Source organism: Lacrimispora sinapis, from assembly GCF_043633585.1.
Classification (GTDB): Bacteria; Bacillota; Clostridia; order Lachnospirales; family Lachnospiraceae; genus Lacrimispora; species Lacrimispora sinapis.
Genome location: NZ_CP141832.1, coordinates 2,188,716 through 2,304,058 on the forward strand (window position 1 = coordinate 2,188,716; position 115,343 = coordinate 2,304,058).

The window sequence follows — 115,343 nt, forward strand, 5'->3', positions numbered from 1 at the left end:
CCGCTGCAACGGATTTAGTCCGGCTGATATCAAAATGTAACATCATCTTGGGAAGAACAGTCATGCCGCGCAGGGCAATAACTGGCATCGTGATTGTCTTATCCACCATTGTGTTCTCTCCTTTGCATTCAAAAAGGTGTTGCAGCAGTTTTCTCGCTGTAACACCTTCCCGACTCATGCAGGGATCTATGCGATCTCGCCTGTTTTATCTTTTCTTAACTTTTGGGCCAGCGACTTTCTGGGAACTGCCGTATCCCGGAAAACGAGTTCTGGCTCACCTGTCTTATCTACAACTTCTTTGGTAATCCTGCAGATTCCAATATTGCTGTCGGAAGGAACTTCGTACATCAATTCCATCATAACACTTTCCATAATGGAGCGAAGCCCTCTGGCACCAGTCTTTCTCTCAACTGCCAATTCTGCAATCCGCTCAATGGCTTCCTTGGTCAGCTCAAGTTTTACATCGTCAAGCTCAAACAATTTCTGATACTGTTTCACCAGAGCATTCTTTGGCTCGGTCAGGATCTGCACCAGTGCATCACGGTCCAGAAGTTCCAGTGATACGGTAATCGGCACACGGCCGATAAATTCCGGTATCAGTCCGAATTTTACCAGATCCTGAGGAAGTGCTTTCCTTAACAGATCGTCAATATCTGTCTTGTTCTTATCGACAATTTCCGCATTAAAACCGATGGAACCGGCACTCAAGCGGCTTTCAATTATTTTCTCCAGTCCATCAAAGGCACCGCCGCAGATGAACAGGATATTGGTGGTATTAATCTGTAAAAGCTCCTGATGGGGATGCTTTCTTCCTCCCTGAGGAGGAACGCTTGCAACCGTACCCTCCAGGATTTTTAAAAGAGCCTGCTGAACGCCTTCACCGGAAACGTCTCTGGTTATGGATACATTTTCCGATTTTTTGGTGATCTTATCGATCTCATCTATATAGATAATTCCATATTCTGCTCTGCTTATATCATAATCGGCAGACTGGATCAGTTTCAAAAGAATGTTCTCAACATCCTCGCCTACGTAGCCAGCTTCTGTCAGAGCAGTGGCATCTGCAATGGCAAAAGGAACGTTTAATACCTTGGCAAGGGTCTGCGCAAGGTAAGTTTTACCGGAGCCGGTAGGTCCTAACATCAGAATATTGCTCTTTTGCACATCCACATCCATCTTTGTTCTGGAAGTGATTCTCTTATAGTGGTTATAAACTGCTACAGACAATACCTTTTTTGCGTTGTCCTGACCAATGACATAACTGTCCAGAAATTCTTTGATTTCCTTTGGTTTCATCAAATTGATATCGCTGAAATCAGGTCCTTCTGCTTCATGATTGTCAAATTCTTCCTCTAATATCTCTGCGCATAAATCAATACATTCGTCACAGATGTAAACATTATTGGAACCGGCAATCAACTTTTTTACCTGATCCTGGGTTTTCCCGCAAAAAGAGCATCGGATCTTCTCGTCTGTTCTGACCGGCATATACACACCTCATTCTTTCCTGCTTAATCGCTCATGCTTTCGGGTATAGAGGTACACCCAAAAGGTATTTCCTACAATAATATAAGTGTTTAATGATTATGGCTGTAAATGATATCATCTATCAGGCCATAGGCTTTCGCTTCTTCCGCATTCATATAATTGTCACGCTCGGTATCACGTTCAATCACCTCATACGGCTGGCCTGTGTTTGCAGCCAGAATATCGTTCAAACGCTTCTTTATCTTCAGAATATTCTCAGCCACGATCCTGATCTCTGTTGCCTGCCCTTTTGCTCCGCCGGAAGGCTGATGGATCATAACCTCTGCATTCGGGAGAGCAAACCTCTTGCCTTTCGCTCCTCCAGCCAGTAAAAATGCTCCCATGCTGGCTGCCATTCCCATACAAACCGTTGAAACATCGCACTTAATGTAGTTCATGGTATCATAAATTGCCATACCGGCGGTAACAGAACCGCCAGGGCTGTTAATATAAAGGTTAATATCCTTATTGGGATCTTCTGCCTCTAAGAATAACAGCTGAGCTACAACAAGACTTGCAGATACATCAGATACTTCTTCTCCGAGGAAAATAATCCTCTCCTTAAGAAGTCTGGAATAAATATCGTAAGAACGTTCACCCTTACTGGTTGATTCAATGACATAAGGTACTAAACTCATTTGTCTTCCTCCTGTCTGTTTTCTTTTCAAAGCCGAATAGACTCCGGACAAAATGCCAGGAATCTACTCGGTTAAAACTACTTAAACTAATTTTGCTTCTGCAACAAGAAAATCTACCGCTTCCTGAACTGCAAGATCTTCCTTCATCTGCTCGATGCCTTTATCGCCAAGAGCTTCTCTGATCTGGGCTGCTTCCATCTTATATGCTTCTGCCATTGAAGCGATTTCCTTCTCAACGGCTTCCTCTGTTACGGTGATGTTCTCTGCCTTAACAACTGCTTCTAATACCAGTCTTGTCTGGATTCTCTTGATTGCCTGCGGCTTCATCTGCTCCTTTAAGGATTCAATGGTCATACCGGTAAACTTCATGTACTGGTCAAGAGAAAGCCCCTGGCTCTGCATTCTTCTTGCATAGTCATTGACCATGTTATTCACCTGGCTTTCGATCATCGGCTCAGGAATCTCCATGGTAGCGTTTTCTACGACTTTTTCCACGACATGATCTTCATTCTCCGTTGCAGCAGCTTTTTCTTTCTGCTCTGCAAGCTTCTCTTTGATATCTTTTTTGTACTCTTCCAGAGTCTCAAATTCAGAAACTTCACTTGCAAACTCATCGTTTAATTCCGGAAGCTCTTTCTTCTTGATTTCCTTCACGGTAACCTTGAACATTGCCGGCTTGCCAGCTAAATCAGTTGCATGGTATTCATTCGGGAATGTAACGTTGACTTCGCACTCTTCCCCGATTTTCTTGCCGATCAGCTGTTCTTCAAAGGTATCAATGAAGGAGTGGGAACCGATGGTAAGAGGATAATCCTCGCCCTTTCCGCCTTCAAATGTCTTTCCGTCTACAAAGCCTTCAAAGTCGATCACTGTCTGGTCACCGTCTTCTACCGCTCTGTCTTCTACAGTCACCAGTCTGGAATTCTGCTCCTGGATCTTCTTTAATTCTGCTTCAATATCTTCATCTGTCACTTCTGCAGATGCCTTGGTCACTTCAATGCCCTTATATTCGCCTAAGGTCACTTCCGGTTTTACGGCAACAGTAGCTGTGTAGATTAAATTTTTCCCTTTTTCTACCTGTATAACACTAATTTCCGGTCTTGAAACGATATCAAGTCCGCTTTCCTCTGCTGCATCTCCATATGTTGCATCAAGAGCTTCATTGACTGCATCCTCGTATAAAATGCCAGCTCCATACATCTTTTCAATCATGGCCTGAGGAGCTTTCCCTTTTCTGAAACCTGGGATATTGAATCTGCCCTTATTCTTATTGTAAGCCGCAGTAAGAGCCTTATCAAATTCCTCAGCCGGCACCTCTACCGTCAGCTTTGCCATGTTCTTTTCCAATTTTTCTACTTGTAAACTCATTAATGGGTTCCTCCTTGAAATATATGTGAACCGCCATACCGACAGGGCGTTACACTTCAAGTTAGCATTATAACATACTCGTCCCGTAAATTCCAGTATTATTTACGATTTTATCGGGTTTTTCCTGAAAACTCCTGCATTTTCTTCACGATGTATGGGTCCAGCGGACGGATCTCCATCTGAGGTCTCGCAATATAATATCCCTGAAATAAATAAACGCCGCAATCCATAAGAAATTCAAGTTCTTCCGCCGTCTCTACCCCCTCCGCCAAAACACGGATATGATTCTTTTCGGCAAAGTTTAAAAGATTTTTCAAAATAATCTGGCGGTTCGGGTCCTCATGTATGCGGCGGATCAGGCTCATATCCATTTTTACGATGTCCGGTTTCATGTGAAGGAGTATGCTCTCACTGTTATATCCGGTCCCGAAATCATCAATTGCAGTCAGCCCACCCCACTGTCTTGCCATGTCGATTTTGCACTGCATGAAATTCTGGCTTGCCGGCTCCCCTTCCGTCATCTCGATGACGATTCTGGAAAGCAGCTGTCCATATTGTTCCTCCAGCTCTTTCTGACCTTCTTTTGTCAGGCAGACACTGGCAATGGAATTGATAAACAGCTTCTCATCCCGTCCAAGCTGTCCGGCTTCCTCCTCTGCCTTTGCCGCTCTCAGCCCGGCAAACCAGGTAAGTATCTCCATCTGCGGAAGCTTGGCCTGGGCCCTGGTAAGATTCAGTACTTCACTGATGCCCTTTATATTCATGAATTCCGGTCTCATCAAAAGCTCATATCCGTAAACCGCTCCTTCCCTGGTGGCGATAGGCTGAAAAGCAAAGCGAACCTCTTTTCTATCCAGCATCCGGTTCAGCTCCTCACTCCCGGTCAGCATATAGGAATTATGGGTGTGCTCAGTGATATCAAACTCCTTTACCACTCCTTTTACGCTATGCTTGACCATATACATGGCAAAATCCGCATAATTAAACAGCGTATCAAAGTCCCTGGCATCATCCGGATACCAGGACAGTCCTCCCGATACCCGGATGGGGAACTCATAGCCACCCTTCATATTGAGCGTAAACTCTCTGATATACTTCATGAAATCCCGAACGGCCTTACGGATTTCTTCTTTTTCTTTTCCTTTTAAAAATACAACAAATTCATCTCCGGAATACCTGGAGATGATTCCTCCGCTCTCCATAAACTTTTTCAGACAATTGGCAAAGAGAACGATGTAACGGTCTCCTTCATCATGGCCATAGGTATCATTTATGTATTTTAAATTATCCAAATCCCACATGATGACTGCGGCGCACTCATTCGTGATGCGTTTTATGGCTGCCTGGGTCTGCTCTCTGAAGGCTCTGCGGTTATAGATCTCAGTCAAAAGATCATAGTTTCGTTCCCGCTCCAGCTTTTCCTTTTCTTCCACATTGGCGGTCACATCCGTACACACCCCCATAACGGTTCCCTTTTGGGACTCATCAAGAGTAATTTCGATCCATCGTTTCCCTTCCGGCGTTTGGATACATCTCAAAATACGCTCCCCTTTTTCTTCGATACGGCCAAAGGTCTGTTCCAGAAATGCTTTGAATTCATCTGTCTGCAGATAGCAGAAGGGTCCGCCTATGGTGCCCCAGCCAAGCATTTCAAACAGGGATTTGCTGCAAAATACCCGGTCCTTCCCGGCCTCGTATTCAAACACCCCCACAAGCACATTGGCATGTTCTAAAATCCCGGACATTTTTAAGGATGTCCTTTCGGCATTCCGGTTGAGCAGTTCAATGGTTTCTGTCAATTCATCAATTTCCCTCACATACACCCGTTCCAGGGAAATCCCTATGCTTCCGGATTTCTTCCCAAGCTCTGCGCCCAGCCTGCGGATCGGCTCCGTAACGATTCTGCCGATCATATAAGCGCCCAGAAGGCTGAAAACAAGAGGAACTAGCATGGAGCTTAAAAGCATGCGCCTGACCGCATTATAGAACGCCAGGAGGTCCTTCTGACGTGCCATACCCACAAGCACCCATTCTTCCTCGCTAAAAGGCCCGCCGGTTCCATAGACCTCCAGATTTTCCATAGCCGCGTACCATTTGGTGCCATCCGGGGAGGTCAAAGAACTGATATTTTCTTTTTCATTGTCTATGTAATCAAGGGAGCCGCTTTTATTAAAATACTGGTCAAAAAGGATTCCGGAATCCGCCACAGGAATCATCGAACCGGTGCCCTTTTTTCGTATCCCCAAAACCCAGCACTCGTCAAAACTGCTGCTGATCTGTACTTCCCCAAGAATCTGTTCCAGCTGATTGACCGACATCTCCAGACCATAAACGCCTGCTACCGTTCCATCTTCTAAGATGATCGGAACGGAATAGGTAATCACAGGTATATCGTTTGGGCTTAACCGGAAAGGCGGGCTTAAATAGGCATATTCCATGGTATCCTCAGGAATTGCTTTCCTTTGGATGGCTGCCAAATAGGGCAGCTTATAAAATTTTGCAGCACCCTTTTCCCCGCTGTCAAAAAACCCCAGCTGCCAGAAGGAGTCCAGGGGAATATGGTATTTTTCAGCCAGAGACGGCAGTCCCCGTTCCATTAACAGGGAGGAATTGTCATTTAGATATCCTCCTGGATTGGAGTTGCGGATATAGAATCCGGCTTTCATATCCTCCGGACCATTGGCCGCGGCCGGTCCGTTTAAATACATAAAAGCTCCGGTGGCATAGCTCAAATGCAGCATTTCTATGGATTTTTCCATGATGGTATCAACAATTTCCCTGTTTAATACATAGTCCTTGTAAATATCCTTCGGTTCGCGGCCATCATTTTCGAGAATCTGCTGAATTTCCCCAGACATGAATCGAGAATTATTGAGCATGACGATCCAATGGTGTATGGTTTCCTTTTCCAGCCTCAGCTTTGTATTTTCCGTATTCTTGGTCAGAACGTTTAGTTCATTATTCTTTAATTTGACGGAAACTCCGCCAAAGAAAACAGTTCCGGCAATCACTGCCGCCTGCAGCACCAATAGAATGAATAATGGTCCGAGCAGCCGGGTGCGAATGGATTCACTTCTCTTCTTTTTCATAACTTATTCTCCGACGATCGCTTCCAGCTTCCCCCTTGTTTCCTCATACCAGGTATTAAAATTATCATCTGTCAAGAAATCAGCAAGTGCGCGTTCTCTTGCGGTTCCCTGTTCCATAAGTTTTTTTACCTTTTCATAATCTTCCCTGGCTTTCCCGCTCATGGAGGTCTGCAGTATTTTTCTGGCTCGGTCTCCCCCATGAAATGGCCTGGGCGTGTAAAGCAGGTATTTATTGGCGGTGTCAAGCCCAATGAGGAGATTTTGTGAGACAGGACTGTTTTCTCCTGTTTCTTTCAATAGCGGCTTCAGTACTGCTTCACTGCCTGATACTTTTTTTACGGGAAGATACCCGGAACCTATGGAAAATTCCACATTACGTTCCACGCTGGTAAACCATTTCAAAAAGACCGTGGCAGCATATTCTCTTGTCTGGTCCGAACGAAAGACCATCATACCGGCCCCCTGCTGCACCGCAAAGGGAATGGTTCCTTCAAAGTTTGGAAGGGGGTAAAGCTTGCTTTTTATAGCATAGCTGGTTCCGTCCTCCAAGGTCACAGAGGACGGAAAGTATGAGATTCCGCTGGTTGCTCCGACGTATGCTGCCAGCTTTCCTGTCTTTACATCATCACTTCTGAATTTACCGTAGGAACCGAAATATCCGTTTACATACGGAACATAATAGTTGTCCCACAGTTTCCGCATGACGTTCTTATCGAAATCCAGAGTTGTCCTTCCCCCTTCTGTGCGAAATATCTCATGTCCCAGCTGCATACTTCCCACAAGCATATAATTGGCAAAGGCGTCTCTTCCAAAGAACGCTTTTCCATCATCCGGTGTCTCTGTCAGGCTGTCCGTCCAGTGATAGTATTCACCTGCCACACGGGTAATTCCTTCCCAGGTCGCAAAAGCGGCATCTGTCTCTCCGGTGGCCTTTGAAAATTCTTCCCAGTCCGTTTGGTTTACTGCAAGAATTTCCGTTGATTTGGCAATGGGAAACACCTTGATGGCTTCCTTTCCGCCTATTTTGCCTTCTTCTATATAAGCATCCACATATTCAGAGATTTCCTCCGGAGTCAGATACGGACGCAAATCGGCAGCAAGGCCCTTCTGGTCGATCTCATACACGTTATCTGCATAGGCGGAAAATAAATCCGGCAACGGTTCAGATCCGGTTTTATGGTCAATGCTGTCTTTGATCTGACTGCTCAATTCATCAACACTGCCTTTATTAAGCGCTTTTACAAAGATCCCCTGTTCTCTCCCCTCAGTTTCATTAAAGGACTGTACCAGGCTGTCGAACGCTTCCTTTTGCACCCCGTTATAGTAATGCCAGATGGTAATGCTTATGGGATCTTTCTTGGATAACCCATAAGGGTTTTTCGTTTGGCAGCCCATTAAAAAGCCTAAGGAAGCAATCGCCGCAAGTGGTATGATCCATCTTTTTTTCATGCTTTCTCCTGTCCTGTTACATCGGAATCTGATCGTACTGGATGGCCTCCCTGATCTTTCTGGCTTCCTGTTCACCGGCCAGCTGCTTTAACAGTTCAATTCCCAGATCCAGGGCATAGCCTAGCCCTCTGGCTGTCGTTATGGTGCCGTCTGTGATCACACCCTGTTTTGTATAGGCTGCTCCCTTTAAATCGGATTCATAACCGGGATAACAGGTTGCCTGCTTTCCTTCCAGAAAGCCAAGTTTTCCCAGAATACTGGGAGCGGCACAGATCGCTGCAATTCTTTTGTTCTCTGCATAGGCTTGCTTCAAAGCGGCAATCAGGCCCTTATGCCCTTCTAAATTCCTGGTTCCAGGCATGCCTCCCGGAAGAAATAAAAGATCTGCATCGGTTACATCTGCCTCTGAAAACTCCAAATCTGCCTGAAGCTTCACCTTATGGGCGGTTACTACCTCTTTGGTTCCTGTTACGGAAACAAGTTTCACCTCCTGACCGCCTCTCATCAACACATCCACAACGGCCAATAACTCCACTTCTTCTGATCCATCTGCTACAAACGCATATACTTTTCCCATATCAATCGTCTCCTTTTCTCGTTTTAAATGTACTCACAGTTGTGATTTTTATATCATCCACAAGATACCTGGTTTCTGCTTCTTCCCCGTTTATCATCTTTATAAGGGTGTCCGCCGCCAGCCGGGCCTGTCCGCCGTGATCGTTTAACACAGTTCCCGCGATCTCTCCGGACTTAATGGATTCCACCGTATCCTGCAATGCATCCACCCCTACCAGGTAAATATCCTTCCCCGGCACAAGGCCGGCTTCTTTTGCTGCCTCCAATGCACCGTTTGCCATGGCATCATTGCTGCAGAACATGACCTCTATCTTATTGCCATACCGGGAAAAAGCCTCCCGGGCCAGTTTTTTACCGCTTTCCCTGCTCCAGTCTCCGCTTCCGGAATACAGTTCTTCTGCTTTCATTCCGCCTTTTTTTAATGCCTTTATGGCATATTCCGACCGGTATTCACTGGCTTCATTGCCTTCTTCGCCTTTCAGCATCCCGCAGGACACCACTCCATCTCCATTAAGATCTCCTTTTTTTGGTGTTTCCAAAATGATTTCTCCCTGATAGGAGCCTGCCTGTCTGGAATCAGTTCCGACGCTGGAAACCGCCATATGTTCCTTCTTCCACCGCAGCTGTTCCGTTTGCTTTGGCTCCCGGTTAATAAATATGAGGGGAATTCCCGCTTTATTAGCTGCATCAGCCAGCCGGCCGGCGGCAGAGACTTCCACCGGATTCACAAGAAGCCCTTTGCAGCCATCTGCAATCAACCGGTCCACCTGCTGGTTTTGGGTCTCCTGATTTCCGTCTGCATTGCGGAGCACTACCTGGGCATGGTACGTTTCTTCCAGATATTGTTTCAGCTCCGAACGGTATAATTTCATAAAGGTGTCATCGTACCGGTAAATACTCACACCGATCTTAGGCCCTGTCTCTTTCCCGGCTGCTTCGGTTCCTGCTTCCTGTGCCGGGGCTTTTCCTGTTTCCCTTTTCTGGCCCGTCACCGCACAGGCAGAAAGCAGAAATGCCGCCCCGAATAGTAAAATGCCTGCAAAAACATCTTTCTTTGACCGTTTCATCTTTCTTTTCTCCTGGATTTTACTGTATTCCTTATAATATCACTTTTTTCCATATTTTACCACATCCTTCTATTTTTTATCCATCTGTGGTATACTAGCAGCATTTGGCAATACTTTAAGAAAAAAAGGAGGTCTCTTTCATGGAAATCGAGCGCAAATATTTAATCACCAAACTCCCGGAAGGTGCCACAGACTTTCCCTGCCACAGGATCGAACAGGGGTACCTCTCCACCGACCCGGTGGTCCGTGTGCGAAGGGAAGACGATACCTACTATCTCACTTATAAATCAAAGGGACTTATGGAACGGGAAGAATACAACCTGCCTCTTACAAAGGATTCCTATGACCACCTGATAAAAAAGGCGGACGGCCATATTCTTACGAAAAAAAGATATCTCCTTCCCCTAAAAGGGTCTGACCACCTGACCATTGAACTGGATATCTTTGAAGGACCGTATGAAGGGCTTATGCTGGCAGAGGTGGAATTTCAAAGCAGAGAGGAAGCGGAAACCTTTACTGCCCCCGATTGGTTCGGGAAAGACGTTACATTCTCCGGCGAATATCAGAACAGCCGGCTCAGCAGGCTTATATAAACAGGCAAAAAAACGAAGCGAAGGCGTAATACATCTGTATTTCCACACCTTCGCTTCCATTCTTTTTAACAGCATGCAGACATTCGTCTTCCAGCCGGTTTCATTTCCGCATTTACTTCTTTGCAATATATTTTCTGATATCAAGAGCGATGGCCACGACGATAACAATGCCTTGTGCAATGTACTGGTAGTTGGTATCCACTCCCAGATACTGGAGGCAGGTTTTTAAAATCTCAAATACCAATACACCGATCAAAACGCCGGATACTTTTCCAATCCCTCCGTTTACCGATACACCGCCGATGGTGCATGCCGCAATGGCTTCCAGCTCCCAGCCCATCCCCATGTTTACCGAGGAACCGCCGGATTTGGCACCTACCAGGAATCCGCCAAGTGCATACAGCGCTGCTGCAGTTACATAGATGATGATTTTGGTTTTATTGGTATTGACACCGGATACTTCTGCTGCCTGCTCATTTCCCCCGATGGCATACATGTATTTTCCGTGAGGGGTCTTATTATAAATGAACCAGATGACCAGTCCTACGACAAGCGCAATCAAAAACAGATAGGGAACGACTCCAAACAGCCTTCCTTTGGCCACTTCCGTATACGCCGGACGGTAACCGCCGATGGGTGTTGCATTGGTATACACCAGGCAGGCACCGTATACAATCAGCTGCATTCCCAAGGTTCCGATGAAGGCGGGAACCTGAAGATAAGAAATTACAAGACCGTTGATTAAACCAAAGATGGCGCATACTCCAATGCAGATCAGCAGTACCACAAATACCCACCAGATTCCAAAATCAGGAAGATTGGGGAAAAATTTGCCGCTGTAGCCCGGTTTTTGGAGCAGGGTGCCGGCAAGACAGGCAGAAAGTCCTACGATACGGCCTGCCGACAGGTCTGTACCTCTTGTAATAAGACATCCGGAAACACCGCAGGCAATGATAAAGCGGGGCGCTACGTTTAATGCAATATTTTTCAAGTTATCAAATGATCCGAAAGATGGCTGCTTAACCGCTGTAAATATGGCCAGCAGGATGAGGACAACTATAATTCCATTATTGATAAGGAAATCCTTCAAACTAATCTTTTTTGCCGTCATGACTTAACCTCCTGTGTGGAACTTTCTCCTATTTTATCGTTCATATCGAATTTGGTGGCAAACGCCATGATCTTCTCCTGGGTCGCCTCTTCATTCTCCACTTCTCCTGTAATACGTCCGTTGCACATGACGATAATACGGTTTGACATACCGATCAGCTCCGGCATCTCAGAGGATATCATGATAATGGATTTCCCCTGCTTGACCAGGTCCACCATGATCTGATAAATCTCATATTTTGCACCTACGTCAATTCCTCTGGTCGGTTCATCCATGATGAGTATATCCGGGTTATTGGCCAGCCATCTGGCGATGATCACCTTTTGCTGGTTTCCTCCGGACAAAGACTGGATCTGGGTCCGGTCACTGGGAGTTTTGATGCTCAGTCTGGCAATGCTGTTTTTTACTACCTCCGCCACTTTCTTTCCATTGATGACGCCGGCTTTGGTATAGTTGCGGTAGGATGAGACAGCCGTGTTGTCAGAAATACTCAGACAACCGAAGATCCCGTTCCCCCGCCGGTCCTCTGTAATCATACCGATGGAATTATTGATGGCATCCTGCGGATGCCTGATCGTTACCTTTTTGCCAAGGACTTCGATTTCCCCTCCGGCAATATGACGCATTCCAAAAATTGCTTCCATCAGTTCGGTACGCTGGGCACCGACCAGGCCGCCAAAGCCTAAGATCTCTCCCCGTCTCAGTTCAAAGGAGCAGTCCTGGAAGGAACGGCTGTGTATGCTGCTCAAGTGGCTTACCTTTAATAAGACTTCATCGGTCCGGTAATCATCTTTCGGCGGATAGACGTTTCCCAGCTCACGTCCCACCATCTGTTTTACGATGTCTTCATCCGTAATTCTGTTGATTTCCCATGAGCCCACATAAGTACCATCCCGCATGATGGTAATATCGTCTGCGATCTGTCTGATCTCTGCCATCTTATGGCTGATATATATCATAGAAACTCCCCTGGATTTTAACTCCCGGATAATACGGAAGAGGGCTTCTACTTCATTATCAGTTAGTGAAGAAGTCGGTTCGTCCAGAATCACAAGCTTTGCATTCTGGCTGACTGCTTTGGCAATTTCCACTGACTGCATTTGTCCGATTGATAGAGTTCCCAGCTTTGCTTTGGGATTAAAGCTCATTTTTACATCCTTGAGCCATTTTTCCGCTTCTGAATTCATGGTCTTATGATCCACGATTTTTAAAGGACCTGCTTTTATCAAAGGATACCTTCCCAGATACATGTTCTCCGCAATGGATCGTTCCGGTACTGGCTGCAGCTCCTGATGCACCATGGCAAGCCCCTTGTGCAGCGCATCATCCGGGTTTGCGATGGTCACTTTGTTTCCGTCAATAAAGACTTCCCCTTCATCCATTTTGTAGATGCCGAAAAGGCATTTCATTAAAGTGGATTTGCCTGCTCCGTTTTCTCCCATCAACGCGTGAACGGTACCGGGACGTACTTTTAAGTTGATTTTGTCTAGCGCCTTGACGCCGGGAAAGGATTTACTGACCCCAACCACTTCCAGTCTGTATTGCTCTGCCATCCCGTTTCTCCTTTCATTCCTTTTAAAAATCGGGTGTGCCTTTCCGACACACCCGTGATACATCTGCTGGAACTTATTTTAACTTATCAAGAGTGTCCTGTGCATTTTCTTTGGTGATTTTTACATAGTCAACCATGTTCACATTATCCACGGGTTCCCCTTTTAAGTATTTGACAGCCAAATCACTTGCTGTCTTTGCCTGTGAGAGATGATCGTTGAATACGGTACCTGTCTGTTTGCCGTCGAGGATGTTCTGAACGGCCTCGGTCAGCGCATCCACACCAACCAGGTAGATATCTTTATTCACGGTACGGCCTGCTGCTTCAATTGCCTGCAGGGCACCCAGTGCCATGGCATCGTTGTTGCAGAAAATGACTTCAATTTCATCTCCGTACTGTGTCAAAGCATCCTGAGCGATCTGCTGTGCTTTCGCCTGATCCCAGTCCCCGCGCTGTTTTAAAAGCTCTTTTACCTTTGCCCCTGAATCGGTAAGTGCTTTGATAGAAAATTCGGTTCTGTACTGTGCATCAACGTTTTCCGGGTCCCCCTGGATCATGATATAGCTGATCACGCCGTCGCCGTTGAAATCCCCTTTGTTTGGAGTTTCCAGAATTTCTTCTCCCTGGAAGGTTCCGGACTGTCTGGCATCGCAGCCCACGTATGTAGCATTGATCTTTTCATCTTTCCATCTCTGCTCTTCTTCCGGGTCCGGCTCACGGTTGATGTAAACCACCGGAATTCCTGCTTCCTTGCACATATCGGTAATTTCCGGGGCAGAGGACGCCTGAACAAGGTTTAAAATCAGCACATCGTACTTCTGAGTAATGAAGTTCTGAATCTGATTGGTCTGTTCTGCCTGATCCCCTTTTCCATCCTGGATTACCACGTTTTCTTTCTTAAAGCCCAGTTCTTCGGTCAAATAGCGCTGAAGTTCCGTTCTGTAAAGTGTCATAAAGTTATCGTCGAATTTGTAGATAGAGATACCGATTTTTTTATCAGCCAGATCTCCTCCTAACGCATCCTTTACTGCCTCTGCAGTGCTTTCTGCCCCGCTTGTATCTTCTTTCTTTGTATCAGCGGCAGTGGTTGTCTCTGACCCGGAAGTGGTTGCCTTACTGCCTGAACTACAGGCTGCCATGGAAAATACCATTGCAGATGCAAGGCCTACTGCGAAAACTTTTTTGAGTAATCTCATAAAAAATCCTCCCTTTTCATTATATAGTTGACGATTATCAGCGTTTTGCTTCATCGACATGCAAATTATATATTTTTTTTGTGCATTTTTCTATATAATTTTATTTGGTGATATATAGATTTTTTTAGATTCTCCAATTTTTTCTTAGAAATTATTTTATTTTTGCTAATCATATGTAAAAAATAATGGCTTAATCGGCATGGACGGCTTTCTGGCTGCATTCGTAGTATTTTCCATCATACAGGGGTACTTCTTTTTGGACATCCTGTGAAAGAGACGCGGCGGCAGCGATTTTAAAAATCACACTGGCGTATTCCCTGTTGTCACACTGGACCGTTCCAAAAATCTTTCCGGACCGCAGGCCCTCAAGTCCCTGCGGCGTACCGTCGATCCCAACGATCTTAACCGGTCTTTTATAGCCGTTCCGTTCCAGAGCATCTGCCGCTCCCAATGCCATATCATCGTTATTGCAGATCACCACTTCAAGCTGATCCGGGTAATCTAAAATCCACTGTTCCATCCAGGCCGAGGCCTGGCTTCTGTCCCAGTTTGCCATGCCTCCTGTGATTTTCTCCAACGGAACACCGCCGTCTTTTAAGGTCTGAATGGACCATTCGGTCCGGATCAGTGAATCCTGGTGGCTGTTCTCCCCTTCCAAAAGGGCATAGCTGACTTTGCCGTCACCATTAAAATCCAGGGAAGACGGATCTTTTTTATAGGCATCCACTAAAATATTTCCCTGAAGAACTGCGGATTCTTTTGCATTCTCCCCCACATAGTAAAGCTTTTCCCAGCGGCGCATATCTTCCTCTACCGGTTCTCTGTTAAAGAACACCACCGGAAGATCTGCCTCCATGGCTTTGCTGATGATGTTTGATGCCATGGAACGGTCTACTATGTTCACACAGATGGCATCATAGCCCAAAGAGATAAAGCGGTCCACCTGGCTGTCCTGGGTATTTTGGTTCCCTTTTGCATCCACAATCTCCATAACAACCTTAATTCCTGTCTCTTTTTCGTATTCCTTTGCCTGTTCCTCCAGATTGGCCCGGATGGTATTGATAAAGGAATCATCGCCCCGGTATAGGGTGACTCCGATTCGTATGGACCTTTTATGTTCCGTCTCTCTGCCCTTCATTCCCTGATAAAACAATCCCCCAAAAACCAGCAGCAAAACAATTGCTGCGATCACACCATATCGCCTTCTCATTTTCCCTTCCCTCACTTAATCGATCGGATATAATATTTTTTCATATCTGCGTTCCCGCAAATTGCCTTTATTAATATAGTAGGACTCCAAAACAATCTGCTCCCTCTCCTGTCTTTGATGGATTGCTTCTACTGCCTTTTCAATGCATGTATAACCGGCATCAAACTGGTTGGCGGCAATCACCCCCTTAATGATCCCTTTATCCAGTTCTGTTAAAATTTTAGTTGTACTTCCCACTCCGTAAAGCCCTGTAATAGAACTTTCGTATCCCGGACTATCTGCAATGATTTCTGCGGAAGCATCAAGACTTTCCACATCTATGGCCGCAAGAATGGCTTTTTTTCTGCCTGGATATACCGTCCCTTCTATGATCTGCCGGAACGTCTCTTCATTCTCTTTCTCATACAGTTCTGCACAAAATCCCGCTTTTTTCAGTTCCGATGTTAATCCGGCATAAATCTCTCTGTTATACCCGTATTCCAGTCCTTCCGTAAAAATAAAGACGGGAATGGAAGAATCGTTTTCTTCTGCAATGGCCTGTCCCAGCCGTTTCCCCTGGGCTTCATAGTCCATGGCTATGCCGCTGCGGACCTGGTCATTGGGAAACATCGTTCCCATGATAATGACCGGACTGTTTAACACCATATCGTCAAGTCTTCCGGCACATTCCTCCGGCTTTACGGGAAACAATACCACGGCAGAAGCTCCGTCAGTTATCTCTCTTTTTAGAAGTTCCATCTGCCGGGCCACATCTCCCTTTTCAAAAAGCGTGATAAAACTCACATCCACGTTATATTCCTCTGCCGCTTTATCTGCACCTTTCCGAAAGTTGGCATAAAACTCATCGTTTGTATCACTGACGATGACAGAAACCGGATAAATTTCTGTTTTCTTTTCTTTAATAATAAGATCCGTTGAAGATAAAAGATACAGGAATACCAGAACAACTGCCATCAGTCCCCATAATAATTTTTCCTGTTTTGTCATGACCTTTCGTCCTTTTCTAACCCAGAGCCATAAGGAATCGCCGGCAGGTGAATGGTGATTGTGGTTCCTTCATCCGGCTCTGAAACAATTGTAAGCCCGTAGGCAGCTCCAAAATATAGTTTGATCCGTTCATTGACATTCTTAACTCCGATCCCGGAGCCTTTCTTTGACGTGCTGGAAACCTGATCGGAAAATAAGCCTGCCACCTGTTCTGATGTCATGCCAAGTCCGTTATCGGTTACGGTCAAATATAAGTTATCTTCTTTTTGGAATACGTTTAAAAGAATTTCCCCGTCACCATCCATGAATTCCATTCCATGATAGATCGCATTTTCCACAAGCGGCTGGAGCACCAGCTTTAAACTTGTCAGTTCCATACATGACTCTTCGGCATGGATCTCGTAGGAAAACTTGTTTTTAAAACGCATATGCTGGATCATTAAATAATTTCTGACGTGTTCCAGTTCATCCCGCACGGTGATGACGCTTTTTCCTTTGCTTAAGCTGATCCGGAAGAAACGGGCCAGAGCAGTTACTGCCTTTACAGCTTCTGCTTTTTGTTCGTTTTCGATCATCCAGACTATGATGTCAAGGGTATTATATAAGAAATGAGGATTGATCTGAGACTGGAGTGTGTCGAATTCCTGCTTTCGTTTGGCCTCGTGCTCCGCTACGATGTCATCCATGAGAACACGGATCTGCTTTGCCATATTTTTAATGGAATTCCCAAGATGCTGGATCTCATAAGATCCTCCGATGGAAACAGGAGTCTCTAAATTGCCTTCTTCCAGAATTCCTACGGATTTTTCTAGCTCCTTGATCGGATTTGTGATGCGCGATGAGATGTAAGAGTTGATCAGGGCAAGAACGGATAAAATCAAAGTGATAAGAAATACAATAAACAGCCTGGTTTTAATCGAATTTAAGGAAATCACATTTTTCGGTGTTACACCCACCACCTTCCAGCCGGTGTAGCCGATGGATTTAACCGTAATGATCCTTTGTTTTCCTTCAAATTCTTCCCGGTGGGTCCCGTCCTTATAGCCGGCGGCTGTCATGTTGTTCTCCTGCAACCGTCCTGAATCGATCAGCTGGAGCTTGGGATGATAGAGAATCTCTCCTTCATTGCTGATCAGATAGACATAACCGCCCTTTGCCGTCGTCACGCCGTCAAAGAGATGTTCCAGGCTGGAGTAGCTCAAATCCACAAGAAGGACGCCCTGGGTGGTTGAGGTCCCTTCGGTCAGCTCGATGGCTCTTGATAAGGATACCACCCAACGGTACTGGTTTTCATTGTTATCAAAAATATACTGGACATGAGGATAAGAAAAATGCTGGTTCTCTGTTTTTTCCAGGGCATTTTTAAACCAGCTTTCCTCTGTCACCGGAAGGCCGGTCTTTAATCTGGCGGCAGGTACGGTTTCCACCATGGTACCGGACTGGGTAAAGAGGGCAATGTTATCCACATTATCCTTGTTGTTGTCATATAAAAGGGTAATCTCGTTATTGATGGATTCCGAGGAAAGGTCTGCATTCTTTACGGCACCGTAATATAAGGAATCCGACAGCTTCATGACGGTACGGAGATAGGACTCCACAGACCTCGCCACCTGATTGATCAAACTCTGGTTTTCTGCCATGACCATTTCTGAAACCTGGCTGCTAAGCCGCTGATACAACGAAAATGTAATCAGCAGGCTGGCGGCAAGTGCGGTCACGGTAAAATATACAAATATGGTATAACGAATGCTGATATTCTTCTTTTCCATTACCTGGCTCCACGAAATCTGGTCGGTGAAACACCGAACTTTTTCTTAAAGACATAACTGAAATAGTTTTGTTCCTGATACCCTACCTTGGCCGCAATGATGTAGGTTTTATCGTCGGTCTTTTTCAGCAGCTCCACTGCCTTGTTAAGCCGCAGATCGGTTAAATAGGCAATATAGGTCTGTCCGGTCTCTTTTTTAAACATGGTGGAAAAGTAGGCCGGACTCATGTGAAGATGGCGGCATATCATCTCCACCGAAAGGTCGGGATTCTGGTAGTGGTCCATAATATACTGCTTGGCCTCATATATCACCTGACGGGTGGTCATATCCCGCTCCTGGTTGATCTTATGATTCATCTTTCGGGCAATTTTTAACAGCCACTGTCCAAATTCTTCCATCTTTTTCAGTTTATCAAAGACCTCCATATACTCCAGTTCACCGCCCATGAAATCCTCCATGGCAAGATCATACTGCTGCATCAGCTGAATGATGCTGTTCAAAACTCCGATCCTATAGACCTGCTGCTGGCGGTGATGGACTTTGGCGGTTTTCATTTTTTCAATGATGCTTTTCACTGATGCCTCAATCTTTTCTTCCGGACCGAATTTAATGGCAGAGATCAGCTCGGCTTCCGTTACACTGTCAAATTCCAGCTTTCCTGCTGCTGCCGGCTCCATATCATTAATGTAAATGGTGCTTCCGATGCCCGCAATGGCTTTGTAGCCAAGTGCATCAACGGCGGACTGATAGGCTCTTAGGACCCCGGATAATTCCTCACAGCTGTGTCCGATCCCGATGGTAACAGGCACCTTTAAGATTCGTTTTGTTTCCTTGCAGATATCTCCCAGCACGTCGATCAGCCCTGTAATGGAGTTGTCCTCATCAAGGGCTGCGATCACCACCATATCTGCCTCGGAGGCGGACTGAAAAAGAGCGAAGCGGGAATATCCTTCCAGCTTTTCTCTTACAATCTGCATGACAGAAATGGGGATAAGTTCTTCTTCGTTATGGAGAGACAAAGGTTCCCCCACCTCTTCTTTTTCCACATCAATGGCCCCGATCACCCATTTTTTTGCTCCGAGAATCGGAATATCATACTCCTTTAGCTTCTGCTCCACCAGTTCTTTGTGTAATTTTTTGTGAACCATATCATTGAAAAACTGTTCCCGGATAATGGGCAGGCTGTTCCGGTACTTTTCTCTTAAACGGCTTAAATTTCTTTTCTCCTCGATTTCTAAGTCCAGGTTGCTCTTGATCCGTTTTAAGATAGAGGTCAGTTCCTCCACATTGACCGGTTTTAAGATGTATTCCGTCACATTCAGCTTTATGGCCCGCTGGGCATATTCAAAATCATCGTAGCCGGAGAATATGACCACCTTCATGGAAGGATACCGCTGTCTAACCTTTTCCGCAAGGGCAAGGCCGTCCATGTAAGGCATCCGGATATCGGTCAGAACCACATCCGGCTCCAGCATCTCAATTTTTTCCATGGCATCTTCCCCATTTTCCGCATCCCCCACCATCCGGAAACCGGCTGCCTGCCATTCAATCTTCTTTATGATACTTTTCCGTACTTCTTCTTCGTCATCAACTAAAATTATGCTGTATAATTCCATGGTGTTCTACCCCTCATAAGAAACCTGTTTTTTATTTTACCTGATACAGCAGTGCGTTCACGATGGCCGCCGCCACATTGCTTCCGCCCTTTCTCCCTTTTGCAACAATATAGGGAATGCCGGAAAGCGACATGATCATCTCTTTTGACTGAACCACATTGACAAAGCCAACCGGTACTCCGATGATCAGTCTTGGGTGGATTTTACCTTCCTGTATCAGCTCATATAACCGGACCAGGGCTGTGGGCGCATTCCCCACCGCAAAAATACAGTCTCCGGAAAGCCTGGAGGCCTTGTCCATACTGGCACAGGCACGGGTCGTATCATGGGCTTTGGCATATTCTGCCACGTCTTCGTCCGCCATAAAGCAATCCACCGTGCAGTTCAGCTTTTTTAAAGCCGCTTTATTGATTCCGGCTTTCCCCATGTTGGTATCTGTAATGATCTGAATGCCTTCTTTTAACGCTTCCAGCCCTTTTGTTACTGCGTGGGGGGAAAAAATCAGATTCTTAGCATATTCAAAATCCGCAGTGGTGTGTATGACACGTTTGATCACCAGTTCATTCTCCGGGTCCAGTGTTTTTTCTCCCAGTTCCTGGGTGATCAGTTCAAAGCTGCGTTTTTCTATTTCCTCGGGGAGCACCCGTTCCAGTTCGTAATGTTTCATTTGTTCCTCCATCTTTTTTTCGGTTTATGATAACCCCATAATCTGGTAAATCTTCTTCATGTCAATATTTTCACGAAGATATCCTGCCAGCCGTTCGTACTGTTCTTCCTTATATTCCTGGTAGGAGATCCTGTCTTTTAAGGAATCTGAAAGTCCCTTTCCTCTCATCAAAGCCTTAACAATGGTTTCCGCAATTCGTTCCTTATCGAAAAAACCATGGATATAAGTCCCGTAAACGTTCTCTTTCTGACAGCCCTCCATCTTTGCCAAGCGGGAACCGGACTGACTCTCCGTTACATAAGTCAATGGCGGAACAGACCGGGCCGTTTCTCCCATATGGATCTCATATCCCTCCACCTCCAGGCCGGAAAGCTCCGAAAAGATTCCTTCTACCTTGGCAAGAGTCCCTTTCACTCTGGTCCTGGTCTTTTCTTTTCCAAACACCGTTCGGATGGGCAGTAATCCCATTCCTTTTACCTGCGAAGAAACGGTTGTCTCCACTCCGTAAGGATCTGCCAGGCTTTCTCCCAGCATTTGGAAGCCTCCGCAGACACCGAAAACAGGAACCCCTTCAGCATTTTTTTTGCATATGGCCGCCTCCAGACCGTTCTGCCGGATGACGAGCAAATCTTCAATGGTATTTTTGCTTCCAGGCAGAATGATCATGTCAGGACTTCCAAGATCCTGCAGACGGTCAACAAAACGAAGCTGTACCTGGGGTATGGAAGAAAACACCTGGAAATCCGTAAAATTGGATATTCTGGGAAACCGGACCACCGCAATATCAACTGCGGTATATTCGGTTTTTTCCGTGCCTGTCAAATGGTCCCCAAGGCTGTCCTCATCCTCTAAATCCACCTTCATATAAGGGATCACCCCAGCCACCGGAATGTGCAGTTTTTCTTCAATCATGGAAAGTCCTGGATCTAAAATGGTTTTGTCTCCCCGGAATTTATTGACGATCAATCCGGCAATCCTCTGGCGTTCCTTCTCTTCCAGCAGCATGACCGTTCCGTACAGCTGGGCAAACACACCGCCCCGGTCAATATCTCCCACCAGAAGGACCGGGGAATCCGCCATCTCCGCCATTCCCATATTGACAATATCGTCCTGTTTTAAATTGATCTCCGCAGGACTTCCGGCTCCTTCTATCACAATAATATCATACTCTTTTGAAAGCTTGTCAAATGCTTTTTGGATCTCCGGGATCAGTTTTTTCTTGTATGCAAAATACTCTCTCGCCGGCATGTTGCCGATGGAAATTCCATTAACAATGACCTGGGACCCAATATCATTGGTGGGCTTTAAAAGAATGGGATTCATGGCTGCGTCCGGCTTTATGCCGGCGGCCTCTGCCTGTACCACCTGGGCACGCCCCATCTCCAGACCTTCCTCCGTAATAAAAGAGTTAAGGGCCATATTCTGAGACTTAAACGGAGCCACACGATATCCGTCCTGTTTGAAAATCCGGCATAAGCCTGCCGCGATCAGACTCTTTCCTGCATTGGACATGGTCCCCTGTATCATGATGGTTTTCGCCATTTTCTTATTTCCTTTCTGTCAAGATGGATTTTAACACAGAAAGAAATGCTTCGTTTTCTTCCCTCTGCTTCACGCAAATCCTGTAAAAGGTGCCGTCAAGTCCCCGGTAATTGGCACAGGAACGGATCAAGACCTTTTTTACCAGGAGCTGGCGGTACAGCAGCTTCTCTTCCTGTAGTGCTTCCGTTCTCAAATCCTTGAAAAATATATAATTTGCCTTTGAATCATACACCCGAAAGCCAAGAGCCGTAAGGTTATCTTTTAAATATTCCCGTTCACAGGCAATGAGACTTCTTGCCGCTTCCACATATGCCGTTTCCTCAAGTGCCGCCTCTCCTGCGGCCTGGGCGATGGAGGACACACTCCAGGGCTGCCGGATCTGGTGGATTTTCTCTAAGACGGTGCTGTCCTTACAGATGCCGTACCCCAGACGGATTCCCGCCATGGCGTAAATTTTCGTAAATGCCTTTAACAGGAATACTTGTTCATGAGAACCCTTCCGGAGAAATTCAAGGGCCGAATGGCGGTGCGGGTCTTCCAAAAACTCATTGAAGCATTCATCCAGCACCAGAAAAATACGCTTCTCTCTGCAGTAATCAAGAAGAGGGTGCAGCTGCTCCTTTTTTAAGGCAAAGCCAGTCGGGTTATTGGGATTGCATAAAAATATCATCTGAAAGGAATGACTGCTTTCTTCTATCCAGGCAATCAGTTCCTGTTCCCTAAGGGCGAACTCCTCTTCTTCTTTTAATTCATAATAGGTAATGCCGCAGGAAACCGAACGAAGTGCCTGCTCGTACTCCAAAAATGACGGAGCAATCAATAGGGCTTCTTTGGGTCTGACCGCAGTAACCACCTGAAAAATCAAATCCGCCGCTCCATTTCCGCATATGATCGTTTCCATGGGGATTTCATGAAATTTAGCAAGCTTTCCTCTAAGGGAAGCCGACTGGCTGTCCGGGTAACAAAAGCACTGGTCTGCTGCCTGGCAAACCGCCCTGCGCACACCTGCCGGAACCCCCAGAGGGTTGATGTTGGCTGAATAGTCCATTGTAACACTGTTGGTATAAATATCTCCACCGTGTTGATATTCCATAGTTCTCTCCTGTTTTCATAGAATGCTTTAAGCGGTAAAAAAGAACAGTATGACTACCGGGATCAAAGCCAGAATATAGGTGACCGACATCAACGTATTGGCCCTTCGGATATCTTCATATGCTACGGGCCTTACAGGATCTCCTATGGTAGGTTTTTCATACCGCTTTCCAAAGTAAAAGGCATCTCCGGCAAGCTGGATCTGCAATACGCCTGCACAAACCGCCTCTGTCTGGGCGGAATTGGGGCTTTTATGATTAAAATGGTCTCTTTGAAATATCTTTATGCCCATGGCTCCGCTGTATGGATTCTGACTGCCTTTTGTAAATCCATAAAAAAACTGGCATACATATCCGGCCAAGATCATAAGTCCGGCAGAAATCCTGGCTGGAATGAAATTGCAAAGATCATCAAGCCTGGCCGCCGCCCGTCCAAACCATAAGTACCGGTCATTTTTATAGCCCACCATGGAATCCATGGTATTGACTGCTTTATAAAGATAAATTCCCATTCCACCGAAAAAAATCATGGAAAGCAAAGGAGCAATGATCCCATCTGACGTATTCTCCGCCACGGTTTCAATGGCCGCTTTGGCGATTCCCGTATCGGTCAGTGACTGGGTATCCCGGCCTACGATCATGGATACTGCCTGTCTGGCCTCCTCCACATCGTTTTTTTCAAATCCATGAAATACCTTCATGCTTTCCATACGCAGTGACCTCCATGCCATCATCTGACCGCACATAAGACTTTCTACGAGAAAACCTGCGTAAGGAGAAATGATCCACCCAACTGCCATGACCGTTCCCGATATAATTCCTGTAAGGAGAAGCACGAAAACCACCAGCCACCTGCCGGCTGCCAGTTCCCCCTTCTCCCCTTTTGGAAACCATTTTCTCAAAATCTTCTCTAAGCGGCTGATCAGGTTCCCGATTCCGCAGACGGGATGCCAAAGCCACCTGGGATCTCCCAGGCAAAAATCCAGGAAACAGCCGGTAAGGACTGCTAATAAATGTAGTCGTATCATTGATCCATTCCTTATGTATTCTATTTGATGCGGGAAGCAATGCCGCAGACCAGTCGGTAAACTTCTTCTGCTTTCTTCGCCAGTAAGACGGCCGACCTCCCAGACACTTCTCTCCACTCCCGGTCTTTCGGCTCCATGGGAACAATCCCGCAGCCCAGTTCATTGGAGATGATGATTGCATCTTTATTTTCCTTTTCTATGGAAGCAATAAATTCTTCCACACTTTTCCCCTCTTTTAAAATCCGCCTGATATATTCATGAAAATCATGAATGATGGGCCTTTTTAAGGCAGCGTCAAAACGGTCTGTCCGTCCTTGTGCTACCTGCGCTGTCTGAATCCCGGCTTTTTCAGCCAGTTCTTTTGCAAAGGCCAGTTTCCCCTGCCAGGCTCCGCCAATAATCAGAATCATAGGAACTCCTTTCTATCATGTACTATACAAAATGGGATACCCCCGCCAGGCCAGCCACCAGGGCCAGTTCACAGAGCTGAAGGAAATAACCGGCAAGATCACCTGTAATTCCTCCAAATTCCCGTTTTGCCATGATGTAATAATATCCGTATACAAGAGCAGAGACCAAAAAGCTGACCCCTGCTGCAAGAAATCCGCCCAGATACCAGATCAGCATCACCGCCGCAAATGCATACATCAGCATAACCACTCCAACGGTGCGCTTATGGGAAGCATTGGAAAAGGAGGCAGCAAGTCCGCTTTTCTTTGCCTTGGGAAAGGTGACTACGGCCAGACCGCTCAGCGCCCGGGTCAGTATAAATATCATACAATAGGCCGGAAGCATCCCCGGCTTCAGTTCCCAAAAGGCCGTCACATAAAGGAGAAGGTAAACACCGCAGCCGATTATGGCAAAGGCACCTGTATGGGGGTCCTTTAATATCTCCAGTTTCTTTTCTGTTTCCATGTGAGAGGACCTTGCGTCGATCACATCGAGAAGTCCGTCCATATGGATTCCTCCCGTAATAAGAATCGGAAGGACCACCGGAAAGAGCTGTCCAAAAAATGGAAACCCCAGCCCAACACTGAACAAACGGACAGCCATCTGCAAAAGTCCGATGACGGCACCGATCAGAGGGAAAAAGCACATGGCGTATTTCATCCGCTCCTTTGTCCATTCTACCTGGGGCATGGGGATGCGGGAATACATGGAGAACGCAATCACAAAGCTTCCCGGCAAATCTATTTTCCCTGTTGATTCATCATGTTTCGGATCTTTCATTGTCTTCTCCCTGTTTTTTTTCTGCCATAAAACAGCACTTTTCAAATATCATATCACAATCGGCAGAAAATGTCATTTCCATTCAAAAAACAAAGACCCGCATCCCGAGAAAGGATACCGGCCTTGTCTTTATTGTCGATCCAAAACTACAGCTGCAGCATGTTACAGCTATGGGATCATGTTGTTTAAATCAGGAAGCACCATAAGGCTTCTCTTTAAAATCCCTTTCATAAAAGCGATGGCAGTTCCATAATTGGTAAATGGGATGCCTGCATCCGCCGCACATTTTCTGCGGTATTCCATCTCTCTTTCATTGAGCATACAGCCGCCGCAGTGGATAATCAGGCGGTAAGAGGAAAGCTCGTCCGGAAATTCCCGTCCGGAGGTAGTTTCCACCACAAGATCTTTCTTTGTATACTCCTTAAGCCATCTGGGAAGTTTCACCGTTCCGATATCGTCGCACTGTCTGTGATGGGTACAGCCTTCGGAAATAAGAATCTTATCTCCGTCTTTCAGTTTGGAGATCGCCGCTACCCCCTTGATGGCATCCTCTAAAAATCCTTTGTACCGGGCCATAAGTATGGAAAAGGAGGTGAGAAGAATGTCATCGGGTGTATCCATGTTTACCTGTTCAAATGCCTGGCTGTCCGTAATGACAAGCGCAGGTTTCGTTCCAAGCCGTGCCAAGGTCTCCTTTAACTCCGTATCACGGACGGAAATGGCTACCCCGCCTGCTTCCAGGATGTCACGAATGGTCTGCTGCTGGGGCAGTATGAGCCGTCCCTTTGGAGCCGCTTTGTCAATGGGGATCACAAGCACCACCAAATCCAGGGGTTTTAATAAATCTCCCACTATCCTCAGCTTTGTATCACCGGTATTTACAAGTTTTCCGATCCGTTCCTTTAATTCGTGGATGAATGATCCATCTGCCGCGCTGACGGAAAGTCCGTCCGGATAATCCTGTCTGCCAATTAAATCGCATTTATTGTAAGCCACTACATAAGGAATTTTCTTTTCTTCAAAAAGGCGAATTAGTTCTTTATCCGCCTCTGTTTTGCCCACGGTTGCGTCAACCACCAAAACCGCACAGTCTGCCCGGTTTAATATCTGCTTTGTCTTTCTTACTCTCATTTCCCCTAACGTGCCTTCATCATCAAAGCCGGGGGTATCTATGATCACGACGGGCCCCATGGGAAGCAGCTCCATGGACTTATAAACCGGATCAGTGGTAGTTCCTTTTACATCGGATACAACGGAAAGCTCCTGGCCTGTCACCGCATTGACCACACTGGATTTCCCCGCATTGCGCCGCCCGAAGAAGCCGATATGTACCCGTTCGGAGGATGGTGTTTCGTTCATTCCCATACATATTACCTCATTTCATCAGTCTAAGTGTCAGAAACGGAAATCTCTGATTCCTTCTTCAATCTTCTTTAAATGATCTTCACAGATCAGCCGCACATTTTCCTTGGGAATGCGGTTCAACTCTGCGTCAATCAGCGCTTCCCCGATTTTTACCGTTTCCTCGGAAGCGTAATCCATCAAATATTCCTTCAGCGTCATAAGCGCATTGGGCTGACAGCAGTTATGGATCTGACCGCTCTTTAAAAGACTCATGAAACGGTCTCCGGTTCTTCCTTCCCGGTAGCACGCCGTACAAAATGACGGGATATAGCCAAGTTCCATCAGCCAGCGTACCACTTCATCAAGAGATCGCTGGTCGGACACGTCAAACTGCTCGGTATCCGTAGGACGCTCCTCCTCCTCATATCCGCCGACGCTGGTTCTTGAACCGCCGCTGACCTGGGAGACTCCAAGACGAATGACTTTTTCTCTTACCTTCTGGCTTTCGCGGGTGGATACGATCATGCCGGTGTATGGAACAGAAACCCGGATCAGGGCACAGAGCTTGGCAAATACTTCGTCATTGATTCCATTGGTAAATTTAGATGGATCAATGTCATCCGCTGCCTTAATGCGGGGAACGCTGATGGTATGAGGACCTACTCCATGAACTGCCTCCAAATGCTCCGCATGCATCAAAAGTCCCGCAAATTCATATTTATAACGCTCCAGGCCGAAAAGCACGCCAAGACCCACATCATCAATGCCGCCTTCCATGGCGCGGTCCATGGCTTCGGTATGGTATGCATAATCATGCTTGGGTCCTGTTGGATGAAGTTCCTCGTAGCTTTCCTTGTGATAAGTCTCCTGGAACAGTATGTAGGTTCCGATGCCGGCCTCTTTCAGTTTTCTGTAATTTTCAACTGTAGTTGCTGCAATATTAACGTTTACTCTCCGGATTTCTCCGTTTTTATGTTTAATGGAATAGATGGTCCTGATGCATTCCAGAATGTATTCCAGAGGATTGTTGACAGGATCTTCTCCTGCTTCAATGGCCAGTCTCTTATGTCCCATATCCTGGAGGGCAATGACTTCTCTTTTGACTTCCTCCTGGGTCAGCTTCTTTCTGGCGATGTGCTTATTTTTCATATGATAAGGACAGTAAGTACAGCCATTGACACAATAATTGGACAGATAGAGTGGGGCAAACATAACAATCCTGTTTCCGTAAAAATCTTTCTTGATCTGTTCCGCCAGATCATAAACCTGCTGAAGCTTCTCCGGGTTCTCACATGCCAGGAGCACGGAAGCCTCCCGATGGGTCAGGCCCTTTAAGGTTCTTGCCTTTTCAATGATCTGGTCAATAAGTTCCTCGTTGTTTTTGTTCTTTTCCGCATATTCCAGTGTTTCAAGAATTTCCTCGTGTGAAATAAATTCTTCCGCCTTCAGCGACTTTGGATCATACATAGTGTTACTTCCTTTCTTTTGGGTCAGCATCTGCTTCTCCGTCAGTGGTATATTATTTCATAGGGCCTGCGCCCTTTGAAACATCGGTTTATTCCATAGCCCTTATACATGGACTCCCTGGTATGCAGTTTTGGAACTGATTCCTTTCAGTTTCCCAATTTTTCCTGTCAGTGCGGAAATGGTGGTCTGGGGCGCATCTACCGCAATACTTATGATGCAAACACCCTTCTTTGGATATGGAATTCCCATTCGCCCGATGATCGCTTGCCGGTAATCATGAAGGATATCATTGAGCAATTCTACCGACTTCTCTTCTTCCACCACAATTCCAATGACTGCAATTCTCGTTTCCATACCTGTTCCTCCATTTCTTCTGTTTTAACTGTGATTGTATGCAAAAGAAAAACCGCACCAAAAAAGGTACGGCAGATAAATTCATTCCTCAAATGCCGAACCTTCTGCCTTAAACATGGTTTTTGGTGTCAGGATACTGCTATTTTAAGAATACCATATATGAGGATTTTTTTCAATTGATTCCTTTGAGGAATATGGGGATTCCTGCGGTCACCTCAATGACTTCATCTGCTATACAGGCGACTTGCCGGTTGATTTTCCCCAGAACCTCCCTGTACTGATTGGTCTGTCGGCTGTAGTGATCTCCGTCGGAAAAGACTTCGTTGGTGACGATTATGATATTTTCCGCCTGTTCTTTCAGTCTTATGACTCCGGCCATCACTTCATCCACGGTCTCTTTTGGGGAAAGCAGTTTCTCCCCCTTCTCCCCCAGGCCAAAAAGTTCGTTGGACACCAGATTGGACATACATTCCAAAAGAACGTCCGAGAAGGCTCCGTGGTCTTGGAAATCCAGATGTTTTAGATTCCTGTAACATTCCACCGTGTCAAACTCTTTATCTGCTCTCATCTGCCTGTGCCGGAGAATCCGCATTTCACATTCCTCATCCCAGGGTTTCATGGTCGCAATATAAATCCGTTTTCCTTTTCCCCGGCTCAAGATCAGGCCCTCCGCATATTCTGATTTTCCGCTTCCGCTTCCGCCGATCACCAGTGTAACCATTATGCACCCCCCATTGGTTTGTACTCTTCAATCTGTATCTCTTCAAAGGAACTCATTTTCTGATAAATGTCAGCCGCCATGTCAAGAAGAGGGACTGCCGCAACAGCGCCGCTCCCCTCCCCAAGGCACAGTCCTGCCTGGATCAGAGGAACAAGTCCCAGTTCATCAAGCAGCATTCTGCCCGCCGGTTCCGCAGAAACATGGGAAGCCAGCATAAATTGTCTGCATCCCGGATGAATCCGTTCTGCGGCCAATGCGGCGGCGGCAGAAATAAACCCATCCACCAGTATGGGAACCCGGTAAACGGCGCCGCCTAAGAAGATTCCTGTAAGTCCGGCTAAATCCAGTCCTCCTACCTTTGAAAGAATATCCACCCCATCCTGGCACAAAGGTTCATAGGCTTTTACGGCTTCCTTAATGACCTTTAATTTTCTGTTTAACCCTTCATCGCTTAATCCGGCGCCTCTGCCGGTCAGGAGTTCCGGATCTTTTTTCAGAAGCATGGAAGTAACGGCACTGCTGGTGGTCGTATTACCGATTCCCATTTCTCCGGTGGCAATTAGGCCATACCCCTCTGATGCAAGATGTTCCACAATCGAAATCCCGGTTTCTATGGCGCGGATGGTCTCTTCTCTTGTCATCGCTGGTTCTCTGAGGAAATTTCTTGTTCCGTAAGCAATCTTTTTTCTGAGAAGAGGATAACGCTCACCGGATCTTAACTCTCTGGCAACACCGATATCCACGGGAAATACATCCACTCCGGCTCTTTCAGCCATAATGCAGACGCTGCTGTTTCCATCGGTCATATTTTCAGTTACAACTGCGGTCACTTCCATTCCAGTCTGTGTAACTCCTTCTTCCACCACGCCGTTATCCCCGCACATAATGACAAGGGCCCGTTTTCCTATGGTTACATTGGAGGTCCTGCATATGCCAGCCATCTTTATAATGTCTTTTTCCAATGCTCCCAGACTGTTTAAGGGCTTTGCCACATGGCTCCAGCGCACACGGGACTTTTCCATAGCTTGCTCATCCAATGGACGAATCTGCAGGAAGTATTTTTCCAATTCTTTAATCATGGGGTAAATCCTTTCCGGAAAGGGACTTTTCAGCTTCCTCCTTTTTTCCATTTGACACTTTTTACAAGCTTCTATAAATCTTTTCGGCAATAAAGGATTGGAAGGATAATAAAAATGAGGAAATCCCGCAAACAGGCTGCCTTCGCCATGAACACAATCCCAGCTCCTTTGCTGTCCGGGCTTTACCGCCTTTAAGCTGTCACCATTATTTTCACTGTCCCAATAATGAAATTCATGGCCTTTTACGGATTCCCCCTTTTTTAAAAAGGAAGTGTCTTCTTTTGCAAAGGTCTCTATGTAACCAAACCTTGACAGACGTTTTGTGGGAAATGTCTTGCCTTTTATTATTCCGGCCAAGGGATAGAGAATATGGTCACTTGTCTCCAATTCTTCGTGAAGATACATAAAGCCCCCGCACTCTGCCAATATGGGGATCAAATGGTGATACGCATTTTTAATATCCAGAAGCATGGTGGTGTTTTCAGAAAGTTCTTTCGCATACAGTTCGGGATATCCTCCCCCAAAGATTAGTCCTGACAGCCCCTTAGGGAGTGTTTGATCATGCAGGGGGCTAAACGGAACCAGCCTTGCTCCCATTTCTTCCAGAAGCTTTAGATTTTCCTGATAGTAAAAGCAGAAAGCTTCATCCTTTGCGATTCCAATGGATACCTTCTTTTCTCCGTCTTCCGGTATCAGGTCTGAAAATCCGGATTCTTTGGAATCAGGGGGGGACAGGGGAGGGGCCTGTCCGGCCAGAGCCAGAAGTCCATCCATATCAATGGTCGTTTCCATGGTCTTAGCCAAACGTTGAAGCTGTTCCTTTAACCCCTCTAACTCTCCAGGAAGCACCAGTCCCAGATGACGGCTGTCAAACCGTCCTTCTTCGCATTCCGGCAAATATCCGTAGACCCGTACTCCCAGAGCTTCTATCTCCGGTTCCAGACGCTTTGCCATCGCCTCCGAGGTGCGGTTCAGGATCACTCCCTTTATATGGCTGTTCTCCTTATACTCCAAAAACCCTTTGACCACTGCCGCAAGGGAAAGACTGGCACCCCTGCAATCCAGGAGCAACACGACAGGAGCATCCACCGCACAAGCCACCTCATAGGAACTGGCCTTCGTGGTATTTCCTCCCACTCCGTCGTAATATCCCATGACTCCTTCAATGACGGAAAGCTCCGCCTCTCTGGCCAGATCCATAAACTGGTGCTTTACCTTTTCCGCTTCCAGGAAATAGGAATCCAGATTGCCTCCGTCAATGCCAAGCACGTGTTTGTGAAACATAGGATCAATAAAATCCGGGCCGCATTTAAAGGAACGGCAGGTGATGTTCCGGTTTAAAAGTGCGGTCAGCAGCCCGCAGGTGATCATAGTCTTACCGCTTCCGCTTTTCGGAGCCGCCAGCAAAAGTCTTTTATAAGCACTACTCAAGACATTTTCCTCCTTCTCCCCCAAAGGAAATGACATACACCGGATTCTGGCCCATCATCAGATGGTAATTGCCGGCCGCTTTTCCTTTCGATATCTGAACCTGAACGATTTCCGCAGAAATGGAATGTTTTTTCAGCCAGCGGATCACGTCCGCTATGGATTCCAGTGCCAGCACATTAATCACCACCCGTACCTTCGGATTTTTCTCCATAACCAGGTTCAGTACCTCTTCCATGGCTCCGGAGGTTCCGCCAAGAAATACATGGGTAGGCGCCTCTAATCCCACAAGGACCTCCGGGGCGGTTCCTTCTACAACCCAAAGACGGTTTGCAGAAAATTTTTCTTTATTGGCCTGAATCAAGGCAACGGCTTCCGGCTTTTTTTCTATGGCATATACCTGGCCGGAGGGGACCAAAAAGGATGCCTCCACGGAGACAGAGCCGGTTCCCGCTCCAACATCATACAAAACAGAGTCCGGACCCAGCTCCAGCTTGGAAATTGAAACCGCACGCACTTCGCTTTTGGTCATGGGTACCGTTCCTCTGATAAACAGTTCATCTCTCATACATTACCTCTCAATCAATACTGCCGACAAAACGTCAAACTTCTGATCTCTCAAAGTCTTAGGCGTTCCGGTGGTTATCCGTTCATCCGAATAGGACAGCCGTTCTCCCACGGACAGCTTCACATCCGCATAGCCCGCTTCTATCAAACGGCCGCAGATATGATTTACCGTATTGGTTCCGTCAAGGAGAGCAAAGACCCTGTCAGAACGCTTGAACGCCTCTGCAATGTCTCCCTCTCTTCCATGAAGGCTGAAAAGAAGAACATCCTCCCAGCCGGTTTTCAGTCTGGAACACAAATAGGATACGGAAGAGATTCCGGGGAGTACTTCTGTTTCATACCTTTGTCCGTATGGCTCCTTTTGAAAGGACTCCACCATCTTTTTGGCGCCGCTGTAAAAACCGGTGTCGCCGGAATACAGAATTCCAATGGTTTTAAACTCCTTATGCGCCTCCAGCCAGGGCAGGATATCTTTGCTTAAATACCAGGGGAGTTTCTTTTTATCCTTGAGAATCTCTCCGGCATTTTCAAGCATCCGCTCCGCTCCAAAAACCACATCACAGGATTTTAAGACCTTTTGTGCCTGTCCCGTCATCTGCTCCGGGCCTCCCATTCCGGTTCCGATCAAAGTGACCTTCCGCTTGTGTGATGCTGCTGAAACAGGGGCTATGGAAGCTGGTTCTATCCTATCGGATTCGGATTCTGCCAACACCTTTTTTGCTTCCTCCGCGGTCATTCCGGTCTCGTCTGAGGGCCGTCCTACAACGACTGCCGTGATCCCGCATTCCGCAGCCGCTTTCATCTTTTCTAAAAAGCCTCCGGCATTCCCTGATTCCTTTGTCACCAAATAACGGACTTCAAACTGACGGATCATGGCTTCATTCATTTCCACAGAAAAAGGTCCCTGCATGCCGATGAGATGCTTTCCTTTGATTCCGATTTTTTCACAGGCCGCGATTACAGACACTGTGGGGAGAACTCTGGCATAGACCCGTTCTTCAAAGGAGTCCAGGGCCGTGAATTTTATCAGTTCCTTGCTTCCCGTTGTTACAAGAAGGTTTCCTGCTTTCCCGCAAAGGTATTGAACTGCCTCCTCCACCGATTCCACCCATACGATCCGTCCGTCCTCACTTACGCCTTCCTTGCCGGTCAAAGACTCCCGGATTACCCGAATGCGCCTGACACCGGTCCGTTCACACGCATCCGCAATATTTTTGCTGACCAGAGACGCATATGGATGGGTTGCATCAAACACAAGCGTGATGCCCTTGTCGCTGATGAACTGCTCCATCTCCCCCTCATCCATTGGTGTTTCATGGATAAAAAGATAGGGGCTTTCCGGGAGAACCATTTTGCCATAACCGGTAGCAACGCTGACCCAGACAGCTTTCTTCTGTTCGTGGCAGTACTGTGCCAGAAGGCGCCCCTCTGTGGTCCCTCCGAAAATCAAAATCCTACTCATGTCTGTATCCCCGCGGGGTTACCATTTTTCCGCCGATTTCCCTGGTCATGGAATTTCCGATATAAACGGTGGTGAACATGTCCACGGAAGTCTCCTTCAATGTCTCCAGGGTCATGACCGCCAGAGCCTCCCCCTCCCGTCCCACGTTGCGTGCAAGACCGCATACGGTCTCAGGGGCTTTGTATTCCAGCATAATTTCGCAGGCTCTCTTTAAATAATCCGCTCTTTTTTTGCTGGAGGGATTGTAAAGACAGATGACCATATCTGCTTTTGATGACAGCTTCAGCCTTTCTTCTATCAATTCCATCGGCGTAAGCAGATCACTTAAACTGATGACCGCAAAATCGTGGCCAAGGGGCGCACCAAGAAGTGCTCCTCCGCTCAGTGCTGCAGTGACACCCGGAATGATCTCAATCTCCACACCGCCTTCTGACAGTTCAAGAATCAGGCCGCTCATACCGTATACCCCTGAATCTCCGCTGCATACCATAGAAACGGTCTTTCCTTTTCCGGCCTCCAAAAGCGCCATCTGACACCGCTCCCGCTCTTTTCGCATGGGCGTGGTAAGCATCTCCTTCTCCGGGAAATGCTCCCGGATCAAATCTATGTATACTGTATACCCTACAATGAGTTCACTGTCTTTAAGCGCATTGACGGCTCTTATGGTCATATCCTCGTAGGAACCGGGTCCGATTCCTACCACATAAAGTTTTCCTGTTTTTTTCATATAACTACCTTCCAATCCCGGACAGCCAAAGCCACGGTGACACCGCTCATTGCCTGTTTTTTTACCAAAAGCGTTCCGCCGCCGGACTCTTTTACGCAGACAGCGGCTGCCCGTTCGCATACGTTATCAACACCTGTGATCTGTTTTACAAAAGAGGAAGCTGAAAATTCTCCTTCTGCCCCACAAAGAACCTCTGCCGGATAGGTAACGAAGTCAATTTTCCGGGAAGCTGCAAATTCACAGATTCCTGCTTCCTCTTTCTTTATATCAATGCTGGCGCATATAGCCAGACTTTCTTTGCTTATGTTCCATTCCTTCAGTACCTGTTCCACAGCCGCTTTTATTGCCTCACCAGAAACTCCCTTCCGGCACCCAAGCCCCAAAACCACAATTTTCGGAACCAGCTTTAAACTGTTATTTCGCTCTTCTTCTATTCTGTCTTTGATGGTGATATAAAGATCAGCCGTACCAGGCTGGTTCATGGCCAGTCCTTCCGGCAGCTGTCCTTCTACGGGGAAATCACTGAAAAATCCTACCGTTTCCCCTTTTAAAAGTGCAGAGGAGACCACTTTGATCTTATGTACCTGAGTGATTATAAGCCCATGCTCTTTGGCAAACAGATCAACCGCAAATTTTCCGTGATTATCCGTAGCCGTGGTGATGACTGCCTGTGCCCCGGTTAGTGCTGCCACACGGTTGGCAAGCGCATTGGCTCCCCCTAAATGGCCGGATAAAAGAGAGATGGCAAAACGTCCCGTATCATCTAAAACCACAACAGCGGGGTCTTTTTCCTTTCCCTGTAAAAAAGGAGCGATGGCGCGGACTGCAATTCCTGCAGCTCCGATAAACAGGAGGCCCTCCTTTTGATAAAACTGCTCTCTGGTCCACTCCCTGACAGAACCATTTACCGGAAAAAGCCCCTGTTCTCCAGGGCCAAATCCCTGACATTCATCTCCGGCTTTTGTAAGCCCGGCCATAAGGTTCCGGCACAGCCTGGCTCCTGCTTCCGTAAAACAGATCAGGGAAAGTTTCATGACGGCTCACCGGTTCCTTTCCGGTACTCTGTGGTAAAATCCGGGTCATAAAGCTTGGACCGCTGGTAAGCATTCTGCGACACGGCATTGCCGACGATGATCAATGCCGTCTTTTTGATGTTGTTCTTCTCAGCACTTTCCTTTAAAGTCCCTACCGTACAGATAACGGTTTTCTCTTCCTCCCAGGTCGCCTTATAAACGATTGCTGCCGGGGTTTCTGGAAGATACCCGCCTTTGACCAGTTCTTCGGAAAGAGCCTTTAACATGCCGGTGCTCAGGAAAATCACCATGGTGGCACCATGGGACGCAAAGGAGGCGATGGATTCTTTCTCCGGTACCGGAGTCCTGCCTGCCATGCGGGTGATGACAACGCTCTGGCTCACATCAGGAAGGGTGTATTCCATTTTAAGTGCGGAGGCGGCACCGCTCAAAGAGCTGACCCCCGGACATACCTCATAGGAAATGCCTCTCGCCTCAAGCTGGTCCATCTGCTCTCTGATGGCACCATAAAGACTGGGATCACCTGTATGAAGCCTTACCGTCATCTTTTGTTCCGATTCTGCTTTTTCTATTACAGAGATCACTTCTTCCAACGTCATCCTGGCACTGTCATAGACCAGACACTCTTCTTTTTTATAATCAAGCAGCTGCGGATTGACCAGGGAACCGGCATAAATAATCACATCAGCCTTTGATAACAGTTCTTTTCCTCTCATTGTAATCAGGTCCGGTGCTCCCGGACCTGCTCCTACCATATGTACCATGTCTACCTCACAATCAATAATGAATAATAACCTGCAGTTTCCGGAATTTCTTTGAATGAATGATAAACCCTCTCATCCGGCATTCCGCAGTTTTCCACCATCACCGCCTGAAGACCGGCGGTTTGGAGCTCTTCCTTTACAGATTGCAGCTGCCTGCCTGCTTTCATCAGCACCTTCACACCGGGCAGCTTTAATGCATCGGATATCTGATAGGAGGCCGGAATGATGTGCAGCTCCTCCCCTCCCGTTACCAGAGGGATATTCAGTCTGGCTGCCACCGCACAAAAGGAAGGGATACCGCTTTCCAGCCTGGTCTCAAAGCCTTCTTTTTCCACCCGTTCCGCCAAATAGGCAAAGGTGGAATAAATGCTCACATCACCAAGCGTGAGAAACCCTACGTCCTCTCCCCCCGCCAGATGCTCCATTACGGTCTTTGCCGCTTCATCGTGGCTTTTATTTAAGACCTCCCGGTCTTTTGTCATAGGCATATGTAAATAAAGACATTCTTTTTCTTCTATCTCCGGCACTGCTTGTACAGCGATCTGATATGCCGTACATAACGCTTTCTCCTTATGAGGAATGGCGATCACATTCATCTGCCTGATTCTTTTGACTGCTTTTAACGTCATCAGCTCCGGGTCACCCGGTCCGACTCCGATTCCATACATGATCCCTGCCATGTTTCATCCTCCTGTAATTTCCGCGGGAACGGTTTCTTTTGCAAAATGACCGATTAAATCCTCTGCTCCCTGGCTCATTCCAAGTATTCCATCTGCCGTGGAAAAGGTAACCACCTCCACACGCTTCCCGCCGCTCCATAACGTGGTATATTTCCGGATTCTCCGTACGACCTCTTCCATGACCGGCTTTAATATGCCATGTTCCTTTAGTATTCCGGCAGCCTCCTCCATGGTATTGGCACTTAATATAGCAGACTTCCGTTCATCCAAGTCTTTTATCACGGCACGGACGCAGTCCCATAGAATCTCCATGCGGCGGTCGCCGTACTTGGAATGGGTGTTATAGACGCCGCCTGCAACCTTGATCAGTTTCCCGATATGTCCTGCAAACAGGATTTGTTCAAAGCCCTCTTCTCCTGCCATTTCAAAAGCTTCTCCAATAAAATTGCTGCAGGTCACCCCTTCCCTCATGGAAAGGGAAAGGGTCTCTTTAATAAAGGCTTCCCCATAATTGCCGGGGGTCAATATAACACGCTTGTCACCTGCCACCGCCTTCATATGCAGTTCCAGGCGTATGGTGGCGGTAAGTGCATCTTCGCTCATGGGTTTCACGATTCCGGTCGTTCCAAGAACCGACAGTCCCCCTTCAATTCCAAGCTTTGAATTAAAGGTTTTTTCCGCCAGCTTTTTCCCCTCCGGCATGGAAATGGAGATTTTTAAAGGACCTTCAAACCCGGCTTGCCTCCGCGCCTCTTCCACGTTCTCAAAGATCATGGCCCTTGGCACCGGATTGATGGCCGGCAAGCCTACCGGACAGGATAGTCCTGGCCTGGTCACCCAGCCGATGCCTTCTCCTGCAGTTAAAAACAAAGGACCGGTCCCGTCTCCCCCGTCATAGCGGTAACAAGTCTTTTGCGCTTCAGCTTCGTCACCGTCAAAATGCCGGACTGCGGCAAAAACAAGGGCCTTGTCCGTCACATCAGGATCATCTCCCGCATCTTTTTGTACGGCACACTTGGCTTCCTGGTCTTTTATGACAACATGAAAAAGGGGCAGATCGGCTTCCGTCCCTTTTGGTGTCACAAGCTTCATATGTTGTAATTGATTCCCGGTGAGGAGCATGGCAGCGGCGGCCCTGGCCGCAGCAGCCGCACATGTCCCCGTGGTATATCCGCTTCTTAATTGGTGTTTTTCCATATTTTATCCTCTTTGATGTACATTATAAAAGATTTTAGCCTATGGTGCAAGGACATTCCTGCTTTTTGCCTACACCTCTTCTTTCTCCAAAGCCTCTTTTTTCAGTTCTCTTTTTCGTTTCGTAATGAGGCCGCCGATCCGGCCGCTCTCTTTTGCGGTAAGGCTGCGCCAGCCGCCGCTTACCACTTTATCTCCAAGTCCCAGTTCTGTAGCTATCTCAAATTTAAGTACTTCCTCCGGTTTCATATTGCGTGGATCGAAGGGTTCATTCTTTTTTCCTTTTGACATCTTCTTCCATCTCCTTTCTCAAATCTAAGGCGTATCTGAAACCCGTTCGTTTCAAAATTCACCCTGGTGAGAGTATACCCTCTCAAAATGGAATTAAACGTCAAAAGTTTTATAGAATAACAATTCCTTCCTATTCTGCCTTGATCCATGCATATTTATTGTCTCGGAATAATCAGTGCCGCGATGAAATATGCTAAAATTCCAGTGCCCGAACAGGCAAACAGGACCCACAGAAGGCGGATGATCGTCGCATCTATGTTAAAATATTCTCCGATTCCTCCACATACCCCGCAAAGCATTTTGTCTGTTTCTGAGCGGTATAACCGTTTCTGATTGTTCTCCATTTTTATTTCTCCCTTCTGTTATACTTGATTCATAAAATCCACTTCAATGGCGCCGACCTCACAGTCTAAATCCATGGTCTTGCCTGATCCGTTATCAATCTGTCTTTCGCTTCCAAAAGCCGCCATTCCTTCATCCCCTAACTCAATGGTTCCCAGCTTACAGCGTAAATCATAATCATAATCTTCCTTTTTTCCGTCAAGCTGAAGTTCGATGGCACCGGCCTGGCATTTGGCTGAAATACCGCCTGTGGTGGTTCCTGAAAATTCCACAACTCCGGCTTCGGCATCAGCGGTAAGCTTTCCTGCATTTCCCCGGTTGATTCTAATATATCCTGCTTTCGCTTCCAGATTCATTTCATCTGCAAAAAGTGCGTCGGCAACCAGCACAAGATCCGTATCCTGTCTTCCATGGATTTTTTTAGAACGTTCCAAACTCATATCCACTCTGGAAAACCGGTAATCCTTGGGAATGTGAAGAGTAAAAACAAGATCTTCACCGCTGTCATAATTATTTCCAAAATAACTGTCCAGCTTCAATTCCCCGTCATCTTCCTCAATGCTGTAATAGGAAGCATCCTTGTTGCAGAATACGGTGATTTCCTGGCCCGGTGAATCCTCCCGGATAACCACCTTTCCGGCAGTGATCACACCACTTAGTTCTTTGATTCCTGTGGCAGTGTATATCGGTTCTCCCTGGTCTGCAAAATCAGCCGGATCATCCTCATACGAAAACTTGTCATCACTCCAGAATTCCTGCTGGATCACATTGCCCAGCTCCTCTTTCCACCTGGCCGCGTGATCCGGCAGTACATCAATCAAATTTCCGCCAAATGCCGCTGAAACCGCCATTATGCCCCCGCCTATGAAAATACAGGAGATTCCGGCTATGATACACCCTTTTATAAATCTTCTCATCAACGGCTCCTCCTTCTATCAATGAAGTTCTGAATCATATTTACACAGCTGCGGAACAGGTAGGGAAGAAATTTACCGTAGAATGCAAAGCAGACTGCAAGCCCCAGAAATCCAAGTCCAAGGCCCAGGACACCGATCCCAATCAAGAGGGCTCCTCCCAGCGGGTGGAACGGCATGGAAATAAATCCGGCCACAATGAAGGCAGCTCCTGCCACAAAAAAAGCAAACGTAACTGCACCGGCCACGATGACCGCAGCTGCCAGGAGTCCTAACAATCCTCCAAGCAATCCCATGATTCCGCCTCCGATGCCCAACAGCAAAGGCGATGCTGAAACAATGAGAAGGATCCAAATGATTATCTTCGCAATTTTATTGGTATTCTGAGATTTTTTCTCCTTTTTTTCACCTTCACCGGCTTCTCCTTCCAGGCGGCCGGATTCCTCTGTCGTCTCAGGCAGATCATAGTGCTTCGCCATCTGGTAATTCGGATCTTTGAACCGATCATCCCGGTACCCTTTTTCTGTAAATTCTCCCCCGTCTTTCAGATTGCCGGAAAGCTCTGTCCGAACAATGGCTGCGATACGTTCCGGACTTCCGAACTCTTTCATTACCTGTTCCTCATTCTCCGGTCCCGCCTCCTCCAGATAATCCCTGTAATATTCGATGGCATCTGACTTTTCCTCATCCGGGATATCCGACAGTAAATACTCCAGCCTTCGCATAAACTCTTCCCTGCTCATATATGTGCCTCCTCAAAAATCCGGGATATTTTCTGGGAATAAGTTTCCCACTCACCTTTATAGAGATTCAACTGAACCCTTCCCTTTTCCGTAATCTTATAATATCTCCGGTTTCTTCCGTCAAATGCCATATCATATACTTCCAGGCATTCTTCCTTCTGCAGCCTTCTCAGCACCGGATACAGGGTCGATTCCGATATTTCTATAACATTTCTCACATCCTGGGTGATTTTATAACCGTAGGTGCCTTCCTGATCCCTTGACACTACCGCCAGGACAATGGCGTCCAATAATGCTGCTCCTGTGTTAAATACCATATGTCCACTCCTATCTCTGCTGCCGGATAATATGCAACGTACCCTATATCTCCGGTGACTTGGGTATGATCGCCGCTGCAATAATATAAAAAAACAGACTTCCTCCTACCAGGGAGAATCCTACAAGAGAATGGAATAAGTATCTCCATGACTGAAACATCATGAGAAATATCCATATTAACCTTATGAGGACCGGATCCACTGCAAAATACTCTCCGATTCCTCCGCAAACTCCACATATCACCTTGTTCTTTACTGAACGGTACAAACGTTTTGGTTCCTTCATTGGTACCTTCCTTTCCTTTTGCTTTGTTCTATATCCAAATATAATACTATTTTAAATTTTATATTATATCCTGTATAGTATATATTATATGTTGTATAATATTGTTTGTCAACACTTATTATATCCATTCTTAATGGACCTTGATAAGTATTAACGCCAACCTGTTATCCAAATTGCTGGTTTTCCAAAGAATTGCTGGTTTAACTCCTGGAAGAAACTGGTGATTTTGGATATTATCTCTATTTCTCGTCTAGTATTTTTATAATAATTCAAAAAATATATTGTTATTTCATTAATATAAGGATATCTTTTATGGATTATTACAGAATGTCGAACTATGGAGAAAATTGTCTATAACCAACTTGACTTTTCCTATTCACGGTGACATAATACAATCGTAATTCAAGTTATTTTTGCAGAGAGGGAAAACGCATGAAAAAAATCGAGACAAAAATCCTATTGATTATTGGAGGGGTGGTCGCCTTTTTCATGGTATGTACGGGAATTCTAATGATTTCCTTTACCAAAAAGATTGCCATTTCGGATGAGAGTAATATTACAGTGCTGTCCGCAGAGAAAATGACAGCGGAAGCGGACAATTATTTTGAAAAATACATCACCCTCGTTCAGCAATTGGCAAGAGATCACAGTGCCAAGAACCTTCTCACGACTTTAAAATCCGGAGACGATATCAAAAGCTCCCAGTACTGGCCGTCAACTTACGGGATGCTGAATAAAACCATAGGCTCCGATACTGATATTTTATCTGCATATTATGCAGATGCGGATACCAATATCGCCTTTGACGGAGGGGACTGGATCTCAGCTCCAGATTTTAACCTGAATCAGAAGGAATACGCCTTTAAAACAGAAGAGCAATTGAAAAAGGGGTATATCGTTACCGAACCCTACGAGGATGTGGATACCGGAGAACAGGTAATTACGTTTTCGGCTCCGGTTTATGATGCCGGCGGCAGTAAACTGTTAGGAGTTGCGGCGCTGGATGTAAAGCTGACAAGTCTTACCCAGCAGATCCAGGGTTATAAGCTTTCCCATGACAGTGCGCAGATCCGGCTCGTCAGCACCGCCGGAAAGATACTGGTAAGCCCTGATCCTGCCGAGGTATTAAAGAACATCAAAGACATCGGACTCGCTCCAAAGATGCTTGCTGACTATGAAAACCCTGGGAAAGATGTCATTACATACAAGGATAAGGGAAAATTGGTCTGCGGCATCACCAAAATGATAAGCAGTGCGGACTGGAAAGCAATCGTTACGGTTGACCAGAAGGATTTTACACGGGCAGCAGAAACAGCAAGTGCGAACATGACAGTCTTGTTCGCTCTCGTTGGAGTTATCCTGCTTTTTACCATGTACCTTGTGGCTAGGAGCATTGCAAAACCATTGAAAGCTCTTACGAAGGTCACCGACCAGCTTGCCGCGGGTAATCTGGATGTAGAGATATCCGTAAACAGCAAAGATGAGGTGGGACAGCTTGCAAGATCCCTGGGAAACTTGACCAAACGGCTGGTAACATATATTGCATACATTAATGAAATATCTAATACCCTTGATGAATTTGGAAAAGGCAATTTTATATTGAATCTGTCACATAGCTATGAAGGAGAATTTGCAGTGGTAAAGGATTCCCTCATACGGACGGCTGACATGCTCAAGAGTACCATTGGAGAGATCATGGAGGTATCCCAGCAGGTGTCAAACGGTTCCGTAGAGGTTGCCAATGGCTCCCAGGCTCTGGCTCAGGGGACCATGGAACAGGCCGGTGTTATGGAAGAACTCTCTTCCACCATGGAAAAGATCTCTGCGAATATCAATCACACCGCTGAAAATTCTTCCGAGGCAGAACGAAGAGCCAGTTCCGTCGGAGAAGCTGCAGACCAGAGCAATGTGCAGATGCAGACACTTCTTTCCGCCATCGAGGATATTAATCAAAAATCCTCTGAGATCGGAAAGATCATCAAGACCATAGAAGACATCGCATTCCAGACCAACATTCTGGCATTGAATGCCGCTGTTGAAGCAGCAAGAGCAGGTGAGGCTGGAAAAGGATTTGCAGTGGTTGCGGATGAAGTAAGAAATCTGGCGAACAAATCGGCACAGGCCGCTAAGAATACGGCACTTCTCATCGACAGTTCCATACAGTCTGTAGACCATGGAACGAAAATTGCAGAAGATACCAGCCAAATTCTCAGTGATCTTCTTTTAGGCGTCAACGATACGGTAGACCGGATCAAAGATATATCCGGGGCTTGTGGAGAACAGGCAGAGGCTTTGAGCCAGGCACTTTTGGGATTGGAACAGGTAAATTCAGTGGTTCAGTCAAATTCTGCAACGGCTGAGGAAAGCTCCGCTGCCAGTGAAGAACTTTCCGCTCAGGCAAAGCTTTTAAAGGAACTGGCGAACCGGTTTCAAATTTAGACCCAATTAAACTTGTCCATACGATAAATATAAAGCTCGGAACTCCCGATTTGAAAATAGGAAAAGCAGCACCGGAACTCTTGTTCGGATGCTGCTCTTTTTTGTTAATCAATCAAAGATTGAAGGCTTTTATGAGCCGTTTAAAATAATCCAGGAATTTTGCCTCTCTTACAGCGCCGGCTGTATAAATCGGAACCTCTCCGATTTTCTTGCCGCCCAAAGTATACACCAGATTACCGGCCGGCTGTTCCTCTTCCACCGGTGCCGGAAGTGACGGAACCAGTTCCAGTGTTTTTTCAATGGCAGTAAAATCTTCCCCCTTTAGACTTAAATAGGAGAAGGAGCCGCCGTATTTTAAGGGTACTTCTTCCTCCACACCATTATCTACCACCATATTCGGCAGAGGAAGCATTTCTTTATCCTCATAGAGTTTGCAGTTGGCATATCCATAATTCAAAAGGGTCTGGGCATCGGCAAACCTGACCTTGTAGTCAGGCGCTGCCATAATGGAGGCGATTAGACGGACCCCATCCTTTTCGGCTGTGGCTGACAGACAGTACTTGGCAACCGAAGTGGAACCAGTTTTTAAGCCGGTCACATTAAAATTGGTGGCCATTTTTAAAAGCTTGTTGGTATTGGAAAGGCCGAATTCCTTCGTCCCCTGTTTCGTCACATGGGTGATGTTCTCCATCCAGATAGTGGAATAATTATGAATCTGAGGATACTTATTAATCAGTTCTCTTGACATGATTGCAATATCTCTGGCTGTGGTTACATGAGTGGGTGACTCCGTAAGACCACAGCAATCTTCAAAATTGGTGTTGGTCATGCCTAGGCCTGCCGCCCGTTCATTCATCATTTTTACAAATTCATCTTCTGTACCCGCTATGTACTCTGCCATGGCTACAGAAGCGTCATTTCCTGATGCAACAACAATACACTTGATCAGGGTCTCCACCGTCTGCACCTCTCCCTCTTCCAAAAAGACCTGAGAGCCGCCCATGGATTTTGCATGGGCACTGGTCACAACCTCGTCGGTAAGTTTGATTTTACCGGAATCCAGCGCATCAAAAATAAGTATCAAGGTCATGATCTTTGTAATACTGGCCGGACTTCTCTTTTCATCGGCATTCTTTTCAAAGATTACCTGCCCGGTAGAGGCCTCCATCAAAACAGCACTGGGAGCCTGGATGGCCGGACCTCCCTCTGTATTTGCTTCCTCGGCCTGTTCTGCCTGTACAATCATGTCTGAGGCTACTGCTATATCAGGCTCCTGTCCTGCTGCCGGAACGCATAAACTGAAAAACAGCAGGAAGCAGCTTAAAACAATTGCCGTAACTCTCCTCATGCTATATACCATCCCCTGAAAATTCCTTTGTACCATTGTATGGGACTATTTCACTTTCATATGCCACTTTTCCAAAAAAAATTTGCCTGCTTTCCATTTCATCTTCTTTTAAAGTATGTTATACTTGTACAGGAAATGTTGCAGTCTTTTGGTAACAGCCTAATATGACACGATTAAGGGGTTAAGTTATGAAACTAAATAATTTCCGTGAACGGTACTTTGGCAGGAGCCGAAACCGCACCCTACATATGATAATTCTTGCATTCCTCGGAATGATAATCATCGCAGTACTGGCTTTATGCGGCATTGCGGTCAATAAAAAACTTAGGAACAAAGTCATATCTGCCGATTCCTCCGCAGCAGGCATTTCCCCCGGACGTGAAGCTACGGGCAGTCAGCCTTCCGAAGAGGATTCTGTAATTTCTTTGCTTTCTAAAGCCCAGGCCCTTGCCGCCCAATACGATTATGACGGGGCTATTCGTCTTTTAAAATCCGATGCCAGTGCTGCCGCAAGAGATGAGGTTGTCTCAGCCATTGCCAATTATGAAACCGAAAAAGCTGCTTTGGTGCGTATCAATCCCCAGGATGTGACTCATATTTTTTTCCATTCTCTGATTATGGATAATTCCAAGGCCTTTGACGGAGATAAAAAGCAGGCGGGCTACAACCAGATGATGACTACAAAGTCTGAGTTTTTAAAGATCATGCAGTCCATGTATGACAGAGGTTATGTTCTGGTAAAACTTCACGACCTGGCCTATGAGACCAAGGATGAAAACGGCAATCCCAAATTCACCTACGGCGACATCATGCTGCCGGAAGGGAAAAAAGCCTTTGTTCTTTCCCAGGATGATGTCTGTTATTACGAATATATGAAAGGGGACGGCTTTGCCTCCCGTATTATCATCGGAGAAGACGGTTATCCCACCTGTGAGATGGAGATGGAGGACGGCAGTGTTGCAGTAGGCGATTATGACCTGGTTCCCATTCTTGAAAACTTTATCAAAACCCATCCCGGCTTCTCTTATAAAGGTGCCAGAGGAATCCTGGCTCTTACCGGCTATAACGGGATTTTGGGATACCGGACTGATGAAGCTTACAAAGACACCAATCCAAACTATGAGGAAGACCGCAGACAGGCCGCCGCAGTTGCACAGGCGTTAAAAGATCATGGTTGGGAGCTTGCCTCCCACAGCTGGGGACACCGGAACATGGGGGCAATCTCCATGGAACATTTTAAAATTGATTCAGACAAGTGGGCGCGAAACGTAGGAACCCTAATTGGCCCCACGGATATTATCCTCTTCCCCTTTGGCAGCGATATCGGAAGCTGGACGCCATACACCGATGCCAACGAACGTTTTACTTATTTAAAATCCCTGGGCTTCCGCTATTTCTGCAATGTGGATGCCAGCAAGACTACCTGGATGCAGATGGGAACCGACTACTTCCGCCAGGCAAGAAGAAATCTTGACGGATACCGGATGTATTATTACCCGGACAGCTTAAAAGACCTTATAAATGTCCCCGATGTCTTTGATCCGGAAAGACCAACGCCGGTTCCTCCCATGTAATTTCTTACGAAATGCAGGTTCTTATCTTGTATAGTAACAAAAAGAAGCATGAACGCAATCATGCTTCTTTTTGTTACTATGGATTCCTATTAAGAAAATTCCTTCTGTTTCATGTATAAAACGTTAAAACTGAATAAAGCCTTTGATGGGCTGGGCAGGTTCTACGGAGTCTGCATACAGCACCGGACCTTCTCCTTCATAATCTTTCCAGTATTCGTAAGCAATCCTGGCTTTGACCTTCACCCACTGTTTTGTCTCAAGGTCTTTTGCTTCCCTTGATTTCGTGATAAAACCTAAAAATGTCATATCATCTTCACAGCAGGTCATAGCCATACGGCCTGGTACAAAGTAATTCTTGGGAAAATCCGGGGTCTTTAAGACCATTGCGGTAAACTCTACGGTCTTACCTTCGTAGCGTTCCTTTCTTTCCATACAGTCAATATACCATATCCCATAGGCTTCCGGGGATATCTTTACCACTTCCTCGCTGAGATCATAAGGCAGGTCTTCCTCTGAAATTTCATTGACTTCTCCTTCGGAATCCTCAAATACGATCTCTCCCTTGGGGCACATGGCTTTAAGGGTACGGCGGTAGCCGGATAAATCCTCAATGCCATCGCAGCGGTTGCAGATAATCATCTCGGAATTGCGGACCATGGAATACAGCAAAGGCTTCATATTAGCAGAATACAGATCAAAGGTAGTCATATCAATCAGGGAGATCTGCTGATATATCTTCCAGTCATCCGGCAGCTTTAAATTGTCCAGGTTCCACATGCCGTTCCATTCGATCAGAACCCGTTCCGGATTATGAAGAAGCTCCAGCTCCAACAGCCTGTCCGGGTTCATTTCGTCCATACTTTCAATCAATACAAGTTCCGTATTGCTGCGTTTAAGCAGATCTGGATCATATTCGTTTTCGCCCTCTTCGCAGACGATCAGCAAGGTCTTTCCTTCTGCCTTAAAATATTCCTGCTCCATGGTAAACTGAAGGAACTGGGTCTTTCCTGACTCTAAAAATCCATTGATCAGGAATACCGGCATAAAATCGTCTTCCATTGTATCGGTGTTACTCATGATTTCCTCCATTCTGCTTATCGCTTAAAGGCTTTCATCAGCTCTTCTTCTTTTAAATGAGCGCCGATTACGCAGACCTTACCCGTATATTCCGGGGAGCCGCTGCGGATTTCATATTGTTCCGGCACTAAGTCAAAGTAAAGCCATTCCCCTTTTTCTTCTCCCGGAATCATGCCTTTGGCGCGTAATACGTCTCCAAAACCGTCTCCATATGCCAGTTCATCAAGAATCTTATCCAGATCCTCCTTGCTCATCGGGTTCACATGCTCCAGTCCCCAGCTGGTAAATACCTCCTCTGCATGGTGATGATCATGATCCTCGCCGCAGCTGCAGCTTCCATCATGGTGATGGTGATGCTCGTGGTGATCCTCTTCCTCATGGTCGTGATGATGGTCATGGTCGTGGTGATGGCCTCCGCAGCCGCATTCCTTCTCTTCCTCATGGTCATGATGATGCTCATGCTCATGATGGTGGTGGCCTCCGCAGCCACAGCCGCATCCTTCCTCCTCTTGGTCATGCTCATGGTGATGGTGAGACTTGACCTCTTTTAAAAGATCTTCCACCATGGTATCAGGCTTCTCTATGATTTCCATTAACTGCTTTCCGCTCAATTCCTCACATGGAGTCGTTACAACAGATGCCTTTGGATTCAATTCTCTTATGATTTCAACAGCCAGATCCACTTTATCCGCCGGAGCAATATCCGTACGGCTTAAAACAACGGTACCCGCATTCTCGATCTGATTGTTAAAAAATTCACCAAAATTCTTACGGTACATTTTGCACTTCTGGGCATCTACGATGGTGACCGCACTGTTTAAAACCACATCCAGTTCTGCCGCCACATCAACGACCGCCTTCATCACATCAGATAATTTACCAACTCCTGACGGCTCGATGATCACCCGGTCCGGATGGTACTTTGTAAGGACTTCCTCCAAGGATTTTCCAAAATCACCCACCAGAGAACAGCAGATACAGCCGGAATTCATCTCCCGGATCTCAATGCCGGCATCCTTTAAGAAACCGCCGTCAATGCCTATTTCACCAAATTCATTCTCAATCAGGACCACCTGCTCCCCTGCAATGGCTTCCTGCAATAACTTCTTAATAAAAGTTGTTTTTCCGGCTCCCAGAAAACCGGAGATAATATCAATCTTTGTCATACCTACACGTACCTCTTTTCTTTCAGAGTTTAACTAGAAACTACAACTACTTATTGTGTCACAAACTGTAACATAAGTCAAGCAAAGCCCTTATAGTTTCCCTTCACATATTACCCAAAATTTATCAGCTTATGAAATCCCCCGGAAACATTTAACCGAAAAACAGCATCAAACCCTTTTATACTGCAAAATATCCGAAGCATCGCACAGCTCCGGATATTATTGGCTTTCCTATTCTTCTTTTTCTGTCTGCTCTGAAAAGCTCTTAAACCAGCAATCCTCACAGCCGCTGCAGCAGTGACCGCAGCCACAGCCCTCCTTTCTTTTCGTTATCTTCCTTCCCGCCAAAATCACCAGAACCATCAGAATCAGGGTAATGATAATCGTCGGCCCATTGACCCAAAGCCACAATCCCATGAAACCGTCTCCTTTCCTTCCATGTTAAGCAATGCCTTTCATTAACAGGATATTCCGCGATCCGTTTCTTGTGGCTTAAAATTCTATTTTATTTATTTGACCGTATTTTAATCTGTCTCCCGATCTCTTTTACCGTTTGGGACGGCTGGTAGTCTTCTTCGTCAAACAAAAACTGATGAAGGCGTTTTACATTCGCTTCCATATCAATCGGTACCACACAGTCTTTTTTCCCGATAATGGCATCTTTCAGCTTGGAGGGAAAGCCCTCTGTTCCGGACAGATGAAACCGTTTTATATTCTTCATGAGGGGGAGCATGTCTTTCATTCCGATGCTGGTGGATATTTGAGGCAGCACCGTAGTAACAAGTTTGTTCAAGGTGCCTAAATCTGCCTCTCTTGCCTTTTTAAGCATCAAATCAGCAACTTCTCTCTGCCGCTCTGTCCGCTTAAAATCCGTATCCATTTTCCGAAGCCTTGCATAGGCCACGGCCTGAACCCCATCCAAATGGTTCATCCCTTCTTTTTTCAGTTGGTGGGAACCTATTCCTGTTGATTTTACCGTCTCCGTAATAAAACCATTGATGACCCGGAACTCTTCCCGGCTGATATCCACATCAATTCCACCTAAGATGTTTATGGCATCCGCAACCGCCTTCCAGCTAAAGGCAGCGTAATCATCAATGCTCAAGTCCAGATTTTCTGTCAATGCTTCGACCGCCTGTGCAGGACCTCCCAGGAAATACGCGTCATTGATCTTTCCATAGCGCCCTTTTTGATTAAGCCTTAAATAAGTATCGCGGTAAACGGATACGACCCTGATCTCTCCGGTTCCCAGATTTATATTAAATACCATCTGCATATCAGATCTGGTATCCTTTTCAAGGGTTCCTTCTCTGGAATCCACCCCGAAAACAGCGACCGTCCAGTATCCTTCCATCTTTTCCTGGGTCTCTATGCTGATATTGGCATTCTGGGATGGCGGCTTGGGTATTTCCGGCATTCGCTGAGGCATATGGGAAAGATTCCAGGCTGATCCTGCCATCACACCTATTAACGCCGCCCAGACGGCTGCAATCATGATAAATCCCCATTTTAAGTAATTAGCCATGGTACCTCCCCTGTTAATTTTTCATTCTCATCTCTCCTTAATTTTCCTTTATTTTAAAATTTTATTCAAAAACATACTTTATCTTTTCGGGATGGTCGATCACGTACTTTGGTTGGAATTTTTCCAGTTCCTTTCGGTCTCTGAATCCCCAGGTTACCGCAACGGTATCCATTCCCGCATGTATCCCGGTCTGCATATCGGTGTTGGTATCTCCAAAATAAAGGCATTCGGAAGGAGAAACGTTAAAATGACGGGCTGTGTAAAGTGCTCCCGAGGGGTCTGGTTTACAGGCGATCCCATGTCCTTCTCCTGTAACCAGATCAAAAAACCCCTTTCCGAAACTGTTCTCCACGCACTCGATGGCCCGCTCATGGCCTTTGTTGGTCAGCACCGCTATCTTGATTCCCTTTTCTTTTAAATACTGCAAAAATTCCGTTATCCCCTCATAGGGTCTTACTTTATATAGGCAGTTTTCCTCAAACACCGCTTCATAAACAGCCAGCGCTTCTTCATAATGAACCAGTTCTTTATCTCCCGAAAAAATCAGTGCCCGCTCTACCAGCTTTTTAAAACCATCTCCCACAAACTGCTTGGTATGAGCCTCATCCACCGGTCCATAACCAAAATGCTCCATGGTCAGGCTAATGCTATGAGATAAAGACTCGATGGTATTTAATATCGTTCCATCCAAGTCAAAAATACAACATTGATACATATTCTCGTCTCCTCTGTCTGCACATATTTTATGTCTCAATTATAAAACAAGCCGCCTGAAAAATCCAGTATTCCCTTTTTTTGCATAACATGCATAAGAATGACCATAATAAACTTATCCGGAAGTTACAGAAACGGGAGAAAATTATGAACGATAAAAGAAGATATTGGATGATATTCATCATCATTGGAGTTGCCATACTCCTGATTGCTTCCATCACCACCGCCAACTGGTATCGAAACCGGATGGTTATGAAAGAACAGATGCAGACAGAGTATGTGCCTGATTCCCTGTCCGTAGAATCAAACAAAAACTTAGACAATGTTTCCGCAGAAGATCAGGTAAACCGGTTTATCGCAAGACAAAATGAGATCATGGAAGAACTGGTTCAGAGTTTAAAGAAACTGCAACCCTCCGGCAATGGTTCGCTTGACTATTTAACGGAAATGATTTCTTTGGATAAATCTATGGTGACAGCATCCGAAGCCTATCTCTCTCACGGCGGAAACGACCGGCAATTTACTTCAGTTTCTACAAAAATGGTCTACGATCTCGGACATGAGATTACTAAAATGACCAAACTTGCCAATCAATACCGCTTTGAAGAACATAAAAATGAAGATAAGGAAAATGCTTATCTGGAGGATATAAACGCCCTGCTCGACAAATATGAGAAAGCAGTTCAAACGCCTTCCTCCAGCCTGGAGCATGCCTTTGCAAGTGCTTTGGTCCGTCATCATCAAATGGCTGTGGACATGTCCAGATCCATATTGGAGTACACCGATTACACTGAAATTAAATCCATGGCCCAGAATATGATAACCGCAAGGGAGCAGCTGATTGAGGACTTAAAAAAGCCGGCTCCCAGAATTGATAATTCTATTCCTATTGATTCATAAGCGGCTCCATTCATAACTACTCCAAGCCGCCGGATCTACCGATTGAACCGCGCCACCAAACTATGCCGGGTTGATCTTACGGACATTAATAGGCTTTTCCTGCTTCGCCTTTCCTTTTCTCATAGACCAGAATCATAAGCAGAATAATGGGCTAGCCGCCTATTAAAATATAGATTGCCCCATTATATTACGTTCCTGTTATATAAAATAAGCGCCACAGAAAATCAGCTGTGACGCTTTATTTATTTATTTATTATACTTCCAGATTCTTTTTCAATGCCGCCAGTACCGCACAGCCTGCAACAGAACCGATTACAATCGCTGCCAGATATCCAAATGGATTGCCGATGGTAGGAAGAACAAAAATACCTCCATGGGGTGCTCGTAATGTGCAGTTAAATGCCATGGATAATCCTCCGGCTATGGCGGACCCTACCATACAGGATGGAATCACACGGATCGGATCAGCCGCTGCAAAAGGAATGGCGCCTTCCGAAATGAAGGAAAGTCCCATAATATAATTAACCAGACCGGACTGACGCTCCTTTTCGGTAAATTTCTTCCGAAAGAAGGTGGTACAGAGGGCGATGGCAATGGGCGGAACCATACCACCTGCCATAACAGCGGCCATAATATCAAAATTCCCTTCCGCAAGCTGTGCGGTGCCGAATACATAAGCGGCTTTATTCACAGGTCCGCCCATATCCACAGACATCATGCCGCCGACCACTGCTCCCAGGACAATTTTGCTGGTACCTCCCATGTTGTTCAGGAAGTAGGTAAGTCCGTCATTGATGGCTCCTACAAAAGGATTGATAAAGGTTGTCACAACTGCTGTCAGCAGAATTCCAAGCAGCGGGTATAAAAGCACAGGCTTGATTCCTTCTAAAGCTTTCGGAAGCTTGCTGAATGCCTTTTTTAACATCAGCACAATATATCCTCCGATAAAACCGGCTAAAAGTGCTCCAAGGAATCCGGAGTTTACACTTCCGCCTCCAGGATTTGCAAAGGTCGCTCCCATCTTTGCAATCAGGCCCCCTACAAATCCTACGGCAAGACCCGGCCTGTCAGCAATGCTCATGGCAATGTAACCTGCCAAAACCGGCAGCATCATTCCGAAAGCCTGTTCTCCGATGGTTTTTAAATAAGCGGCCAAAGGCGTGTTCTTACCGAAATTTGCAGGATCAATGGAATAATCATCCAATAAGAATGCCAGTGCGATAAGGATTCCTCCGCCGATTACAAACGGAAGCATATGGGAGACACCATTCATCAGATGCTTATAGACCGAATGGCCCATACCTCCCTGTTCCCTGTTTTCCGTTGATACAGCTCCGGAATGACGGTAGACAGGCGTTTCACTGCTGACCGCTCTTTGAATCAGCTCTTCTGCCTTCTGGATTCCTTCCGAAACCGTAGCCATGACTACCCGTTTTCCGTCAAATCTGGCCATGTCCACATTTTTATCTGCGGCAATAATAATTCCCTCCGCCGCTTCGATCTCCTCCTTTGTCAGAACATTGCCCGTTCCTTCTGCTCCATTGGTCTCTGCTTTTAAGGGAATTCCCATCTTCTTTCCGGCCTGTTCCAGATTCTCTGCTGCCATAAAGGTATGTGCAATTCCCGTAGGACAGGCGGTTACTGCCAGTACCCGGTATCCCTGGGCATTGGAAGAGGCTTTCTTTTTATATCTCTGGGATTCTTTATCATCAATCAGCTTTAAAAATTCTTCTTTTGATTCCGCATGTACCAGATCCTCTTTAAAATCCGGATCCATGAGAAGGGTGGACAGTCTTGACAATGCTTCCAGGTGAAGATCAGCACCTCCCTCCGGTGCTGCAATCATAAATATCAAATTGGCATCCGTTCCGTCAAATGCCCCATAATCTACCCCATCAGGCACTACGATAGCCGCAAGACCCGCTTCCTTTACCGCAGCCGTCTTGCCATGGGGTATGGCAATTCCTTCCCCCACCGCAGTACTGGAATGAGCCTCTCTTTTTAAAATTTCTTCTTTATAACCGGCTTTGTCATTCAACCTGCCGCCCCGGTCCATTAAGGACACCAGCAGATCAATGGCTGCTTCCTTATCCGCTGCCTTTACCCCCAATTCAATGCTTTCTTTTTTCAGTAAATCTGTAATCTTCATCAAAACCCCTCCTTTGATAATGCTTCATACAGTTTCATGATCTCATCCTTTCCAGCAAGCCCCTCTGAGAAGGCACTGGCACTTCCAGCGGCACTTCCAAGCCTTAAAGCATGTTCATAACTGCCGTTTTCCAAATAGCCTGCAAGAAACCCTGCTACCATGGAATCTCCTGCTCCCACAGAGTTTTTCACCGTCCCTTCCGGAACTCCCATCCGGTATACGTCTCCTTGTTCCGTAATTAAGACAGCCCCATCCCCTGCCATGGAAACCAGTACGTTCTCTGCCCCTTTTTCCTGAAGGCGTTTTCCGTATTCAATGATTTCCTCTATCCCGTGAAGGGTCACATGAAACATCTCTCCCAGCTCATGGTTATTGGGTTTTATTAAAAACGGATGGTAAGGAAGCACATTAATAAGCAGGTCTTTCGTCGCATCCACCACGATGCGGATTCCTTTTCCCCCTAATCGTGCCATGATCCGTTCATAGATGTCGTCATTGATGGATTGGGGGATACTGCCGGATAAAACCAGCACATCTCCCTTTTTCAGACCGTCCAGTCTGTCATAAAGCTTTACTATATCTTCACTCGTAATTTCTGGCCCTATTCCATTTAACTCTGTCTCTTCCTGTGATTTAAGCTTTACATTAATTCTCGACATCCCTTTTTTCACCTGGATGAAATCCGACCGAAAGCCCAATTCCCCGACTCTCTGTAAAATCTCCCGGCCTGTGAAACCTGCCACAAAGCCAAGGGCCGTACTTTCGTATCCCAAAGCGGCAAGAACTGCGGAAACGTTCAGTCCCTTTCCCCCACAATAGATGTCCTCCCTGCTGGCTCTGTTGACAGCTCCAAGGGTGAAGTGATCCACTTTTACCACATAATCCAAAGCCGGATTAAATGTTACTGTGTAAATCAAATGTCACTCCTCCTTTAATCTATAAAATTTTATTTCATCTCCTGTTAATAATATAATACGATTGTTTTATTTCGTCAATATATTTCATTAAGAAATATTATTTCTTCTAGTTTTTCAGCATTTTCCACAATTTCATACAATCTATCTTTAATTATGCGGTCTTATTTTGTCATTATTGCACTGTTTTTATCTTAGCAACTGGAATAAAACACAGCAAATTAGGAATCAAAAAAGAACGCACTCAAGTCCATGCGTTCCCTGTTAAAAATCCATCTATAATATTCTTACTTTTTATCGTCTGAAATGGCGATCTCATGACGTCTGATATGATCATGGGAATCTTTCTTGCTGACCGATAAAAACAGATATAAAATCTCTATGACCATGGTAGCCGAAACCCTTGAAAAGCAAAACTCTCCCAAAAGAAGCTTTTCTCTGGTGGCCGTAGTAATATGGTAATCACATGCCTGTCCAAGAGGCGAGGAAGGGTTATTGGTAATGGCAATGGTCGGAGTATGGTTTTCCTTTGCCACTGCAACAAGGGTCATCAGACGTTTGGAAAACCCGGAATTGGAAATGACGATAATGGCATCTTCCTCTTTTAAATTACAGGTGTAAGCCATCTGAGTCTCCCAGATGGGGCCTGCCACCGCCGCAATTCCCAGCTGATTGAATTTAAAGGAGCCGTCAAGAGCCACTGGAATGGTATTACCGACTGCTACCAGCTGAACGGTCTTTGCCCCTTCAATCACACGAAGAATCCGGTCAAGCTCCTCTGCATCCATCATTGAAATCGTCTGAGTAAGCTCCGCCACTTTATTGGCCAGAATATTCTGAAGGGACTGGGCCAGGTTCTCCCTGTTGATCTCATTGGAAACTTCAACAGAATTTCCCCGTTCCTCGGCGATTTCCTTTGCCAGATTTATTTTCAAATGATGAAAGCCGTTAAACCCGCATCTTTTGCAGAATCTGGATACTGTGGCATCGCTGGTTCCGCTTGCAAGAGCCAGTTCTGCTACTGTCATATCAATCATCTCATTTTTATGAGCCAGAATATAGTCCGCAATCTTTTTCTCCGCTTCAAAGAAGGAATCATAAGAGGAACAAAGCACTCCTGACACACTGATATTTTCCTGCATTTACAACCTTCCTCTCATGTAATATTATTTTATGATTATATCATGATATGAAATATAATGTAAAGTGGTTATCTTTGCTTCTCCATGGTGAGAAGAAAAATAGTCGATAAAATGCAGACAAAGCCAAGCAGGTCCATCAGGCCGAAGCTCACCTTTAAAAGCAGAACAGAAAAAACAGTTGCAGATACCGGCTCTACCGCTGCAAATAAACTTCCCCTTTTCGGTCCTACCCATTTTACTCCTTCCAGATAACAGACAAAAGCAGTGATGGTTCCCACCAGAATGATAAATGCCATTCCGCTGAATACGATTCCATCCACAGCTACGGTCCTGGTCCATGGCCTGAAAAACAGGCAGAGTAAGATTCCGCCAATCAACATCCCCCACCCCGTCACCAGCATGGAACCGAATTTATTCAGCAGGCGTCCGGGCTGGACGGTATAAACAGCCAAGGTAACGGCGGAAGTCAGCCCCCAGAAGAGAGCCTGATGGGAAATGGCAAGGCTTTTTAAATTTCCATGGGTGGCTAACAAAACCGTTCCAAACACAGCCAGTACCACCGCAAATAATTCCACTTTTTCCGGGGCCTTACCCGAACGGAAGGAAACATACAGCATAACGATCACCGGCCCTACATACTCCAGCACCGTGGCTGTCCCTGCGTTTGAAAAACTAATGGCTGTAAAATAGGTATACTGGCACATAGACATCCCAAAAATACCAAAAACAACAACTTCCAGCCAATCTCTTCGTTTTTTAAATATATATAACACTTTTTTTCCATCTTTTATTGCGCAAATACCAAGAAGAATCACTCCTGCCATGACCAGACGTATGGGGATGAGCCAATCGGCTGTAAGGCCCTTTACCTGCATCAGATACTGTCCGCAGGTACCTGAAAGCCCCCATAAGATACCTCCAATCAAGGTCATGATGCACCCTTTTTTAAGGCTGCGTGCCGTTGCCGTATCCATTGCTGTCTTTTGTCCTCCCATTCTCCATTGTACACTCTTATGGATCAAAGTTTTTCTGCCGTATAAAGATTCCTTTTCGCAGCCTTTTATTTATCCCAAGGAATCATAACACTAATTTCTTAAAACAGCAACCATAGAATCGTAAGTTCAAATGCTTATGGGATTGACTTTCAACGTTCTTTTATTTATTTTATTCAATATATGATGAAACAGACTATCTTCGATTGTTTATGGAAACCATAAGAATCAAAACAAAGGGGGTATCTTGTAGCATGGAAATGGACTATTATCCCGTTTAAATACCAGCGTTTTGATTTTTAAGATTGCATAGAATTCCCACCATCTACATGAAGGACCTGGCCGGTCACATAGGATGAGTCACCGCATGCCAGATACACATAGGTGGGCGCAAGCTCAACCGGCTGACCCGCCCTTTTCATGGGAGTATTGGACCCGAAGGTCGGTATATGATCCGCCGGCCAGCTGGCAGGCTGAAGGGGCGTCCAGATAGGGCCTGGTGCAACTGCATTCACACGGATGCCCTGTGACACCAAGGATCTGGCCATGGCGCGTGTGAAGCTAACAACGGCACCTTTGGTGCTGGAATAGTCAATCAACTGGTCATTTCCCAAATAAGCAGTCACTGAGGTGGTGTTAATTATGGTGCTTTTGCATTTCATATAGGGCAGAGCAAACTTGGTCATCATAAAAACACCATAAAAATTGACCTCAAAGGTCAGTTTCAGCTGCTCGACTGTAATATCCTCGATACTACTTTGGGGGAACTGAACACCGGCATTATTAACCAGCACGTCGAGGCCGCCCAAAACGGAAACCGTTTCGCATACAGCATTTTTACAAAATGTCTCGTCTCGTACATCACCTGAAAGCAACAGACATTTTCTCCCAAGAGATTCTATATAGGACTTTGTTATCTGGGCATCCTCATGCTCATTATAATAAACAATGCATAGATCGGCCCCTTCTTTTGCAAATGCCAGACAAACCGCTCTGCCAATTCCGCTGTCGCCGCCAGTTACCAACGCTACCTTATTGCTCAATTTTCCAGTTCCAACATAATTGGGATCGTTAAAAATGGGCTGCGGAACCATCAGAGTCTCTAAACCAGGCTGCGCAGGCTGATGCTGCGGCGGAAATTGGATCGGGATTTGCTGGCATACTTCTTCATAACCTAAATATGGATAAGATTCAGACAATGTTAATCTCCAATCAAATAAAATATTTCTATTAACTGTATATTAACAAAAAATTTCACCTGTTACTGATTTACGAAAAAACATTCCCGGAAATTAAAAAATATACGTTCCGTTTCTTGTCCCTTAATACCATCTGGTCATAGGAAGCTGGTTATTGACGCCCTTTGAAACAAGGATCTGATGAAGGTCTATAATGCCGTTATGAAACGTAGCCGCACATGCGTTTAAATAAAGATCCCACATCCGGACAAACTCAGTGCCCATGCTTTCCTCGATTTTTGAACGGTGATCGTTGAAATTCTTATCCCAATGACGCAGTGTCTTATAATAATGGCGGCGAAGACTTTCCACATCCAAAGTGTAAAAACGGTGCTCACTTAATATATTAATCATTTCCCGAAGGCTTGGGATCACTCCTCCCGGAAAAATGTATTTTTTAATCCAGGGATCACCAGGGTGTTCCTTCAATGCGCTGATAAAGTGAAGCAAACATAGCCCGCCTGGATTTAAAACAGCTTCTACATTTTTAACAAACAGGTCGTAATGTTCCCTTCCCACGTGCTCCAGCATTCCCACACTTACCACCCGGTCAAAGGTCTTTCCCCAGCTTTCCAGATCCCGGTAATCCATTAATTCTGCGGATACCATACCCGTAAGCCCTTCTTCCTCGATCCGCTCATCAAATTTCTTCTTTTGTTCTTTGCTCAGGGTAATCCCGACTCCCCGCACTCCGTATTCCTTTGCCGCACGGATCAAAAGATATCCCCAGCCGCATCCGATATCCAGAAGAGTCATGTCCTTTTTTAAGTCCAGCTTTTTTAAAATCCGTTCCACTTTGTTGCACTGTGCATCATATAAGGTATCTTCCTCGTTCTTAAAATAGCCACAGGAATAGCTCATGGTATCATCGAGCCACAGGCTGTAAAATTCATTGCCGATATCGTAATGGGAAGTGACCTCTTTTTCCTGGTTCTTTTTGGATTGGGAAGAAAAAATCAGTTTTTTAAGCTTCTTATGGTCCGTTGAAAATTTCCCCATCTGCCCCAGAAAATGATCCAGTGCCTCAAACAAATCCCCTTCGATTTCCAAATCACCTTTCATATAGGCTTCTCCAAGGGCTAACGAAGTGCTTGTCAACAATTCCTTGGCACTGATATCCTCTTTTAAACGAACGCGGAAGGCGGGCGTTCCGTTTCCTATTAGATAGGTCTTCCCGTGAAGCGTTACCTCAAACGGATGCTCATCGAATCTCTGAAGAAAAGTAATTACAAAATTATCTGTCATGTTACTCATGGCTTATCCTCCTATCATTTTATATCTTTATAAGATATTCGCCATAAAAATACTATTTTATAAGACTTTTCATAAAAATAATACGATTAAACCCGTAAAGTTTTCTTCTATTATAGAATCATTATCCAAATTTATGGAATATTCAGTTCTTGAAACTAAAAAACCGGATTTAATGTCACGTTGACTTTTTCGTTCCCCTTTTGACAGACGGAAAGAACAACTCCATCCTCTAACAGTTTTTGAAAAAAGGACACTCCCGGAACAGAACAGCCCGGATTTCCTATATCCGAAAGTGTAAAGGTAATGTCCGACATGGGCATGACAATCCCCGTCCCAACTGCTTTTCCATAGCTTTCCTTTAAGGTCCAAATACGGAAAAAGTATTCCCCACGCTCTTTTTCAGACAGTTCTCTCATGCCGTCTTTCTCTGACTCTGACATCACTTTTCTTAGTACGTTATCCTTATAGTCACGAATCCGTTCCACATCAACGCCTAATTCCCTGTGTGAAAAACCACAGACAGCCATCCCATCGGTATGGCTGATATTATAGTGAATATGTGGAAAATCCTTGAGATATGGCTTTCCATAGGTTCCTGTTCCGAACCGTATCTGCTCTGCCGGAGCCTCAATCCCATACTGCTCCTTTAATCCAAGAAAGAGAAGCTTTTTTCCTAGCTCATGCTCCCATTGATACTTTTTCATCCCCTCAGGCACCTCAGCTCTTGCCAGATAAATTTCTATCATTCCGTATTCATCCTCTTTTATATTCCGATCCTGCCCCATTCCTGGTTTTCCACCGGATTTCCATGACCAAAATAAATTTTTCTCGCGCCCAGTGCGCTGATTTTCTGTGCACTTTCTATCATCCTATCCCTGTCCCAATAGATCATGGACAGTCCTGGATAAAATAAATTCATCAGTGCATCTCCTGCAATAACCGCCGTTTCCTCCACATCAAGGCCAATGGAACCTCTGGTATGCCCAGGGAGCTCCAGCACACGGGCATTGATTCCGTACGCTTTTAAAGAGTCACCCTCGCGTACATATATTTCCGGAGTGAAAACAGGGATCTTGTCTTTATCAACGCTTTTGGCAGAGACCTCCGCGACCAGCATTCCCAAAAATCCCTGATAGGAAACAGGTTCTGGAAAATCGGCCTTCAAAAGGGAAAGGTCTGCCTGATGCATGGCCACCGGAACGTCCAGCTTATGGGCCAGATATGCCGTATTCTGTACATGGTCAAAATGTCCGTGAGTCAAAAGGATCAGTTCCACCTTTGTCCTCCTGCACACATTCAGTATCTTTTCTTCAAACCCTTTCCTTCCTGTATCCACAAGAATGGCTCTTCCACGTTCTTCGATCAGATAGCTGTTCACACTTCCGCATCTGATTTGTTCTATCACTGCCATCTTTTTTCTCTCCTCAACCTCTGATCCAAATCATATTGCCTATTCCGGCATTATACCATTGTTCATTGTATTGACGGAGATCCCTGTATATTCCTTTTTCAGATCCATCTTTTCCTGTAAATACAGTCTATGACCCCATTTTCCGTTTGTACGGAAATAAGCTTCAGCAAAGACTCATTTTCGCTTTCCGGAAAGAGACGAATCCCTTTTCCAAGAAGAACCGGCATCACTGTGAGATGGTATTCGTCAATCAGATTTTTTTCCATCAGCTGTCCGACCAGGCAGGACCCTCCGCAGATCCAGATCCCTTTTCCTTCCTCTTTTTTCAAACGGTCAAGAAGAACCTCAAGGGGCTCCCGGGTAAAACAGATCCCAGGCTTGTCCTCCATGTCCCTATGGGTCAGCACATAGGTTTTCTTGTCTGCATATACCCATTCTCCCGGAGAAAGCACTGTTACCACCTGTTCATAGGTGTTGTATCCCATCAAAACGGTGTCCACCTGGCTTGCAAACGTTCCATACCCGTAATCACCGGTATATCCGCTGTCATGGCCGCCAAGCCAGCCTACACCGCCATTCACATCGGCAATATATCCATCCAGGCTGATGCCAATATATAATATAACCTTTCTTTCCAGCACAAATTCCAGCTGACAATCAAAGGGTTCTCTTGCAACATGCTCCTTGTCATATTCCATTGCTTCCACACAGCCCATGGCTCTGTAAAATGCCTGGGTCTCCACCGAAGAATGAGAGGAGATATAGAGCTTTTGCGCGCCCTTCAGCCTTGCCCATTCGGAAGCCATCTGAAACAGGCGGCGTCCGGTCCTCTTTCCCCGCAGATCATAGGATACGTGAAGACTGGAAAGATCCAGATAATTCCGTTGTTTCCCAAGAGGGACTCCTTCCACAGACGCAAACCCCTTCAATACTCCGTGAAGAAATGCTCCGAAAACAACGCCCCCGGTATGAATGGTAATTTTCAGACATCGGATCAACACCTCATAATCCTCATCCTGCCACTGCTCCGTAAAAGGATTCTTAACTGCCGCCCAGGTCCCATCCACCTTTCTGAGACACTCTTTCACTTCCTGGTAGCGGTTAAACTCTGAAAACAGTTCTTTATTTAATTCACTTTCTTTAATTTCTCTATATTCCATGATCCTTCTCCTTATGAACCTGTTTCCACAAGCATACCATTTTTCTGCGTTTTCATCAATTCCTTTTCTTTGCACCAGGAAAGAGCCTGAGAGGTCTGCTTTTGCCCAATAAAAGAAGCCTGTCAGATCGTTCAGGAATCTGACAGGCTTCTTTCAGGCAATTAAGAACGGCGGATACGGAATGCATCCAATCCCGGATATACTGCACCTTCTCCAAGTTCTTCTTCAATGCGGAGAAGCTGGTTGTATTTTGCCACACGTTCGCTTCTGCTTGGTGCCCCTGTTTTGATCTGACACGTATTGAGGGCAACGGCAAGATCTGCAATGGTGGTATCCTCCGTCTCACCGGAACGGTGGGAAGCAATGGCAGTGTAACCTGCACTGTGAGCCATCTTAATGGCTTCCAGAGTTTCAGATACGGAACCAATCTGATTGAGTTTAATCAGAATGGAGTTGCCGCAGCCTTCCTCAATTCCCTTTTTCAGACGCTCTGTATTGGTTACAAAAAGATCATCGCCTACCAGCTGGATACGGCTGCCAAGTTCCTTGGTAAGCAGCTTCCATCCTTCCCAGTCTTCCTCATCAAGGGCATCCTCAATGGAGTAAATCGGATACTTGTCGCAAAGGTCTTTCCAGTGTCCGATCAATTCCTCAGATGTAAAGTGCTTTCCGGCCTTAGGAAGAATGTATTCTCCTTTTTTCTCACCCTTCCACTCACTGGAAGCCGCATCCATCGCCAGAACGAAATCACGGCCTGGTTCATAGCCTGCTTTTCTGACAGCTTCAAGAATCAGTTCAATGGCAGCATCATCGCTCTCTAAGTCAGGAGCAAAACCTCCTTCATCACCAACAGAGGTAGCAAGTCCTTTGGATTTTAAAATGGAAGCCAGGCAATGGAATACTTCGGTACACCAGCGAAGTCCTTCCTTAAAATCTGCTGCGCCCACCGGCATGATCATGAACTCCTGCACATCAACCGTATTGGCCGCATGAGCACCGCCGTTTAAAATATTCATCATCGGAACAGGAAGACGGTTGCCCGTAATACCGCCCAAGAAACGGTATAAGGGAATTCCCATACTCATGGCTGCTGCTCTTGCACAGGCAATGGATACTGCTAAAATGGCATTGGCACCCAGTCTTGATTTGTCCTTTGTTCCATCTTCATTGATCATTTTGCGGTCAATGGCATATATGTCGGAAGCATCCATTCCCACAAGTGCAAAATGAATGACTGTATTGATGTTATGGACAGCTGTTAAAACACCTTTTCCTCCAAAGCGGGATTTATCCCCGTCACGAAGCTCCAGCGCTTCAAATTCTCCGGTAGAAGCACCGCTCGGTGCAGCTCCTCTGCCAATGGTCCCGTCTGCTAAATGTACCTCTGCCTCTACGGTAGGATTTCCTCTGGAATCAATTATTTCTCTTCCTATTACTTTTTCAATCTCCAGATAATTCATCATGTTTTCTCCTTTTCATTCAATGGTTTCCAGTATGTTCAGAAGTTCCTCTACGGATTTCTTCCCAAACTCAACTTTTTCCTGATTTATAATCATACAAGGGACACTCATGATCTGATACCGTTCTTTTAATTCCGGATATAACGCCAGATCATAAGTCCACGCCTTTACCATTTCATTCTCTGCCGCAATGCGTCCGGCAGACATAACCGTAGTGGGGCACATGGTACAGGACAAAGAGACTGCCACCTTAATATCAATAGGCTTTTTAATGTTCCTTATCCGTGCTTCTTCCTCTTTCGTAACCGTCTGCCCCGGACCTGCTGCATTGTACAGCCCTATCACAAAGGAATTAAACTCATGGCCTCCCGGAATTCCATAAAACCGGATTCCGGATTCTGTCCCGTCTTCTCTCAGCACACAAAGCGCTGGAATGGTTTCACTGGAAACGGTTTGGTCGGATTCCCGGCTGACCACACATTCCACACGGTCAGAGATACCAGAAAGTTCCTTTAAAAATCCTTCCATCTGAGACGCCAGGGGGCTTTTATCCAAAAGACCCTTCACGGTTATTTTACTGTTGAATTTACCAAATACTTCTTTTAACTGTTCTTTCATCTCCGGTGTAATAAACGCTTCGCTCTCTCCGCTTTCCTCCACAGAAACTTCTGCCCCGGTTGCTTTCTTTGGAACGTCTTCTCTCTGGGCGATTCCATGCTTCTCCCACATCTTCGCAACATACTTTTCCAAAGAGGTCGCCGCAACCGCACCGTCGGAAACAGCGGTCACCACCTGCCGGAGGTTCTTCACACATACATCTCCGGCAGCGTATACACCGGGAACATCTGTCATCTGATCCTGATCCGTAATTAAGTACCCGTAGTCATTTAAGGACACCTTTTTCCGGACCCAGTCGGTATCCGGTACATAGCCGGCAAACACAAAGATTCCAAAGGTTTTGCCTGGTTCTGCTTTATACTGCCACTCTTCTCCGGTCCTGTTATCCCGGAATGTGGCACTCCGAAGAACAGAATCTCCCGCCGCCTCTATGATTTCCGTATGAAAATGAATTTCAATCTTCTCATGCTCCCTGGCTTTGTCCGCCACGGAAGCGGCACAGGTGAAATCATCCTCCCGGACTATGATGGTTACTTTTTTGGCATATTTTGTTAAAAAGACTGCCTCTTCCGCAGCCGCATAACCGCCTCCTATGACAAATACCTCCATACCGGTAAAAAACTCTCCGTCACAGGTGGCACAGTAAGCCACTCCCCGTCCCTTATATTCCTGTTCTCCTTTGAATCCAAGAGACCTGGGATTGGCTCCGAGAGCCAGAACAATTCCAAAGGTCTTTAAATCTCCCTTATCGGTTTTTACCACACGGATGTCTTCAGACAGATCCATGTCAAGGGCACGGGCCATCTTAAACTCCGCACCAAAGTTTTCTGCCTGTTTCCGCATCTTTTCAGTAAGAGCAGAGCCATCAATGGTTTCAATCCCGGGATAATTAACGACTTCAGAAGTAATAGTGATCTGGCCGCCCAGCTTTTCCTTTTCCAGCACCAGGACCTTAAACTTGGCTCTGGCAGCGTAAATGGCGGCGGACAGGCCCGCAGGGCCTGCACCGACAACAATTACATCATACAATTCATCCATATACTCCCACCTTTACAGAAGTCCCACTAAATCAAGGCTGGGCTTTAAGGTCTTTTCGCCTGGTTTCCACTTTGCCGGGCAAACCTCATCTCCATGTTCGGAAACGAACTGGGAAGCCTGCACCCGGCGGAACAGTTCTTCTGCATTCCTTCCTACGTTGCCTGCAATGACTTCATAGGCTACGATCTTTCCTTCGGGATTCAAAATGAAGGTTCCTCGTTCCGCCATGCCGGAAGATTCAATCAGTACATCGAAATCTCTTGCCAAAGCTCCGGTCGGATCAGCCAACATCGGGTATTTAATCTTTTTTATGGTTTTAGAAGCATCATGCCATGCCTTGTGTACAAAATGGGTGTCACAGGATACGCTGTAAATCTCACAGTCTATCTTTTTAAATTCTTCATACTTATCTGCCAGGTCTTCCAATTCAGTAGGGCAAACAAAGGAAAAATCAGCCGGGTAGAAAAAAAACACTGACCATTTCCCCAGGACATCCTCTTTTGTTACCTCTTTAAATTCTCCATTAATAAAACTCTGAACCTTAAAATCGCTGATTTCTTTTCCAATATATGACATACCATCTATCTCCTTTCATAAAAGCTATACTAAATTAATATGGCTTATTTCTAAGTTTTTATGAGTTAGTCTCTACTAATTCATGTATTTATATTAGCACACTTAATCCGAAATTACAATAATGATATTGATAATAATTATTATTTTATCAAAAAACACCGCAGAAGCACAAAGGAACTGTTTTCCCTTGAATCTTCTCCGGCGTTCCTTTTTCCGGTATTAAAGAATCCAGAAATTCCTTCTGTCTTCTCCGTATTCCAGTTGAAAGCGAAACCTTGAAAAATATTCGTCCAAAATCTTATAAAGGTCTTTGTACTCCTCATCTCCATTATTACTGTCTAATGATTCAATGGAACAGGATTGTTTTGAGCAGGCGTCCCTTAAATGAATCCGAAAGGCCAGCCCTTTCTCTTTTATCATCTGATTGCATTCCAGAATTTCTGCGATGGATACGATCTTCATAGATACCTCTATTCCTGACTCTGATACTTCTTAGACTGTTCTTCAATCAGTTCCATGTCCTCAAAGTAATTGATCTTCATCGCTTCTTTCACGTCCCGTAATGTATTCGCAGCCGCTGCCGCTGCCTTTTCTGATCCTTCTTTGAGAATCTGGAATACAAATGGAATATTCGCCTCATATTCCTTTCTTCTCTGACGGATGGGTTCTAATTGAGCCTGAAGAACGCTGTTTAAGAACCGCTTCACTTTAACATCGCCTAAACCGCCCCGTCTGTAGTGGGCTTTCAGCTCATCCAGGTTGTTATAATCCGGAAGATACTTGACAAAGTCCTCATCCTTACAGAATGCGTCAAGATAAGTAAATACCGTATTGCCTTCCACTTCTCCCGGGTCAGAAACCTGGATATGGTTGGGGTCCGTGTACATGCTCATGATCTTCTTTTTTACCTCTTCCTCAGAATCGGATAAATAGATGCAGTTGCCTAAGGATTTGCTCATCTTTGCTTTTCCGTCCGTACCAGGAAGTCTTAAACATGCTTTATTGTCAGGAAGCAGAATCTCCGGTTCCACCAAGGTCTCTCCGTAAACAGAATTGAATTTGCGGACAATCTCCCTTGTCTGCTCCAGCATAGGCTCCTGATCCTCGCCTACCGGCACAGTGGTTGCTTTAAAAGCCGTAATGTCAGCAGCCTGGCTGATGGGATAAGTGAAAAATCCCACCGGAATGCTGGTCTCAAAATTTCTCATGGCGATCTCAGACTTTACCGTAGGATTCCTTTGAAGCCTCGAGACAGTGACCAAATTCATATAGTAGAAGGAAAGTTCCGTCAATTCCGCGATCTGGGACTGGATGAACAAGGTACACTTCTTCGGGTCCAGGCCACAGGCAAGATAGTCCAGCGCAACCTCAATGATATTCTGACGGACTTTTTCAGGGTTGTCCGCATTGTCCGTCAATGCCTGGGCATCCGCAATCATAATATAAATCTCGTCAAATTCGCCGGAATTCTGCAGTTCTACCCTTCGTTTGAGTGAACCAACGTAGTGGCCGATGTGCAGCTTTCCGGTGGGCCGGTCTCCCGTTAAAATAATCTTTCCCATGTTTGTACCTCCAGATGTATTATCAAGTTTAATTGTACCATTCATTCTGTATTTGTCAATGAGGCACCTTATTTTCCTTCAAATACTTCTTCTGCATAATTGACGGAAGCCATAGCATCACGGCAGTACCGGTCCGCCCCTATGGTTTTTGCATAATCCTCTGTTAAAACGGCCCCTCCTACCATGACTTTGGTATGGGGTGTGGCCTTGTGAAGCTGTTGAATGGTTTCTTCCATACTGGGAACGGTGGTTGTCATAAGTGCGCTTAAGCCTACCAGCCTGATATTTTTTTCAAGAGCTGTCTCCACGATCAGTTCCGGAGGCACATCTTTTCCTAAATCAATCACCTCATAGCTGTAATTTTCAAGCAGGACCTTTACAATGTTTTTCCCGATATCATGAATGTCACCTTTGACGGTTGCAAGGATAATGGCACCTTTTTCAGCTTCAACCGTACCGCTCTTTGCCATCTGCTCCCTAATGACTTCAAATGCGGCCTTGGCTGCTTCCGCACTCATCAAAAGCTGGGGAAGAAATACGGTTCCTTTTTCAAACCCCTTTCCCACCCGGTCCAGAGCCGGGATCATTTCTTCATTGATAATCGCCAAAGGTTCCTTATCCCTTAAAAGTTCTGTAACCGCAGAAAATGCACGGTCCTTCAGTCCTTTTGCAATGCTCTCAGATAAGGATAACTCTCCCCCGGAAGCGTTCCCTCCGCCGGTGCCGCCAGACTGAACCGTACCGCCAAGGGTTGCCGCCTGACCGCTGTAGACGCTGATATACTTACTGCACTGGGGATCCAAGTCCGAAAGTGTCAGAAAGCTTAAATAAGAGCGCATCATGGCCTCTGAGTTAGGGTTGATGATGGCAGCGCTCAGCCCATTTTGCAGCGCCATGGTAAAAAATGTGGCATTCACGATTTCCCTCTGAGGAAGTCCAAAGGAAATGTTGGAGACACCGAGAATGGTCTTACCGCCCAGTTCATCCCGCACTCTTTTCAAGGTCTCCAGAGTCGTCAATGCGCCTTTGCTGTCAGCGCTTACGGTCATGCACAAGGCATCTATGATAATGTCCTTTTGATCAATTCCATACTCGGCCGCCTTTTTATAGATCTTCCGGGACACGGCGATCCTGCCTTCTGCCGTCTCAGGAATTCCGCCTTCATCAAGTGCCAGGGCAACCACAACTCCGCCGTAGCGTTTTACCAGAGGGAAGATGGCCTCCATCATTTCCTCTTTTCCGTTTACGGAATTGATCAGAGGCTTTCCATTGTAAATCCTCATGGCCCGCTCCATGGCCTCGATATTTGAGGTATCAATCTGGAGCGGTAAGTCGATGATACTCTGAAGTTCTTTTACCACCTCCACCATCATAGAAGGCTCATCAATTCCAGGAAGTCCTACGTTTACATCGAGAACATGTGCGCCGTTATCCTGCTGGGTTACGCCTTCCCTTAGGATGTATTCCAGATTATGGTCCCGGAGAGCCTGTTTGAATTTGGATTTTCCCGTAGGATTGATCCTCTCCCCAATGATAACCGGCTCACGGTCCATGACCACCGCCTGTGCATAGGAGGAGATAACCGTCCGGTTCTTTTTTTGAGGCAGTTTCACAGGGAAATTCTTACACAATGCCACCATTTTTCTAATGTGCTCCGGTGTGGTGCCGCAGCATCCTCCGACCACACAGGCCCCCATTGTAACAATTTCGGCCATGACCTGTGCAAACTCATCGGCATCAATATCATAAACCGTTTTACCGCCTTCACTTCTTGGAAGTCCGGCGTTGGGATTGACGATGACGGGTATGGATACCACCTCCATGAGATCGGAAAGAATCCCCTTCATCTGGATGGGTCCCAGGCCGCAGTTGATCCCAAGGGCATCCACTCTCAGGCCTTCCAGTAAGGCTACCGCAGACTCAACATTGCCTCCTGTTAAAAGCTTTCCTTTTTCATCAAAGATCATGGTAACAAATACAGGAAGACTGGAATTTTCCTTAGCAGCCAGTACAGCTGCCTTGGTCTCATAGCTGTCACTCATAGTCTCTATGAGTACCAGATCTGCCCCTTCCTGCTCCCCGATCCTCACTACCTGGGCATACATATCATAGGCATCTTCAAAAGCAAGGTCTCCGAGAGGTTTTAAAAGCTTACCGGTAGGACCTAAATCCAGGGCTATATACCCCCGTTCCTTACCGGAGGGATAGCGGGCTGTTTCCACCGCACGTTTTGCATTTTTAACGGCTGCGGTGACCACTTCGTTTAAGTCAAATTCAGCCCCTTGATAGAATTTCAGCCCGTTGGCTCCAAAGGTATTGGTCTTTATAATATCCGCTCCCGCTTCCAGGTAATCACGGTGAAGCTTTGTGATGATATCCGGATGCTTTATGTTCCAGGTCTCCGGCAGCTCTCCCGGCTTCAGGCCATTGGCCTGTAAAAGGCTTCCTGTACCTCCGTCAAAAAATACGATTTTTTTTCCGATCTCTTTTAAAATCCCTGTCATACATTCCTCCATCTGCATCTGTAACTTTTAATTTCTTCGGTATGCGCAGTCTGTTTTTCCACAGGATTCACACCCTTTTTCCTCGCACCGGTAAGGCTTTGTGCTCACACCGATCACCGCTGTCACCGATTTTGACGGTGTCATCAAAAGACTGTCCGTAAGCATGATGCCCACCCGTTTTGCGGTTTCCAAAACGGCAGTGATGTCCCGCTGGCATTCCAGAGAAAAATCTCCGTATCCGGGGCTGAATCTAGGTCTTAAATAAAGTCCCGCCGCTTCGTACTCCTGTTTTAATTTCCCGTTTTCTTCATCACAAAATTCTTCGATCATGGCCGCTGCTGCTGCCTGCATGGTAACCGCTTTGCTCATCTGGAGCTTGGTGTATTTATGAAGAAGCACATCCACACCGGTCCCCAAAGTGGCGGCAAATAAAATCACCTGATCGCAGTCTGCCAGATTTTTGCTTAGGTTTTGGCTCTTGGTCTGAAAGACCGTAAAATCAATTCCATGATCCGGAAGCAGTTTTAGGGGATATGCCCGGCTGACGCATTTGGGAGAAGCAGCCTCCAAAAGTTCACAGATGCACGCTTCAATCAGAGCATTGACGGTATCATCGCCTTCCTGTATCCCATACCCTAAATACCGCCGAACCTCCTTACGGCTGATTTCCATGGTCTTCCCTCCCTCTCTGTAATTCTAAAAACGGGTCCGGCCCTGCAAAGGCGCCGAACCCTGATTTAAATCCATTACAATATTTCAGATAAATTTTCCTTGATTTTTAATGCCACATCCGGTTTGTTCATGGAATACACATGAATGGCATTCACGCCGTTTGCAATCAGGTCAATGATCTGTTCCGTGGCATAAGCGATTCCCGCCTGCTTCATCGCCGCAGGATTATCTCCAAACCGGTCAACAATGGCTTTGAAACGGGAGGGCAGATAGGTTCCTGACAGCTGACAGCTGCGAATGATCTGTCTAACATTGGTTACAGGCATGATCCCCGCAACCACGGGTACGGTAATTCCCTTTTCCCTGATGCGGTATAAGTAATTGTATAGTATATTATTATCAAAAAACATCTGAGTGGTTACAAAATCACAGCCTGCTTCCACCTTCTGCTTTAAGTAATCCATATCAATGGTTTTGCTGGCTGATTCCACGTGGCCCTCCGGATAGCAGGCGGCACCGATGCAAAAGTCTCCCGCTTCCTTTATCTCCCGGATCAATTCCGATGCATAGCTGTATTCCCTTGAAATCAGTCCATTGGGAGGAATATCTCCGCGAAGAGCCAGCACATTCTCAATCCCGGCTTCTTTCAGGTCATGTAGAACCTCCCGCACCTTTTCTTTCGTAGAAGATACACAGGTCAAATGAGCCAGAGCCGTAACGTGATATTCATGATGAAGTGCCGAGGCGATATCAACCGTATATTTGCTGGTGCCTCCGCCGGCTCCGTATGTGACACTCATGAATGCCGGATTCAGTTTGGCGATCTCTGCCGCTGCCCGTTCCACAGATTCGTACTTATCCTCTGTCTTCGGGGGAAATACTTCAAAAGACAACGTCGGCTTTCCCTGGCTCAAAATGTCTTTTATCTTCATGCTGTCTATCTCCTATCTTTCGCTTCTTTTATCTTTTAACACTTTACCACAAAAAATTCGTTCCTGCAACCATTTACGGCCGGTAAATCAACGAGCGGTAAATATCTGCGCCAGCGGAGAATTTTCCGGCAGAATCAAGGTATTATTTTTCCCGGTCAGGGAATTTCTGGCTGCTTCCAGAGAACGGACAAAGGAATAAAAATCGGCTTTCTGAGCATCATTATAGGATTCAGCCAGGATTCTCATGTACTCTGCTTCGCCTTCTGCCGTTATGGTCGCCGCCTGGGCCTGGGCATCTGAAATGCTGATTGCAATTTCCCTGTCTGTTGTATTTTGTATTTTCTTAGCCTCCGCCTGACCCTCTGCCGTATAGGTAGCGGCAATCTTATCACGCTCGGATATCATCCGCTCATAGACGGCAGCCTTATTGTCCACCGGAAGATCAAGACGTTTGGTTTCCACAGCCAGAAGCTTGATGCCGTACTGGACCATATTTTCGCCTACGTTATTCATGATTGCCTGAGAAAGTTCTTCATCCCGGCTGCTGATCACATCATTCTGGCTCATGCTGCTGATCACGTTCTTTACGGAGTTATATACCACGGTATCAATTCTTGCCTCCGCATTGGTAATGGAGGAATTTAAGGACTGGGCAAACTTCAAAGGATCTTCGATCCGCCATAACACATAGCTGTCGCTTAGCATGGTCTTTTTATCCTTGGTGATTACATCCGATGCTGCCAGATCATAAATCAGGATCTGCCTGGGAAGGGTATCCGCCGTCTGAATAAATGGAATCTTCATGGATAAACCGGCGGTTCCAATCACCCGTTCCACACGTCCGAACTGACGGATCAATTTATATTCATTTTCATTTGTAATTACAACACAGCCCAATAATACGATTACCACTGCCAATGCTGCAAACGCCAAAGCCGCTTTTTTTAATCTTTTTCTCATTCCGTTTTCTCCTTTTCTCCATTGGTTTTACCATCCCCGCTGGCTCCGGTAAAGCTGTCAAGGGGTAATATCGTACTGGTCTTATCCGTCCCGTCTATAATCACCTTCATATCCGGCAGTACCTTTTCCATGGTTTCATAAAACATTCTTTTTTTGGTTACTTCGGGATTCTTCTGATACTCGATATACATGGCGTTAAATTTGGCAACCTCCGCATTGGCTTCATTGATTCTTTTCGCTTTCGTGGATTCTGCCTCCTGCAATATCTTATCGGTCTGGGCAGTTGCCTCAGGCAGCTTCTCATTCCGGTACTTGTTGGCGTTGTTGATGGCCGTTTCCTTTCCCTGCTTTGCGGTTTCTACCGCTTTAAAGGCTTCCATGACCTCTTTTGTCGGCGGCTCGGAGTCCTGAATGGTCACGTTTACGACCGTCAGGCCAATGTCGTGCCCTTCCAGCTTTTCCATGATCATCTGCTTGATCTTAGACTGGATTTCATTCTTCCCTGTAGTCAGCACCGAATCCACATCATAGCTTCCGATCACCGTGCGGATGCAGCTTTTGGTAATGCTCTGCAAAACCTTTAAAGGATCTTCCGACTCATAAACGGCCCTTACCGGGTCTGCCACCTTATACTCTACGAAAAAATCCACATTTACAAAGTTATAATCCTTTGTAATCATCAAAGAGTCTTCTTCCTTGCTTTCATTGTCGTTGGGATCATAGCCGATTGCAAATCCCTGGATCGTGGTATTGACCTTTTTAACACTTTGGACAAACGGAATCTTAAAATGAAGTCCCGGCTCTGCTACCGTTCTTGCTTTTCCCAAGGTAGTCACTACAGCCTGTTCCTGCTCCTGAATATTGTATAATGACCCAAAACCGATAACCGGAATAGCCACAATAAGAACAGCTGCGATTCCTGATTTCTTCAAAATCCTTTTCAACTTTTTCAAAACCTCATTCTTTTGGGGATCCATTGTTTCCATAATACGGCTCCTTTCTTTACCTACCCTTTATTTTATGCTCTCGTAAAGGAAATAAAAAAGACTCTTACTGACACCTCTTAGGGCATCAATAAAAGTCTTGCACATTTCATAAGGATGCGGATAAATCGCTTTACCGTTTTGACGCAATCTTATCCAGCTCAACGCTGGCAGCTACTCCCTTTTACGATTGGCATGATTATATCAGATCTAAGATCTTATGTCAATCAAAAACCAACAGTTTTTCGTAAAACGGTCACAATTCGTTGTTTTCCGACGATGGAAAGTCATGAAAAGAAACAGCAGCACGAACCATATCCCCCTCCCGGTAAACAGAGACCCGAAACATTCCCTCCGCAAGATCCACCATATCTCCCTGGGTAAGTCCGGCTCGTATCCTTTCCATCAGAATTGGAAGACTGCTTTCCTCTTTGGAGACACCACCAGCGGTCTCCGTAAGCTCAAAGAAATGTTCCAGATAATCCAGACAAGCTTCCTCATTATTCATGGAAGAAATGTAATCATGCATCTCACCGGTTCCAGTATCATAATTCACTTCCACATACTGGTAAACATATCCTTCCTCATCCGGATTTAACTGGCTGGTCTTTTCATCTTCCAGGTAATAACCGATAAAGGTCTCATAATAGGAAACCCAGCCATCTTCCAGCTCTAACTCATAGTTATCCGAATATAAGTCTTCCGGCATAAGCTGATATCCATAGTTGTTTTCATTTATGTATTGACCCATACCATCTGCAATGGTCTTTCCGTCTACCGGAAAATGAGTATATCCGTCGCATGGGATGCCGTCAGCAATGACTTTTTCTTCCGAGAGGGGAGCAATGCCGGGATCTTCCGAGGGTGCTGCCGTTTCATAGCTGATATTACGGTCCAGAATCTGATCCGCCTTCCTCATCACATCGGGAGCTGCTCCTGCAATTACAAAAAACAAAGTGGCAAGCCCTGCTATAGGTATGTGAAATTTCCTTCCCTGTGCTTTCCGCTCATGGCCTGAAGAATCCGGTATGGTTGCGGGGCTTGGCGCAGCAGTCCGGCCAGGTATTGCTGCACCGCCTTGCGTTCCAGTCCGGGGCGGCACAGATCTGGGATTTTCATTTTCCGGCCGCTTTTCATTTAAATAATAATTAACTTCCCATAAAACAGGCCGGCGTATCACCTTCTTACACTGTCTGCAGTAGTTCACTTCATTGACCGGAAGATCGCAAATCGGACAAATCTTTCTCTTCATGACAATTATCCTCCTATCCGAGCACCAGGTGAGCTACGGCAATCTCATCGTCCTCCCGAAAACCCTGGGCACAGACCTGAATGTTATATACATATGCTTCTTCCAATCCGGTGATCCCAACAATTTCTGCTATGGTTTTTCCCTCCTGGGCCAGAGTAAGTACTTTATGAACATCAGCTACGGTTTTTTTCAATCTCTCATCAGCAGGATCAAAAGACAGCTTTTCCCCTTGTTCCAAATCTGATTCCGTTATAAAATCCTCCAGGGACAGATTCCGTTCTCCATCTCCATTGTTGTAATAATCCTCAGAAATCTCCCAATCCTTTTGTTTTTCAGACATACTGTCACTCCTTTCCAAAACAGGCAGGTTCGTCGGAACCTGCCTGATATGTAACATAATATGCTTTATCTTTTATTTCTTAAAAAATCTGGTATGTTAATCTGTACTTCTTTATTCACCGTGGGACGATAAGGCTGTCCGCCTTGCTGCGGAGTGCTCTGAGGATTATTCTGTCCGTTATAATTCGGCTTCTGATAATTGGAACCTGCATAGCCCTGATTGTTATAATTCTGATTGTTGTTGTAAGCAGGAGCAGAATAGTTTCCGTTGTTGTAGTGCTGGTTAAGGTTCTGGTTATATCCAGGAGTTGCTGCAGTAGCTGCCGCTTCCTGGTTCCCCGGCTGATTCTGTGCTGCTTTTGGCTGTTTAAAGTTTGGATTGGAGAAATTGGTCATAACCTTGGATACCGGTGTCTCTGCCTGCATATCAAGTCCCGTAGCAATAACGGTGATGCTGGCTTCATCCTGGGCATTCTCATCATACATGGCACCAAAGATGATGTTCGCATCGTCTCCTGCCATCTCCTGTACATAGCTTGCTGCTTCATTGGCCTCAATCAGGCTGATATCACCAGAAATATTAATAATCACGTGGGAAGCGCCTTCAATGGTTGTTTCAAGCAGCGGACTGGAAACTGCCTGTTTCACAGCTTCCAGGGCTTTCTCATCACCCTTTGCATGACCGATACCGATATGGGCAATGCCTTTGTCTGTCATAACAGTCTGAACATCTGCAAAGTCCAGGTTGATAAGTCCAGGCACGTTAATCAAGTCGGTAATCCCCTGAACTGCCTGCTGAAGCACTTCATCTGCTTTTTTAAGTGCATCCGGCATGGTTGTGCGTCTGTCTACGATCTCCAAAAGGCGGTCGTTTGGAATAACAATTAAAGTATCAACACTTTCTTTTAACCGCTCAATACCGGCAATTGCATTGGACATACGGGTTCTTGCTTCAAAACGGAAGGGCTTTGTGACAACACCGACAGTCAGTATTCCCATGTCCTTGGCGATCTTTGCAACCACAGGAGCCGCTCCGGTCCCGGTTCCGCCTCCCATACCGCAGGTAACAAATACCATATCGGCACCCTTCATGGCCTGAGCCAGCTCGTCCGCATTCTCCTCTGCTGCCTTTTCGCCCATCTCAGGCTTTGCACCTGCACCAAGCCCCTTGGTCAGCTTTTCTCCGATCTGCATCGCAGTTGGAGCCTTGCAAAACTGCAGTGCCTGCTTGTCCGTGTTAATACCAAGAAATTCCACACCAGCGATATTCTCATCGATCATGCGGTTCACCGCATTGTTTCCGGCACCGCCTACTCCGATAACCAGAATTCTTGCGGCATTGTCCGCCTCATTTATCTTAATCTCTAACAAGATTATATCCTCCTTTAACCATAAACAGCTTACTTTATAAACCTAATTAATATAATATTTGATTTTAACAAAAATATCAACTATTTTTTAAACAAAATTGCTTGCAAATTATGTAAATTCATTTGTCCTTTACAAACCGATAAGAAGTGACAGTTTTCGCCTCATCGTAAGTATCCAGATATAAAATCCCTTTAAGCCCTGATAAAACGGGCATTTGATCCTTCAGCTCGGAGACCTTTCCGTTCATCTGATCATTGCTTCCCAGATAAACTCTGATGCTTCCCATCACCAGGGTGGCATTCCCTTTGGAATCGTACTGGATCTGATCCACAGCAATTCCGTGGGTGGATAACAGCTGGGTCAATGTCAGGATCTGATCAAAGATCCTGCTGTTTTCCACCGGCAGGGGTTGGTGCAGGGCAATATGCCCATACTCCAGCCCCACAATCTTTGGAGTGCCGGGCAGCTGTCCGCTGGAGCTTTCTACGATGATTCCGTCTTTATCAAAATACATATAGCTGCCCATATAGGAAACATATCCCACTACAGATTTCTCATAGACGATCACTTCCACTTTTACCGGGCTTTGGAATACGATTTTATAATCCTCCACAAAAGGAATCTGCTCATGTTCTTTAAAGCGGTTCTTATAGAAACAAAAAATCGCATTCCGGTCCCAACGGTCTTTAAACAAAAGATTGACGATCTGTTCGGAAGTATATTTTTTATTGCCTGTCACTGTAATTTCCTTGATCTGAAGTGACAGGAAAGCTGCACCTCCCAGCAAAACCACTGCTGCCGCGATAGCTATTATTATTTTTCTTCTGCTGCTTTTTAGATCTCTCATTCTATCCCTCTGATTGTGGCACCAAGACTGCTTAAATCCCGGCAGATGTCTTCATATCCACGTTCAATGTGATAACATTCATGGATTTCCGTCAGGCCCTCACACGCCAGGCCTGCAATCACAAGCGCTGCGCCACCCCGCAGATCAGGAGCGGTTACCCGGTTTCCTGCCAGCGGATAATGGCCATGGACAATGGCTTGTTTTCCTTCGATTACAATGTCTGCCCCCAGTTTTTTAAGTTCCTGCGCAGTTCCAAACCTTCCTTCAAAAATAGTTTCCGTCAGTCTTCCGCTCCCCTGTCCGGAGGCCATTACCGCCATCATCGGAGACTGAAGATCTGTGGGAAATCCTGGATAAGGTTCTGTTACTGCATCAGCACAGCGGGGTCTCCCCTTCATGGAAACTTCCAGACCATTTTTATAGGATCTTAGCTCCGCACCCATTTTCTCTGAAAGAGACAGGGCGGCCGTTAAATCCGCAGGCCGGATTCCATTGATAAAGACACTCCCTTCTGCGGCCATCACAGCCGCTAAGTACGTTCCCGCAACAATCCGGTCACCTGCAACCGAAAACTCTGAATCATGAAAGCCTGTTACACCTGTGACCGCCAGCCTTGATGTCCCAATTCCTTCAATCCTGGCCCCCATGTTGTTTAGGAAATCACAGAGTGCGGTGATCTCAGGCTCTTTTGCAGCTCCTTTTATGATTGTTACTCCCCGGGCATTGACGGAGGCCAGAAGTGCATTCTCCGTTGCTCCCACACTGGGAAATGGAAACTCAATCTCAGCCCCCGTCAGGGTTTTGGCTGACACAATAAGTTTTTCAGCTTTTTCCTCTACCTCCGCACCCAGCTTGCGAAACGCAGACAGATGCAGATCAATAGGCCTCTCCCCAATGGAGCAGCCCCCCGGAAAGCTTGTAACTGCAAGACCGGACCTTCCAAGAAGCGGGCCGGATAATATAATGGAGGAACGCATGCTTTTTATATAATCTTCCGGAATTTCCGCCTGAGTAAGTGTTGCTGCGTCGATAACCAATGTATTATCTTCCAGCCGGCAAATACAGCCAATACGCTGAAGTATCCCCAGCATACAGAACACATCCTGTATCCTGGGGACATTATGAATCACTGTTGTACCTTTATGGAGAACCGCCGCTGCCATCATTGGCAGAACAGCATTCTTGGAACCCTGAATTTTTATCTCACCTTTTAAGGATCGTAACCCCTGGACCTGTATGACTGACAATCCGGTACCTCCCATGGCTTCTTATATACTATCCTATGTTAAAAGTGAGAGAATGGTATCAAATCTTATCATTTTTCCAGTTTTATCTGGTTAGAAACGCTTAGAACCATACCCATTTCTATCATAAGAAACAGGACTGAAGTACCTCCGTAGCTGATAAACGGAAGGGTAATCCCGGTATTTGGTATGGTGTTGGTAACGACTGCAATATTAAGGATTACCTGAATGGCAATATGCCCCATGACTCCAACCACCAACAGTGAACCGAATAAATCAGGCGCATTATCTGCAATCAGCATAAAACGGTAGATCATGAAAAGAAAGATCAGGATCACAGACACCGCTCCAAAAAGTCCCAGTTCTTCACAAATAATGGAAAAAATCATATCATTCTGCGCCTCAGGCACAAATCCCATCTTCTGTATGCTCTCTCCCAGTCCTCTTCCTACCAAACCGCCCGAACCAATGGCATAAAGTCCCTGAAGCACCTGATACCCTCCGGTGGATGGATATGCCTCCGGTTCCAGCCAGACCAGAATCCGCCCAAGCTGATAATCATGTAAAATATTGAGTTTTTCCAGGAAGGTAGCTAATGGACCAGCAAATGCCAATAGGCCGACTCCCGCGAATCCACAGGCGAAGAATGGCCATTTCTTTTTGCACGCCACAAACAGCATGACAAAGGCAATTCCGACGATGATGATACCGGAACTTAAATTGTTTGCAGCTACGATTCCTGCAATAGGAAGTGCCGTTACAATTACAAGAATAATTCCATTTCTTGTATTGATATTTTTGCCCATCTGTACAATCATAGCAGCCAGCATGACGATAAGGGCAATCTTTACAAATTCCGTAGGCTGAAAGGAAAGGGCCCCAACCCCCAGCCATCTTTTTTTACCATTACGCTCAATTCCAAACAGGGACACGGCAATCATAAGAACATACGAGAGGATATAAGCAAATACTGCAAACTTCGCATACCAATGATAATCCATTTTGGATATCACAATCATAATAGCAAAGCCTCCCAGTGCTATTTGGGCCTGCCTCATCATAAAATAAGCGGCATTGCCAAATTTAAGCTGGGCTGCATAGGAACTGGCACTGTATATCATTACCAATCCAAAAACAGTCAGGAATATAACAGTAAACAAAAGGCTGTAATCATAAAAACGGCGCGGCTTATTTTTCTTTTTCACTGGCCTTTTTTCCGCCATATCATTCCTCCTTGCCAACCATACTCCGACGCAATAGCAGCATTACAGATTGCGGACGCACTCTTTAAAGATGTCACCGCGCTCCTCATAGCACCGAAACATTCCCCAGCTGGCGCATGCCGGTGAAAGGAGCACATAATCTCCGCTATTGGCATAGGAAGCGCAAACACTGACTGCCTCCTGCATGTCTTCCGCATACATCACATTCGTAAAGCCATGCCTTGCGGCACATTCAGCAATCTTTTCCCTTGTCTGTCCCAGCAAAACCATATAACGGACTTTTCCTTCAAAGGATTCGATCCACTCGTCATATTCAGAGTTTTTATCGTATCCTCCTGCAATCACAATGGTTGGCCCAGGCATAGCCTTGATTGCCTGAATGGCCGCATCCGGATTGGTTCCCTTGGAATCATTATAATATTTAACTCCCGCCTTTTCAGCTACAAACTCGATCCGGTGCTCCACCGCTTTAAATTCACAGATCACCTTTTTTATAATATCCAAAGGAACTCCCATCTCCATAGAGATGGCAACCGCTGCCATAACATTCTCATGATTGTGCCTGCCAAGAAGCTTTAAATCTCCTGTGGATACAATCTCCTGCCGCTTTCCAAGATGGTTAAAGACAATCAGGTCGCCCTCCATGCAGTAGCCCTCTTCGAGTTTCCCACGGCTGCTGAAATAGACAACCTTGGGTTTTATGGTTTTGCCAAATTCACGCAGAACAGGATCATCATAGTTTAAAATACAGCACTCCTGCTCTCCCTGATTTTGTGTAATGCTTTCTTTTACTTTTATGTAACAATCCATAGTTTTATGACGATTTAAGTGATCCGGCGTTATATTAAGGATGGCACTGACATTTGGTTTAAAGTCAGTTATGGTCTCCAGCTGAAAGCTGCTGATCTCAGCCACGGTCACCGAATCTTCCGTCGTCTTTAACGCTTCCTCCGTATAAGGAATCCCAATATTCCCTACTACAAACACATGATCGTAATAAGCTTTCATGATCTCCCCGGTAAGAGCCGTGGTGGTTGTCTTACCATTGGTCCCCGTGATAGCTGCCAGTTTTCCCCTGGCATGATGATAAGCCAGCTGAATCTCGCTCCAAATAGGAATATCAGCCTCTTTTAAAACGGAAACAAACGGAGCATCCAGTGAAATTCCAGGACTAATGATACAAAGGTCAACCTCCTTTATATCTTCTTTTCGTAATTCTCCAAGCAAAACGCGAATGGCTCCTTCGCCTTTAAACTGGTTTAACAGCTCATCCTTCTTTATGGCATCATTGCTGTCATAAAGAATCACTTCATCACCTGTTTTAAGTATCAGCCTGGAGGCGGCGACTCCACTCTTTCCGCTGCCGGCAACTAAAATTTTCTGACTCATATGGTTTTTCTCCTATAATCCAAGGTATGCAAGCAGGCAAAGAACCGCTGTCATGATAGCAAACACTGCAACCACCCGTGTTTCCGACCATCCGCTAAGTTCAAAATGGTGATGGATGGGAGCCATCTTAAAGATTCTTTTCCCGCCTGTTTTTTTAAAATATGTCACCTGAAGGATGACCGATAAGACTTCCAGCAAATAAATAAAACCAATGATGGCTATAAATATAGGAATCTGCATCATGAAAGCACTGGAGGCCACAAATCCTCCTAGTCCAAGAGAACCGGTGTCTCCCATAAAGACTCTTGCCGGATACACATTGAATAATAAAAATCCAAGCAGGCTTCCAACAACCGCACCGGTGATAGGACTGATCCCCGTCTTTTCTCCAATGGCTACTACAGTCAGGAAGGTGGCGACCAGAATGGTTACGCTGGTACAAAGTCCATCAAGACCATCGGTAAAGTTCACACCGTTGTCCGTTCCGATTACAATAAAAAATACTGCCGGAACAAAAAATATCCCCAGATTCAGATACAGTCCCTTATCAAAACCGCCGGTAAACGGAATCAGCATACCGGTGCCTACATCTTTTGAATGGACCAGATAGTAAGCAAAAATCCCTGTGATGATTAACTGTCCTGCCATCTTCTGAATTGGTGTAAGTCCTTCGGACCGCTTCATCACGATCTTGATGTAATCATCAAGAAATCCTACAATTCCAAATCCAACAGTCATAAACAGCACTGGAATGATCTTTGGATAATCCCTGATATAAAACAAGGACGTGATGATAACGCTGGTTAAAATAATGAGCCCTCCCATAGTCGGAGTACCCTGTTTTTTCAAATGGCTCTCCGGTCCTTCCTTACGGACCTCCTGGCCAAATTTCAGCCTATGGAGAAATGGGATTACTATGGGACACAGCATAGCGCTGATGGCAAAAGCTATGATAATAGCCAGAATCGTTTCGTTAATCATCTCACACCTCAATATTTTATGTATTCGTATATCAAAAGTACACAGTAAGTAGTATACGTCTTTTTACCTGAATAATCAACCACTGATTCGAAACGTAGAAACAGTTTTTTCCTCTGTTGGCTCAATTCCCAAATAAGGAAGAATATTCTTAAAAACGTCCGCGATGACCGGTGCAGCAATGGTTCCTCCATAGTAGATCCCCTCTGGTTCATCAATGGTAATCAATGCAATCACCTGGGGATTATCTGCGGGCGCAAAGCCTACAAAGGAAGATATATACTTTTTTAAGCTTCTGGGAAGCTTTTCAGACGTAGCAGTTTTACCGCCGATCCGATACCCTTCCAGTTTTGCTCTTTTCCCGCTTCCTTCAGATACTACCTGTTCCAGAATATAGCGCATGGTTTCACTTGTCTGGGGAGATACAATTCCCTTTTTTACCGGATAAGTAAAATTATGGGATGTTTCTCCATCCGGGCTGACTGCTTTTACTCCAAAATGAGGCGTGATCCGGTTGCCGCCGTTTACAATTGATGCGGAGGTAGTAATAAGCTGCATGGGCGTAATCTGGAATGACTGTCCGAAAGACACAGTCGCCAGCTCCACCAGGCCCATATCCTGTTTCCGGTGCATAATCGTTGATGCTTCTCCGGGAATGTCGATCCCTGTCTTTCCTTTTAACCCAAACTGTTCAAAATATTTGTAGTAATTATCCACACCCAGCCGCTGTCCTACATCAATCAGAACCGGGTTACAGGAATTCATCATTCCCTGAAGAAATGTTTCTGAACCATGACCGCCTACTTTGTGGCATCTTATCTTCCGGTCCTCAACCACGCGGAATCCGGGACAGGAAAAATGATCGTCAAGCTTTACCACTCCGGCTTCCAGTCCGGCCGCCGCAGTAATGATCTTAAAGGTGGAACCCGGCTCATACGTATCATTGATGCTGGGATTTCTCCACATCTGGTTCAACAGATCCTGTTTTTCTTTGTCTGTAGCAGGAATCTCAGCTGTTGTATTTAGTGTAAACGGATCATTCAAATTAAATTCAGGTGCATTGACCATAGCCATTATTTCCCCATTCTGAGGATTCATAACAATAATCGACACCTTTTTTGCATGTTTTCTCTCCATGACCTGATAAGCTGCCTGTTCGCAATATCTTTGTATGTTCACATCCAGACTGATCTGCAAATCCTGACCTGCAACCGGCTCAATCCGGTCTTCTGCCGCATTTTCAATCTCGATTCCCGCTGCATCTGACATGGTTAAAATCTTTCCGTTTGTTCCTTTTAAATACTGTTCGTATTTTACTTCCAGACCGATGATCCCCTGATTATCTCCTCCGGTGAATCCCAATACCTTTGAAGCAAGGGTATCATATGGGTAATACCGTTTGTAATCTTCATCCACCTTGACACCTGCCAGGTGATAAGTCCTGATCTGGTCTCCCAGGGCCTTGTCTACATTGGTTTTAATAATTTCCCTGGAACTGTATTTCTTTACCTTTTTACGAACTTCATCTTCACTGATCCCCAGTTCTTTGGACAAGACCGCCACCACCTCATCCGGCTGTTTGATCTGATTGTGAATGACTGAAATCGTACATACCGTCCGGTTGGTAGCGATGACGGTACCATTGGCATCAACGATATTCCCCCGGGCAGCCTTTATGGTCCTTTCCCGCTCATGGAGATCCTCAGCCATCGCACTGTAATGCTCGGAACGGAATATCATCAGAAAAATAAGCCGCCCCATAAGTCCTGTCATGGCAAGAAATAACAGGAAAAACAGGAGGGCTATTTTCTCTCTGTGATGTGTTTTGTTTGAATTCATACACTGCTCCACCGCCATTATTGTTACAGTATATGAATGTCTGCTTTTTTTATGAGCCCTCCAGAGTTTTTTCTACTGGGCTGAGGTTTCTTCCTCTGATGCCTGCGGACTCTCAGAGGAATCTCCTGTCTCTCCCGGTACGCCGCCTGGCAAAACAGAATCTTCTCCCTCCGGCCTGTTGACGTATTCCTCCGAAGGATTTAAGTATTCATCCGGAACCTGTTTCCCATTTTCCATCGTGGGTGCTGGTACGGATGTCTCCGCCGCGCCCGCTTCTTCTGCCGTAGTCTCCTTCTCAGAGCCAGCCTTTGTTTCGCTGGTGATGCCTTCCTGCTTTGGAAGCTTGGAGGCTTCATCAGATGGAAGCGTTGCATCAACATCCGTATCAGGGAACACATTTAAATAAGGTAGAATCTCCGTCATAATCTTGCGGAAAACTTCACTGGCATACGTGCTGTGAGGCTGATCCTCCACATGAGGCTCATCAATGACGACATATACCAAAACCTGAGGATTGTCTGCAGGCGCATATCCGCAAAAAGATACCACATAGTTTGTCTTATCACGAGGGAATTTCTCGGCAGTTCCGGTCTTTCCGGCAACTTTATATCCCGCCACCCTGGCTGCCCCGCCGGTACCGCCTTCTGCATTAACCGTCTTAAACAGGGCTTCATTAATAAATTTTGTGGTCGACTCAGAAACGGTTTCCCGAACAAGCACAGGATCTACTTTTTTAATTACAGAGCCCTGCTCGTTCAATATCTGTTTTACCACATGAGGCTCATAATAAGATCCGCCGTTAATGACAGAGCAGTAAGCGGCTGCCATCTGGATCATTGTGGAGTTAAAGTTCTGGCCAAATGAGTTTGTGGCCAGATCTGCATCACCGGCCGTATCCGCTTTATAGATATTGGTCTTATTATCAGCTTCCCCCGGAAGGTCGATTCCTGTTTTAGAACCAAATCCAAAAATCTGCTGATATTTATAGAACTTTTCCTTTCCCATCTGACTGGCAATCCGCATCATAACCACGTTGCAGGACTTCATCAGTCCCTGTTCCACCGTGATAAGGCCATGTCCATATCTGCTGACACAATGGATCTTATGTCCTCCCACTTCCAAAAAGCGATTGCACTCATAGGTCTCTTTCCCTGTAATTGCCCCTTCTTCCAGGGCCGCAGATACGGTAAATATTTTCTCCGTGGAACCAGGCTCAAACCCATCACTGATGGTAAAATTTCGCCAGGTCTGATTCCATGCCACCTGGGTCCCCAAAGACATAATCTGTTCATTGCTGTAATGCTTGGTAACCGTATCCGCAGTCAGCGGCTCGGAATTTTTGTTTTTCCGCTTGTAATCATCAATGGCTTCCTGAATCCCAAGCTGACGCAGCACCTCATCCGTATATTCCGGTCTTAGGGTTCGCGGATTATTTAAATCAAAGGATTTGCCATCGGCCATTGCCAGCACTTCTGCATTGTTCGGGTCCATGACAATGACACCGATTTGTTTGCTGCCCGTCTGCTGCTGCCATTCATTTATGTACTTCTCTACAATTTTCTGTATGTTGGCATCAATGGTAGAAACCACGGTATTTCCGTTGGTGGCAGGTTTGATCACCCTTTCCAGATTGGAGTCATCATTTAAATACCCATATTCTCTTCCATTGGTTCCCATAAGCGTGGAATTATAAAACTGTTCGATTCCGCCGGTGCCGCTCATACCGTCACTATTAGAAAATCCAATGACTTTGCTGCCCAACGAATTATATGGATAAACCCTCTTATATTCATCTTCAAACCAGATGCCCTTAATGTTTTTTCCGGCCTTTTTCAGTTCTGAGGATTTATCGGATTTATACTTTTCATATTTGGCTTTATCATCATAAGTCAGCTGTTTTGCATAGCGCACGTACTGCTTGTCTTTCTTTTCCTGAATCAGATTCATGATTTCCGTACGGTCGTAACCAAAGCATTCTGTAAGTGCATTCACCGAAGCTTCCAGATAGGCGTCCGGGTCAGTCATGATCTGCTTGGGATCAAGAATCAGATTATAGACTTTTTCGCTGGCTGCCAGATAGGTTCCGTTCCGGTCCATAATATCCCCCCGTTTAAACGGGATCACGCGGCTGTCATACTCCTGCTGGGACAGCACGATCTGGTTATAGTCTTCTTTTTTATTGGTCATCAGATTATAAAGGACCATAACCAATGCAAACAAAGCCAGCGTAATTACAAGAACCGTAATCGCCAGCTTTTCCTGCATATAACGTGGGAATACCTTACTCTTATTATTCCTGTATTTTTTAGTGTTTCGGGATGTCCTCATTCTGTCTTACATACTCACTTTCCGTTTTATCATAGTGAAGGATCTGGCCCTTGTTTGCATAGACCATACCAAGTTCCTCAGTGGCTACTTTATACACATGATCCAAATCAACGGAAGTATTAATACTCATTTCCAGTGCATTATTTTCAGTTCTTAACTTCTCTAACTGTGCTTCCTTTACCTCAATTCCGTGAATGCTGGTTGTAATCGACGATTGCAGATGTAAGTATTTTACACATAAGCAGAGCGTAAAGACTACAGCAACCGTCAGCATAAGAACGTAAGGCAAATCCATCTGCAGAGCTTTTTCACGATTCCGGCGGACTCTGTTATTGACAGACGGCCGGCGGACTTTATCTGGCGTATGAACCGGCATACGGGCCGGCATGGCTTTACGGACAGTGTTTCCATGTACATAAGCTGTATTCCCGTAGGAACGCACATTCTTTTTGGCAGCCACTCGAATTTCCTCCCTTATTAAACTCGTTCAAACACCCGAAGCTTTGAACTCTTCGAACGCTTATTGTCTTCGATCTCTTCCTCCGTAGGTATTACAGGTTTTCTTGTAATCACCTTTCCCTTGCTTTCTCTGCCGCATACACAAATCGGAAAATCCGGCGGACAAATACATGGATTCTCATTGGTCTTAAATCTCGTCTTTACAATTCTGTCTTCCAGAGAATGGAATGTGATAACGGATAAGCGTCCGCCCGGATTTAACAGATCAATCATTGCATCAAGGGATTGGCTTAATACCTCCAGTTCCTTATTGAGTTCAATCCGTATAGCCTGAAATGTCTTTTTCGAGGGATGTCCTCCCACCGCTCTCACTTTTGCAGGAATGGCCCCTTTAATGATCTCTGTCAGTTCTCCGGTGGTTTCTATGGGCTTTGATTCTCTGGCCTTTACAATATGCTTTGCAATATTCTTCGCAAACTTGTCCTCTCCGTAATCCCGAATGATACGGTATAAATCAAATTCACTGTAATTGTTGATAATGTCGGCTGCCGTCTGTTCATTCCTTTGGTCCATCCGCATATCAAGCGGTGCCTGGTCTTCCCGATAGGTAAATCCCCTCTCCGGCATATCCAGCTGATAAGAAGAGACTCCCAGGTCCAGATATATCCCATCCACCTTTTCAATTCCCAAATTTTTTAAAACTGTCTGTATATTTACGTAATTGCTTCTTACGACTGTCACTTGATCCTTGTAATCCTTCAGCCGTTCTGTAGCTGCCTGAATGGCATCTGCATCCTGATCAATTCCGATTAATCTTCCGTATTCTCCGAGACGCTTACATACCTCCAACGCATGTCCGCCGCCTCCCAGTGTTCCGTCCACATAAATCCCGTCCGGCTTTACATTCAGGCTGTCAATGGTCTCATAAAGCAGCACTGACTTGTGTTCAAACATCATATTCCAAGTCCTTCCATAGCTTCCGCAATTTCTTCCATATCATCATAAGTATTGGCTGCTGTCCATGCATCCCTGCTCCAAATTTCAATCCGGCTTCCTACACCTACAAGGACTGCCTCCTTATCAATGCCTGCATGTTCCCTGAGCACTGCCGGAAGCAGAATTCTTCCCTGCTTGTCCACTTCACAGGAGGTTGCACCCGCCAGGAAAAATCTCGAGAACTTTCTGGCATTGGTATTGGTTAAGGGCAGGCTTTTCAGTTTTTCCTCCAGGGCTGTCCACTCCTTATTGTCATACACAAATAAACAGCCGTCCAAGCCCTTCGTCACGACGAATTCTTCTCCAAGCTGCTCTCTGAATTTTGACGGGACAATGAGACGTCCCTTCGCATCGACTGTATGATTGTATTCGCCCATGAACATACCAATCACCTGCTTGTACAACGGCAGGAGGTTTAAACCACTTTCCCTCCATCTTCTACCACTTTGTACCACTTTCCTCCACTTGTAACTTAATTTTAGTACATTTACCGGGAAATAGCAAGAAGATTTTTGAATAATTTTCATTGATTCGGTTACAAACAGCTGGATACCCATATGCTTCCAAAAATTTCCATAATCAGACAAATTAAGGCTTTTTTTCAGCACCACTACAATTGCTTCTTATTATAATGGGCATTATGATCAAAATTATGATAATGTTTTATGGCATAAAAAAACACGGGGAGGTTTTCCTTCCCGCGTTCCATAAAATTATCCTAAAATCCTTTTTATTTCTGCTTTAATAACCAGCTTCAATATATTGTTCAATTAATTTATCCAGTTCTACACTCCTAAGATAAATAACATCTCCGTCATCATGATCAATACTTTTATTTAATCTTTCCCTTGCTTCCTCGATATTTCTAATCAACTCTTCTTTTGAAATCATCATATCATGTTTCTCCTTTGCTCTTTTTTCTAATCTGTCTGTGTTGGAAGAAGAGCACAAGAGTAGATATCACTACCAGAATAAATGACAGTGCCTGTGACACTGCAATGCCAGTACCAAAGAACATTAGCTGGTCCGTACGGATTCCTTCTATCCATACTCGCCCCAATCCATAGCCAAGCAGGTAGATAAGAAAAATCTCCCCATCAAATCGTTTGCGTTTCCTGTACCAGAGCAAGAATGCAAGTACACAAAGATTCCAGACTGACTCATAAAAGAAGGTTGGATGTACTTGTATATACTCTATGCCATCTTTCACGATCAAATGGTTCAAAAGTTCTTTCGATATCATATTCTCATTAACCAGCGCTCTTCTGATTCTCATAGCAAACAGGCCGTCGGTATATCCGCCAAACGCTTCGCAATTAAAGAAGTTTCCCCATCTTCCTATAATTTGCCCGGTTATCAGTCCAAGACATCCTGTGTCCGCCAAAGAAAAGAAGGAAAGTTTCTTCACCTTGGTATAGACGATCAGAGTTATGGCAGCTCCTATAATGCCTCCATAAATTGCCAGTCCCCCTGCCCTTAGATTGAAAATTTGTAACAGGTCGTCTTTATAATTAGCCCAGTCAAAAACCACATAATATATTCTGGCACTTATAATAGAAACTACGATTGCATACAGGGCAAAATCCAGATAAATTTCCGGGTCTTGTCCTCTTCGTTTTGCATCATTTACTGCAACCCAGAGGCCTGTCAAAATTCCAATCCCAATGATAATCCCGTAGAATGCAATGCGGAACCCAAATATCGAGATACTGTTTTGCAAATGGTCAATGGTGATTCCCAAATGCACAAAACTAATATCTGCCGTATTTGCCATTCGTCTTCTCCTTTCGATGTTTTCTTTATTTTACCCCGTGAAAACACAAAAATCAAACAGATTCGCCCGACATATTCAACTATATTTCGACAAAGGATATGATTCTTGCGTTTTTCTCTTTTTTTTTTACGGATAATATGATATTCTATATTAGTTACAGCGAAAAATCAACCATGAATATAAACAATATTAGGAAGGTAATTGCTATGAAATTAGGTATTGTCGGATTACCGAACGTAGGTAAAAGCACTTTATTCAATTCTCTTACAAAGGCCGGGGCAGAATCTGCCAACTATCCATTCTGTACCATTGATCCAAACGTCGGAGTCGTTCCCGTTCCGGATGTGCGCTTAGGACAGCTGGCTGAACTATATAATTCCGCTAAAATCGTTCCGGCTGTCATTGAATTTGTGGATATTGCAGGACTTGTAAAGGGAGCTTCCAAAGGCGAAGGTCTGGGCAACCAGTTTCTTTCCAACATCCGCGAAGTAGATGCCATTGTACACGTGGTACGCTGCTTTGAAGATGCCAACGTCATCCATGTAGACGGAAGTGTAGACCCGCTGCGTGACATTGAAACCATTGATCTGGAGCTGATCTTTTCCGATCTTGAAATCTTAGACCGCCGGATCGCAAAAACTGCCAAGGGTGCCATGAACGATAAATCTCTGGCAAAAGAACTGGACATGTTAAAGAGAATCAAATCCCATTTAGAAGATGGCAATCTGGCAAGAAGCATGGAGATCGACGATGCAGATGAAATTGAATTTGTATCCTCCCTCAATCTTCTCACCTACAAACCGGTAATCTTTGCCGCTAATGTATGCGAAGATGATCTGGCCGACGACGGCGCATCAAACGAATATGTAGCAAGGGTACGGGAATTCGCCAAAGCAAACAACAGCGAGGTATTCGTCATCTGCGCACAGATCGAGCAGGAAATCTCCGAACTGGAGGAGGACGAGAAAAAGATGTTCTTAGAGGATCTTGGTCTTACCGAATCCGGTCTTGAAAAGCTGATCAGCGCCAGCTATCACCTGCTTGGACTTATCAGCTACTTAACTGCAGGTCCAATGGAAACAAGAGCCTGGACCATCAAAAAAGGAACAAAGGCTCCCCAGGCTGCCGGAAAGATCCACTCCGATTTTGAACGTGGTTTCATTCGGGCAGAAGTGATTAACTTCCAGGATCTTCTGGACTGCAAAAGTTACAATGCAGCAAAGGAAAAGGGCCTGGTCCGTTCCGAAGGCAAGGAATATGTGGTAAAGGATGGAGATGTGGTCCTGTTCCGTTTTAATGTATAAAGCACTCTCGCCGGCGTTGAAAAGCGCCGGTTTTTTTTGTCTTTTTTAGGAATCATGATAATTTATGTCATTAGTGCGATTGAACTTGTAAACTCCTTTTCTTATGCTATAATATGACAAGGCTAAAGACAAAAAACCTTCTTACGCTCTGGCAGAAGGTTTCAAGAAAAGGAGTATTGGAATGAAAGCATTGATAAAAGCAATCGCTGCAGGAATCTGTATCAGCGTGGGCGGAGTGATTTACCTGACTCTTGACAACCGCATTGCCGGTTCTTTTTTATTTTGCATCGGTTTATTTACGATCTACACATTCGGTTTTAACCTCTATACCGGAAAGGTATGTTACATCGTTTATGAAAAGCCTTCCTACTTATTGAATGTCCTCATTGTATACATAGGAAATCTGGCAGGTACGGTTGGCTCAGGTTTGATTTTCCGTCATACGAAGCTGGCAAAATTAACGGAGCATGCCGCTGAAATTGTGAATTTGAAGTTGACGGATACTTTATTCAGCACCTTTGTCATGGCCTTTATGTGCGGAGTTATGATGTGCATAGCCGTCATCGGCTTCCAGACGATCAAAGACAGCGTGGGAAAGCACCTGGCTCTCACCCTTCCTATCATGGTGTTTATCCTTTCCGGCTTTGAACACAGCATTGCCGATATGTTCTACTTTACAATGGGAGGTGCCTGGGGAGAAAAGGCAGTCCTCTACATACTTATCATTTCCTTAGGGAACATGGCAGGGGGAAGTATGATCCCCTTGCTGAAAAAATGTTTGAAAGAAGAGTTTCCGGTTTTGCATTAATTTCAACAAACAGGAGGCAGGTAACGTAATCACCTGCCTCCTCTTTGATTATGCCAGGTTGGAATAGCCCATTAAGTCCATATCCACTTCCTTTGCAACCTCACGGCCTTCTCTGATCGCCCATACCACCAGGGACTGGCCTCTGTGCATATCTCCTGCCACAAACACCTTATCTACGTTGGTCTTATATTTATCTTTTAAAGTTTCCACGTTTCTACGTTCATTTAACTTTACGCCAAACGCTTCTGCCACATAGCTTTGTGCCCCCAAAAATCCAGCTGCGATCAAAACCAGGTCGGCAGGAACTGCTTTCTCACTTCCAGCCACCGGCTCCATACTCATACGTCCGGTTTTTTCATCTTTTTTCGGCTCCAGATTCATTAATACGGCTTTGACTACCTTGCCGGACTTATCTTTGACAAATTCTTTTACTGTTGTCTGATAAAGCCTTGGGTCCTTGCCGAATACGGAAATGGCTTCTTCCTGGCCGTAATCCGTTTTCAATACTCTGGGCCATTCCGGCCAGCTGTTGTCCGGCGTTCTTTTTTCCGGAAGCCTGGGCATCATCTCTAATTGAATCACAGATGCGCAGCCGTGGCGGATTGCGGTTCCCACACAGTCATTTCCTGTGTCACCGCCTCCGATAACGATGACATGCTTTCCTTTTGCAGAGAGAAATAATTGATCCTGCAAGTCGGAATTAAGCAGGCTTTTGGTGGTAGACTTTAAAAAATCCACAGCAAAGTAAATTCCCTGCCCGTCTCTTCCAGGAACCTTTAAGTCTCTTGGTTCAGACGCACCGCAGGCTAAAATAACGCGGTCGAAATCTTTTAATAAATCTTTCGCCTTCTGGGTCTTCCCTACATCAGCTCCGGTTACGAAGGTGATGCCTTCCTGCTCCATGATCTCCACTTTTCGATCAATAATATGTTTTTCCAGCTTCATATTTGGGATGCCATACATCAAAAGCCCTCCGATGCGGTCTTCCCGTTCAAACACAGTCACACTGTGCCCCCGTTTATTCAACTGGTCCGCTGCCGCCAGACCCGCGGGACCGGAACCGATAACCGCTATCTTTTTCCCGGTGCGGATCTTGGGCGGGTTGGGCCCTGCGATTCCAGTCTTATAGGCCCGTTCAATGATGGCATATTCATTTTCCTTGATGCTCACCGGATCTCCATTTAAACCGCAGGTACAGGCCGCTTCACAGGGTGCCGGACAAACTCTCGCCGTAAACTCCGGAAAACTGTTGGTCTTTTTCAGCCTGTTATAAGCCTGCTGCCATGTACCTGTATAAACAAGTTCATTCCATTCCGGTATCAGATTGTTGATGGGGCAGCCGGAAACCATCCCCTTGATGATCACTCCGGACTGGCAGAAAGGCACACCGCAATCCATACAGCGCGCACCCTGGCATCTCTGCTCTTTTTCGGAAAGAGGCAGATGGAACTCGTTATAATTTTTAATACGAGTCTTGGGGTCTACCGTTTTTCCTGTTTCTCTGTTGAATTCTAAAAATCCTGTTGGCTTTCCCATTGTCTACTCCTCCTTATCCTTTTGTATTGGCATAAAATGCTTCGATCTGTGCCTGTTCACTGCTTAATCCCTTTTCTTCCATCTGGACGATGGTATTCATCATACGTCTGTAATCATGGGGCATGATCTTTTTAAATCTGGGCAGATATTCCCCGAAATGATCAAGGATCTTTTTCCCCTTTGCAGAGTTGGTATAAGCCACATGTTCCTTGATCATTTCCTTTAATTCCAGAACATCGTACTTGTTTGTCACTTCTTCAAAGGAAACCATTTCCTTATTCAGTCTCTTGTAAAGATCTCTCTTTTCATCTAATACATAAGCAATTCCGCCGCTCATTCCTGCGGCAAAATTCTTACCGGTGGTACCAAGGACCACGACGCGGCCGCCTGTCATGTATTCACAGCCATGATCACCGACCCCTTCAACCACAGCGGTCGCACCGGAATTGCGCACACAGAATCGTTCCCCGGCAACTCCGCAGATAAATGCCTTGCCGCTGGTAGCGCCATAAAGTGCCACATTGCCGATGATAATATTATCTTCCGCTTTAAACTTGACTCCCTGAGGCGGATAAACCACCAGCTTACCTCCGGAAAGTCCTTTTCCGAAATAGTCATTGCTGTCGCCCACCAGTTCCAGTGTAAGGCCTTTGGGAATAAATGCTCCAAAACTCTGACCGCCGCTTCCCGTACAGTTGATGGTAAAGGTATCTTCCGCCAGCCCATCCGGATAAAGCCTTGTGATTTCGGAACCAAAAATGGTACCCAGTGCGCGGTCCGTATTGGAAACATCAATTTGAAGTCCTTTTTTCTGCCCCGTCTGCAATGCCTGCTTTAATTTCTTTAAGAAGATCTTTTCATCCACAGTCTTTTCCAGTTCAAAATCATAAATCTGTTTCTGGTTGTAACCTGCAAGCTTCTGTCCGGCAAATGGATTTCCCAAAATTGCAGAGAGGTCCACTTTACGTGCGCGCTCAGAGGAAAGGGTCTCTTTCTTCTTTAAAAGATCGGTTCTTCCAACCAGCTCATCCAACGTGCGGATTCCCAGTTTCGCCATGTATTCTCTCAGCTCTTTTGCAATAAAATACATGAAATTGACCACATACTCCGGTTTTCCTTTAAACCGCTTGCGAAGCTCCGGATTCTGGGTGGCAACCCCTACGGGACAGGTATCCAGATTGCACACTCTCATCATCACACAGCCTAAGGTAACTAACGGCGCAGTCGCAAATCCGAACTCCTCTGCTCCCAGCATGCAGGCGATGGCCACGTCACGCCCCGTCATCAGTTTACCGTCTGTTTCAAGGATCACTTTATCACGAAGCCCGTTCATGATCAGGGTCTGATGCGCTTCTGCTACCCCCAGTTCCCAAGGAAGGCCGGCATTATAGATGGAGTTTCTGGGTGCGGCTCCGGTTCCTCCGTCAAATCCTGAAATAAGGATAACCTGGGCGCCTGCCTTGGCTACACCCGCTGCAACCGTACCTACTCCCGCTTCAGAAACCAGTTTTACCGATATTCTGGCCGCTGTATTGGAATTTTTCAGATCGTAAATCAGCTGGGCCAAATCCTCTATGGAATAGATGTCATGATGAGGCGGCGGAGAAATAAGTCCCACACCCGTTGTGGAATGTCTGGTTTTTGCTACCCATGGATAGACCTTTTTCCCCGGGAGCTGGCCGCCTTCTCCTGGCTTTGCACCCTGAGCCATCTTGATCTGGATTTCTTTTGCGCTTACCAAATATCTGGAAGTCACACCAAAACGTCCGGAAGCCACCTGCTTGATGGCAGAACAACGGTTGATTCCGTCTGCACCAGTGGTCAGACGTTCCAGACTCTCTCCGCCTTCTCCACTGTTAGATTTTCCGTGGATCTGGTTCATGGCGATTGCCAGTGTTTCATGAGCCTCCTGGGAAATGGAGCCATAGGACATGGCACCGGTCTTAAACCGTTTTACAATGGATTCCTCACTTTCCACTTCTTCAAGAGGAATCTCTTTCGTCTTGGAATAGTCAATATCCAGAAGGCTTCTTAAATTCACCATCTGGCCTTCCTCTGTAAGCGCATGGGAATATGCTTTAAACGTTTCATAGCTTCCGGTTCTGGTCGCCTCCTGCAAAAGATGGATGGTAAGAGGATTATAAAGATGTTCCTCCTGACCCGCTCTTGCCTTATGGCTTCCCACACTGTCAAGAGTCAGATCCACGTCAAGCCCGAGAGGGTCAAAGGCTGCGGAATGCAGAACATCCACATCGCTTGCAATATCCTCAAGGGTAATCCCTCCGACCCGGCTGACTGTATCTGTGAAATATTTCTCAATCACGTTTTTGGAAATACCAACTGCTTCAAAAATCTGTGCGCCCTGATAAGACTGAATCGTGGAAATCCCCATTTTTGAGGCAATCTTTACGATGCCATGAAGAACTGCAGAATTATAGTCTTCCACAGCCGCATAATAATCTTTATCTAACATGCCGCTTTCAATTAAGTAGTGAATGGATTCCTGTGCCAGATACGGATTGATGGCACACGCTCCATAGCCCAGAAGCGTTGCAAAATGATGGACTTCTCTTGGTTCTCCGCTTTCTAAAATCAAAGCCACAGAGGTCCTTTTCTTTGTCTTCACTAAGTGCTGCTGCAATGCTGATACCGCAAGCAGAGACGGGATGGGCACATGATTTTCATCAATATCACGATCAGATAATATGATAATATTCGCTCCATCCCGGTGCGCCCGGTCCGCTTCCAGAAACAGTCTGTCAATGGCCTTTTCAAGAGAAGTGTTCTTATAATAGGTAATCGGAATCACTTCCACCTTAAAGCCCGGCTTTTTCATATGCTTGATCTTTAAAAGATCCGTACAGGTAAGAATGGGATTATTCACTTTTAAAATCTTGCAGTTTTCTGAATCTTCTTCCAGAATATTGCCTTCCTCACCCACATAAACCGTAGTGGAGGTAACGATCTCTTCACGGATAGAATCAATGGGAGGATTGGTAACCTGGGCAAACAGCTGTTTGAAATAGTTAAACAAAGGCTGGTGCTTCTTGCTTAAAACGGCCAGAGGACTGTCTGCCCCCATTGCCGAAACAGCTTCCGCCCCATTTAATGCCATAGGAAGGATCATGGTCTTATATTCTTCATACGTGTAACCATAGGTCTTCTGCATTTTGGCCCGCTCATCTCTGCTCATGACAGGAACACCTTTATTGGGAATCGGAAGATCCCTCAGTTCAATTAAATTGGAATCCAGCCACTCTCCATAGGGCTTGCGCTGGGCATAATATTCCTTTAATTCTTCATCGGAAATAAGGCATCCCTTTACCGTATCAATCAAAAGCATTTTGCCGGGACGGAGCCGCTCTTTTTTCACCACATGGCTCTGCTCGATATCAATGGCCCCTACTTCTGAAGCCAGAATCATGTGATCGTCATCCGTAATGTAATATCTGGAGGGGCGAAGACCGTTTCTGTCCAATACCGCGCCCACTAAATCACCGTCACTGAATACAATAGAAGCCGGGCCATCCCAAGGCTCCATCATGGTTGCGTAGTAACGGTAAAAATCTTTAATCTCCTGGGGCATGGACTTGTCATGCTCCCAGGGGGCGGGAATCGTCACCATCACCGCCAGGGGAAGATCCATGCCGCTCATCATCATGAATTCCAGAGCATTATCAAGCATGGCAGAGTCAGAACCTTCCTGGTTAATAATAGGAAGAACTTTATGCATGTCATACTGGAAAAATTCAGATTCCATGTTTTCTTCCCGCGCCATCATCTTATCCACATTTCCGCGAATGGTATTAATTTCTCCGTTATGTACGATGAGACGGTTTGGATGGGCTCTCATCCAGCTGGGATTTGTATTGGTACTGAAACGGGAATGAACAACTGCAATGGCGGATTCATAATCCTTATCCTGGAGATCGGGGAAAAACTTTCTAAGCTCCTTTACCAAAAACATTCCTTTATAAACAATGGTTCTGCTGCTCAAGGAAACAACATAAGTGTTATCATTGCTCTGTTCAAAGATTCTTCTGGATACATACAGCTTCCTGTCAAATTCCAGTCCCTTGCTGATATCCGCTGGTTTCTTAACAAATCCCTGAACGATATAAGGCATACAATCCACTGCCTTTTTGCCGATCAATTCCGGATGAATGGGTACATCTCTCCAGCCTAAAAATTCAAGTCCTTCCTTCTGAACAATGATCTCAAACATTTTCTTGGCCTGGTTTCTTGCAAGTTCATCCTGAGGAAAGAAAAACATTCCGATTCCGTATTCTCTCTCATCTCCTATTTCAATAGCAAGCGCTTTTGCTGCTTTTTTAAAAAACTTATGAGAAATCTGAAGCATAATACCTACACCGTCACCGGTCTTTCCTTCTGCATCTTTTCCTGCCCGGTGCTCCAGATTCTCAACGATATGAAGTGCCTGTTCCACGGTCTTATGGGTCTTTTCGCCCTTCATATTGGCAACCGCACCAATACCGCAGTTATCATGCTCAAAGCGGGAATCATAAAGTCCCGGAGTCACTGATTTATTCGGGGAGTATAAACTTGTATCCATAATCTCATCCTTTCCTGACTGCCCGTTTTACTTTCTAATGCTAAAGTGTAACAGTAAATTTTAGTTGATGATACTACATTTTTCGCGCTTTGTAAATGTGTTTTATTTTGGTATTTTCAGATAATTTGATAATTGTGTGTTATAAAATATTTTATCAGATATTTACTAATAAAAATTTATATTTTTTCGGCTCTTACAAACAATTCAAAGTCCATTTTTTCGTTAAGCCATAAATTCCTAATTTTATTAAGTGGCTACTTTCTATCATTAAGCAGCTATCTAATTTATTAAAATCAACTGGGAAATAACGGGATTTATTCAGCCCTCCGGGTTCACAAAAAAAGCACCGGGAGTGAATCTCCCAGTGCTTTTTACAGCGCTCTTATTATAATGTACGATACGAATTACATCTCTCCAAGGCCGCTCTCAATGGCTTCTGACATGGTCTTCATAGCCTCTTCCTCGTCTTCACCCTCACAGATCAAAGTAATCTCTGCTCCGCTTTTGATTCCTGCTGCCATAACGTTTAATACGCTCTTAGCAACAATTCTTTTTTCTCCATACTCAACAATGATGTCAGATTTAAATTTCATAGCTGTCTGTGACAGAACTCCTGCTGGTCTTAAGTGAAGTCCGGATGGATTTTTTACAGTCAGTTTTTTAGATAACATATCGTAGTCTCCTTTATCCTCAATTTTAATATACTCCTTGGAGTTAATTTTATAACAATATTCAGTTTGTGTCAAGACAAACCCAGTATGTCTTTCATTTTGAACTACCAGCTATTCTGCATCTCTTTGGGAAAAGATACAGCCGCAATAATCCTGACGGTAAAGACCGTATTCCTTTGACAGCTCCACAGAACGCTTGTATCCATTTCTCTTTTTGAAATCAGAAGAAAGGTAAGAAACACGGTATTCCTTAGCCAGTTTTTCACCAATCTCATTTAATTTATCCGCATTTTTCAGCGGGCTGATGGACAAGGTCGTTGTAAAATAGTCAAAACGCTCTGCCTGAGCAATCTTTGCGGCCTCCTGCAAGCGCAGTTCATAGCATTTAAAGCAGCGTTCTCCGCCCTCGGGTTCCTTCTCCAGCCCTTTTACAATACGATAAAACTCCTGGGGTTCATAAGCCCCCTGTTCCACCTTAACCGGATGGAGAAAATTCATGTCGGCAACGAGGCGTTCCTGTTCCATGACCCGCCTGCCGTATTCCTCGGGAGGATAGATATTTGGGTTATAAAAAAAAATGGTAATAGCAAAATATTGGGACAAATACTCTAACACATAGCTGCTGCAAGGTGCACAACAGCTGTGCAGCAGAAGCCTGGGAACTTTTTGCTGTTCCTCTAATCCAACGATGACCTGATCCAGTTCCTTCTGATAATTTCTCCGGTTCATGATGTCTCCCTTTCGCTGTATGAAAAAAACGCAAAAAAGGCGTAGATAACTCCAGCTACGCCTCCTGTTGCTTATAAGAAATCCCGAATCCGTTTGCTTCGAACTGGGTTTCTTAATTTTCTAAGTGCCTTTGCCTCGATCTGTCTGATCCGTTCACGGGTAACATTAAACTCTTTGCCAACCTCTTCCAGAGTCCTGGGATGACCGTCTTCCAGTCCGAATCGGAGTACAATAACCTGACGCTCTCTCTCCTTCAAATCGCCGAGAAGGGCATCAATATGCTCTCTTAACATTACAGATTCCACATTTCCTTCCGGAGTCACCACATTGTTATCCGCAACAAAATCTCCAAGATTGGAATCATCTTCTTCACCAATGGGCGTCTCCAAGGAAGCAGGCTCCCTGGCAATCTGCATGATCTCCATCACCTTGTCCTCAGTCATGTCAAGCGCCTCTGCAAGCTCTGTAACAGAAGGCTCATATCCAAGCTCCAGAGTAAGCTTTCTCTGCATCTTGGACATTTTATTAATCGTTTCAACCATATGCACAGGCACGCGGATCGTTCTTGCCTGATCCGCAAGAGCACGGGTCACAGATTGGCGTATCCACCAGGTAGCATATGTACTTAATTTATAACCTTTGGTATAATCAAATTTTTCAACACCTTTGATAAGGCCTAAATTACCCTCCTGGACCAAGTCAAGGAAGCTCATTCCACGACCAGTATAGCGCTTGGCAATGCTGACCACGAGACGTAAATTTGCTTCGATTAAACGCTCTTTGGCATCGTCGTCGCCATCTGCTTTTCTCTTAGCAAGGCGCAGTTCTTCCTCTGCGTTTAAAAGTGGTACTGTACCGATTTCCTTTAAATACATGCGGACAGGGTCCTCTGTGCCGATGCCTTCCAGCAAATCAATAGCGTCGAGATCAATGTCTTCTTCATCCACATCCTTGATGAATTCTTCTTCAAGATCATCATCCAGCAAAAGGTCCTCTGATAAGAGCACATCATCAGCTAAAACGGAATCGTCAATGACCGGGATCACGTCTACGCCGCGATTCTCCAGGTACGTATAAATCTGATCCATCTGCTCTGCAGTCAGTTCTTCCCCAATAAAGAAGTTATTAATCTCCGTTACATCCAAAGCGTTATGCTTTGTTTTTGCAAGATCGACAAGCTTGCCCAGCTTCTCTAAAAAATTATCCTTTTCCACTTAATAACGTCCTTTCGCTAAGAAGTATACATAAAGCCCACACAACTTTTCATTATATACTACCAAGATTCATATTTCAACATATTTCTTATTAAAAAAGCGGATTTATTGCTTTTTTTGCGGATTTCTGAGAATCCGAATCTTTTTGTTCAAATTGGTGATTTGAACTTCCCTTCTGGTTCCGCCAAATTCTCCGTCAAGAACCCAGTCAATTGGCTCTTCCGGAAAGATTCGTATGGACCTGGTCCGAAGCTTGTGGACGTATTCGTTCGGTTCTTCCTTGAGAAACATGTAGTTGATGATATTTGTAAAATCCAGGGGAGTTTTGGGGGTCCGGATGAGCAAAACCTCAAATTCTCCGTCATTTAAAGCCACATCCTGGGTCACCAGGCCTTTAAAGCCTCCCACGCTAATGGTATTGGTGATCATACCAAAGATAAATTCCCCCTCTAAAACGGTCGAATCACATTCGATCCGGAGCATATAGGATTTGATGGAGGCCAGACTCTTCATTCCCTCCAGCATATAAGCCTGATGCCCCAGGACATTTTTGAAATCCTGGGGAGTCAAATAGGCAACTTCTGTAAATGCACCAAAGGCTGCGATATATACAAAATGCCTGTCCCCGCAGAAACAGCCGATATCCACCGGATAAGGGATACCGGCTACAGCCGTCCGGGCCGCAGTTATCATATTCCTGGATAAATTCAAGCTGGAAGCAAAATCATTGGTGGATCCTGAGGGAATGTATCCCATATCCGGAATGGAGTCAAGCTTCATAAGACCGCTTATGGTCTCATTCAAGGTGCCGTCTCCTCCGCTGCAGACCACCAAATCCACGTCAGCTCCGTAATTTTCAGCGGCTTTTACAGCATCACCGGGTCCCTGGGTCACATGCACCAAAAGCTCATAGCCTGCCTTTGCGAAAATATCGAGTATATCCATTAATTTGTTTTTGATCTGCGCTTTTCCGGAACGCGGATTAAATATAAAAAGCATCTTTTTCATTATAATCACCTGATCAACTTTGTATACGCTTTAAATGCACCTGGCAAAGAATAAGTTTTTTTGATCTCTTCCGGAGTGACCCACAGATAATCTCCCTCCAGTGTCCCGGACAAATCAATCCGGAAGCCTGTCATAGACCATTCCACATGACTGAAGATATGTCTGGATCCGGGTAGGGCCGTAACCTTGGCGGCCTTTGCTCCAAATAAGGAATAAATTGTCTCTTCCGACAAGTGTCCGTCTAAATTGGGAAACTCATACAGGGATGCCAAAAGACCGGCATCTTCTCTTTTTCTTATGGCAACTTTTCCTTCCCTCCATAGCATCAACACGGTTTTGTCTTCCGCTTTTCTAGGCTTTTTTGGCGTTTTGACCGGTATGACACCGGTTAAATCCTCCGCTTTTGCCACACAGACCGAGGAAAGCGGACATCGCCCGCAGAGCGGAGCACCGTTGGGAACACAGACAATGGCACCGATTTCTATGAGACCCTGATTGTAGGAACTGGCTGCGTCTTTGGGCATAATTTTTTTTAATTTTTCTTCCATTCCGGATTTGACCGACTGCTTTAAAATATCTTCCCTGCTTCCGGTAACCCTGGAAATCACCCGGAGCACATTGCCGTCAACTGCCGGCACAGGAATTCCAAATGCGATGGAAGCGATGGCTCCTGCCGTATAGGAACCGATCCCCGGAAGCTTTTTTAGCTCCTCATAGGACGCCGGAAGTTCTCCTCCATACTGTTCTACAAGAAGCTCTGCTGCTTTCTTTAAATTCTTTGCCCTGCTGTAATAGCCAAGGCCTTCCCATAATTTTAAAAGCTCATCTTCCGAAACAGAAGCCAGTTCCCGGATTCCCGGAAGCGCCTTCATAAAACGCGCAAAATAAGGTTTTACTGCTTCCACTCTGGTCTGCTGAAGCATGATCTCCGATATCCATACCCGGTATGGTTCCGGTGTTTCCCGCCACGGAAGAATCCTGGCGTTCTCTCTGTACCAGGAAAGCAGAGGACGTTCCATGGCTTTTAACCGTTCCATCTCCTCAAGCTTTCTTTCCTCTGGTTCCAGAATCTGCAGCTTATCATAAAACGACTGATTCATTCTTATACATATCCATAGAGTCCCCGGACCGAAACTTCTCCGGAGATCACATGTTTTACCTCTCCTGACTGCATTTCAACAAGAAGCTCTCCCTTCTCGTTGATTCCCAAAGCTTTTCCTGTATAGCCGCCTGCACTATCTAGGATCTTGACGTCCCTTCCTGCATTGACCATACGACTATTATAGACACTTATCAGCCCGGATAAATCACCCTGGCTGATAAATTCTTCATAATATCGTTCCATTGACTCCATGATGGAGGCTATCAGAGAACTTCTTCTTACTTTATTCCCTGTTTCCATACACAAAGACGTTGCCATCAAGCGTACCTCTTCCGGAAATTCCTCCATATTGACATTGATCCCGATGCCCACTACCACGTAATGGATTCCTTCCAGCTCCGCACTCATCTCCGTCAAAATTCCGCAAAGCTTTTTTCCGCTTGCCACAATGTCATTGGGCCACTTGATGGAAGTGTCAAGACCTGTTTCCTTCTTGATGCCGTCGCTGACAGCCAAAGCGGCAACCAGAGTCAGCATGGACGCTGACCCCGGAAGAATATCCGGTCTTAAAATCAGACTCATAAAAACATTCTTGCCGGAAGGGGATACCCAGCCTTTTCCTCTTCTGCCACGGCCTGCATTCTGACAGTCAGCCACCACAAGTGTTCCAGAAGCTGCCCCTTCTTCCGCAAGACGCTTGGCTTTAATATTGGTGGAATCCACAACATCATAATATTCCACAGTTCTTCCAAAGGCCCCCCGGATGCAGCTTTCTATTTCTGTTTTCGTCATTATATCACAAGAATCGATGAAATGGTACCCTTTATTCCGAACCGCTTCAATTTTATAGCCTTCTTCCTCCAGCTGGCGTATTACCTTCCAGATTGCAGTTCGGGAAACTCCGAAACGCTCACAAAGTTCCTGACCGGATACATAGCCTTCATTCTCCTTCAGCAGCTTTAATATTTCTGTCTTCAATCCCATCACCCCCACCAGATACTTACCGCACTGATAACGGAAAGGGCAGCCAAAAGCACTCCAAACAGCACAACCCCTGCACCTGCGGCTTTTTTCTTCTTTTCCCGTCCGCTGAGTCTGACCTTGTAAATTCCATGGATCAGATTCAGTGTTGCTGCAAGAAAAAAGATGACCGGAAGAAGGAACCTATATTCTTCCGAATTTAAAAATGAAACAACTGCAAGCACTACAATCAAGATTCCCACAACGATATGGACCAGGTCCACGATCATGGAAGCATTTCTTAGATTTTTTCCTCGTTCCTGTATATACATTTTATTCTCCTAAGGTAGCAACCATCACTGCCTTGATGGTATGCATTCTGTTTTCTGCTTCGTCAAAGACTACCGATACGCCGGATTCAAAAACTTCCTCTGTCACTTCATACCCCTTGACAGCCGGCAGGCAGTGCATAAATATGGTAGTATCCTTGCCTGTTTTATTCATTAGTTCTTTATTGACCTGAAACGGCTTTAACAGAGCAACCCGCTCTGCCGCCTGGTCTTCTTCTCCCATGGAGCACCAGACATCGGTGTATATCACATCTGCATCCTTTACCGCAGCCGTATCCTCTGTAATGGTAATGGTGCTTTTGCTTTCCGCCGCATATCCCTGACACAAATCCACCAGTTCTTTCCCCGGCCAAAGAGCTTTTGGAGCGAGAATTGTGAAATGGACTCCCATCTTGCTCATCCCCATCATCAGGCTGTTTGCCATGTTGTTACGACCGTCACCTGCATAGACAAAGCGCAGCCCCTTTAAATAACCAAAGTGTTCTTTCATGGTAAGCAAATCTGCCAGAATCTGGGTGGGATGATCATCATCCGTCAATCCGTTCCATACGGGAACGCCTGCGTATTTTGCCAAGTCTTCCACGGTCTTATGTTGAAATCCACGGAATTCAATCCCATCAAAGATTCTGCCAAGCACTCTGGCGGTGTCCTTCACGCTTTCCTTGTGGCCAAGCTGAATGTCATCTTTCCCCAAATATTCAGGATGGGCGCCTTCGTCAACGGCAGCAATCACAAAGGAACATCTGGTACGGGTGGAGGGTTTTTCAAAGATCAGGGCAATATTTTTCCCTTTCAGGGAGTTCCCTGTAATGCCCTGTTTCTTTTTGGATTTTAAATCAGCAGCCAGGTCCAACAGATATCCGATCTCTTCCGGTGAATAGTCTTTTAATGTAATAAAATTCCTTCCCTTTAAATTCATAGCGCTTCCTCCGTGATTCAATGTATTTTTATACACCATTATAGTATATCATGCATAAACATGCAACATCTTTTTCCCATACTTATTTATAACAGTTTCCGCTCAGCCTGGGTTTTCATCTTTTTCCTGATTTCACTTAAAAGCTCCTCCACCGTATAGATCTTAAACCGTTTGACTTTTAACCGTTTTGCCAGATCTTCCAGAATCCCCAGATACATATCTTTATAATCCCAGTCTTCTTTTAGCTTGAATTCCTCTGCTAATTTAGGAAATGTTTTTTCCGTAAATGACCGATAGCCGGTCAAAGTCTCCATGCCGTCTTCCGTCAGGATATCCTTCAAGTAATATTTCAACAGCTCCATCTCTGACATCATACGGTCAAAATAATAAGGCTCCGTATTGGGAGCGTCGATGTAATAGGTCCGGCCGCATAGACCGTATAAAAATCTTTGTGCATCAAAATATCCCAAGGTCATATTTTTTCTGGCCAGCTTTTTGTCAAATTCCAGAATTCCTCCCAGGTCCTGCCTGGGTGCAATATGATAGACGGTAACTCCATCAGGAATCTTCACCACCCGTTCCTTATCAAAGCCCCAGCCATAGATGCGGATAACAATAATATCTTTGTATTCATGGTCTAAAAGAACGTCAATGGGAACGTTGTTAAAGCCGCCCCCATCCACATACCGTTTTCCGCCCAGCTTCTGATTTTTAAATGCCATAAAATAAGCACTGGCTAAAAGCATATCCTTTATGGTACCAGGTTCCCCTGCCCGGATATCAACTGCCAGTTGCTTCCGGTCCGAAACGGAATAGGTGACTGCAAATAGTTCTCTTTCGGAATTTCGTATCTTCTCTTCATCTCCTACCACTTCTGAAATAAGATTCTTTAAAGGAGTAACATCAAATCCCCCTTCCTTTACGATCTGCAGACCGCTGTTTATTAAATCCGGCAGATTGAGGGATTTGAAACTCTTGTTCTTCAGTGCTTTTATGGTGTCATTGCTCACATTCATCACTTTTGAGTAATCAATGTTTTTCCAGATTTCTTCTGCACGTTCCAGGTCATCCATACAGATCAGTGCGCCGTTTAACGAACCGACAGACACTCCTGCAATCCCTTTTATCTTAACTCCCGCTTCCCTGAGCGCTTTCCATGCACCGATCTGGTAAGCTCCCTTGGCACCTCCGCCCTCCAGCACGATTCCATACTCTTTTTCCAAATCCAGCTTCAGTTCCATAAGACCTCCTAAAAACCTTCCAGTGACCGAAAAACGCAGCAAGAGACTCTGCCTCCTGCTGCGATACCTTTAAACTCTGATTACTGGGGATCTTTTGGAATTTCTGTGATAGAAGAAACCAATCCTGCCAATCCCTGGATTTCAGATGGGATGATAATTTTCGTCGCCTTACCGTCAGCAGCTGCCGCAAATGCTTCCAGGCTCTTTAATACCAGAACAGATTGATCCGCCCCGGCTTCTCTTATCATACGGATTCCATCTGCCTTCGCCTGCTGGACCTTTAAGATCGCCTCAGCCTCACCCTCAGCCTCTCGGATCTTCTTTTCCTTTTCAGCTTCCGCCCGAAGAATTGCGGCCTGCTTCTCAGCCTCAGCGTCTAAAATAGCGGATTCTTTATGACCCTCTGCCACAAGAACGGTGGATTTCTTCTCACCTTCTGCTCTTAAAATGGACTCACGGCGTTCACGCTCTGCCTTCATCTGTTTCTCCATGGCATCCTGGATAGCGGCCGGAGGCATAATGTTTTTAAGCTCCACACGGTTTACTTTGATTCCCCATGGGTCCGTGGCGATGTCAAGGGTTTCTCTCATCTTTGCATTGATGGTCTCTCTGGAGGTTAAGGTCTGATCCAGTTCCAGATCACCGATGATGTTACGAAGGGTCGTGGCGGTTAAATTCTCAATCGCCATAATGGGATTTTCCACTCCATATGCATAAAGCTTAGGATCTGTAATCTGGAAAAAGACTACCGTATCGATTCTCATGGTAACATTATCCTTCGTTATAACAGGCTGTGGCGGAAAATCTGCTACCTGTTCCTTTAAATTCACACGCTTTGCCACACGGTCAACGATGGGCAGCTTAATATGAACACCGACGGACCATGTTTCCAAAAATGCTCCCAAACGTTCTACAACCAATGCCTGGGCCTGCGGCACAATTCTGATACACGATGCCAAAAGGGCCAAAATAATAATTAATATAATGATTACTGCAGTAAATCCAATTGCTCCCATACTATAGTTCCTCCTCTGCCTTACTTACAATTAACTTGACACCTCGTATCTCTTTTACTTCCACCATAGTGCCTGCCGGATAAATCTTTTCATCTGAAAATGCTCTTGCAGTCCATTCCTGTCCGTTGAGCAATACAGCACCCTTTGCCTCCATATTATTGATCTCGACTGTAACCTTTGCGTGCCTGCCGACCAGACTGTCTAAATTTGTCTTTACGGTATTCTTATTTACATATCGAAGTGCAATTGGTCTGGTAAAAAACAAAAGAATAAAGGACACTATTACAAAAAACACCAGCTGTACCTGTACATTGACGCCAAACAAGGCCAGCAAAAATGCAACCAGTGCGCCCCCTGCAAACCAGATGGTGGTAAGAGCCATGGTAAGCGCTTCAACTCCCAGAAGCACCACGAAGGCAATCAACCAATAGATCGCTTCCATCTTATCATTCCCCTTCCCTGCCGAATACGGCAAATCTGTTTGTAATACTATCATACTATATGTTTGAATATTTCTCAATATTTCTGACTATGAAAAGCCTTACGTTTTTCTGACGGTCATTGCCTGCGCTGTCTTGCTGTCTCAAACATCAGTACAGAAGCTGCGACCGCCGCATTTAGGGACTCCACCTTGCCCATCATGGGGATTTTTACAAAAGCATCTGCCAGGGCAGCCGTTTCATCGGTCAGACCATTTCCTTCATTTCCGATCAAAAAGCCTGTATTAACAGTATAATCCTCTTTTTCATAATTATTCCTGCCGTCGAGATGGGCGGCATATAATGTGACACCTTTTTCTTTTAATAACTTTAAATCAGCGGAAAGATCATCCGTATACACAAAAGGAACCCGGCAGATGGAGCCCATGGTGGAACGGATCACCTTTGGATTGTAAATATCTGCAGTCGTATCATCCATAAGGACACCGGTGATTCCAGCCCCCTCTCCCGCCCGGAGAATGGTCCCAAGATTTCCCGGATCCTGAATATTTTCCAGGATCATGAGGAATGCAGGTTTCTTTTGGCTCAGAAGATCTTCGATTTTGTAAGCATACTGTCTGACCAGTGCTAAAATCCCCTGTGGTGTCCGGGTATCGGACATTGTGCTGAAAACGTCGTCCGCCACCGTCTCATACACCAAACCGGACACCAGCTTTTTACGGGATTCATCCTTTAAAAAGCTTTCCGAGACATAAACACTGTCGATCCTGTCTTTTGGTATTTCCTTAAACATCCGTAAGCCTTCTGCAACAAAAAGACCGCTAAGCTTTCTGGCTTTGGACTTCTTTGCCAGGCTCATCACCTGTTTGACCTTTGCATTGGCACTGCTGGTTATCATAATGTACCTCTTTCTATAAATTATCCAGTTCTTCCAGCCACAAACGGCTTACCGCATCACTGGGCATACGCAGATCTCCCCTGGGGGATACGGCAACGGAACCCACTTTCGGCCCGTCAGGCATGCAGGAACGTTTAAACTGCTGACTGAAAAACCTGCGGTAAAATACCTTCAGCCATTTTAAAATCGTTTCTTTTTCATATCCATCCCCAAATGCAGAAACTGCCATCCGATATATCTTTTCCGGGTGGTATCCAAATCTCAAAATCTGATAGAGGAAGAAATCGTGAAGCTCATAGGGACCTACTAAATCCTCGGTCTTCTGGGCAATCTTTCCGTCCCTGGGCGGCAGAAGTTCCGGGCTTACGGGAGTATCCAACACATCCATAAGCACATCTCTTAACTCCTCCTCCCCGCAGGTGTCCGCGTAATACCGGACCAGATGACGCACCAGAGTTTTTGGAACGGAGGAATTGACCCCGTACATGGACATATGGTCTCCGTTATAAGTAGCCCAGCCAAGGGCCAGCTCCGACATATCTCCGGTTCCTACAACCAGTCCGTTCAGACGGTTTGCCAGATCCATAAGAATCTGGGTACGTTCCCTTGCCTGGGAATTTTCATACGTCACATCATGGACCTCCGGATCCTGTCCGATATCCCTGAAGTGAAGACTGACGGCTTCCTTTATATTCACCTCAAGCAGTTCGGCATTCAGCTTTTTGGTCAGCAGACAGGCATTTTGGTAGGTTCTGTCTGTAGTTCCAAAACAGGGCATGGTCACTGCATGGATTTGATTTCTTGGGATTTCTAACATATCAAACGCTCTAGCGGTTACAAGAAGAGCCAATGTGGAATCCAGACCGCCGGAGATGCCGATCACCACATGCTTACAGCCTGTATGGGAAAGCCTTTTTTTCAGCCCCATGGCCTGTATGGACAGAATCTCCTCACATCTTCTGCTCCGCTCCGCTTCATCATCCGGCACAAATGGTCTTGGATCAATGTAGCGTTTCAGTTCCAGTTCTTCCTTTTTCATGTGAAAAGGAACCACCCTGTAATCCCTCCTGTCCGCAGCCGGAAAGGTGCTCATCCGGCGTCTTTCATGATTGAGGCGTTCCAGGTCCATATCTCCATACACCGTTTTATTGCCAAATCGCCTGGATTCCGCAAGGAGTGTCCCATTTTCGCAAATAAGGTTCTGCCCTCCGAACACCAGGTCCTGGGTTGACTCCCCTTCTCCTGCATTGGCATAGATATATCCGCATACAAGACTGGCGGAATGTCCGGAGATCAGGCTTCTGCGGTAGATATCCTTGCCTGTCGTCTCGTCACTGGCAGAGCAGTTGGCGATTACCGTCGCGCCGGCCAGCACATGGCGGATGGATGGCGGATTGGGTACCCATGCATCCTCACAAACTTCTGCGGCGATCATAAGCTGAGGAATTTCCTCACAGGCAAACAAAAGGTTGGTGCCCATGGGAATCTCTATGCCCTCCCATTTTACGGTCACAGGCAGTTCATTACCCGGCTGGAAATAACGCAGCTCGTAAAACTCCGAATAATTGGGCAGATTGGTCTTCGGGACAATTCCAAGGACTCTGCCATCCTGGACCGCTACCGCCGTATTATACAGTTTCCCATGATTCTCCCACGGCATGCCGATAAAGGCAAGGAGATCATGGCCCTCGGTGACATTTAAAATCTGTTTCAGCTCTTCCTTTGCCTTAGCCAGCAGGGCGTCCTGTCCAAATAGGTCCCCGCAGGTATAGGCGGTAAGACACAGCTCCGGAAACACCATTATTTTTACATGATTTTTTATTCCTTCTTCCAGCTGTTCACAGATCCTCTTTCGGTTAAATTCCGGATCTGCCACTTTCACATCAGGGGTTGCTGCTGCAACCCGGATATATCCATGCTTCATCCTGTTTCATCTCCTATCTGTTTTTCAATACCTTCCGGTATCCATTTTGCTTTTAACGAGTAGATTGAATCCATGACCGTTGTTGTTATCCATGTGATAGGATAACACCACAATACCGCTTCAAAACTGGGGAAAAATGGCACCAGCAGATTGATGTATATCATACGCAGAATACACATATTCCCCACACCAATCAGCATGGAAACCACGGTCCTTCCGCTGCCGCGGATGCTTCCCATTAAAATCTGATGGATGGCTAAGGTCCAATAAAACGGCAGCAGTATGAGCATGGTCTTTCTTCCAAACGAGATTACATCTTTATCCGGCGAAAAGATTCCAAGAATCCGTTCCGCATCCAAAAATAAAATCACAGAAATCAGTGCCGTATAGATCATGCTGATGACGATGCCCTGTACCATGCCCTGCTTTACCCGCTTCCACTTGCCTGCACCGATGTTCTGGCCAGTAAATGTGGTAGCCGCAAGACAGAAGCTTTGCAGAGGCAGCATGGCAAACCCATCAACCTTACTGTATGCACCAAATCCTGCCATTGCGGCAGGTCCGTAGCCGTTTACATTGGCTTGTACAATAACATTGGACAGGGAAATGATGGACTGCTGGATGCCGCTTGGGATTCCCAGCTTTAAGATTCTCATCATCATCCGTTTGTCGATGCGGATCTTTGAAGGTATGAGACGGTAATTTTCCCGGGTCTTAATAAGGGCTGTCATAATAAGAACGGAGGATACCGCCTGTGCTGCCACCGTTGCATACCCGGCTCCTGCTGTTCCCATACCAAACCCTACTACAAATACAATATCCAATCCAATATTTACAATAGAAGAAACGCACAGATAGTACAGAGGCCTTTTGGAATCTCCCACCGCTCTTAAAATGCCTGCCCCCATGTTATAGACCAGATTAAAGACAGACCCTAAAAAATAGATTCTTAAAAAAGAAACAGAGCTGGGCAAAACCTCCTCCGGCGTCCCCATCCAGATCAAAAGAAGGGGGGACAAAATGACTCCAATAACCGTTAAAAGAATGCCGCCCACAAGACTTAAGGCAATGGAGGTATGAACAGCCCAGTGAAGCTTTTCCTCATCCTTTGCTCCGTAATACTGGGAAATGATAACACCCGCACCTGTGCCGATTCCCATGGACATGCCAATGATTAAGTTAATCAGGGAATTGCTTGAACCTACGGCAGCCAGAGCATCACTTCCCACAAAATTGCCTACTACGATAGAATCTGCAGTATTATAAAGCTGTTGAAACAAGTTCCCAATGAGCAGCGGCATGGAAAAAATGAGAAGCTGTTTCCAAATCACACCTTCCGTCATGATTACCTGGTTTGATTTATGTTTGTTACTCACAAATAATCCTCCTACTTTTTCCATCCTCCCAATGTGTATTAGTATACATCCATTTTTCCAAATTGGGAAGCCGGAGAATTTGAGGTTTACTTTTTAAAGTGTTTCATGTAAAATATTTTAATATCCTACTAAGTATATAAGATTAATCGGGAAGGAGACTTTTAAGCAATGACATTTTCTACCAGAGGACGCTACGCGCTTCGGATGATGCTTGAATTTGCACTTCATCCGAACGAATGCACCAAGATCAATCAGGTGGCGGAGCGCCAGGAGATATCAGACAAATATTTGGAACAGATCGTTACGGTCCTGAGCAGAGCCGGTTATGTGAAAAGCCGCAGGGGCGCAAAAGGCGGTTATTTCCTTACCAAAGATCCTTCTGAGTATACCGTAGGCATGATTCTGCGTCTTGCAGAGGGCAGTCTTGTCCCGGTAGCCTGCATGGAGGATGAGGTGAACCATTGTCATCGTGCGGATATCTGTGCAAGTCTTATGGTATGGAAAAAGTTGGATCAGGCCATCTCCGGTGTCATCGACAACATTACGCTTGCCGATTTGGTGGAAGAACAGAAACGACTGGATGGAGAATACCACCATTATGAAATATAAGCACCCATAAAAAAAGATTCCGTACCTTTCGGCTGCGGAATCTTTTTTTATAACCATCTGTCACTTTTTACTGCCAGGGCAGATTTTTTAACAGCTTAAATCACAGAACCTGCGGATCTCATTTAACGATATTTTATGAGCCTGCACGTTCCGCATATCTTCTGATGTCGGAAGCATTGGTAATTTTTTGGATCAGACCATTCTTTACGACCACAAGAGTCGGTGCCTGCATGATTCCAAGCGTTTCCGCCAGTTCTTTATTCTCCTCCGCATCTATGGTCTCATAATTCACATGCTGCAAAAATTTCTTTGCAGTGCGGCAGTTGGGACATGTCTTGGTGGTAAAGAGATAGGCTCCGGCAGGAATCTCTGTCTTTTTAACGGAAGCCTTTTCCGGCTGGTCCATGGATTCTTTCTTTTTTAGAACAGAACTGGTAAAATCATACATGGTCCTGTTTTTATATTCCTGGGTCTTCCCTTCATTCCAGTTCTGTACCGGCCGGTAGTATCCGGTGATCCGGCTGTATACCTCCGCCCCTTTTCCGCAGACAGGGCACGTGCTGTGCTCCCCTGCCAGATAACCATGCTCCGAACAGATGGAATAGGTTGGAGACAGGGTGTAGTAAGGCAGTTTATAATGCTCCGCAATGGTTTTCACAAGCTTGGCTGCGGCAGCCCAGTCCGGGAGCTTTTCACCAAGAAATGCGTGAAATACGGTTCCTGAAGTATAAAGCGTCTGCAGCTCATCCTGGATATCCAGGGCATCAAAAATATCCGCGGTGAAATCCACAGGGAGATGGGAACTGTTGGTGTAATAAGGAGAATCCCCTTCCTTGCCTGCAGTTTTAATTCCCGGATAGCGTTCCTTATCATGCTTTGCCAGACGGTAGGCCGTGGATTCTGCGGGAGTGGCTTCCAGGTTGTAAAGATCCCCGTACTGTTCCTGATAGTCCGAAAGTCTTTCCCGCATGTGATTGAGCACATCCTTTGTAAACTTCTGGGTCCTTGCACTGGATAGATCCTCATTCAACCATCTTGCATTCAGTCCGGCTTCATTCATTCCAATGAGTCCAATGGTGGAAAAATGATTTTCAAAGGTACCAAGGTACCGTTTCGTATAGGGATACAATCCCTGATTCAATAATTTTGTGATAACCTCCCGCTTAACCTTTAAAGATCTTGCGGAAATATCCATCATATGATCCAAACGGCTGTAAAAATCAGCTTCATCTTTGGCAAGATAGGCGATCCTCGGCATATTGATGGTCACAACGCCTACGGAGCCGGTGCTTTCCCCGGAGCCGAAGAATCCGCCGGTCTTTCTTCTTAATTCCCGAAGATCAAGCCTTAAACGGCAGCACATGCTTCTTACATCACTTGGTTCCATATCGCTGTTGATATAGTTTGAAAAATAAGGGGTTCCGTATTTAGAGGTCATTTCAAAAAGAAGCCGGTTATTTTCTGTATCGGACCAGTCAAAATCCTTTGTTATGGAGTAGGTGGGAATGGGATATTGGAATCCACGTCCATTGGCATCGCCTTCGATCATGGTCTCAATAAATGCCTTATTAACCATATCCATTTCTTTTTTGCAGTCTTTATATTTAAAGTCCATCTCTTTTCCGCCTACAATGGCATTTAACTCTGCCATATCAGAAGGAACGGTCCAGTCAAGGGTGATATTGGAAAAGGGAGCCTGTGTTCCCCAGCGGCTTGGCGTATTCACACCAAAAATAAAGGTCTCGATGCACTTTTTCACTTCTTCATAGGATAAGTTGTCCGCCTTTACAAACGGTGCAAGATATGTATCAAAGGAGGAAAAAGCCTGGGCACCCGCCCATTCGTTCTGCATGATTCCGAGAAAATTAACCATCTGGTTGCAGAGCACAGATAAATGTCTTGCAGGTGAAGAGGTAATCTTACCCGGTATTCCGCCAAGTCCTTCCAAAAGCAGCTGTTTTAATGACCAGCCGGCACAATATCCGGTCAGCATGGACAGATCATGGATGTGCAAATCTGCATTTCTATGGGCGGCTGCGATCTCCTGGTCATAGATCTCTGAAAGCCAGTAATTTGCAGTCACTGCTCCGGAATTGCTGAGAATCAGCCCGCCTACGGAATAGGTGACAGTGGAATTTTCCTTCACACGCCAGTCTTCCACCTTCACATAGCTGTTCACCACATCCTTGTAGTCCAGGATGGTGTTTTTCATATTCCGTATTTTTTCTCTCTGCTTCCGGTACAATATGTAAGCCTTTGCTACATCCGTGTAGCCTGCCTGTTCCAGAACGTGCTCTACGCTGTCCTGGATGTCTTCCACCGAGATTGCCCCCCCTGTCATCTTTTTCTGAAAATCAGACGTTACCCGAAGAGATAATAATTCAAGGATTTCCTCATTAAACTCTTTTTGGGTCGCTTTTAATGCCTTTTTAATCGCCTCGGAGATCTTATTCAGGCTGAATTCCGCATTCTCTCCATCTCTTTTTACCACTTGGATCATTTGAACCAAACTCCTTTCCTTTGAGAACCCCATAATGACTTTATTTATTTCATACATTGGTATTATAACAGAGCGAAAATAAAAACACAATATGTAGATTAGTTTTTAACACCATCTCTACATATTGTGTTTTCTTTAGTCGTCAATCACATCGGTACTATCTGCCAGACTGGCAAAAAGTTCCGATGGCACATAAGCACTTACAAAAATACCGTCTTCCCGGTATTCTTCCGTTAAGAGCTGTCCGTATTTGCGGATCATCTGGATTTTACCTGCTTCTTTGTAAGAATACGTTTTTTCCAGATAGATCTTTTGGTTTCTCAATATGGTTTCCAACAGGTTTAATAGATCCTCAAGCCCTTCTCCGGTCTTTGCAGAGATCCTTACCTGGTGATCCGAGGTCACATCGCGCAGGGTGATCTCTGAGTCTGCCGCATCCATTTTATTAAACACAGTAACCATAATCTTATCGCTGACTCCCAGTTCACGGAGCGTTTCATAGACCACATACATCTGCATGTCCATCTGTGGATTGGAAGCATCCACCACATGAAGGATCACATCACTGTATTTGGCTTCCTCCAGAGTGCTTTTAAAAGCTTCGATCAGATGATGCGGCAATTTCCGGATAAAGCCTACGGTATCCGTCAAAAGTACCTGCTGGCCTCCGGGAAGGTTCAAATTCCTGGTGGTGGGGTCCAGCGTGGCAAACAGCTTATCCTCCGCAAGGATCCCGGCATCGGTCAGCCGGTTTAAAAGCGTGGATTTTCCGGCATTGGTATATCCGACAATGGCGGC

At 45.6% G+C, this 115,343-nt stretch carries 104 protein-coding genes (2 of these 104 cut by a window edge); 7 read left to right on the forward strand and 97 right to left on the reverse strand.

The features are described 5' to 3' along the window. The 8 genes from lon to VIG27_RS10240 all read right to left on the reverse strand — a co-directional run. Positions 1-109, reverse strand: the start of a protein-coding gene (gene lon / locus VIG27_RS10205; protein WP_394522396.1) for an endopeptidase La. 2,210 nt of this gene lie to the left of the window's left edge; only the first 109 of its 2,319 coding nucleotides appear in the window; it begins with the start codon at positions 107-109; the stop codon falls past the left edge of the window. Positions 110-186: 77 nt separating this feature from the next. Beyond that, positions 187-1,488: an ATP-dependent Clp protease ATP-binding subunit ClpX gene (clpX, locus tag VIG27_RS10210; RefSeq protein ID WP_394522397.1), complete on the reverse strand. Its 1,302-nt coding sequence runs from the start codon at positions 1,486-1,488 to the stop codon at positions 187-189. Between the two features lie 89 nt (positions 1,489-1,577). Continuing rightward, positions 1,578-2,165: an ATP-dependent Clp endopeptidase proteolytic subunit ClpP gene (gene clpP, locus VIG27_RS10215; protein ID WP_394522398.1), complete on the reverse strand. Its 588-nt coding sequence runs from the start codon at positions 2,163-2,165 to the stop codon at positions 1,578-1,580. Between the two features lie 81 nt (positions 2,166-2,246). Continuing rightward, on the reverse strand, positions 2,247-3,533 hold the full coding sequence (gene tig / locus VIG27_RS10220; RefSeq protein ID WP_394522399.1) for a trigger factor: 1,287 nt from the start codon (positions 3,531-3,533) through the stop codon (positions 2,247-2,249). A 110-nt stretch (positions 3,534-3,643) separates the two neighbouring features. Then, on the reverse strand, positions 3,644-6,622 hold the full coding sequence (locus tag VIG27_RS10225; RefSeq protein WP_394522400.1) for an EAL domain-containing protein: 2,979 nt from the start codon (positions 6,620-6,622) through the stop codon (positions 3,644-3,646). A 3-nt stretch (positions 6,623-6,625) separates the two neighbouring features. After that, positions 6,626-8,071 (reverse strand): extracellular solute-binding protein, encoded by a 1,446-nt coding sequence (locus VIG27_RS10230; protein ID WP_394522401.1) that lies wholly within the window; start codon positions 8,069-8,071, stop codon positions 6,626-6,628. 16 nt (positions 8,072-8,087) lie between these two features. After that, positions 8,088-8,648 carry a DJ-1 family glyoxalase III gene (locus tag VIG27_RS10235; RefSeq protein ID WP_394522402.1) on the reverse strand — a complete coding sequence of 187 codons (561 nt, stop codon included), beginning with the start codon at positions 8,646-8,648 and terminating at the stop codon, positions 8,088-8,090. Position 8,649: 1 nt separating this feature from the next. Next, a complete protein-coding gene (locus VIG27_RS10240; RefSeq protein ID WP_394522403.1) occupies positions 8,650-9,714 on the reverse strand; it encodes a galactose ABC transporter substrate-binding protein in 1,065 nt (354 codons plus the stop codon). A 140-nt stretch (positions 9,715-9,854) separates the two neighbouring features. On the opposite strand from VIG27_RS10240, the gene VIG27_RS10245 reads away from it, so the two are divergent. Continuing rightward, complete coding sequence (locus VIG27_RS10245) at positions 9,855-10,307, forward strand: CYTH domain-containing protein (RefSeq protein ID WP_394522404.1); 453 nt, start codon at positions 9,855-9,857, stop codon at positions 10,305-10,307. A gap of 112 nt (positions 10,308-10,419) precedes the next feature. Here the strand turns inward: VIG27_RS10245 and VIG27_RS10250 are convergent, their stop codons facing one another. The 31 genes from VIG27_RS10250 to VIG27_RS10400 form a co-directional block, all read right to left on the reverse strand. Beyond that, positions 10,420-11,418 (reverse strand): galactose/methyl galactoside ABC transporter permease MglC, encoded by a 999-nt coding sequence (locus tag VIG27_RS10250; RefSeq protein ID WP_394522405.1) that lies wholly within the window; start codon positions 11,416-11,418, stop codon positions 10,420-10,422. After that, positions 11,415-12,971 carry a sugar ABC transporter ATP-binding protein gene (locus VIG27_RS10255; protein ID WP_394522406.1) on the reverse strand — a complete coding sequence of 519 codons (1,557 nt, stop codon included), beginning with the start codon at positions 12,969-12,971 and terminating at the stop codon, positions 11,415-11,417. The genes VIG27_RS10250 and VIG27_RS10255 overlap by 4 nt, the downstream gene beginning before the upstream one ends. A 73-nt stretch (positions 12,972-13,044) precedes the next feature. Next, complete coding sequence (locus VIG27_RS10260) at positions 13,045-14,166, reverse strand: galactose ABC transporter substrate-binding protein (protein WP_394522407.1); 1,122 nt, start codon at positions 14,164-14,166, stop codon at positions 13,045-13,047. 190 nt (positions 14,167-14,356) lie between these two features. Then, positions 14,357-15,376 (reverse strand): galactose ABC transporter substrate-binding protein, encoded by a 1,020-nt coding sequence (locus VIG27_RS10265; RefSeq protein ID WP_394522408.1) that lies wholly within the window; start codon positions 15,374-15,376, stop codon positions 14,357-14,359. A gap of 15 nt (positions 15,377-15,391) precedes the next feature. Further along, positions 15,392-16,363, reverse strand: coding sequence for a substrate-binding domain-containing protein (locus tag VIG27_RS10270; RefSeq protein ID WP_394522409.1), 972 nt, complete (start codon positions 16,361-16,363; stop codon positions 15,392-15,394). Then, positions 16,360-18,132, reverse strand: coding sequence for a sensor histidine kinase (locus tag VIG27_RS10275; protein WP_394522410.1), 1,773 nt, complete (start codon positions 18,130-18,132; stop codon positions 16,360-16,362). Before VIG27_RS10275 ends, VIG27_RS10270 begins: the two co-directional genes overlap by 4 nt. Continuing rightward, on the reverse strand, positions 18,132-19,748 hold the full coding sequence (locus tag VIG27_RS10280) for a response regulator (RefSeq protein ID WP_394522411.1): 1,617 nt from the start codon (positions 19,746-19,748) through the stop codon (positions 18,132-18,134). The genes VIG27_RS10275 and VIG27_RS10280 overlap by 1 nt, the downstream gene beginning before the upstream one ends. A gap of 31 nt (positions 19,749-19,779) precedes the next feature. After that, entirely contained in the window at positions 19,780-20,415 is a 636-nt protein-coding gene (locus VIG27_RS10285) for a precorrin-8X methylmutase (protein ID WP_394522413.1), read from the reverse strand. A gap of 24 nt (positions 20,416-20,439) precedes the next feature. Further along, complete coding sequence (locus VIG27_RS10290; RefSeq protein ID WP_394522414.1) at positions 20,440-21,957, reverse strand: cobyric acid synthase; 1,518 nt, start codon at positions 21,955-21,957, stop codon at positions 20,440-20,442. Positions 21,958-21,961: 4 nt separating this feature from the next. Next, complete coding sequence (locus tag VIG27_RS10295; RefSeq protein ID WP_394522415.1) at positions 21,962-23,050, reverse strand: pyridoxal phosphate-dependent aminotransferase; 1,089 nt, start codon at positions 23,048-23,050, stop codon at positions 21,962-21,964. 27 nt (positions 23,051-23,077) lie between these two features. Beyond that, a complete protein-coding gene (cbiB, locus tag VIG27_RS10300; protein ID WP_394522416.1) occupies positions 23,078-24,076 on the reverse strand; it encodes an adenosylcobinamide-phosphate synthase CbiB in 999 nt (332 codons plus the stop codon). A gap of 20 nt (positions 24,077-24,096) precedes the next feature. Then, positions 24,097-24,486, reverse strand: a complete 390-nt coding sequence (locus VIG27_RS10305; protein WP_394522418.1) for a bifunctional adenosylcobinamide kinase/adenosylcobinamide-phosphate guanylyltransferase — start codon at positions 24,484-24,486, stop codon at positions 24,097-24,099. Positions 24,487-24,508: 22 nt separating this feature from the next. Continuing rightward, the gene (locus VIG27_RS10310; protein WP_394527491.1) at positions 24,509-25,270 is read right to left on the reverse strand and encodes an adenosylcobinamide-GDP ribazoletransferase; all 762 of its coding nucleotides are present in this window, start codon (positions 25,268-25,270) and stop codon (positions 24,509-24,511) included. A 204-nt stretch (positions 25,271-25,474) separates the two neighbouring features. After that, positions 25,475-26,671, reverse strand: coding sequence for a [FeFe] hydrogenase H-cluster maturation GTPase HydF (hydF, locus tag VIG27_RS10315; RefSeq protein ID WP_394522419.1), 1,197 nt, complete (start codon positions 26,669-26,671; stop codon positions 25,475-25,477). Between the two features lie 30 nt (positions 26,672-26,701). Further along, positions 26,702-28,117 carry a [FeFe] hydrogenase H-cluster radical SAM maturase HydG gene (hydG, locus tag VIG27_RS10320; RefSeq protein WP_394522420.1) on the reverse strand — a complete coding sequence of 472 codons (1,416 nt, stop codon included), beginning with the start codon at positions 28,115-28,117 and terminating at the stop codon, positions 26,702-26,704. A gap of 102 nt (positions 28,118-28,219) precedes the next feature. Continuing rightward, positions 28,220-28,471: a TM1266 family iron-only hydrogenase system putative regulator gene (locus VIG27_RS10325; protein ID WP_394522421.1), complete on the reverse strand. Its 252-nt coding sequence runs from the start codon at positions 28,469-28,471 to the stop codon at positions 28,220-28,222. 172 nt (positions 28,472-28,643) lie between these two features. After that, complete coding sequence (locus VIG27_RS10330; RefSeq protein WP_394522422.1) at positions 28,644-29,192, reverse strand: bifunctional adenosylcobinamide kinase/adenosylcobinamide-phosphate guanylyltransferase; 549 nt, start codon at positions 29,190-29,192, stop codon at positions 28,644-28,646. Beyond that, a complete protein-coding gene (locus VIG27_RS10335; RefSeq protein WP_394522423.1) occupies positions 29,192-31,702 on the reverse strand; it encodes a cobyrinate a,c-diamide synthase in 2,511 nt (836 codons plus the stop codon). The genes VIG27_RS10330 and VIG27_RS10335 overlap by 1 nt, the downstream gene beginning before the upstream one ends. Then, positions 31,695-32,267 carry a precorrin-6Y C5,15-methyltransferase (decarboxylating) subunit CbiT gene (gene cbiT / locus VIG27_RS10340; protein WP_394522424.1) on the reverse strand — a complete coding sequence of 191 codons (573 nt, stop codon included), beginning with the start codon at positions 32,265-32,267 and terminating at the stop codon, positions 31,695-31,697. The genes VIG27_RS10335 and cbiT overlap by 8 nt, the downstream gene beginning before the upstream one ends. 3 nt (positions 32,268-32,270) lie before the next feature. Then, entirely contained in the window at positions 32,271-33,728 is a 1,458-nt protein-coding gene (gene cobK, locus VIG27_RS10345) for a precorrin-6A reductase (RefSeq protein ID WP_394522425.1), read from the reverse strand. Then, positions 33,721-34,455: a precorrin-3B C(17)-methyltransferase gene (gene cobJ, locus VIG27_RS10350; protein WP_394522427.1), complete on the reverse strand. Its 735-nt coding sequence runs from the start codon at positions 34,453-34,455 to the stop codon at positions 33,721-33,723. The genes cobK and cobJ overlap by 8 nt, the downstream gene beginning before the upstream one ends. Then, entirely contained in the window at positions 34,452-35,489 is a 1,038-nt protein-coding gene (locus VIG27_RS10355) for a cobalt-precorrin 5A hydrolase (RefSeq protein WP_394522428.1), read from the reverse strand. The genes cobJ and VIG27_RS10355 overlap by 4 nt, the downstream gene beginning before the upstream one ends. Further along, complete coding sequence (gene cobM / locus VIG27_RS10360; RefSeq protein WP_394522429.1) at positions 35,486-36,253, reverse strand: precorrin-4 C(11)-methyltransferase; 768 nt, start codon at positions 36,251-36,253, stop codon at positions 35,486-35,488. Before cobM ends, VIG27_RS10355 begins: the two co-directional genes overlap by 4 nt. A 2-nt stretch (positions 36,254-36,255) precedes the next feature. Continuing rightward, a complete protein-coding gene (gene cobI / locus VIG27_RS10365; RefSeq protein ID WP_394522430.1) occupies positions 36,256-36,933 on the reverse strand; it encodes a precorrin-2 C(20)-methyltransferase in 678 nt (225 codons plus the stop codon). A gap of 3 nt (positions 36,934-36,936) precedes the next feature. Beyond that, positions 36,937-38,130 (reverse strand): cobalt-precorrin-5B (C(1))-methyltransferase CbiD, encoded by a 1,194-nt coding sequence (cbiD, locus tag VIG27_RS10370; protein ID WP_394522431.1) that lies wholly within the window; start codon positions 38,128-38,130, stop codon positions 36,937-36,939. A gap of 69 nt (positions 38,131-38,199) precedes the next feature. After that, positions 38,200-38,418, reverse strand: coding sequence for a small, acid-soluble spore protein, alpha/beta type (locus VIG27_RS10375; protein ID WP_394522432.1), 219 nt, complete (start codon positions 38,416-38,418; stop codon positions 38,200-38,202). Positions 38,419-38,573: 155 nt separating this feature from the next. Further along, positions 38,574-38,762, reverse strand: a complete 189-nt coding sequence (locus tag VIG27_RS10380; protein WP_394522433.1) for a PspC domain-containing protein — start codon at positions 38,760-38,762, stop codon at positions 38,574-38,576. An 18-nt stretch (positions 38,763-38,780) separates the two neighbouring features. Next, positions 38,781-39,677: a hypothetical protein gene (locus tag VIG27_RS10385; RefSeq protein WP_394522435.1), complete on the reverse strand. Its 897-nt coding sequence runs from the start codon at positions 39,675-39,677 to the stop codon at positions 38,781-38,783. Further along, positions 39,677-40,417: a DUF1700 domain-containing protein gene (locus tag VIG27_RS10390; RefSeq protein ID WP_394522436.1), complete on the reverse strand. Its 741-nt coding sequence runs from the start codon at positions 40,415-40,417 to the stop codon at positions 39,677-39,679. The genes VIG27_RS10385 and VIG27_RS10390 overlap by 1 nt, the downstream gene beginning before the upstream one ends. Next, positions 40,414-40,734 carry a PadR family transcriptional regulator gene (locus VIG27_RS10395; protein ID WP_394522438.1) on the reverse strand — a complete coding sequence of 107 codons (321 nt, stop codon included), beginning with the start codon at positions 40,732-40,734 and terminating at the stop codon, positions 40,414-40,416. The genes VIG27_RS10390 and VIG27_RS10395 overlap by 4 nt, the downstream gene beginning before the upstream one ends. Before the next feature lie 43 nt (positions 40,735-40,777). Beyond that, the gene (locus VIG27_RS10400) at positions 40,778-41,020 is read right to left on the reverse strand and encodes a PspC domain-containing protein (RefSeq protein ID WP_394522441.1); all 243 of its coding nucleotides are present in this window, start codon (positions 41,018-41,020) and stop codon (positions 40,778-40,780) included. A gap of 432 nt (positions 41,021-41,452) precedes the next feature. Here VIG27_RS10400 and VIG27_RS10405 point away from each other — a divergent pair, with 432 nt between their 5' ends. Beyond that, complete coding sequence (locus VIG27_RS10405; RefSeq protein WP_394522442.1) at positions 41,453-43,459, forward strand: methyl-accepting chemotaxis protein; 2,007 nt, start codon at positions 41,453-41,455, stop codon at positions 43,457-43,459. Positions 43,460-43,571: 112 nt separating this feature from the next. On the opposite strand, the gene VIG27_RS10410 is transcribed toward VIG27_RS10405, so the two are convergent. Further along, complete coding sequence (locus VIG27_RS10410) at positions 43,572-44,807, reverse strand: D-alanyl-D-alanine carboxypeptidase family protein (protein ID WP_394522443.1); 1,236 nt, start codon at positions 44,805-44,807, stop codon at positions 43,572-43,574. Positions 44,808-44,995: 188 nt separating this feature from the next. Here VIG27_RS10410 and VIG27_RS10415 point away from each other — a divergent pair, with 188 nt between their 5' ends. After that, positions 44,996-46,381 (forward strand): polysaccharide deacetylase, encoded by a 1,386-nt coding sequence (locus tag VIG27_RS10415; protein ID WP_394522444.1) that lies wholly within the window; start codon positions 44,996-44,998, stop codon positions 46,379-46,381. A 123-nt stretch (positions 46,382-46,504) separates the two neighbouring features. Here the strand turns inward: VIG27_RS10415 and VIG27_RS10420 are convergent, their stop codons facing one another. From VIG27_RS10420 to VIG27_RS10440, 5 genes are all read right to left on the reverse strand, one after another. Then, complete coding sequence (locus tag VIG27_RS10420; protein ID WP_394522445.1) at positions 46,505-47,458, reverse strand: GTP-binding protein; 954 nt, start codon at positions 47,456-47,458, stop codon at positions 46,505-46,507. Positions 47,459-47,475: 17 nt separating this feature from the next. Further along, positions 47,476-48,624 (reverse strand): CobW family GTP-binding protein, encoded by a 1,149-nt coding sequence (locus VIG27_RS10425; RefSeq protein WP_394522446.1) that lies wholly within the window; start codon positions 48,622-48,624, stop codon positions 47,476-47,478. A gap of 231 nt (positions 48,625-48,855) precedes the next feature. Continuing rightward, complete coding sequence (locus VIG27_RS10430) at positions 48,856-49,041, reverse strand: FeoB-associated Cys-rich membrane protein (protein WP_394522447.1); 186 nt, start codon at positions 49,039-49,041, stop codon at positions 48,856-48,858. Positions 49,042-49,129: 88 nt separating this feature from the next. Continuing rightward, the gene (locus tag VIG27_RS10435) at positions 49,130-50,149 is read right to left on the reverse strand and encodes an LCP family protein (protein WP_394522448.1); all 1,020 of its coding nucleotides are present in this window, start codon (positions 50,147-50,149) and stop codon (positions 49,130-49,132) included. Positions 50,150-50,210: 61 nt separating this feature from the next. Next, a complete protein-coding gene (locus tag VIG27_RS10440; RefSeq protein ID WP_394522450.1) occupies positions 50,211-50,864 on the reverse strand; it encodes an HAD family hydrolase in 654 nt (217 codons plus the stop codon). Positions 50,865-51,010: 146 nt separating this feature from the next. Here VIG27_RS10440 and VIG27_RS10445 point away from each other — a divergent pair, with 146 nt between their 5' ends. Next, positions 51,011-51,763, forward strand: coding sequence for a DUF305 domain-containing protein (locus VIG27_RS10445; RefSeq protein WP_394522451.1), 753 nt, complete (start codon positions 51,011-51,013; stop codon positions 51,761-51,763). A 253-nt stretch (positions 51,764-52,016) separates the two neighbouring features. On the opposite strand, the gene VIG27_RS10450 is transcribed toward VIG27_RS10445, so the two are convergent. The 34 genes from VIG27_RS10450 to lgt form a co-directional block, all read right to left on the reverse strand. Continuing rightward, the gene (locus tag VIG27_RS10450; protein ID WP_394522452.1) at positions 52,017-53,912 is read right to left on the reverse strand and encodes a PTS fructose transporter subunit IIABC; all 1,896 of its coding nucleotides are present in this window, start codon (positions 53,910-53,912) and stop codon (positions 52,017-52,019) included. Beyond that, positions 53,912-54,829, reverse strand: coding sequence for a 1-phosphofructokinase (pfkB, locus tag VIG27_RS10455; RefSeq protein ID WP_394522453.1), 918 nt, complete (start codon positions 54,827-54,829; stop codon positions 53,912-53,914). The genes VIG27_RS10450 and pfkB overlap by 1 nt, the downstream gene beginning before the upstream one ends. Before the next feature lie 284 nt (positions 54,830-55,113). Beyond that, the gene (locus tag VIG27_RS10460) at positions 55,114-55,968 is read right to left on the reverse strand and encodes a MurR/RpiR family transcriptional regulator (protein ID WP_394522454.1); all 855 of its coding nucleotides are present in this window, start codon (positions 55,966-55,968) and stop codon (positions 55,114-55,116) included. Between the two features lie 68 nt (positions 55,969-56,036). Next, entirely contained in the window at positions 56,037-56,942 is a 906-nt protein-coding gene (locus VIG27_RS10465; RefSeq protein WP_394522455.1) for a DMT family transporter, read from the reverse strand. A 317-nt stretch (positions 56,943-57,259) separates the two neighbouring features. Further along, positions 57,260-58,159, reverse strand: coding sequence for an SDR family oxidoreductase (locus tag VIG27_RS10470; RefSeq protein WP_394522456.1), 900 nt, complete (start codon positions 58,157-58,159; stop codon positions 57,260-57,262). A 123-nt stretch (positions 58,160-58,282) separates the two neighbouring features. Then, on the reverse strand, positions 58,283-59,452 hold the full coding sequence (locus VIG27_RS10475; protein ID WP_394522457.1) for a class I SAM-dependent methyltransferase: 1,170 nt from the start codon (positions 59,450-59,452) through the stop codon (positions 58,283-58,285). A 155-nt stretch (positions 59,453-59,607) separates the two neighbouring features. Further along, positions 59,608-60,198, reverse strand: coding sequence for a 4'-phosphopantetheinyl transferase family protein (locus VIG27_RS10480; protein WP_394522458.1), 591 nt, complete (start codon positions 60,196-60,198; stop codon positions 59,608-59,610). 17 nt (positions 60,199-60,215) lie between these two features. Further along, positions 60,216-60,863 carry an MBL fold metallo-hydrolase gene (locus tag VIG27_RS10485; protein ID WP_394522459.1) on the reverse strand — a complete coding sequence of 216 codons (648 nt, stop codon included), beginning with the start codon at positions 60,861-60,863 and terminating at the stop codon, positions 60,216-60,218. Between the two features lie 98 nt (positions 60,864-60,961). Next, positions 60,962-62,023 (reverse strand): GNAT family N-acetyltransferase, encoded by a 1,062-nt coding sequence (locus tag VIG27_RS10490; RefSeq protein WP_394522460.1) that lies wholly within the window; start codon positions 62,021-62,023, stop codon positions 60,962-60,964. A gap of 161 nt (positions 62,024-62,184) precedes the next feature. Next, positions 62,185-63,483 (reverse strand): phosphopyruvate hydratase, encoded by a 1,299-nt coding sequence (gene eno, locus VIG27_RS10495; RefSeq protein WP_394527494.1) that lies wholly within the window; start codon positions 63,481-63,483, stop codon positions 62,185-62,187. 15 nt (positions 63,484-63,498) lie between these two features. Further along, a complete protein-coding gene (locus VIG27_RS10500) occupies positions 63,499-65,139 on the reverse strand; it encodes an FAD-dependent oxidoreductase (RefSeq protein ID WP_394522461.1) in 1,641 nt (546 codons plus the stop codon). Positions 65,140-65,151: 12 nt separating this feature from the next. Continuing rightward, a complete protein-coding gene (gene ahpC, locus VIG27_RS10505) occupies positions 65,152-65,715 on the reverse strand; it encodes an alkyl hydroperoxide reductase subunit C (RefSeq protein ID WP_394522462.1) in 564 nt (187 codons plus the stop codon). A 219-nt stretch (positions 65,716-65,934) separates the two neighbouring features. Then, positions 65,935-66,177: an RDAC family protein gene (locus VIG27_RS10510; RefSeq protein ID WP_394522463.1), complete on the reverse strand. Its 243-nt coding sequence runs from the start codon at positions 66,175-66,177 to the stop codon at positions 65,935-65,937. An 8-nt stretch (positions 66,178-66,185) separates the two neighbouring features. Then, positions 66,186-67,277 (reverse strand): tryptophan--tRNA ligase, encoded by a 1,092-nt coding sequence (gene trpS, locus VIG27_RS10515; protein ID WP_394522464.1) that lies wholly within the window; start codon positions 67,275-67,277, stop codon positions 66,186-66,188. A gap of 68 nt (positions 67,278-67,345) precedes the next feature. Then, positions 67,346-69,781, reverse strand: coding sequence for a homocysteine S-methyltransferase family protein (locus VIG27_RS10520; protein WP_394522465.1), 2,436 nt, complete (start codon positions 69,779-69,781; stop codon positions 67,346-67,348). Between the two features lie 27 nt (positions 69,782-69,808). Next, positions 69,809-70,453, reverse strand: coding sequence for a vitamin B12 dependent-methionine synthase activation domain-containing protein (locus VIG27_RS10525; RefSeq protein WP_394522466.1), 645 nt, complete (start codon positions 70,451-70,453; stop codon positions 69,809-69,811). Positions 70,454-70,527: 74 nt separating this feature from the next. Beyond that, positions 70,528-71,385, reverse strand: a complete 858-nt coding sequence (gene metF, locus VIG27_RS10530; RefSeq protein ID WP_394522467.1) for a methylenetetrahydrofolate reductase [NAD(P)H] — start codon at positions 71,383-71,385, stop codon at positions 70,528-70,530. Between the two features lie 87 nt (positions 71,386-71,472). Continuing rightward, the gene (gene hflC / locus VIG27_RS10535; RefSeq protein WP_394522468.1) at positions 71,473-72,345 is read right to left on the reverse strand and encodes a protease modulator HflC; all 873 of its coding nucleotides are present in this window, start codon (positions 72,343-72,345) and stop codon (positions 71,473-71,475) included. Continuing rightward, on the reverse strand, positions 72,342-73,331 hold the full coding sequence (gene hflK, locus VIG27_RS10540; protein ID WP_394522469.1) for an FtsH protease activity modulator HflK: 990 nt from the start codon (positions 73,329-73,331) through the stop codon (positions 72,342-72,344). Before hflK ends, hflC begins: the two co-directional genes overlap by 4 nt. A gap of 253 nt (positions 73,332-73,584) precedes the next feature. Next, a complete protein-coding gene (locus tag VIG27_RS10545; RefSeq protein ID WP_394522471.1) occupies positions 73,585-74,580 on the reverse strand; it encodes a hypothetical protein in 996 nt (331 codons plus the stop codon). Positions 74,581-74,593: 13 nt separating this feature from the next. Beyond that, the gene (locus VIG27_RS10550; protein WP_394522472.1) at positions 74,594-74,920 is read right to left on the reverse strand and encodes a hypothetical protein; all 327 of its coding nucleotides are present in this window, start codon (positions 74,918-74,920) and stop codon (positions 74,594-74,596) included. A gap of 65 nt (positions 74,921-74,985) precedes the next feature. Beyond that, the gene (gene ftsZ, locus VIG27_RS10555) at positions 74,986-76,290 is read right to left on the reverse strand and encodes a cell division protein FtsZ (protein ID WP_394522473.1); all 1,305 of its coding nucleotides are present in this window, start codon (positions 76,288-76,290) and stop codon (positions 74,986-74,988) included. A 118-nt stretch (positions 76,291-76,408) separates the two neighbouring features. After that, complete coding sequence (locus VIG27_RS10560) at positions 76,409-77,137, reverse strand: cell division protein FtsQ/DivIB (protein ID WP_394522474.1); 729 nt, start codon at positions 77,135-77,137, stop codon at positions 76,409-76,411. Further along, the gene (gene murA, locus VIG27_RS10565) at positions 77,134-78,384 is read right to left on the reverse strand and encodes a UDP-N-acetylglucosamine 1-carboxyvinyltransferase (protein ID WP_394522476.1); all 1,251 of its coding nucleotides are present in this window, start codon (positions 78,382-78,384) and stop codon (positions 77,134-77,136) included. Before murA ends, VIG27_RS10560 begins: the two co-directional genes overlap by 4 nt. A gap of 68 nt (positions 78,385-78,452) precedes the next feature. Further along, on the reverse strand, positions 78,453-79,604 hold the full coding sequence (locus VIG27_RS10570; protein ID WP_394522477.1) for an FtsW/RodA/SpoVE family cell cycle protein: 1,152 nt from the start codon (positions 79,602-79,604) through the stop codon (positions 78,453-78,455). Positions 79,605-79,646: 42 nt separating this feature from the next. Continuing rightward, a complete protein-coding gene (murD, locus tag VIG27_RS10575) occupies positions 79,647-80,993 on the reverse strand; it encodes a UDP-N-acetylmuramoyl-L-alanine--D-glutamate ligase (RefSeq protein WP_394522478.1) in 1,347 nt (448 codons plus the stop codon). Positions 80,994-81,005: 12 nt separating this feature from the next. Continuing rightward, positions 81,006-81,974 (reverse strand): phospho-N-acetylmuramoyl-pentapeptide-transferase, encoded by a 969-nt coding sequence (gene mraY / locus VIG27_RS10580; RefSeq protein WP_394522479.1) that lies wholly within the window; start codon positions 81,972-81,974, stop codon positions 81,006-81,008. A gap of 75 nt (positions 81,975-82,049) precedes the next feature. Then, entirely contained in the window at positions 82,050-83,810 is a 1,761-nt protein-coding gene (locus VIG27_RS10585) for a peptidoglycan D,D-transpeptidase FtsI family protein (RefSeq protein WP_394522480.1), read from the reverse strand. A gap of 72 nt (positions 83,811-83,882) precedes the next feature. Continuing rightward, complete coding sequence (locus VIG27_RS10590) at positions 83,883-86,138, reverse strand: peptidoglycan D,D-transpeptidase FtsI family protein (protein WP_394522481.1); 2,256 nt, start codon at positions 86,136-86,138, stop codon at positions 83,883-83,885. Next, entirely contained in the window at positions 86,116-86,598 is a 483-nt protein-coding gene (locus VIG27_RS10595) for a cell division protein FtsL (protein WP_394522482.1), read from the reverse strand. Before VIG27_RS10595 ends, VIG27_RS10590 begins: the two co-directional genes overlap by 23 nt. 17 nt (positions 86,599-86,615) lie before the next feature. Next, positions 86,616-87,554 carry a 16S rRNA (cytosine(1402)-N(4))-methyltransferase RsmH gene (gene rsmH, locus VIG27_RS10600; RefSeq protein ID WP_394522483.1) on the reverse strand — a complete coding sequence of 313 codons (939 nt, stop codon included), beginning with the start codon at positions 87,552-87,554 and terminating at the stop codon, positions 86,616-86,618. Next, positions 87,551-87,976 carry a division/cell wall cluster transcriptional repressor MraZ gene (gene mraZ / locus VIG27_RS10605; RefSeq protein ID WP_394522484.1) on the reverse strand — a complete coding sequence of 142 codons (426 nt, stop codon included), beginning with the start codon at positions 87,974-87,976 and terminating at the stop codon, positions 87,551-87,553. Before mraZ ends, rsmH begins: the two co-directional genes overlap by 4 nt. Positions 87,977-88,334: 358 nt before the next feature. Then, positions 88,335-88,487, reverse strand: coding sequence for a Spo0E family sporulation regulatory protein-aspartic acid phosphatase (locus tag VIG27_RS10610; RefSeq protein WP_242842191.1), 153 nt, complete (start codon positions 88,485-88,487; stop codon positions 88,335-88,337). 1 nt (position 88,488) lies between these two features. Further along, positions 88,489-89,367, reverse strand: a complete 879-nt coding sequence (gene lgt, locus VIG27_RS10615) for a prolipoprotein diacylglyceryl transferase (RefSeq protein WP_394522485.1) — start codon at positions 89,365-89,367, stop codon at positions 88,489-88,491. Positions 89,368-89,573: 206 nt separating this feature from the next. Here lgt and ychF point away from each other — a divergent pair, with 206 nt between their 5' ends. Both ychF and VIG27_RS10625 read left to right on the forward strand, forming a co-directional pair. Then, positions 89,574-90,671 (forward strand): redox-regulated ATPase YchF, encoded by a 1,098-nt coding sequence (ychF, locus tag VIG27_RS10620; RefSeq protein ID WP_394522486.1) that lies wholly within the window; start codon positions 89,574-89,576, stop codon positions 90,669-90,671. A 148-nt stretch (positions 90,672-90,819) separates the two neighbouring features. Then, a complete protein-coding gene (locus VIG27_RS10625; protein ID WP_394527503.1) occupies positions 90,820-91,479 on the forward strand; it encodes a formate/nitrite transporter family protein in 660 nt (219 codons plus the stop codon). A 48-nt stretch (positions 91,480-91,527) separates the two neighbouring features. Here VIG27_RS10625 and VIG27_RS10630 read toward each other — a convergent pair whose 3' ends face one another. The 16 genes from VIG27_RS10630 to VIG27_RS10705 form a co-directional block, all read right to left on the reverse strand. Beyond that, positions 91,528-93,015, reverse strand: a complete 1,488-nt coding sequence (locus VIG27_RS10630; RefSeq protein ID WP_394522487.1) for a glutamate synthase subunit beta — start codon at positions 93,013-93,015, stop codon at positions 91,528-91,530. Between the two features lie 13 nt (positions 93,016-93,028). Then, positions 93,029-97,588: a glutamate synthase large subunit gene (gene gltB / locus VIG27_RS10635; RefSeq protein ID WP_394522488.1), complete on the reverse strand. Its 4,560-nt coding sequence runs from the start codon at positions 97,586-97,588 to the stop codon at positions 93,029-93,031. 404 nt (positions 97,589-97,992) lie between these two features. Then, a complete protein-coding gene (locus VIG27_RS10640; protein ID WP_394522489.1) occupies positions 97,993-98,259 on the reverse strand; it encodes an HPr family phosphocarrier protein in 267 nt (88 codons plus the stop codon). Between the two features lie 111 nt (positions 98,260-98,370). Beyond that, positions 98,371-98,988 (reverse strand): epoxyqueuosine reductase QueH, encoded by a 618-nt coding sequence (locus tag VIG27_RS10645; RefSeq protein ID WP_394522490.1) that lies wholly within the window; start codon positions 98,986-98,988, stop codon positions 98,371-98,373. 71 nt (positions 98,989-99,059) lie between these two features. Beyond that, a complete protein-coding gene (gene rpoD, locus VIG27_RS10650; RefSeq protein ID WP_394522491.1) occupies positions 99,060-100,202 on the reverse strand; it encodes an RNA polymerase sigma factor RpoD in 1,143 nt (380 codons plus the stop codon). A gap of 105 nt (positions 100,203-100,307) precedes the next feature. After that, positions 100,308-101,210, reverse strand: a complete 903-nt coding sequence (locus VIG27_RS10655) for a diacylglycerol/lipid kinase family protein (RefSeq protein WP_394522492.1) — start codon at positions 101,208-101,210, stop codon at positions 100,308-100,310. A 5-nt stretch (positions 101,211-101,215) separates the two neighbouring features. After that, a complete protein-coding gene (gene mutY / locus VIG27_RS10660) occupies positions 101,216-102,310 on the reverse strand; it encodes an A/G-specific adenine glycosylase (protein WP_394522493.1) in 1,095 nt (364 codons plus the stop codon). A gap of 2 nt (positions 102,311-102,312) precedes the next feature. Then, positions 102,313-103,290, reverse strand: a complete 978-nt coding sequence (locus tag VIG27_RS10665) for a biotin--[acetyl-CoA-carboxylase] ligase (protein WP_394527516.1) — start codon at positions 103,288-103,290, stop codon at positions 102,313-102,315. 5 nt (positions 103,291-103,295) lie between these two features. After that, entirely contained in the window at positions 103,296-103,604 is a 309-nt protein-coding gene (locus VIG27_RS10670) for a DUF6637 family protein (RefSeq protein WP_394522494.1), read from the reverse strand. A 1-nt stretch (position 103,605) separates the two neighbouring features. Beyond that, positions 103,606-104,541 (reverse strand): ornithine carbamoyltransferase, encoded by a 936-nt coding sequence (gene argF / locus VIG27_RS10675; protein WP_394522495.1) that lies wholly within the window; start codon positions 104,539-104,541, stop codon positions 103,606-103,608. An 86-nt stretch (positions 104,542-104,627) separates the two neighbouring features. After that, a complete protein-coding gene (locus VIG27_RS10680; protein ID WP_394522496.1) occupies positions 104,628-105,782 on the reverse strand; it encodes a patatin-like phospholipase family protein in 1,155 nt (384 codons plus the stop codon). 80 nt (positions 105,783-105,862) lie between these two features. Beyond that, the gene (locus VIG27_RS10685; protein ID WP_394522497.1) at positions 105,863-106,798 is read right to left on the reverse strand and encodes an SPFH domain-containing protein; all 936 of its coding nucleotides are present in this window, start codon (positions 106,796-106,798) and stop codon (positions 105,863-105,865) included. A gap of 1 nt (position 106,799) precedes the next feature. Continuing rightward, entirely contained in the window at positions 106,800-107,240 is a 441-nt protein-coding gene (locus VIG27_RS10690; protein WP_394522498.1) for an NfeD family protein, read from the reverse strand. A 116-nt stretch (positions 107,241-107,356) separates the two neighbouring features. After that, the gene (locus VIG27_RS10695; RefSeq protein ID WP_394522499.1) at positions 107,357-108,136 is read right to left on the reverse strand and encodes a TrmH family RNA methyltransferase; all 780 of its coding nucleotides are present in this window, start codon (positions 108,134-108,136) and stop codon (positions 107,357-107,359) included. A gap of 13 nt (positions 108,137-108,149) precedes the next feature. Beyond that, on the reverse strand, positions 108,150-110,060 hold the full coding sequence (locus VIG27_RS10700; RefSeq protein WP_394522501.1) for an NAD(+) synthase: 1,911 nt from the start codon (positions 110,058-110,060) through the stop codon (positions 108,150-108,152). Continuing rightward, on the reverse strand, positions 110,057-111,403 hold the full coding sequence (locus tag VIG27_RS10705; RefSeq protein ID WP_394527519.1) for an MATE family efflux transporter: 1,347 nt from the start codon (positions 111,401-111,403) through the stop codon (positions 110,057-110,059). The genes VIG27_RS10700 and VIG27_RS10705 overlap by 4 nt, the downstream gene beginning before the upstream one ends. Before the next feature lie 201 nt (positions 111,404-111,604). Between VIG27_RS10705 and VIG27_RS10710 the strand changes: the two genes are divergently transcribed. Then, complete coding sequence (locus tag VIG27_RS10710) at positions 111,605-112,045, forward strand: RrF2 family transcriptional regulator (RefSeq protein WP_394522502.1); 441 nt, start codon at positions 111,605-111,607, stop codon at positions 112,043-112,045. Positions 112,046-112,178: 133 nt separating this feature from the next. Here VIG27_RS10710 and VIG27_RS10715 read toward each other — a convergent pair whose 3' ends face one another. Next, positions 112,179-114,545, reverse strand: a complete 2,367-nt coding sequence (locus VIG27_RS10715) for a ribonucleoside triphosphate reductase (protein ID WP_394522503.1) — start codon at positions 114,543-114,545, stop codon at positions 112,179-112,181. A gap of 135 nt (positions 114,546-114,680) precedes the next feature. Then, positions 114,681-115,343, reverse strand: the 3' portion of a protein-coding gene (hflX, locus tag VIG27_RS10720) for a GTPase HflX (protein ID WP_394522504.1). 609 nt of this gene lie beyond the right edge of the window; 663 of the gene's 1,272 nt are visible here — the last part of the coding sequence; the start codon falls outside the window, past its right edge; its stop codon occupies positions 114,681-114,683.

Excerpts from the sequence above, each read along its gene's own strand:
- tig (WP_394522399.1), bottom strand. The coding sequence starts at position 3,533 with ATGAGTTTACAAGTAGAAAAATTGGAAAAGAACATGGCAAAGCTGACG.
- hydF (WP_394522419.1), bottom strand. The coding sequence starts at position 26,671 with ATGGGAATGAACGAAACACCATCCTCCGAACGGGTACATATCGGCTTC.
- metF (WP_394522467.1), bottom strand. The coding sequence starts at position 71,385 with ATGAAGATAAAAGACATTTTGAGCCAGGGAAAGCCGACGTTGTCTTTT.
- VIG27_RS10390 (WP_394522436.1), bottom strand. The coding sequence starts at position 40,417 with ATGAGCAGGGAAGAGTTTATGCGAAGGCTGGAGTATTTACTGTCGGAT.
- VIG27_RS10550 (WP_394522472.1), bottom strand. The coding sequence starts at position 74,920 with ATGTCTGAAAAACAAAAGGATTGGGAGATTTCTGAGGATTATTACAAC.
- VIG27_RS10415 (WP_394522444.1), top strand. The coding sequence starts at position 44,996 with ATGAAACTAAATAATTTCCGTGAACGGTACTTTGGCAGGAGCCGAAAC.
- mraY (WP_394522479.1), bottom strand. The coding sequence starts at position 81,974 with ATGATTAACGAAACGATTCTGGCTATTATCATAGCTTTTGCCATCAGC.
- VIG27_RS10610 (WP_242842191.1), bottom strand. The coding sequence starts at position 88,487 with ATGATGATTTCAAAAGAAGAGTTGATTAGAAATATCGAGGAAGCAAGG.
- VIG27_RS10260 (WP_394522407.1), bottom strand. The coding sequence starts at position 14,166 with ATGAGATTACTCAAAAAAGTTTTCGCAGTAGGCCTTGCATCTGCAATG.
- VIG27_RS10480 (WP_394522458.1), bottom strand. The coding sequence starts at position 60,198 with ATGATAGAAATTTATCTGGCAAGAGCTGAGGTGCCTGAGGGGATGAAA.
- VIG27_RS10710 (WP_394522502.1), top strand. The coding sequence starts at position 111,605 with ATGACATTTTCTACCAGAGGACGCTACGCGCTTCGGATGATGCTTGAA.
- VIG27_RS10695 (WP_394522499.1), bottom strand. The coding sequence starts at position 108,136 with ATGATAACCAGCAGTGCCAATGCAAAGGTCAAACAGGTGATGAGCCTG.
- cbiD (WP_394522431.1), bottom strand. The coding sequence starts at position 38,130 with ATGGAAAAACACCAATTAAGAAGCGGATATACCACGGGGACATGTGCG.
- VIG27_RS10440 (WP_394522450.1), bottom strand. The coding sequence starts at position 50,864 with ATGTATCAATGTTGTATTTTTGACTTGGATGGAACGATATTAAATACC.
- VIG27_RS10500 (WP_394522461.1), bottom strand. The coding sequence starts at position 65,139 with ATGGATGAATTGTATGATGTAATTGTTGTCGGTGCAGGCCCTGCGGGC.
- VIG27_RS10640 (WP_394522489.1), bottom strand. The coding sequence starts at position 98,259 with ATGTTATCTAAAAAACTGACTGTAAAAAATCCATCCGGACTTCACTTA.
- VIG27_RS10325 (WP_394522421.1), bottom strand. The coding sequence starts at position 28,471 with ATGGAAACGAGAATTGCAGTCATTGGAATTGTGGTGGAAGAAGAGAAG.
- murD (WP_394522478.1), bottom strand. The coding sequence starts at position 80,993 with ATGAGTCAGAAAATTTTAGTTGCCGGCAGCGGAAAGAGTGGAGTCGCC.
- VIG27_RS10630 (WP_394522487.1), bottom strand. The coding sequence starts at position 93,015 with ATGGGAAAGCCAACAGGATTTTTAGAATTCAACAGAGAAACAGGAAAA.
- VIG27_RS10685 (WP_394522497.1), bottom strand. The coding sequence starts at position 106,798 with ATGGGAGCAATTGGATTTACTGCAGTAATCATTATATTAATTATTATT.
- VIG27_RS10705 (WP_394527519.1), bottom strand. The coding sequence starts at position 111,403 with ATGACGGAAGGTGTGATTTGGAAACAGCTTCTCATTTTTTCCATGCCG.
- VIG27_RS10265 (WP_394522408.1), bottom strand. The coding sequence starts at position 15,376 with ATGAGAAGGCGATATGGTGTGATCGCAGCAATTGTTTTGCTGCTGGTT.
- hydG (WP_394522420.1), bottom strand. The coding sequence starts at position 28,117 with ATGTATGATCCAAAGTCGCTGAAGGCGGAAGAATTTATTTCACACGAG.
- VIG27_RS10380 (WP_394522433.1), bottom strand. The coding sequence starts at position 38,762 with ATGGAGAACAATCAGAAACGGTTATACCGCTCAGAAACAGACAAAATG.
- VIG27_RS10450 (WP_394522452.1), bottom strand. The coding sequence starts at position 53,912 with ATGAAGATTACAGATTTACTGAAAAAAGAAAGCATTGAATTGGGGGTA.
- VIG27_RS10255 (WP_394522406.1), bottom strand. The coding sequence starts at position 12,971 with ATGGCAGAGCAATACAGACTGGAAGTGGTTGGGGTCAGTAAATCCTTT.
- mraZ (WP_394522484.1), bottom strand. The coding sequence starts at position 87,976 with ATGTTCATGGGCGAATACAATCATACAGTCGATGCGAAGGGACGTCTC.
- VIG27_RS10690 (WP_394522498.1), bottom strand. The coding sequence starts at position 107,240 with ATGGAAGCGATCTATTGGTTGATTGCCTTCGTGGTGCTTCTGGGAGTT.
- clpP (WP_394522398.1), bottom strand. The coding sequence starts at position 2,165 with ATGAGTTTAGTACCTTATGTCATTGAATCAACCAGTAAGGGTGAACGT.
- VIG27_RS10490 (WP_394522460.1), bottom strand. The coding sequence starts at position 62,023 with ATGGAATATAGAGAAATTAAAGAAAGTGAATTAAATAAAGAACTGTTT.
- VIG27_RS10285 (WP_394522413.1), bottom strand. The coding sequence starts at position 20,415 with ATGAAACATTACGAACTGGAACGGGTGCTCCCCGAGGAAATAGAAAAA.
- VIG27_RS10235 (WP_394522402.1), bottom strand. The coding sequence starts at position 8,648 with ATGGGAAAAGTATATGCGTTTGTAGCAGATGGATCAGAAGAAGTGGAG.
- VIG27_RS10585 (WP_394522480.1), bottom strand. The coding sequence starts at position 83,810 with ATGAATTCAAACAAAACACATCACAGAGAGAAAATAGCCCTCCTGTTT.
- VIG27_RS10590 (WP_394522481.1), bottom strand. The coding sequence starts at position 86,138 with ATGAGGACATCCCGAAACACTAAAAAATACAGGAATAATAAGAGTAAG.
- VIG27_RS10525 (WP_394522466.1), bottom strand. The coding sequence starts at position 70,453 with ATGGAAATCAGCCGTAAGGAGGTTCGGCGGTATTTAGGGTATGGGATA.
- VIG27_RS10330 (WP_394522422.1), bottom strand. The coding sequence starts at position 29,192 with ATGGTTACACTGGTGATCGGCGGAAGCGGAAGCGGAAAATCAGAATAT.
- cbiB (WP_394522416.1), bottom strand. The coding sequence starts at position 24,076 with ATGATACGACTACATTTATTAGCAGTCCTTACCGGCTGTTTCCTGGAT.
- hflC (WP_394522468.1), bottom strand. The coding sequence starts at position 72,345 with ATGAGAAAAAGATTAAAAAAAGCGGCTTTGGCGTTTGCAGCATTGGCA.
- cobI (WP_394522430.1), bottom strand. The coding sequence starts at position 36,933 with ATGGCAGGGATCATGTATGGAATCGGAGTCGGACCGGGTGACCCGGAG.
- VIG27_RS10570 (WP_394522477.1), bottom strand. The coding sequence starts at position 79,604 with ATGGCGGAAAAAAGGCCAGTGAAAAAGAAAAATAAGCCGCGCCGTTTT.
- VIG27_RS10385 (WP_394522435.1), bottom strand. The coding sequence starts at position 39,677 with ATGAGAAGATTTATAAAAGGGTGTATCATAGCCGGAATCTCCTGTATT.
- VIG27_RS10645 (WP_394522490.1), bottom strand. The coding sequence starts at position 98,988 with ATGAACCGGAGAAATTATCAGAAGGAACTGGATCAGGTCATCGTTGGA.
- VIG27_RS10435 (WP_394522448.1), bottom strand. The coding sequence starts at position 50,149 with ATGGCTAATTACTTAAAATGGGGATTTATCATGATTGCAGCCGTCTGG.
- VIG27_RS10560 (WP_394522474.1), bottom strand. The coding sequence starts at position 77,137 with ATGAGAGATCTAAAAAGCAGCAGAAGAAAAATAATAATAGCTATCGCG.
- VIG27_RS10395 (WP_394522438.1), bottom strand. The coding sequence starts at position 40,734 with ATGGTATTTAACACAGGAGCAGCATTATTGGACGCCATTGTCCTGGCG.
- mutY (WP_394522493.1), bottom strand. The coding sequence starts at position 102,310 with ATGAATCAGTCGTTTTATGATAAGCTGCAGATTCTGGAACCAGAGGAA.
- VIG27_RS10405 (WP_394522442.1), top strand. The coding sequence starts at position 41,453 with ATGAAAAAAATCGAGACAAAAATCCTATTGATTATTGGAGGGGTGGTC.
- VIG27_RS10510 (WP_394522463.1), bottom strand. The coding sequence starts at position 66,177 with ATGAAGATCGTATCCATCGCAGAAATTCTGGAATGCAATCAGATGATA.
- cobK (WP_394522425.1), bottom strand. The coding sequence starts at position 33,728 with ATGAGTAGGATTTTGATTTTCGGAGGGACCACAGAGGGGCGCCTTCTG.
- ahpC (WP_394522462.1), bottom strand. The coding sequence starts at position 65,715 with ATGTCATATATTGGAAAAGAAATCAGCGATTTTAAGGTTCAGAGTTTT.
- hflK (WP_394522469.1), bottom strand. The coding sequence starts at position 73,331 with ATGGAAACAATGGATCCCCAAAAGAATGAGGTTTTGAAAAAGTTGAAA.
- VIG27_RS10680 (WP_394522496.1), bottom strand. The coding sequence starts at position 105,782 with ATGGAACTGAAGCTGGATTTGGAAAAAGAGTATGGAATCGTGCTGGAG.
- VIG27_RS10375 (WP_394522432.1), bottom strand. The coding sequence starts at position 38,418 with ATGTCAAAAGGAAAAAAGAATGAACCCTTCGATCCACGCAATATGAAA.
- VIG27_RS10245 (WP_394522404.1), top strand. The coding sequence starts at position 9,855 with ATGGAAATCGAGCGCAAATATTTAATCACCAAACTCCCGGAAGGTGCC.
- VIG27_RS10240 (WP_394522403.1), bottom strand. The coding sequence starts at position 9,714 with ATGAAACGGTCAAAGAAAGATGTTTTTGCAGGCATTTTACTATTCGGG.
- argF (WP_394522495.1), bottom strand. The coding sequence starts at position 104,541 with ATGAATTTAAAGGGAAGGAATTTTATTACATTAAAAGACTATTCACCG.
- VIG27_RS10430 (WP_394522447.1), bottom strand. The coding sequence starts at position 49,041 with ATGGGATTGTGGCTTTGGGTCAATGGGCCGACGATTATCATTACCCTG.
- VIG27_RS10295 (WP_394522415.1), bottom strand. The coding sequence starts at position 23,050 with ATGGAATATCAACACGGTGGAGATATTTATACCAACAGTGTTACAATG.
- VIG27_RS10545 (WP_394522471.1), bottom strand. The coding sequence starts at position 74,580 with ATGAAGAGAAAGATTTGTCCGATTTGCGATCTTCCGGTCAATGAAGTG.
- VIG27_RS10410 (WP_394522443.1), bottom strand. The coding sequence starts at position 44,807 with ATGAGGAGAGTTACGGCAATTGTTTTAAGCTGCTTCCTGCTGTTTTTC.
- VIG27_RS10475 (WP_394522457.1), bottom strand. The coding sequence starts at position 59,452 with ATGAGTAACATGACAGATAATTTTGTAATTACTTTTCTTCAGAGATTC.
- VIG27_RS10670 (WP_394522494.1), bottom strand. The coding sequence starts at position 103,604 with ATGTATATACAGGAACGAGGAAAAAATCTAAGAAATGCTTCCATGATC.
- VIG27_RS10305 (WP_394522418.1), bottom strand. The coding sequence starts at position 24,486 with ATGATTCTGATTATTGGCGGAGCCTGGCAGGGGAAACTGGCCTTTGCA.
- VIG27_RS10270 (WP_394522409.1), bottom strand. The coding sequence starts at position 16,363 with ATGACAAAACAGGAAAAATTATTATGGGGACTGATGGCAGTTGTTCTG.
- VIG27_RS10355 (WP_394522428.1), bottom strand. The coding sequence starts at position 35,489 with ATGAAACTTTCCCTGATCTGTTTTACGGAAGCAGGAGCCAGGCTGTGC.
- VIG27_RS10460 (WP_394522454.1), bottom strand. The coding sequence starts at position 55,968 with ATGCAGGAAAATATCAGTGTGTCAGGAGTGCTTTGTTCCTCTTATGAT.
- VIG27_RS10445 (WP_394522451.1), top strand. The coding sequence starts at position 51,011 with ATGAACGATAAAAGAAGATATTGGATGATATTCATCATCATTGGAGTT.
- VIG27_RS10275 (WP_394522410.1), bottom strand. The coding sequence starts at position 18,132 with ATGGAAAAGAAGAATATCAGCATTCGTTATACCATATTTGTATATTTT.
- VIG27_RS10655 (WP_394522492.1), bottom strand. The coding sequence starts at position 101,210 with ATGAAAAAGATGCTTTTTATATTTAATCCGCGTTCCGGAAAAGCGCAG.
- eno (WP_394527494.1), bottom strand. The coding sequence starts at position 63,483 with ATGAATTATCTGGAGATTGAAAAAGTAATAGGAAGAGAAATAATTGAT.
- VIG27_RS10225 (WP_394522400.1), bottom strand. The coding sequence starts at position 6,622 with ATGAAAAAGAAGAGAAGTGAATCCATTCGCACCCGGCTGCTCGGACCA.
- VIG27_RS10420 (WP_394522445.1), bottom strand. The coding sequence starts at position 47,458 with ATGAGTAACACCGATACAATGGAAGACGATTTTATGCCGGTATTCCTG.
- VIG27_RS10280 (WP_394522411.1), bottom strand. The coding sequence starts at position 19,748 with ATGGAATTATACAGCATAATTTTAGTTGATGACGAAGAAGAAGTACGG.
- ychF (WP_394522486.1), top strand. The coding sequence starts at position 89,574 with ATGAAATTAGGTATTGTCGGATTACCGAACGTAGGTAAAAGCACTTTA.
- VIG27_RS10700 (WP_394522501.1), bottom strand. The coding sequence starts at position 110,060 with ATGAAGCATGGATATATCCGGGTTGCAGCAGCAACCCCTGATGTGAAA.
- VIG27_RS10250 (WP_394522405.1), bottom strand. The coding sequence starts at position 11,418 with ATGACGGCAAAAAAGATTAGTTTGAAGGATTTCCTTATCAATAATGGA.
- VIG27_RS10400 (WP_394522441.1), bottom strand. The coding sequence starts at position 41,020 with ATGAAGGAACCAAAACGTTTGTACCGTTCAGTAAAGAACAAGGTGATA.
- cobJ (WP_394522427.1), bottom strand. The coding sequence starts at position 34,455 with ATGAAAAAAACAGGAAAACTTTATGTGGTAGGAATCGGACCCGGTTCC.
- VIG27_RS10520 (WP_394522465.1), bottom strand. The coding sequence starts at position 69,781 with ATGACAGGGATTTTAAAAGAGATCGGAAAAAAAATCGTATTTTTTGAC.
- gltB (WP_394522488.1), bottom strand. The coding sequence starts at position 97,588 with ATGGATACAAGTTTATACTCCCCGAATAAATCAGTGACTCCGGGACTT.
- clpX (WP_394522397.1), bottom strand. The coding sequence starts at position 1,488 with ATGCCGGTCAGAACAGACGAGAAGATCCGATGCTCTTTTTGCGGGAAA.
- cobM (WP_394522429.1), bottom strand. The coding sequence starts at position 36,253 with ATGGTACATATGGTAGGAGCAGGTCCGGGAGCACCGGACCTGATTACA.
- VIG27_RS10485 (WP_394522459.1), bottom strand. The coding sequence starts at position 60,863 with ATGGCAGTGATAGAACAAATCAGATGCGGAAGTGTGAACAGCTATCTG.
- VIG27_RS10465 (WP_394522455.1), bottom strand. The coding sequence starts at position 56,942 with ATGGATACGGCAACGGCACGCAGCCTTAAAAAAGGGTGCATCATGACC.
- VIG27_RS10230 (WP_394522401.1), bottom strand. The coding sequence starts at position 8,071 with ATGAAAAAAAGATGGATCATACCACTTGCGGCGATTGCTTCCTTAGGC.
- lgt (WP_394522485.1), bottom strand. The coding sequence starts at position 89,367 with ATGGCAAATACGGCAGATATTAGTTTTGTGCATTTGGGAATCACCATT.
- VIG27_RS10290 (WP_394522414.1), bottom strand. The coding sequence starts at position 21,957 with ATGGCGAAAACCATCATGATACAGGGGACCATGTCCAATGCAGGAAAG.
- VIG27_RS10715 (WP_394522503.1), bottom strand. The coding sequence starts at position 114,545 with ATGATCCAAGTGGTAAAAAGAGATGGAGAGAATGCGGAATTCAGCCTG.
- trpS (WP_394522464.1), bottom strand. The coding sequence starts at position 67,277 with ATGGGAAAGATTATTTTAACGGGAGACCGGCCCACCGGAAAGCTGCAC.
- cbiT (WP_394522424.1), bottom strand. The coding sequence starts at position 32,267 with ATGAGAGATGAACTGTTTATCAGAGGAACGGTACCCATGACCAAAAGC.
- VIG27_RS10425 (WP_394522446.1), bottom strand. The coding sequence starts at position 48,624 with ATGACAAAGATTGATATTATCTCCGGTTTTCTGGGAGCCGGAAAAACA.
- rsmH (WP_394522483.1), bottom strand. The coding sequence starts at position 87,554 with ATGATGTTTGAACACAAGTCAGTGCTGCTTTATGAGACCATTGACAGC.